Source organism: Serinicoccus sp. CNJ-927 (assembly GCF_001942435.1).
GTDB classification, from domain to species: domain Bacteria; phylum Actinomycetota; class Actinomycetes; order Actinomycetales; family Dermatophilaceae; genus Ornithinicoccus; species Ornithinicoccus marinus.
Genome location: NZ_MKKF01000022.1, coordinates 170,472 through 281,752 on the forward strand (window position 1 = coordinate 170,472; position 111,281 = coordinate 281,752).

The window sequence follows — 111,281 nt, forward strand, 5'->3', positions numbered from 1 at the left end:
CTGGGTGGTCTCGACCCTGACGCGGGTCGCCGTGCGCCGACGGGGGCGGTGAACGGGGCGCTCAGCCTCGCGCTGGAGCCACTGCGCGCAAACGTCCAGCAGCCGGTCGTTGGCCTCGGTCTCGCCGATCGTGCAGCGCACCCCGTCGCCGGCGAACGGCCGCACCATGAGCCCGCGCGCCTGGGCGGCCTGGGCGAAGGGCACGGCGTCGTCGAGCAGCGGCAGCCAGCAGAAGTTGCCCTGGGCCTGCGGCACCGACCACCCCTGCTCGCGCAGCGCGGCCACGACCCGCTCGCGCTCGGCGACGAGCTCCTCGACCCGGGCGAGCAGCTCGTCCTCGGCCGCCAGGCTCGCGATCGCTGCGTGCTGCGCGAGGTCGGTGACGCCGAACGGGGTGGCCGCCTTGCGCAGGGCCGTGGCGACCTCAGGATGGGCGACGGCATACCCCACCCGCAGCCCGGCCAGGCCGTAGGCCTTGGAGAAGGTGCGCAGGACCACGACGTTGGGGCGCTCCCGGGCGATCGCGAGCGCGTCCGGGACGGTCTCCTCGGTGGTGAACTCCAGGTAGGCCTCGTCGATCACGACGATGAGGTCGCGGGGCACCCGGTCGAGGAAGGCCCTCAGCTCGGCCTCCGTGACCGCCGGACCGGTCGGGTTGTTGGGCGTGCAGACGAGCACCAGCCGGGTGCGGTCGGTGATCGCCTCGGCCATGGCGTCGAGGTCGTGCCGCGCGTCATCGGTCAGCGGCACCTGCACCGAGCGCGCCCCGGAGAGCGCCACGACGATGGGGTAGGCCTCGAAGCTGCGCCAGGCATACACCACCTCGTCGCCCGGGTCGCACGCGATGGCCACGAGCTGCGCGAGGACCGCGACGCTGCCGGTGCCGGTGGCCAGCTGCTCGACGGGGACGCCCAGCCGCACGGCCAGCGCCTCGGTGAGCGCGACCACGCCCATGTCGGGGTAGCGGTTGACCTGCTGCGCGGCGTCCGAGATGGCCTGCGTGACCGAGGGCAGCGGGGGGAAGGGGTTCTCGTTGGAGGAGATCTTGTATGCCGTGACCCCCTCGACCGGCGCCGGCGGCTTGCCCGGGACGTAGGCCGGCACCCCGGCCAGGGTGCTGCGGAGACGGACGGGCGCGGGCTGGTCGGTCATGAGCTCAGCGTATCCAGGGCTCCGCGGACGGAGCTGCCTACCCTCAGCCCCTCCCTGTGCACGGATCTGCAGCCTGTGCACGCCACAGGAACCCCAGCCGCACCTGTGCACGCTTGCTGAAGCAAGGCTGCAGATATTTCCTCGGCTCCGCCCCAGCAAGCGTGCCCAGGTATGACCGAGGCTGGCGAGGTCAGCGACGCGCCGGGAGCACGTCGGTCGCCAGGAAGTCGTCCCCGACGAAGAGCAACGGCTCGCCGCTGGTGACGGAGAGGGCATACGCGAAGCAGTCGCCGTGGTCGAGCCGTGCCGGGTGGCCGGAGCCACGACCGAAGCGCCGGTATGCCGCCCGCGCCACCTCAGCGTCCCGCGGCGTCACGGGCACGACCTCGATGGCGAGCTCGCGCACCAGGTCGTCCAGGCGGGCGCCGTGCGTGGTGGACCGCTGGTCGGCCACGATGCCGACCTCTAGCCAGGTCGCCGCCGACATGCGGCACGGGTGCGCGAGCGCCGTCCGGGCGAGGTCCTCGAAGCCCTCCTCGGCCTGCACGATCGCGAGCAGCGCGGAGGAGTCGACGATCATCGGGGGAGCCCGGTCCGGTCGTCGTAGAGATCGTCGGTCGTGGTGATCCCCACCTCTGGTCCGAGCTGGGCGTCGGCAGCGGCGAAGGCGTCGACCACCGCCCTCACCCGCTCCATGCGGGGCTCCAGCCCCGCCCTGTCCGGATCGATCTCGTAGTCGCGCAGCAGCCGGGTCAGCGCCTCCTCGACGGCGCCGATCTGCGACCGCCCGGTCACGCGCGCGGCCTCTCGGGCGAGGGCATGGACCCGCTCGCTCTTGATGTTGAGGCTCTTGGCGCCAGTCTACCCTCGCGCCGGTCTACCGTTCTACCTCCTGCCCGGCCGGCCCCACCGGCAGCACCCCGACCTTTCGGACGGCCCCGCACCGAGCCGACCGCCCGTGGGACGATGAGCGGCATGAAGATCCTCGCGACCGTCGTCGCCAACGGCGTGGCCCTCTGGGTCGCCTCGGCCCTCGTGTCCGGCATCGAGTTCGGCGGGCAGGGGTGGTCGACGGTGCTCACCGTCGTGCTCGTGGCCGCGGTCTTCGGCGTGGTCAACGCCGTGGTCCGGCCGCTGGCCCAGCTGCTGTCGCTGCCGTTCATCATCCTCACGCTGGGCCTGTTCCTCGTCGTGGTCAACGCCCTCATGCTGCTGCTGACCTCGTGGCTCGCCGGCGTGCTCGGCCTGGACTTCCGGGTGGACGACTTCTGGTGGGACGCTGTCCTCGGGGCGGTCATCGTCTCGGCCGTCTCGATGGTCGTCGGGATGCTCCTGCCCGACGGTCGCGACTGAGCATGCCGGTGCCCGGCCCGGCACGCTCAGCATGCCCCGAGGTCAGGCTGACGTCTGCGGTAACGTCCCGTGACACGCCCCCAGCACGAAGGAGTCACGCGTGAGCGACGACGAGGTCGCGGCCAGCAGCGGCAGCCCCACCGGTCACGAACCGCCCGAGCGCGACATCACCGACGGCGGGCCCGACATGGTCCAGTTCCTGGCCGCCGACGGCACCCGCGTCGAGCCGAGCGAGACCACCGAGCCCTACGCGGCATACCTCGAGGATGTCGACCACGAGGCCATGGTCGGCCTCCTGCGCGACCTCATCCTCGTCCGACGCGTCGACGCCGAGGGCTTCGCGCTGCAGCGTCAGGGGGAGCTCGGGCTCTGGCCCAGCCTGCTGGGCCAGGAGGCCGCCCAGGTCGGCGCCGGCCGCGCGATGCGCCCGCAGGACTACGGCTTCCCCGGCTACCGCGAGCACGGCGTCGCCTGGTGCAAGGGGGTGCCCCCGGAGAACCTGCTCGGCATGTTCCGCGGGGTCAACCACGGCGGCTGGGACTCCCACGAGTACAACTTCCACCTCTACACGATCGTCATCGGCAACCAGATGCTGCACGCGGTCGGGTATGCCATGGGCGTGGCCCGCGACGGTGATGTCGCGACCGGCGACGCCGACCGGGACACCGCTGTCATGGCCTTCACCGGCGACGGCGGCACCGCGCAGGGCGACTTCAACGAGGCCCTCGTCTTCGCCTCGGTGACCAACGCCCCGGTCGTCTTCTACGTGCAGAACAATCACTGGGCGATCTCCGAGCCCAACGACCGGCAGTTCACCATCCCGCCCTACCGCCGCGCGGACGGCTTCGGCTTCCCCGGCATCCGGGTCGACGGCAACGACGTCCTCGCCAGCTACGCCGTCACGAGGTATGCCCTCGACCGGGCCCGCAGCGGCCAGGGCCCGACGCTCATCGAGGCGTTCACCTACCGGATGGGCGCGCACACCACCTCTGACGACCCGACGAAGTACCGCATCTCCGCCGAGGTCGACGCGTGGAAGGCGAAGGACCCGATCGACCGGATGAAGGCATACCTCACGGCCGAGGGTGCGATCGACGACGCCTGGGTCGAGCAGACTGAAGGAGAGGCCGACGAGCTCGCCAAGCGGATCCGCAAGGCCTGCCAGACGATGCCCGACCCGCCGCACGAGGAGATGTTCGCGCACGTGTATGCCGAGCCGCACCCGCTGATCGAGCGTGAGTCCGCGTCCTTCGCGGACTACGAGGCCGGGTTCGAGGACTGAGGGGCGAGGCGATGAGCACGCAGGCACAGGCGCGCGGCGGCGCGAGCAGCGGCACCCGGATGACGATCGCCAAGGCGCTCAACGCGGGGATGCGCGCGGCGATGGAACGCGACCCCAAGGTCGTCCTCATGGGGGAGGACGTCGGCAAGCTCGGCGGCGTCTTCCGGATCACGGAGGGGCTGCAGAAGGACTTCGGCGAGGACCGGGTCATCGACACCCCGCTCGCCGAGGCCGGGATCATGGGTGCGGCCGTCGGGATGGCGCTGCGCGGCTACCGGCCGGTGGTGGAGATCCAGTTCGACGGCTTCGTCTACCCCGCCTTCGACCAGATCGTCAGCCAGGTCGCCAAGATGCACAACCGCAGCCTCGGCGCGCTCAAGGTGCCGATGGTCATCCGCATCCCCTACGGCGGCGGCATCGGCGCGGTGGAGCACCACAGCGAGTCCAACGAGTCCTACTTCGCGCACACCGCGGGCCTGCGGGTCGTGACCTGCTCGAGCACCGAGGACGCCTACTGGATGATGCAGCAGGCGATCGCCAGCGACGACCCGGTCGTCTTCTACGAGCCCAAGCGGCGCTACCACGAGCGCGGGGTGCTCGACCTCGGCGAGGCCGGATCGGGGGCCTCCCTCGACGACGCGCCGCACGCGCTGGGTGAGGGTGTGGTCCGGGTCGAGGGCAGCGACGTCACGGTGCTGACCTACGGCCCCATGGTCAAGGTCGCGCACGCCGCGGCGCAGGCCGCCGAGCTGGAGGACGGCCCCTCGATCGAGGTGATCGACCTGCGCTCGCTCTCGCCGCTGGACACCGAGCTCATCGAGGAGTCGGTGAGCAAGACCGGACGCTGCATCGCGCTGTCCGAGGCGCAGACCTTCTCCAGCATCACCTCCGAGCTGGCCGCGCACGTCCAGGAGCACTGCTTCTACCACCTCGAGGCGCCGGTCCTGCGGGTCGGCGGCTACAACATCCCCTACCCGCCGAGCCGGCACGAGGAGGTCTTCCTCCCCGACCTCGACCGCGTCCTGCACGCGGTCGAGACCCTGCTCGCATACTGACGGCTCACGCCACAGAGAGGCGATCTTCGTGCCAGAGTTCAAGCTCCCCGACCCCGGCGAAGGTCTCGTCGAGGCCACCATCGTCGAGTGGAAGGTCGCCGTCGGCGACACCGTGAAGACCAACGACATCGTCGTCGAGGTCGAGACCGCCAAGTCGCTGGTCGAGCTGCCGATCCCGTATGACGGCACGGTCACCGAGCTGCTCGCCGCGGAAGGCGACGAGGTCGAGGTCGGCACGCCCATCGTCGTCGTCGACGACGGGAGCGGCGAGGGGGGCTCCAGTGGGTCAGGCGGCACCGACGCCGAGGACGTCACCGACGAGCAGGCCGCGGCCTCCGACGACCTGGTGCCCAGCCCGCCCGAGGGCGGCGAGGGCGGCACCGGCAGCAAGCGGGAGGCGGTGCTCGTCGGCTACGGCGCGATCGAGGGCTCGACCACCCGGCGCAAGCGGCGCCGGGGGGCCTCGGGCGCCGAGGCCGAGGCGGCCACGACCCCGCAGCGCAAGGCCAAGGCGTCCCCGCCGGTGCGGAAGTATGCCCAGGACCGCGGCGTCGACATCAACCAGGTGCCCGCCGCCGGACCGACCGGCATCGTGCGCCGCTCCGACATCGACGCGCACCTGCGGGGGGCAGGGGCAGAGATCCCGGCACCGCCCTCAGAGGACCCCGGCGAAGACTCAGCTCCTTCTGCCGCTGCCTCACGCGGCGACTCCGGGGCCACATCGCCCGAGGCGACCCGGTCCGGGGAGCAGGCGGGGGGCGAAGCCCCCCGCCCGAAGGCATACCAGCGGCCGGTCTTCGACCGCTCCGGTGAGCGGGAGGAGCGGATCGACGTCAAGGGCGTGCGCAAGATGACCGCGCAGGCCATGGTCGGGTCGGCCTTCAGCGCGCCGCACGTCACCGAGTTCATCACCGTCGATGTCAGCCGCACGATGGAGCTGATCGACCGGCTCAAGGCCGACCGGGAGCTGCGCGACCTGCGGATCAACCCGCTGCTCGTGCTGGCCAAGGCGATGACCGTCGCGGTGCGGCGCAACCCGGGGATGAACGCCGTCTGGGACGAGGACGCCCAGCAGATCGTGCAGCGCAACTACGTCAACCTCGGCATCGCCGCGGCGACCCCGCGCGGGCTGGTCGTGCCCAACATCAAGGACGCCGACCTCATGGACCTGCGTCAGCTCGCCGAGGCGATGACGGACCTCGTCGCGACCGCCAAGGCCGGGAGGACGCAGCCGGCCGACATGTCCGGCGGGACGATCACGATCACCAACGTGGGCGTCTTCGGCGTCGACACCGGCACCCCGATCATCAACCCCGGCGAGTCGGCGATCGTCGCCTTCGGCGCCGTCCGGCGTATGCCGTGGGTCGTGGGCAGCGGGGACGAGGAGCGGATCGAGCCGCGCTGGGTGACCCAGCTGGCGGTGAGCTTCGACCACCGGCTCATCGACGGCGAGCTCGGCTCGCGGTTCCTCGCCGACCTGGCCGCCCTGCTGGAGGACCCGGCTCGCGCTCTCGCCTGGACCTGACCTCAGGTTCTGGACATGCGTTTCTGGGGCTCCGGCCGCAGAAATCGTGGATGGCCTCGGTGCTGGCGTGCAAGGTCGCTTACTCGTCGTCGCTGCTGCGGGCCTCGACGACGACCAGCGCGGCCACGACCCCCGCACCGAGCAGGGTGAGCATGGTGGGACCGAGGACCGGGTCGTAGGGAGCGACCAGCGCACCCGGCCCGTGGTCGTCGCCCGCGGACTCCTGCCAGGGCCACAGCGCGCGCAGCGAGCCGACCATGAGTCCTGACATGACCAGCAGCGTGCTGCGCCGGTGGTGCTCCAGCAGCCAGCTGATGAGCTGGACGAAAGAGGCCAGGCCGGTGATGGCGCCGAGGGCGAAGACGCCGATGTAGACGAGGTCGCGGGAGTCGACCGCCTCCAGGGTGGTGGTGTAGAGACCGACGGCCAGCAGGAAGAAGGAGCCGGAGACACCCGGGACGACGAGCGCGCAGATCGCGACGGCGGCGACGGCGAAGACGAGGATGAGCGGCGGGTTGGAGACGGTGCCCCCACCGGCCAGGCCGATGAGCGTCCAGGCGAGCAAGGCCGCACCCACGGCGAGGACGACCTCGAGCCAGACCGGCCGGCGGCGCTCGGGGAGCATCCGCAGCGGCACGAGGACGCTCATGGCGACCATGCCGAGGAAGAGTCCGCGCGCGTGCTCGGGCGTGTGGGTGACGAACCTGCTCATCACCCCGGCCATCGTGAGGACCGCCAGGCCCATCCCGAGGACCACAGGCAGGAGCAGCCACCAGTTGGTCCGGCGCAGCTCGATGAGCGCGCTGGCGACGCGGCCCTGCTCGCCGCCCACGACGAGCGCCTTGGCGGCGGACACGACGTGCGAGGCCGAGCCGATGAGCTGCTCGTAGAGCCCGGTCACCAGCGCGACCGTCCCGCCAGAGACACCCGGGATGAGCTCGGCCATGCCGATGAGGAAGCCGCGCAGCAGGTCCAGGGGCAGCAGCAGCCGGCTGCGGCCGGACGTCTGAGCCGTGGCGGAGGAGGTGTCGGTCACGCCGAGCAGCCTAGTGGGAGTGCAGCCACCTACTCCGAGGCAGTCTTCGGTGGGAGGCTGGGCGCGCCGGGCGTTCACACGCGCCCTGTCCTCCTGGGACCGACTGACGACAGCCTGGGTGGATCGATGTATCGCACGCTCAGCCAACCAGCGGATCGCCATGTCTTCTGTGTCGAAGTAGCGAGGGTGCAGAATGTGGTCCCGCTCGTATGCCGCGACCGTCCAGCAGTCATCCTCTGTGCGTGACAGGAGGAGTTCTCCGGTTCCTCGGCGCTGCTGATGATCCGCTGCGTAGCCGACTTCGTCTGGGTGTTGGCCGAGTCTGGTCTTTGTGGCTTTCAGGTCGTTCCCGAGAAGGGGCGGATGAGGGCCAGCGCAACACCAGGAACTGCTGACTAGCCACTCTTGCGGCGCAGGTGGCGTGGGGCGTACCGCTCAGCATCCTCGGTGACGCATTCGGGGTCGCGGTAGCGCAGGACGGCTCCGATGCTGACTTCCGGCACCGTGGAGATGGGGTCGAGGGTCTCGGGGTGGTCGCGGGACACCCAAGCGGTGCCGGCGAACGGGTCGTAATCGTCTTTCTCCGCCTCGTTGTAGTACCAGCGTCCGGGGTAGTGGGTGAGGAGGGTCTGGCCGATGTAGCGGACGGCGCCGGTGAGTTCGTGTTCTTGTTCGGGGGTGATGTCGCCGCGGAGCCAGTCGGTGCCTTCGGGGTAGCGTTCCAGGATCCAGTGGCCCAGGGTGGTCAGGGAGTCCAGGGAGTGATCCCACCGGTCGGCGGGGGCGGCGGGTCCGGTCTTCCAGGCCTGGAGCTCGGTGTCCATGGTCTTCAGCCAGGCCGCGAGGCGGGTGCCGGGTTCGGCGGGTGGTTGGGTGAGAAGGCCGGGGCTGTCGGTGGGTTGGTCGTGGTGGGGTTTGGCGGCGTGGTTGGTGTCGAAGACGTCGAGGAGCACGTCGGCCTGCGGCCGCTTGATCGTGTTGATGAGCAGCTTGAGGACGTCGATCGGGTCGTCCTCGCTGGAGTGTGGGACGTCTAGGACGAGGACGGGTCGGCCGCGCCAGGGCACGTCGGGGTCGGTGGTGTAGTGCCAGTGGCCGCCGATGTGCCGGATCAGGGTCTGCCCGATGAGGCGGATCGCGCCGTCGACGAAGGCTGTCTCGGACCCGTCGGTCACGGTTTCGGGAGTGCCGAGCCGGTCCCGGATCACTGGCTGCAGCTCGCCCAAGGCGTCCCGGGAGTAGATCCGCGCGGAGAAGCCCTTCGGTAGCCCGAACATCTCGAACCCGGTGATCTTCGGGTCCATCTCCTCCAGCCACGTCTCGAACAACTCACCCGACGCCGGCAGACCCGCGCTCACGCCACCACCGCCGGCGCTGCCGGTCGTTCCCCCTCCGGCACCCGCGTCGTCGTCACCACCTGCGGAACGCTTCCACCACGGCATCTTCTGTCTCGTCCTCTCGGTGCTCTGGTTACGTACTCGAACTTAGCCTGTGGGGGTGCCCGTTCCTACCCAGACCTCCCACTCGATGCCCGCCTCCCGCATCCGGCGCTGTGCCGCGGCGCTCGGTTCGTCGCTGAGGATGTAGATGATCGTCCACTCCCGCTCGCGAATCATCTCCGCGTCCTTCTGGATCTGTGCGGTGCTCGGGTTGCCGCCGGACTTGAGCTCGTAGGCGATACCGTTGGACTCGTCGACGTAGTCGTAGTTGCGTGTCCGGCCGTTCTCCAGCTGCACCTTCCTGTTGCGGCGCCAGCCGTCATCAACACGGAAGCCATGGTCGTCCCAGAAGGCCTGCTCGTAGGCCTCGCCCTTGCGCTGTCGGCCCCAGTTGCTGATCGTGCTGTTGTGCCAGCGCTCCCAGCTCCACGGAGTGGTGCCAGCCTTATCATGCCGGTCGATGTACTCCTGCCAGCGCTGATAGAGGTGCTCGCGGGTGCCGATCGGGTAGGCGGCATCCACGTCGATGTCGTCCAGGTCTGCATAGCTCGGCTCGGGGCTGTTGCGCAGTGACTCGCCCGGGCTGTCGTACTCGTACCGTCGGGGGTTGTCCGCGCTGCCACCGACCAGAGGTCGGTTCTTGCCCGGGAGATCGCCCGGTCCAGGGCCTCGCGGTGTGGGCGTGGGCGGTTGATCCCGCTTGAGGAGACGGTCGAGGAAGTCGGTGATCTTGCGCTTCATTGACGCCGGGAGCTGGTCGAGCAGCTTGCGGCCCAGACGGCCGAACGCTCCTCCCGGGATGAGAGCGGAGACAGCGGTGAAGGCCCCTTCCATCGCAAGCCGCTTCACGAGCTCCTGGCCGTCGATCTTGCCCTCGCCCCAGTCGGCGACGGTGTCGACCATGTCTCCGGCGCCGATGAGAGCGGCACCGCCTCCCATGAGCGCGATGGCCACCCCCGCGCCGGGCACTCCGGCCAGCGCCCCGATCCCGGTCATGCTGGCGACGACAGACAGGATCAGCAGCACGGCACCGACGACGACGAGCACCCAGCCGACAACCTTCAGGATGACGGCGATGACGCGGAGGATGATGACGTTGTTCTTGAACCACTCGCGGACGTTGGCGAGGTTCTCGTCGATCCACGCGCCCAGGTCGGCCGTCAGGTTCTCCCACCAGGCCGCCATCGCCTCCCAGGCCTTGGAGACCTCGGCGAGGGCGTCCCAGGCATCGGAGATCTTCCCGGCGCGCCACTCCGCGCCGTCCTTGATGCGATCGGATGGCCCCGTTGATGGAGAAGGCCGCCGAACGGATGGCCCGCACCCTCGTGCTCGCTCAGCGCGAGGGTGACGGACCCGGCGGCGAGAAACGGACAGGCTAGGTGCACCCGACGCATACCATCGAGATATGCCCGCCCGCCCGCGCCTGCAGGACCGCCTCCTGACGATCCTCACCACGCTCGCGGCGGTCGTCATCTTCGTCGCGGGGATGTCCCGCGGCAACACCCGGGTCGCCGTGATCGGCGCGGCGTTCTTCCTCGGCTACGGCGTGCTGCACGCGGTCACCCGGCGGCTCGAGCCGGCCGCGCGGCTGCTCACCGGCAGCGAGGCGGACCGCGACGAAGCGATGGCGCAGTTCCGCGCGACCAGGCTCGCGGGGCAGGGGGCGCTGCTCATCGCGCTGGTCGGCGTCATCCTGGACCTCACGCTGCAGTGGCCGCCCGGGCTGTGGGTGGCCGGCACCGCGCTCGGGGTGCTGGCGATCTTCGTCGGCGGGCTGTGGGGCTTCAGCCGCGGCCTGCGCGCGCGCTGAGCGTCACCGCGTCAGCGTCAGCGCGTCGAGCACCCGGCGGGCCAGCTCCTCGTCGCCGCTCACGTGGTATGCCGTCTGCCCGGTGGGCGTGCGGCCGGCGGTGCGGCGGGCCAGCGCGTGGGTGGACATCGCGATCGTGGTCGTCGGCGACGACCCCACGCCCGAATCGGACTCGGTGACCGGCACGTCGTCCTCCTCCTCGGCCGCCGAGTGGCCGGTGAAGAGCTCGTGCGCGACCGGCTCACCGGCCTCGTCGACGTCGACCCGCACACCGGCCCGCCCGGTCACCGGGCCGGTGCTCTCGACGATGACCACCGTCCCCGGCTCCGGCGCCACGCGGCGCAGCACGACGCGCGGCACGGCGTCGAGCACCATCGCGGTCCACTGCGCGGCCCCGTCGCCGTCGAGCGACCCGGGGCGTCCCACCGCCTCCCGGATGTCCTGCTCGTGGGTCCAGATGTCGCACAGCCGCAGCCGCACCAGGTCGACGAAGCGCGCCTCCTGGTCACGGATCGAGCGGACCGTCGACTCCAGCTCCAGGTCCGGGGCATACAGGTCCGCCGTGCGGATCTCGACGAGGGAGCGGAGCTCGGCCAGCAGCTGCTCGGGGGAGAGGGCGGCCCGCGAGCGCAGCCCCTGCTCCATCCAGACACCGAGGTCGTTGCGCACGTGCTCGGGCGTGCCGACCTCGATCGTCTCCTCGACGACGGGCTGGGCGGAGCCGGAGAGGTAGTCCTCGACGTGCACGACGTGCGCCACGTGGTCGCGGACGCTCCACCCGGGGCAGTCGGTGGGCAGCTCCCACTCGGCCTCGCGCAGCCCGTCGCAGACGTTGACCAGGGACAGCAGCACCTGGCGGTATGCCTCGACGAAGCCGGGCACGTCGGCGGGCGGGGCGGGGTGGACGACCATACGGCCAGCCTAACGAGGCGACCTACCATGGAGGTATGCCCGTGCCCCCTGCCGCGACCCCAGCGGCACTGCGCTGGACGGTCCCCGTCACCACGGTCCTGACCGCGCTCGTCGTCGCGGTCCCGGCCGCCGCGCTGAGCGGGGCGGCGGCGCCGCTGGTCATCGGCGACGCCGGGCCGCTCGTGCGCTGGGGGATGGTCGTCGTCGAGACGGTCCACCACCTGGCCGCGGCGCTCACCATCGGCCTGCTCGTGGTCGCGGCCTTCCTGGTGCGGGAGGGCCGGGAGACCGACCGGCGCCGCACCGCCGCCCGCGTCGCCGCCCTGGCCGCGCTGCTCTGGGCCACCTGCGCCGCAGCGATCCTCGTCGTCGGCTTCGGCGACCTGGCGGGCATACCGCCGAGCACACCGGGCTACCTGTCCGACCTCACCGCCAACCTCTGGGGCCTGGAGCCGCTCCGGTTACGGCTGATCGAGGTGCTCCTCGTCGCGCTGCTCGTGCCGCTGGCCGCGGCGGCGCGGACCCGGGGCGCGCTCGCCTGGTCCGCGGCGCTCGCGCTGGCCGCCCTGGTGCCGCAGCCTACGGCGGCCACGCCAGCGGCACCGACGGCCACGAGACGGCCGTCACCGCGCTGCTGCTGCACCTGGGCGGGATGACCGTCTGGGTCGGCGGGCTCATGGCGCTGGGCCTGCTGCTGCCCGTCCTCGGCTCGGCCCTGCCGGAGACGCTGCGTCGCTACTCCGCGCTGGCCACCTGGTCGTTCGTCGCGATCGGCTTCTCCGGTGTCCTCTTCGCGCTGCTCACCGCGGACGACCTCGGCGACCTCACCACCGCCTACTGGGCCGTGATCTGGGCCAAGGTGGTGCTGCTGGGTGTGCTCGGGGCCTTCGGGGTGCTCCAGCGACGGGCGATCATCGCCCGCGGCGCCGACCGGCCCTGGCTCTTCGCCGCGCTCGCCGCGAGCGAGCTCGCCGTCATGGCCGCCGCCGTCGCGCTGGGGACCGTGCTGTCCCGGACGCCCCCGCCGGAGGTCGAGTCCTCCGCGGCGACGGACACCGCGGTCTACGCCCTCACCGGCTACCCCATGCCGCCGCCCTACGCCCCGGCCCGGCTGCTGGACGTGTGGCAGGTCAACTGGCTCTTCCTGCTCGTCGCGCTGCTCGCGGTGGGTCTGTATGCCGTCGGCTGCGTCCGCCTCTGGCGGCGCGGGGACCGGTGGCCCTGGTGGCGGCTGCTCGTGTGGGTGCTCGGCTGGGCGGTCTTCGGCTACGCGACCAACGGCGCTCCAGGGGTCTACGGCCGGGTGATGTTCTCCCAGCACATGGTCATGCACATGACGCTCATGATGGCGGTGCCGATCTTCCTCGTGCCCGCCCAGGCGATCACGCTGGCCTACCGCGTGCTGCCGGCGCGCAAGGACCGCACGCTCGGGCCGCGCGAGGTGCTCATTGCCGTGGTCCACTCCCGCTGGGCCGCCTTCGTCGCCAACCCGCTGGTCGCCGGGGTCATCTTCTTCGTCAGCCTCATCGCCTTCTACTGGACCGGGCTGTTCGAGCTCGCCCTGACCACGCACACCGGTCACGTGCTCATGGTGGCCCACTTCACCCTCACCGGCTTCGCCTTCGTCTGGTCGCTCGTCGGGCAGGACCCGGGCCCGCCGCGGTGGGCGCCGCCGTTGCGGATCATGGTGCTGCTGGGGACCCTGGCCGCGCACGCCTTCTTCGGGCTGGCACTGATGCAGGGCACCTGGCTCCTCGCGCCCGGCTTCTTCAAGACGATCGAGGTGCCCTGGGTCGAGGACCTGCTCGTCGACCAGCAGCTCGGCGGCACCATCGCCTGGGGCGTGGGAGAGCTGCCGACGGTGGTGCTCGTGCTGATGGTCATGGTCGACTGGATGCGCAGCGACGACCGGGAGACCCGACGCTCGGACCGGCGGGCCGAGCGCGACGACGACGCCGAGCTGGCCGCCTACAACGCGCGGCTCCAGCGGCTGGCGGAGAGGAGCAGCAGGTGAGGGTTGCGATCATCCAGCTCGGGTATGCCGAGGGTGCCGACGAGAGCGTCGAGGCCCGGGCGGATCGGGTCGCCGGGCTGGTGCGCTCGGCCGGCGCCGGCCACGACCTCGTGCTGCTGCCCGAGCTGTGGAGCGCCGGCGGCTTCGCCTCGACGGAGTGGGAGGAGCGCAGCCAGGACCTCTCCGGGCTGGAGCGCGGCGAGCTGCCGCCGGCCCTGGTGCCCGTCGCCGAGGCGACGCGCGAGATCGGTGCGGTCGTGCATACCGGGTCCGTGGTGGAGCGGACCGTTGAGCCGGGCGAGGAGGGGCGCCACCTGTGGAACACCTCGGTCGTGCTCGACCCGCGCGGCGAGGTGTGCGCGACCTACCGCAAGATCCACCGCTTCGGCTTCGGCGGCGGCGAGCCGAAGCTCATGGAGGCCGGCGGCGAGGTGGTCGTCACCGACCTGCCGGCCCCGGCGGACGGGCTGAAGAGCGGGCTGTCGACCTGCTACGACCTGCGCTTCCCCGAGCTCTACCGCGCCCAGCTGGACCGCGGCGCCGAGGTCTTCGTCATCCCCTCGGCCTGGCCGATGGCGCGGGTCGAGCACTGGCGGCTGCTGCTGCGGGCGCGCGCGGTCGAGGACCAGTGCTTCGTCGTCGCCGCCAACACCGCCGGGACGCACGCCGGGGTCGAGATGGGCGGCCACAGCGCGGTCGTCGACCCCGCGGGTTCCGTGCTCGCCGAGGCTGGGGCAGGGGAGGAGACGCTCTCGGTCGAGATCGACGCCTCGCAGGTGGGGCGGGTGCGTGAGGCCTTCCCCGTGCTCTCCGACCGCCGTCTGTGAGGGCCGCCGGTTAGGGTGGCCCCAGGCACATCGAAAGGATCACTCATGGGCATCGGCCTCGGAATCTTCCTGCTCGCCGTCGGCGCCATCCTGTCGTTCGCGGTGGGCGACCTGACGAGCGTCGTCGACCTCCCGACCGTCGGCTACATCCTCATGGCCGCCGGTGTGCTCTCGCTGCTGCTGGGGCTGGTGATGAACACCCAGCGCAACAACACCACGCACCGCGAGATCATCGAGCGCAACAACCGTGGTGAGACCCGCTACCGCGACCGCGACGGCTACTGAGCGCCGGAGCGCCGCCGACCGCTTCGCCCGGGCCCGCGCCCGGGTCTACGCCGCCCTCCCGCGGCTGCTCCGTCGGTGGGTCCCGGAGACCGCGATCGGCTTCGCCGCGATCAGCAGCTTCACGTATGCCGTCGACCTGACGCTGCTCGCGGTCCTCTTCGACGTCCTGTGCTGGCCCTACCCGCTCGCGGTGACCACGGGCTACGTCATCGCCTTCGGGCTCGCCTTCGTGCTCAACCGCTGGCTCAACTTCCAGAGCCACGGCCCGGTGGGCCGCCAGACCGGGCGCTACGTCCTGACCGTCGTCGCCAACTACCTGCTCTTCATCCTCGCGCTGTCCACGACCCTGGAGTGGGTGGGCGTGCAGTTCCTCGCCGCGCGGCTGATCGCCGGTGCGTGCGAGGCGGTCTTCATGTATCTCATGATGCGCAGCTTCGTCTTCCGGCTGAAGCGCTACACCTGAGCCGCTCCGCTCTGGCGGCGCGACCGGGCGGATCGTGCGAGAGTGCACCCGGACGGGGATGTCGGCGCGCGCGTGGGCTCAGAAGGCGGCCTCCGGCAGGTCCATCACGGACGCCACCTGACCGTCATCGGCGGCGGTGACGGTGCGGCGGTCGGCGCCCAGGCGCGGGAGCACCTCGGTGGCGAAGAAGCGGGCCGCGGCGACCTTGCCCTGCAGGAAGGCCTGGCCGCCGTCGTCGGCGGCGCTCACCCCGCTGACGCCGCGCTCGCCGGAGTCCAGCAGCCGCTGGGCGGCCTCCGCCTCGCGCAGCAGCAGCCAGCCGATGAGCAGGTCACCGGTGGCGAGCAGCAGGCGGGTGGTGCCCAGGCCGACGGCATACACCGCCTCGGGCCGGGTCTGGCTCTCCACCGCCCTCGCGGTGAGGAACTCCACCATCTCGTTGACCTCGCCGAGCCCGCGCAGCACCGCGCCCCGGATGTCGCCGAGGCCGTCGTCGACCTGCGCCGAGGCGGTCTGCTGCACCTGCGCCGCGACGTGGCCGAGGGCCTGACCGCGGTCGCGCAGGATCTTGCGGAAGAAGAAGTCCTGCCCCTGGATCGCGGTGGTGCCCTCGTAGAGGCTGTCGATCTTGGCGTCGCGGACGTACTGCTCGATGGGGTAGTCCTGCAGGAAGCCGGAGCCGCCCAGGGTCTGCAGCGACTCGGTGCCGAGCAGCGTGAAGGCGCGCTCGCTGCCGCAGCCCTTGACCAGCGGCAGCAGCAGGTCGTTGACCCGAGCGGCCAGCCCGACGTCGGGGCCGTCGCCGGTGTCCTCGCCCTGGTCCTGCGCGGCGTGGACCTGGTCTTGGACGCTCGCGGTGTAGAGCATGAGGGCCCGCAGCCCCTCGGAGTAGGACTTCTGCAGCAGCAGCGAGCGGCGCACGTCGGGGTGGTGGGTGATCGTCACCCGCGGGGCGGTCTTGTCCGCCATCTGGGTGAGGTCGGCGCCCTGGACCCGCTCCTTGGCATAGGCGAGGGCCGCCTGGTAGCCGGCCGAGAGCGTGGCGATCGCCTTCGTGCCGACGAGCATCCGGGCATACTCGATGATCCGGAACATCTGCGCGATGCCGTCGTGGACCTCGCCGAGGAGGTAGCCGACGGCCGGGCGGTCCGGGTCCTCGCCGAAGGAGACCTCGCAGGTCGTCGAGACCTTGAGGCCCATCTTGTGCTCGAGGCCCGTGATCCGGACCCCGTTGCGCTCGCCGAGCTCACCGGTCTCGAGGTCGGTGACGTGCCGGTCGGTGAGGATGAACAGCGAGAGCCCCTTGGTGCCCGGGCCGGCGCCCTCCGGGCGGGCCAGGGCGAAGTGGACGACGTTGTCGTAGAACGGCGCGACGCCGCTGGTGATGAAACGCTTGGTGCCGGTCAGGTGCCAGGTGCCGTCGCCGGCCTTGACCGCCCTGGTCCGGCCCGCGCCGACGTCGGAGCCGGCGTCGGGCTCGGTGAGCATCATGGTCGCGCCCCACGCCTTGTCGACCATGAGCTGGGCCAGCTGCTGCTGCTGGGGCGTGCCGAGGCGGTAGAGCACGTTCGCGAAGGTGTAGCCGGCGGCGAACATCTTGACCGCCGGGTTGGCGCCCATGACCAGCTCGGACATGGCCCAGGTCAGGCTCGGGGGAGCGGGCGTGCCGCCCAGGCCCTCCTCGATCTCCAGCCGCCAGAACTCGCCCGCCACCCACGTCTCATAGGACCGGACGAAGCTCTCCGGCATGCTGACCTCGCCGGTGGCCGGGTCGAAGACGGGCGGTGTCCGGTCGGACTCGGTGAAGGAGGCGGCGATCGGGCCCTCCGCCAGCTCGGCGACCTGCGCCAGCGCCGCGCGGGCGGTCTCGACGTCGACCTCCTCGTAGGGCGCCCGGCCCAGGACGTCCTGGCGGCCGAGGACGTCGAAGAGGACGAACTCCGCGTCCCGGACGTTGCTGCGGTAGTGGCCCACGCTGGCTCCTCAGGTGTGCGGTCCTGACCTCTGGTCAGGTATGCGGTACTGACGGTACGCCGTAACTGTCGTCAGTCTATACCGACCCCTCGGCTCCCTACCCGCGGGTAACCGCTCGGCCCTGCAGACCGTGCGGTCGGTGCGTGCTTGGCCGTGCGGTCGGTCAGGCGAGGGTGGTGAGCTGCTCGGTGACGGCGCGCTCGAGGCAGTCGGCGGTGTCGTTCCAGGAGGCGGCGGCGCCGTAGGTCGCCGAGAGGTCGACGACGCGGAGCCCGGCGAGCCGCGCCGCGGGGGCGTCCTCGCGCACCACGCCCGCGACGACGATGACAGGTATGCCGTAGGGCTCGGCCTCGTCGACCACCCCGCCGACGACCTTGCCGTTGAACGACTCGGCGTCCAGGGCGCCCTCGCCGGTGACGATCGCGTCGGCCCGCGCGACCGCGTCGGCCAGCCCGACCTGCTCGGCCACCAGCCGCAGCCCCGGCACCAGGGAGCCGCCCAGCACGAGCAGCCCGCCCCCGAGGCCGCCGGCCGCACCCGCGCCAGGAGTGGTCGACACGTCGACGCCGAACTCCTCGACATACCCGCCCTGCAGCTCGAAGAGGCGCCCGGTGAGCTCGACGACCTGGTCGCCGCTGGCGCCCTTCTGCGGCCCGAAGACCTGCGCGGCCTCGACGAAGGGGGTCTGCACGTCGCACGCCGCGAGCAGCTCCACCCCGCGCTCGGCCGGCGTCTGCCCGTCGAGCAGGGCCCGCGCCGCCTCGACCGCCCCGCGCCCGCCGTCGCTCATCGCCGACCCTCCGAGGCCCACGATCACGCGCGTCGCCCCGTCACGCACGGCCTGCGCGACGAGCTCGCCGGTGCCGGCGCTGGTCGCGCCCACGGGGTCGTTGCCCTCCTTGCCACCGGCCAGCACCAGCCCGCTGGCCGCGGCGGACTCGATGACTGCCACGCCGTCGTCCCCCAGCCGCCACTGCGCCTCGACCGGCGTGCCCAGCGGTCCGGTCACGGTGCTGGTCCGGTTGGCCCCGCCGAAGGCGTCGAGCATGCCCTCACCGCCGTCGGCCATGGGCATACCGATGACGTCCCAGCCCGCCCCTGCGCCCCGGAGCGAGCGGCCGCGACGACCTCGGGAGCGGTCAGCGACCCGCGGAACTTGTCCGGCGCGATCAGCACGACGGGGCGGGCGGGGGTGTCGGCGGCGGTGCTCACAGCCCTGACCCTAGGGCAAGGATTGGCGCGGGCGTGTGCGGATGCACGATGATGGCGCGCATGACGACGTCGACGAAGACTCGCTCGCTCATCGCCGCGCTGGCCGCGACCGCACTGCTCGCCGGCTGCAACGCCGGGGCCGGCACCAGCTCGGACACCGGGTCGCCGGAGGAGGGGGAGTCCGCCGGGTCCGGTGACGGCGGCGACGACACCGCCGCGGCCCCGGAGCCCGGTGGCTCGGACGAGACGGTCCGCATCGGCCTCGTCGCCGAGCCGGCCAGCCTCGACTTCACCACGACCGGAGGGGCGGCGATCCCTCAGGTCATGATGGACAACGTCTACGAGACCTTGGTGCAGATCGACGGGGAGAGCGCGGAGATCGTGCCGGGACTCGCGACGGAGTGGGAGGTCAGCGAGGACCGGCTGACCTACACCTTCACGCTCGAGGAGGGCGTCACCTTCTCCGACGGCAGCGAGTTCACCGCCGAGGACGCGAAGTTCTCGATCGAGCGGGTCTCCTCCGACGCCTGGACCAACGGGCTCAAGGCCAAGTTCGACGTCGTGGAGTCGGTCGAGGCGGTCGACGACACCACGCTGGAGGTCACGCTCACCCGCCCCAGCAACCAGTTCCTCTACAACCTGACGACCCTCGTCGGGGCGATGTTCGACACCGAGGGGGTCGACAACCTCGCCGAGGAGGCGATCGGCACCGGCCCCTACGTCTTCGAGAACTGGGACCGCGGCTCGCAGATCACGCTGGAGCGCAACCCCGACTACCACGGAGATGCGCCCTACTTCGCCTCCGTCGAGATGCGCTACTTCGACGACGCCAACGCGCTCAACAACGCGATGCTCACCGACTCGATCGATGTCGTGTCGACGGTGCAGGCCCCGGAGTCGCTGGCCGAGTTCGAGGGTGGCGACTTCCAGATCGTCGAGGGGACCACCAACGGCGAGGTCGTGCTGTCGATGAACCAGGAGGAGGGCAACCCGCTGGCCGACGTCGAGCTGCGGCGGGCGGTCCGGCACGCCATCGACCACCAGGCCCTCATGGACACCTGCTGGGCCGGACGCGGCGAGCTGATCGGCTCAATGGTCCCGGTCACCGACCCGTGGTACGAGGACCGCACCGGCGACTACCCCTTCGACCTCGAGGAGGCGCAGCGGCTCATCTCCGAGGCCGGCGCCGAGGGCACCGAGCTGCGGCTGCGCATACCGTCGCTGCCGTATGCCGTCTCCTGCGGCACGGTCGTCGAGTCCATGCTCGAGGACGCCGGGCTGGAGGTGACCATCGACGAGCTGGAGTTCCCCGCGGCCTGGCTGGAGACCGTTTTCACCAACAAGGACTACGACATGTCGATCGTGTCGCACGTCGAGGGGCGTGACATGTCTGCCGTGTTCGGCAACCCGGACTACTACACGACCTACGGCACGGAGGAGGTCCAGACCCTCTTCGAGGAGGCTGACGCCGGCACCGAGGAGGAGCAGACCGAGAAGCTGCAGGAGGCCGCGGCGCTCATCAGCGAGGAGGCCGCCGCCGACTTCCTCTTCCTGCTGCCCAATCTCATGGTCGCCGACACGGACATCACCGGGCTGCCGACCAACGCCCTCCGGGAGTCCTTCGACCTGGGGGACCTCGCGCGGGAGTGACGGTGCCCGGGGCTCTCGGTGCCTCCGCCTGACCTGGGCAACCTTGTGCACCGGATACGCCGTCGAGAAGGGCGCATCTGGTGCACAACCTTGCGCAGGTCCCAGACGTGCAGCACACCCTTGACCAGGTCGAGGTATGCCTGCCGCCGGGTCCGTGCCCGCGTCACCCTCTAGGGTGCTGAGCCATGCTCCTGCGCCTGCTGCACCGCGCGCTGGTCCTCGTGGCCAGCGTCCTGGCGGCGTCGGTGCTGGTCTTCGGCTTCATGCGGGTGCTGCCGGGTGACCCGGCGCGGGTGGCGCTCGGGATCAATGCCTCGGACGAGGCGGTCGCGCGGCTGCGCGAGCAGTTCGGGCTGGACCGGCCCCTCGTGGTGCAGTACCTCGACTGGATGCGCGGCCTGGTCACCCTCGACCCGGGCATCGAGTTCGTCTCCAAGGCGGCGATCGGCCCGCAGATCGCCGACCGGCTGCAGGTCACCCTCATCCTCGTCGTCACGGCCATGGTCCTGGCCGTGCTCGTCGCCGTCCCCGTCGGCATCTGGATGGCGGTGCGCCACCGCCACCTCGACGGGCTCCTCATGTCGGCGCTGTCCCAGGTCGGCGTCGCGATCCCGGCCTTCCTCGCCGGCATCGTGCTCATCTCGGTCTTCGCGGTGCGGCTGCGCTGGGTGCCGAGCGGCGGCTGGGTCGTGCCGTCGCAGGACCCGGTGGGCTTCCTGCAGCGGATCGTCCTCCCGTCGGTCGCGCTCGCGATGGTGCAGGCGGCGGTGCTGGCGCGGTATGTCCGCTCCGCCGTCCTCGACGTGCTGCGGGAGGACTACCTGCGCACCGCCCGGGCCAAGGGGCTGCGCCCGGTGCAGGCGCTGTGGCGGCACGGTCTGCGCAACGCCGCGGTGCCGGTGGTCACCGTGCTCGGCCTGCAGCTCGCGACCCTGCTCATTGGCGCGGTCGTCATCGAGCAGGTCTTCGTCATCCCGGGCCTGGGGTCGCTGCTGCTGGACTCGGTCGCCGACCGCGAGCTCCTCACCGTGCAGACCGTCGTCATGGTCCTCGTGGTGGCCACGCTGCTCATCAACTTCCTCGTCGACGCGCTCTACCTCGTCATCGACCCACGGCTGCGGACGGGGTCGCGATGAGCGAGATCCAGGGCGCGGCCGCGCAGGGGCTCGAGGCGCAGGCTCCCGCGGGCGGCTCGGCCGGGCGCCGGCTCAACCCCTCGCTGCTCCTCGGCGGGGGTCTCGTCGCCGTGGTCGTCGTGCTCGCGCTCGTCTCCTACGTCTGGACGCCGTATGTGCCGATGCGGGTCCTCCCGGTCGAGGCCTACCAGACGCCCAACGCCGAGCACTGGCTCGGCACCGACCGCTACCGCCGCGACGTCTTCACCCAGATCCTCGTCGGGGCACGCACGACCCTGTATGTCGGCTTCGTCGCCGTCGGCGTCGCGGCGCTCGTCGGGGTGCCGCTCGGCATCCTGGCCGCGATGTCGCCCGGCTGGCTCGGGCAGCTCGTGATGCGCTCCAACGACGTGCTGCTGGCGTTTCCCGCGCTGCTGCTGGCGATCATGTTCGCGGCGCTCTACGGCGGCTCGACGCGGGTGGCGATGATCGCCATCGGCATCGCGACGATCCCGGCCTTCGCCCGCATCACCCGCTCCGGCGCGCTCGGGGTGATGAAGACCGAGTACGTCGTCGCCGCCCGGGCCGCGGGTCGCTCGCCGCTGGGGATCGCGGTGCGCCACGTCATACCCAACGTGGCGGGGCTGGTCATTGTGCAGGCGTCGGTCTCCTTCGCCATCGCGATCCTCGCCGAAGCGGCGCTGGCCTACCTCGGCCTGGGCACGCCGACCGGGCAGGCGAGCTGGGGGCGGATGCTCTACGAGGCGCAGACCACGTTGCGCACTGCGCCGCACCTGGCGCTCATCCCCGGCGCGGCGATCGCGCTGTCGGTGCTCGGCTTCAACCTCTTCGGCGACGGGCTGCGGGACTGGCTGGACCCGAAGCTGGAGGGTCGGTGACAGGATCAGAAAAGTAAAGACTTCGTCAATTCTCGCAAGCGTTGTAGACCTCGATTGGGGGGGGAGGTACTGTCCTTGGTATCGAGAGTCTCCGGCGCAAGTGCGCGGCAGAGGCGGTAAGCGAGGGAGGACGGCATGAAAACACGTACAGGACTGTGTGCATTCGTTGCTGGTACGGGCCTGATGTTTGCAGGCGCCATGCCGGCGTTCGCGGCGGTAACCGAGGACGGCGTGTACAACTGCGCGGCCTACCCTGCGGTCCAATTTCGAATCCAGGGGGGTGGCGTCGTCTTGGGGCCGGGAGATGGGACGGCGACCAGGTACACCGCATCCTCGTCAACTTGGCGATCAGGCGACAATCGTGGACCAGGTGGATTTTGGTCCGTCACGGGAAACACCACTGTTGATCTTGCCTATACACGCGGCGTTTGCCGAAACTTTGGGTGACCAGCAAGTCGGCGAGGGGAGTCACCTTTGTTGGGCAGGCAACATCTCACAAGCTTCGTCGCACTGGTCGTCGGCGCAGCGCTCGCGTCCCTTGGAGCCTGTTCGTCGGTTGACGCCATCGGCTCGGCCGTCTCCACCGAGGCATCGAGCAGTGAGGCAGGGGATGTGCCAAGGCAGGAGTTTGTAGGGAACCCACGTGACTATCAAACGTCATTGGCAAAGTGCTTCAGCGACCGAGGGTTTCCCAGTGAGGTGGTGGTGACGGAGCAGGGGGATCTGGCGGTCGATAGTGCGGGCGTCAATCAGCAAACAATGCGGGACTACCTAGAAGTCGACCAGATCTGCACAGAGACGCTGCCTCCCCCCCCGGAGCCGCGCTCTGATAGTGATCTTGCGAGATATTACACGTCGTGGTCCACCCAGCATGAATGTCTCACCCAAGCAGGTTACGATATTCCAAGCCTTCCTACTCTGCAAACTTTCACTGCTACATTCCGGAGCGGTGAGCTTGCGTCGTCGCCAGTGAGTTTGGTTGAGGGTCCACAGCAGTCGGGGGCTGCCAAGCTTTGCCCCCCGGACAATGACCATTGGTGGTGAACCGGCGTCGCGGGACCAACCTTGGCTCAGGAAACAAACCGCACAAGAACGGAAGGTGTGAATGAGATGAAGATGTCAAGAGGAGCTGTCAGTGCTACAGTAGCGATGATTCTAGCGCTGGCGCTCAGCGGAAATCCCGCCATAGCTTACGAGACCAAGCGGGTGAGTGGAAAAATCAGTGGGTGCGGCGGCTACTCTGCCCCGTATGCGAGTGCCTACTCCATCGGCCAGATGATACATGTCAAGCCTGGTGGTAGTAAGAGCCAGGCAACGCGGTACACCAACCCGAGTTGGGCATATAGGGGCCTCTACGGTCCCGGTGGTGAGTGGTCAGTAGATGCGAACTCCAGCTCCAGTTGGATCGAGACCACACGTAGTGGCGGCTATTGTCGCAATCTCTGATGAGGAGAGCCAGGCCCGCAGAGGCGTCCAGTTGTGTGGCATTAGTGTCTGCTGTTTTTCTGCTAAGTGGGTGTAATCCAACTGGCGACACGGATACGGCGGACTCTGTAGCTGCAGAGGAATTCAAGAATTTTGACCAGCAGGTGCGTGCATACTATGAGAAGCAAGCGGCGTGCTTGACTGAGGCTGGATTTCCAACAACAATCAATGCCGATGGGAGTATTACGATTTCGGGTATCGACTTCGAGCGCGATGCTCAGGTGGTCCGGCGGTGCGATGACGTATCGGGTGAACATCCTGAGTTGCCTACGCCAAGCGAGGAGGGCCTGAGCGAATTCTATGCTCGGTTGCTCGATGTCCATGAGTGTCTTGAAGCAAATGGCCTGTCATCAGTCCAGCCTCCGAGTGAGCAAGTTTTCATCGAAAGCTATCTGGCGAGCCTTCAAGGCGGATCTAGCGATGCGCCGTGGCATCCGTATGCAGAGTTTTCCAGCGAGGTCGAGAAAAAATGTCCCGCCCCTCTCCTCGAAGACGTGTACCTCGAGTAGTCCAGGCCAAGTTCCGGAGGGGATTCACTTCATCTTTGTGCACCATATCCCCGACCGAGGGCGGCTGGTGTGAGCCCAAGTTGCAGCAAACACAGCCCCGATTTCATGGGGACCCTGCCAAGCCACCGTCGACACAGTTGACGCCATAGTTGGCGTCGTGAAGTCGTAGGTAGGCGCTGGCATGGAGGGGCGAGAGAGCTTTGCCGGTTCTTGTGGCTCAGATGGGATGATGGACTCATGACGGATGAGGTGACGAAAGCCCCACGCAAACTGGGCGTCGTGGTGCTGTTATTGGTGCTCGTGGTTGGCTCCGTTGCCGGCACGTGGGTGTCGCTTCGAGTAACGCTGCTGACGGAATCAGCTGCAGATGCCTCGTCGGCGGCCGGTGAAGAGGTGTGGGGCGAGGTAGTGAGGGGGTCGGTTGGGCGGTCGTTGCCGTTGTCGACCACGGTGCGGCAGCCGGTGGGGGTGGTGGCGGTGAACGGGTTGTCGGGGGTGGTGACCTCGTCGTCGCCGGGCCGGGTGGAGTCTGGTGGTGTGGTGTACGTGGTGGGGCGGACACCGGTGCGGGTGGTGCAGGCGCAGCAACCGTTCTGGCGGGAGCTGTCGCGGGGTGTGCGCGGTGAGGACGTGGTCGCGTTGCAGGAGCTGCTCATCGCCGGGGGGTACCTGGATGCTGAGGCCGATGGTGACTTCGGTCAGGGCACGGAGGATGCGGTGGAGGCGTGGCAGGAGGAGCAGGGGTTGCCGGAGTCTGGGGTGGTGGGCCTGGGGGAGCTGGTCGCGGTGCCGGACCTGCCGGCGACGGTCACGGTCGGTGAGGCGATCAGGGTGGGGGGTCAGGTGTCGGGTGGTGAGGACGCGGTGCTGGCGCCGACGGGGGAGCGGGACTTCGTGCTGGTGGTGACCGCGGAGCAGGCGAGGTTGATACCGGCGGAGACCACGGTCGAGATGACGTTTGAGGACCAGCAGTGGACGGGGGTGATCGCCGGGTCCACCGTGGATGACACAGGTTCGACGGTGTTCGAGCTGACCGCGCCGGGCGGTGGGCCGGTCTGCGGAGAAGACTGCGGGGTGCTGCCGGGGGATGAGCAGGTGACGGTGCGCTCGGAGGTGGTGGTGGTGCCGCGGGTGGAGGGGTTGAGTGTGCCGGCGGCGGCGGTGCGGACCCGCGCGAATGGCAGCGCGTTCGTGTTGACTGAGGACGGGCAGGTCGAGGTGGTGGTGGCCGGTTCGGGGCAGGGTGTCGCGATCGTGGAAGGTGAGGGGCTCGTAGAAGGGTTGCGGGTGCTGGTGGCCGGGGACCCGGTGCAGGCACCGGGTGATGGTGGCGATGAGACCGGGGGAGGGTGAGGCGTGCTGGCCCTGGAGGGGGTGTCGTTCGCCTACGCGAAAGGTGGCGAGGAGTTGTTCGGGGGGTTGTCCCACGTGTTCACCCCGGGGGTGGTGACGGCGGTGACGGGGCCGTCGGGGCGGGGGAAGTCGACGTTGTTGTACGTGCTGGGATTGATGCTGACCCCGACCAGCGGGCGGGTGCTGCTGGGCGGTGAGGCGGTCTCGGCCGCGCCGGATGCGGTGCGTGCGCGGGTGCGGGCGCACCGGATCGGGTTCGTGTTCCAGGACGCGGCGTTGGACCCGACCCGGACCGTGCTGGACTCCGTCATCGAGCCTGCGTTGTATGCCGGGTGGCGCCTGGGCGATGCCCGGGCCCGCGGGTCGGGGTTGCTCGAGCAGATGGGGGTCTCGGCGCGGGCGGGTCACCGGCCGGGAGAGATCAGCGGTGGGCAGGCGCAACGGGTCGCGGTGTGCCGTGCCCTGGTGACGGACCCGGTGCTCGTGCTGGCCGATGAGCCGACGGGCAACCTGGACCGGGACAACGCCGCCGGGGTGCTGGCCGCGCTGTCTGCAGCCGCCGGCGGCGCCGACCAGGCCGCAGAGAGTGCCGATAACGGGGCAGGCTCGGGCCCCGACAGGGGGACTCCCGAGGGGCGGACGGTGGTGATCGCCACGCACGACCCGTTCGTGCTGGACCATGCCGATGAGGTGCTCGCGCTGTGAGGTGGGTGCTGGTGGTGCGGGAGGCGGCCGCGACGGCGTGGGCGTCCAAGGTCCCCTCGGCGCTGGTCGGGTTGCTGGTCGCGGTGATGTGCGCAGCGACGATCGCGACCGTGGGGCGCACCGCCGCCGCGGAGCAACAACTCACTGACCGGTTGGACGAGGCCGGGTCGCGGGTCCTGGCCGTTGCCGACGCCCGCGGCGAGGGTCTGCTGCCGGCGACAGTGGTGGACCAGGCGAGCACCCTGTCGACGGTCGAGCGTGGGGTGGGCACCCTGATCCCAGTCGATGTCGTCAACGGGGTCATCGGGCAGGGCGGGATCCGGGTGCCCGCGTGGGGTGTGCACGGTGATTTGGCCGCGGTCGCCGACCTGCAGGCCGGGCGTTGGCCAGGCCCGGGCGAGGCGATCGTCACCGACACCGCGATGACACAGCTCGGGATGGCCGACCCGTTCGGGTGGGTCGCGTTGGCCTCGACCAGCGAGGTCGACGACTGGTCGGTGGTCGGGACGTTCACCCCCAGGGACCCGTTCGGTGACTACGCCGCTGGGGTGCTGTACGTCGCGCCCAGCCACCAGCCGATGGACACCCTGCAGGTCGTGCTGACCGACGCATCGGCCGCGCAGGCCACCCAGGCCAGTGTCCTGGCCCTGGTCGACCCGCCCACCCCGGACGCGGTCACCATCACCTCCCCCGTCTCCCTGGCCGACCTGCAGGACCAGGTCACCGGCGACCTCGCCGCATTCGGTGCGACCTTGCTGCTCGGGGTGCTCGGCGGCGGTGCCCTGCTCGTGGCGATCGTCGTCCTGGCCGACGTCCTCGTCCGCCGCAAGGACCTCGGCCGCCGCCGCGCCCTGGGCGCCACCAGGGCCACCATCATCACCCTCGTCATCGGCCGCACCCTCGCCCCCGCCATACTCGGCGCCGCCCTCGGGGTCGCAGCAGGCCTGGCCCTGGCCGCCCGCATCGGCCCGGACACCATCCCCCCGGCCGACTTCACCACCGGCACCGCCACCCTCGCCCTCATCGCCGCCACCACCGCCGCCATACCACCCGCCCTCTACGCCGCCACCCGAGACCCCGTCCGCATCCTCCGCACCCCATGAGGGCTATACACCAACAATACACGCGACGTGTATCATGCGTGCATGAGCAGGGTGAGGACCAATATCGAGATCGACGACACCTACGTCGAGACGATCATGGATCGCTACGGGGTGAGGACGAAGACCCACGCCGTCGACCTGGCGCTGCGGCACCTGGCCGGGCAGCCGATGTCGAGGCAGGAGGCGCTCGCCATGCGCGGGGCTCGCGCTATCGAGGAGGTCCCGGACGACCTCCCGCCGCAAGGCGTCGCGTGATCCTGGCGGACACCTCGGCCTGGGTCGAGTACGACCGGGCAACAGGAAGTCCCGTCGATGAGCGGATGGCCGAGCTGATCGCCTCCGGATCATCGCTCGCCGTCACCGAGCCGGTCATGATGGAGGTGCTGGCCAGGGCCCGGACCGCGGACCGCGAGGACGACCTGCGCCGGCTCCTCCTCAGCGTCACGTTGCTGCCTGTCGAGCCGGTTGCCGACTTCGACGCGGCGGCGCGGATCTACCGGCGCTGTCGGGAGTCGGGGGTCACGCCACGAGGGCTGCTGGACTGTCTCATCGCTGCTGTCGGGTGGCGACACGGGGCTTCGCTGCTCGCCCACGACGTCGACCTCGACCGCGTCGCAGGAGTCGTGGGTCTGCCGCTCGACGACGCCTCGCTCCGCGCCTGAGCCATGACCTTCCCCCAGATCGCACTCTTCGCCATCTTCGGCGCGGTCATGGTGCTGCTCGTGTCGGTGCCGATGCTGCTCGTGGCGTGGCCGCTCCAGGGGTAGCACCGTGGGTAGGGCGCGAGTAGCATAGGGGTATGAAGGTGAGTATCAGCCTGAGCGCCGAGGACCTCGGGGCCCTGGACAGGTATGCCCGCCAGGCCGGCCTGGCTCCCGCTCGGCAGCCGTCCAGGCTGCCATCCGACGGCTGCCCGACGCCGAGATCGAGAACGACTACGCCCAGGCGTGGGACGAGTGGGCGAAGGGCGACGGCGGTCGCTGGGAGTCGGTTGTCGGTGACGGACTTGCCGATGCTCCGAGGTGAGATCCGCCTCGTCGACCTCGATCCGACCAGCGGCAGCGAGGCCGACAAGCGTCGGCCGGCGGTGCTCGTCAGCAACGACCGTGCCAACACCACAGCAGCGCGCCTCGGGCGTGGGGTCGTGACGGTGGTGCCCGTGACGAGCGCCGTCGAACGCATCTACCCCTTCCAGGTGCTCCTGCCCGCCGACGAGACCTCCCTGCGTGTCGACTCCAAGGCCCAGGCGGAGCAGGTCCGCTCGGTGGACGTGCGACGGGTCGGGGCGGCGGTCGGTCGGGTGCCGACACCGCTCATGGTCGACCTCGAGGACGCCCTGCGGGTGCACCTCGCTCTGTGACGCTGGGCGACGTCGAGCACAGCGGCACTCCGCGATCTCGACCTGGTCAGCAGGCAGGCGGTTGCCGCGGCCGCTGTCCAGAGTCATACTCCAGGTATGACTGGGCTCACGACCATCAAGGTGGCGTCTGCGACACGGGACCAACTCAAGGCGCAGGCGAGCCGGGCCGATCTGACACTGGGACAGTACCTGGACGCGCTCGCACGCCGAGGGGAACGAGAGGGGCGCTTCGCCCGGCTCAAGGCACAGATCGCGGCGACCAGCGCGGCGGACCGGGACTCCTGGTCGCGGGAGACCTCGGGTTGGGAGCGTGCCGAGCTCGCTGACTCGGTCACCGATGGGTGAGGGCGCGAGGCCACCGTCGCTGGGGGACATCTGCTGGGCCTGGCTCGATCCGGTGAGCGGTCGGGAGCAGGGTGGGCGTCGCCCGGTGGTCGTGGTGAGCGGCCGCGGCTACCTGGACGTGGTCGATGCGCTCGCCATGGTGGTGCCCGTCACCCGCGTCGACCGGGGGTGGGAAAACCATGTCGCGGTGGAGGCTGGTGTGGTGTCCGGCTTCGCCATGACCGAGCAGGTCCGGACCCTCTCGCGGCAGCGGCTGCAGGGCATCGTGGGTGCCGTCGAGGATGACGTCCTGCGCGAGATCCGCAGGTGGCTCGCGGACTTCTTGGAGTTGGGTGAACCGTGGCCGGGGTTGCCGTGAGCACCGAGGCGGCGCAAGAGGCCAGCGGCGAGCGCACGGTGCTGGCGGTGGAGGGGCTCGACGTGGGGACCCGGCATACCCCGTTGCTGCACGACGTCTCCTTCTCCATCGACCGGGGCGAGCGGGTCGGGCTCATCGGGGAGTCCGGGTCGGGCAAGTCGCTGACCGCGCTCGCGGTCTTGGGGCTGCTCGGCGAGGGGCTGCGGGCGAGCGGTGACGTGCGGCTGTCCGGGCGGACCCCCGCCGCGCGCAACCTGCTCGACGTCGGCGAGCGCGAGATGGCGCGGCTGCGCGGTGACGCGATGTCGATGGTCTTCCAGGAGCCGATGACGGCGCTCAACCCGACCATGCGGGTCGGTGCCCAGGTCGCCGAGGTGATGCGGATCCACGGCACCCGCGACAAGGCCGGGGCGCGACGACGGGTCGTCGAGCTGCTCGACCAGGTGGGGCTGCCCGACGCGGCGCACCTGGCCCGGTCCTACCCGCACGAGCTCTCCGGTGGCCAACGGCAGCGGGTCGTGCTTGCGATCGCGCTCGCCAACGACCCCGCCCTGCTCATCTGCGACGAGCCGACCACCGCCCTCGACGTGACCGTCCAGGCCACCGTGCTCGACCTCGTGGTGCGCGGTGTCGAGGAGCGGGACGCCGCGATGCTCTTCATCACCCATGACCTCGCCGTCGTCGCGACGGTGTGCGAGCGGGTGCTCGTGATGTACGGCGGGCGCATCGTCGAGGCAGGCCCCGTCGGTGAGGTCTTCTCCGACCCGCGCCACCGGTATACGCAGGGCCTCATCGGCGCCTCCGACCTCGCCGGCGGGGAGGGTCGTCGAGCCCGGGCCGCGCTGCCGACGATCCCCGGCACGGTGCCCTCCGCCGGCCGCTTCCCCGACGGGTGCGTCTTCCGCAGCCGGTGCGACCACGCCACCGACCGCTGCGAGGCGTTGCCACCGTGGACGGCGCGCGGCGAGCACCCCGCGGGGGAGCTCGCGCACGGCTTCGCCTGCCACCACCCGGCGGGCGAGGCCACCGCCGAGAAGGAGGGGAGCCGTGGCTGACTCCGAGACCCCCGCCGTCGAGCTCCGCGGGGTGTGCCGTGACTTCCGCCGCCCGCGCACGTCGCTGCGCGAGGCGCCCCCGGTCGTCCGCGCGGTGCGCGACGTCACCCTGACCATCGGGCAGGGCGAGCGCTTCGGGATCGTCGGCGAGTCCGGGTCGGGCAAGTCGACGCTGCTGCGGCTGATCTGCGGGCTGGACCGGCCGACGTCGGGAGAGGTGCTGGTCGAGGGGCGCCCGGTCGGCGACCAGCCGGCCCGGCGCCTCGGCTGGCTGCGGGAGAAGCTGCAGCTCGTCTTCCAGGACCCGATGAGCAGCCTCGACCCGCGGATGCGGGTGCGCGACATCGTCGCCGAGCCGCTCGTCGCGCAGGGCATCGGCGGCGACCACGGGGCGCGGGTGCGCGAGCTGCTGGAGCGGGTGGGCCTCGACCCGGACGCCGCCGACCGCTACCCGCACCAGTTCTCCGGAGGGCAGCGCCAGCGGATCTCGGTGGCCCGCGCGCTCGCGCCCGACCCGGACATCCTCGTCGCCGACGAGCCGGTGTCGGCGCTGGACGTGTCGGTCCGGGCCCAGGTGCTCAACCTCGTCGACGAGGTGGTCGACGGGCTCGACCTCACGCTCGTCTTCGTCAGCCACGACCTGTCCGTGGTGCGGCACGTGTGCGACCGGGTCGCGGTGATGCAGGACGGGCAGGTCGTCGAGGTCGGGGAGACCGAGCAGCTCTTCGCCGAGCCGCGGCACGCATACACCCGGTCGTTGCTCGCCGCGATCCCCGACCTGCACGCCGCCCTGGCCGGTCGCACCGCGCAGGACCTCGCGCGGGGCGCCTCGCGCGACTGACCAGGGAGTGCGGTCACCAAGCTGCAACCTCCATCGCCCTCTAGCGTGATGGAGGATGCCGGAAGCTGACCGCACTCCGGGGTGGGGCGGGGTCGGCTGCGTCCGGTGTCGGTATGCCGGGCTAGGGTCGGTCTCGCTTCGAGGCTCGAGGACGAGAGGGGAGCACCGGTGCTGATCGGCATACCGCGGCAGGCGCGGGAGACCCAGGCGATCGTCGCCGCCACGCCCAGCACGGTGGCCACGTTGCGCAAGCGCGGGCACACGGTGCTGGTCGAGAAGGGCGCGGGGGAGCGCGCGTCCTACCCCGACGTGGCCTACCGCGACGCGGGCGCCACCCTCGTCGACCGGGGCGGGCTGCGCGAGGCCGACCTCGACCTGCTGGCCGCCGTGGACCCGCCGACCCCGGCCGAGGTCGCGGCCCTGCCGCCCGGCATCACGATCGCCTCGCTCCTGGCCCCCGCCCGCTCGCCCGACCTCCTCCGGGCGCTCGCCGACCAGGGCGTGACGGCCCTCGCCATGGACGCCGTGCCCCGCATCTCCCGCGCGCAGAGCCTCGACGTGCTCAGCTCGATGGCCAATCTCTCCGGCTACCGCGCGGTCATCGAGGCGGCGCACGACTACGGCGGCATGCTCGCCGGCCAGGTCACCGCGGCCGGCACCACCCCGCCCGCGACCGTCTTCGTCGTCGGCGCCGGCGTCGCCGGGCTCGCCGCGATCGGCGCCGCGCAGTCGCTCGGCGCCCAGGTGCGTGCCTTCGACGTGCGGCCGGAGGTCGCCGAGCAGGTCGAGTCGATGGGCGCGACCTTCGTCCGGCTCGACGTCGACACCAGCAGCGGCCGCAGCGACGGGTATGCCGGTGAGCTCACCGAGGACGCCGAGCGCGCCACCTCCGAGCTCTACGCCCAGGAGGCCATCACCGCCGACATCGTCATCACCACCGCGCTCATCCCGGGCCGCCCCGCGCCCCGGCTTCTCGACGCCGGCACGGTCGCGGCGATGCGCCCCGGCTCGGTCGTCGTCGACCTCGCCGCGGCCAACGGCGGCAACGTCGAGGGCACCCGCGCCGACGAGCGGGTCGTCACCTCCTCGGGGGTGGTGCTGCTGGGCTGGACCGACCTGGCCGGGCGGATGCCGGCGCAGGCCAGCCAGCTCTACGGCACCAACATGGTCAACCTCGTGGGGCTGCTCTCCGGGGAGCCGGCGGACGCGGACACCACCGATGGCCCGCCGCTCGTGCTCGACCTCGACGACCAGGTGCTGCGCGCGATGACCGTGGCCCACGACGGCGAGGTCCTCTGGCCGCCGCCGCAGGTCTCGGTGAGCGCCGCCCCGGCGCCCGCCGCGGCGGTGACGCCCGAGGTCGACCCGGCGCACGGGCATACCGAGGCGCGCCCACCGGACCCGCGCCGTCGGCGAGCGGTGCTCCTCGCCCTCGCGGTGCTGGCGGCCCTCGGCGCCGCCTTCGCGCCGGACGAGCTGCGCATGCACCTCACCGTCTTCGCGCTCGCCGTGATCGCGGGCTACTACGTCATCTCGCACGTCACCCACGCGCTGCACACGCCGCTCATGTCCGTGACCAACGCGATCAGCGGCATCATCTGCGTCGGCGCGATCCTGCAGGTCGGCAGCGAGAGCACCTGGGTCACCGCGCTCGCGCTGATCGGCATCACCGTGGCCTCGATCAACATCTTCGGCGGCTTCACCGTCACCCACCGGATGCTCGGGATGTTCCGGAGGGCGGAGTCGTGACGCTCACCTCGGCGGTCGACGCCGCCTACCTCGTCGCCGCGCTGCTCTTCCTCGGCGCCCTCGCCGGGCTGTCGCGGCACGAGTCGGCGCGCCGCGGCAACCTGCTCGGTATCACCGGCATGACGCTCGCGCTGGTCGCGACGGTCGCGCTCGCGGTCAGCACCGCGCAGCGCGGGGCGCTCACCACCTTCCTGCTCATCGCGGTCGCGATGTCGCTGGGCGCGGTCATCGGCATCTGGCGGGCGCGGCGCGTCGAGATGACCGGTATGCCCGAGCTCGTCGCGATCCTGCACAGCTTCGTCGGCGTCGCCGCGGTGCTCGTGGGCGTCAACACCTTCCTCGGCGAGGGGTATGCCGGTGCCGCCGGCGTCAGCCAGCGCATCGAGATCGCGGCCGGGGTCTTCATCGGCGCGGTCACCTTCACCGGGTCGGTCGTGGCCTGGGCCAAGCTCTCGGCCCGGATGAAGAGCTCCCCGCTCATGCTGCCGCGGCGCCACCTGCTCAACCTGCTCGTCGTGCTGGCGAGCCTGGCGGTGTCGGTGTGGTTCGTCGTGGCCTCGAGCCTGCTGCCGCTGCTCCTGCTCACCGCCCTGGCGCTGCTGCTCGGCGCGCACCTCGTCGCCTCCATCGGTGGCGGGGACATGCCGGTCGTCGTCTCGATGCTCAACTCCTACAGCGGCTGGGCGGCGGCCGCGGCGGGCTTCATGCTCGGCAACGACCTGCTCATCATCACCGGGGCGCTGGTCGGCAGCTCGGGCGCGATCCTGTCCTACATCATGTGCAAGGCCATGAACCGCTCCTTCGTCTCGGTCATCGCCGGGGGCTTCGGCGCCGACCCGGTGGGGCCGGCGGGGGACGGCGAGGAGCAGGGGACCCATCGCGAGGTCAGCGCCGAGGGTGTCGCCGAGCTGCTGCGACAGGCCCGGTCGGTCGTCATCACGCCCGGCTACGGCATGGCGGTCGCGCACGCCCAGCACCCGGTCGCCCGGCTGGTCGAGCGCCTCGGCGAGCTCGGCGTGGACGTCCGCTTCGGCATACACCCGGTCGCCGGGCGCCTGCCCGGGCACATGAACGTCCTGCTGGCCGAGGCGCGGGTGCCCTACGACATCGTGCTCGGCATGGACGAGATCAACGACGACCTCGCCTCGACCGACGTGGTCCTGGTCATCGGCGCCAACGACACCGTCAACCCGGCCGCCATCGAGCAGCCGGGCAGCCCCATCGCGGGGATGCCGGTGCTCGAGGTGTGGAACGCCTCCGACGTCGTCGTCTTCAAGCGGTCGATGGCCACCGGCTACGCCGGGGTGCAGAACCCGCTCTTCTTCCGCGACAACACGCAGATGATCTTCGGCGACGCCAAGGACAAGGTGGAGGAGATCCTCACCGCGCTGGCAGGCTGAGGGGTATGCACCCACCCGCCGGACCCACCAACTCGCTCCTCGACGTCGGCGGGTTGGGGGTGGGGCACCACCAGCGCGTCGGCGACGGCTCCCTCACCGGCACCACGGTCGTGCTCTGCCCGCCCGAGGGCGCGGTCGCCGGGGCGGACGTGCGCGGCGGGGCGCCCGGCACCCGCGAGACCGACCTGCTCGACCCGCGCAACCTGGTCGAGCGGGTCCACGCGGTCGTGCTCTCCGGGGGGTCGGCCTTCGGGCTGGCCGCGGCGGACGGCGTCATGCGCGAGCTGTATGCCCGGGGCCGGGGCTTCCCGATGGGCGGGCCCGGCGAGGTGGTCCCGATCGTGCCCGCGGCGGTCTGCTTCGACCTCGGGCGGGGCGGCGACTTCGGCTCCTTCCCGGACGCCTCCTTCGGCGCGCGGGCCCTGGCCGACGCCGAGAGCGGTGGCGTCGCGGGGCTGGGCAACGTGGGGGCCGGCACCGGCACGCAGGTCGGCGGGCTGCGCGGCGGGGTCGGCACGGCGAGCGCCGTGCTGCCCGACGGCACCAGGCTCGCGGCGCTCGTCGTGGTCAACGCTGTCGGGTCCGCCGTCGACCTCGGCACCGGCGAGCTGTGGGGCGCCCGCCACCTGGTCGAGGCGGACGTGCGCGGCATACCAGGATGGCCGGAGGGGGTGCTGCCCGCCCGGCCCGATCCGGCCGAGCTGGAGGCGGCGCGGCGGGCGGCGGAGGAGTCCAACGCGACCAGCCGCGTCCCGCGCTCGCTCGCGACGACGATCGGGGTGGTCGCGACCGACGCAAGGCTGACCCCAGCGCAGTGCTCGCGGCTGGCGACGAGCGGTCACGACGGCATGGCGCGCGCGGTCAACCCGATCCACACGATGTTCGACGGCGACGCGCTCTTCGGCCTGTCGACCGGTGCGCGAGGCGTGCCGGACGTCGCCGGCTTCCACGCCCTCCTGCACGGCGCGGGGGAGGTGGTGACCCGCGCCATGGTCCGCGGAGTGCTGGCGGCGGAGTCGGTGACCACCCCGGCGGGCTCCTGGCGTGGCTACCGCGACGCCTTCCCCAGCGCGGGGCGGGACGACTGACCGCGCCAGGGCTGCACGCCGGGCCGAGGCGGCCCTCCCTCGAACGGCCACGCCTGCGCCCCTGACCTCGGCTCAGCGTGAGGCGTCGGCGCGGGCGGCGGCAAACGCCCGCAGCGCCTCGCCCACGCCGGCGAGCGCCGGCTCCGCCGCGGGCTCGGCGTGGCCGGGCCAGCCGCCGGTGAGGACGGCGACGACGTAGCGACGCCCGCCCATGGTGAGGATGCCCGCGTCGTGGGACACCTCGGCCAGCGTGCCCAGCTTGTGCCCGAAGGCGGCGTCGTCGTCGGCGAGCGTCAGGGACAGGGCGGAGTCGAAGTACTGCCCGTCCAGCTGGGTGAGGAGGAAGGTGGTTGACTCGGCACCGAGCAGGTCGCCCTCGGCCAGTCGCACCAGCAGGTCCGCGGTGTCGTCGGCGGTGGTCTCCTGACCGGCCGTCCCCCACCCGCCCGCGTGCTCCACCGGGTGGAAGGTCGTGCCCGAGAAGCTCTCGCGCTCCACGTAGTCCTCCACCTGGTCCCAGCCGACCATCGACCCGAGGCTGATCGCGCAGGCGTTGTCGCTGACCGTGATGGCGAGCTCGGCGGCACGGGCGACTGTGCCGCAGCCCCCGCCGACGACGGCATCGAGCGCCAGGTCGCCGGTGTCCACCTGGTCCAGCGCCGTGGCGACGACATAGAGCTTGTAGAGGCTGGCGCTGGTGAAGGCGGTGCCGCCCCGGTGGCCCGTGCGCTCGCCGGTCGCAAGGTCGACGACCACCGCGGTGACGTCGCCGTCGAGCCCGGCGTCCAGCTCGGCCGCGGCGTCGGAGACCGAGCTGAGGGAGGGCCCGGCCGGCGTCGGCACCGCCGCCGCGGTGCCCGGGTCGGTGACGACGGCCTCGTCGGTCACGGCGGCCGGTGGGTCGACGGGTGCGACGCCGGAGGTGGCTGTCGGTGAGGTGGCCACGGTGCCGCATCCCCCGAGCCCCAGCACCGTCAGCGTCGCCAGCGTCAGCCTGCCCCTCATGCACGATCCCTTCTGTGTCGGTGTCGTCACTATGACGCCCCGGGGCCGCGTCGAGGTTGTCCCACGCCGCCGGGCGCTGCTCCGTGACGTCCCGGTCCACGCCGGGCCGGCCGGAGACCGCGGCCCCGGCGCTCCGGCATACCTCGGGCCCGACCTAGACTGGGCGGCCGTGAGCCCCGAGACGAGCCGTGACTTCGTGCTGACCCTCTCCTGTCCGGACCGCGCCGGCGTCGTCCATGCCGTCGCGGGCGCGATGCTCGAGCACGACCTGACGATCACCGAGAGCCAGCAGTTCGCCGATCCCAGCACGGGGGAGTTCCACCTGCGCATGGAGGCCACCCGCGAGGGGAGCCCGATCGAGGTCGAGGCGCTCCGGGCCGGTCTGACCCCGGTCGCCGACGGGCTGGCGGGCCAGTGGCAGGTGCACGACCGCGCCGAGCCGCACCGGCTGCTCGTCATGGTGAGCCGCATGGGCCACTGCCTCAACGACCTGCTCTTCCGGGCGCGGACCGGGCAGCTGCCGGTGACGATCCCGGCGATCGTGTCGAACCACGAGGACTTCCGTGGCCTGGCGGAGTGGCACGGCATCCCCTTCCAGCACGTCCCGATCACCGCCGACACCAAGCCGGAGGCCGAGGCCCGGCTGCGCGGGATCGTCGACGACCACGACGTCGACACCATCGCGCTGGCGCGCTACATGCAGGTCCTCTCGCCGGACCTGTGCCGTGACTACTCCGGGCGGATCATCAACATCCACCACTCGCTGCTCCCGAGCTTCAAGGGGGCCAAGCCCTACACCCAGGCGCACGACCGAGGGGTCAAGGTCATCGGTGCGACAGCGCACTACGTGACGGCCGACCTGGACGAGGGCCCGATCATCGAGCAGGACTTCCGCCGGGTCGACCACCGGCTCACCCCCGCCCAGCTCGCCCAGCAGGGCCAGGAGGTCGAGGCGGCAGCCTTCTCGCGGGCGATCCGCTGGCACGCCGAGCACCGCGTGGTCCTGCGCGGCGGCCGCACCATCGTCTTCAGCTGACCCCGACCGGGCGTCGCCCATGGTTGGCCTGACCCCGACCGGGCGTCGTCAATGGTTGCCCTGACCCCGGCCGGGCGTCGCCCATGGTTGGCCTGACTCCCTGGCGCGCGGATCAGGTGGGCGGGGTGAACCGTCCGTCGATCGCGGTCCAGCCGCCGTCGACCATGACCTGGCTGCCGGTGACGAAGCTCGCGGCGTCGGACGCCAGCCAGCACGTCGCCCCGACCAGCTCCTCCGGCCGCGCCCAGCGACCGAGCGCCGACTTCTCGGCATACGCCCGGTCCCACTCGGCGTCGTCGCGGATCTGCTGCGTCAACGGGGTCGCCACCACGCCGGGCGCGACCGCGTTGATCCGCACGCCGGCCGGCCCGAGCTCGGCCGCCCAGGTCCGGACGAGCTGCTGCACGCCGGCCTTGGTCGCGGCATACACCCCCTGCCCCGGCTCGACGGTCACCGCTCGGATCGAGGTCAGCGCGACGATCGATCCGCGACCGCGCTCGGCCATGCGCGGCGCGAAGGCCCGCACCGCGTCGAAGGTCCCGCGCAGGTTGAGGGCCACGACTCGGTCGAACTCCTCGGCGCTGTAGTCCAGCAGGCGCTTGCGGACGTTCATCGCCGCGGTCAGCACGAGCACGTCGACGTCGCCGAGGGCGCCGGCCAGAGCGCGCAGGTCGTCCGGGTCGAGCACGTCGACGGGGTATGCCGCCCCGCCCGGCGCGCGCTCGAGCGCGGCCTCGGCGACCGCCGGGTCCTTGTCGAGGCAGCTGACCCGCGCCCCCTGCGCGGCCAGGCCGGCCACGATCTCGGCACCGATGCCGCCGCACCCGAGCACGACGGCGTGCCGCCCGTCGAGACGGAACATCTGGGCGTAGTCGAGAGGCATACCCCGATCCTGCCAGCAACCACGAACGACGCTCGGTGGGGTTGGGGGCAACCCTTCGCAGCGCTCGGTGGCGGTCAGGGGTGGCGGAGGATCTCCTCGCCGCGCTCGCGCAGCTCGACCTTGCGCACCTTGCCGGTCACCGTCATCGGGAACTCGTCGACCACCTGCACGTGCCGGGGGATCTTGTAGTGCGCCAGCGATCCGGTGCAGAACTCCCTGACCGCCTCGGCCGTGAGCTCCTCGGCGCCCTCGCGCAGCCGCAACCAGGCCATGAGCTCCTCGCCGTAGCGCTCGTCCGGCACGCCCACCACCTGGGCGTCGACCACGTCGGGGTGGGTGTAGAGGAACTCCTCGACCTCTCGCGGGTAGATGTTCTCCCCGCCCCGGATCACCATGTCCTTGATGCGGCCGGTGATCTCGACATACCCGTCCTCGTCCATCACGGCGATGTCGCCGGTGGACATCCAGCCGTCCCGGAGGACCTCGGCGGTCTTCTCCGGCTCCTCCCAGTAGCCGAGCATCACCGAGTAGCCGGTGGTGCAGAGCTCTCCCGGCTCCCCACGCTGCAGCACCTCGCGGGTCGTGGGGTCGACCACCTGCACCTCGAGGTGCGGCCCGACGCGGCCGACGGTGCCGACCTTCTTCTCGAAAGGGTCCGAGGTGGCGGTCTGGGTCGACACCGGTGAGGTCTCGGTCATGCCGTAGCAGATCGTCATCTCCCGCACGCCCGCGTCGATGAGCGAGCGCATCACCGAGGCCGGGCACAGCGAGCCGGCCATGATCCCGGTCCGGACCGTGGCCAGGTCGTCGAGGGAGTAGTCGTCGTCGGACCCGATGAGCTCCAGCTCGGCGATGAACATCGTGGGCACGCCGTAGAGTGAGGTGCACCGCTCCTCGCGCACCGCCCGCAGCGTCGCAGCCGGGTCGAAGCCGGGCGCGGGGATCACCATCGAGGAGCCGTGCGTCACCGCGGCGAGATTGCCCATGACCATCCCGAAGCAGTGGTAGAAGGGCACCGGTATGCAGATCACGTCGCGCTCGGTGTAGCGGCACCCCTCCCCGACGAAGTAGCCGTTGTTGAGGATGTTGCGGTGCGACAGCGTCGCGCCCTTGGGGAAGCCGGTGGTCCCCGAGGTGTACTGGATGTTGATCGGCTCGTCCGGGGTCAGCGACCCCTGCAGCTCGGCCAGCCGGCCCGGGCTGACCTGGTGCGCCCCGGCGAGGAAGTCCTCCCACGCCGCGTCGCCGATGACGAGCACCTGCACCAGCTCGGGGCACTCCTCGCGCACCTGCTCGACCAGGTCCGGGTAGCGCGACCCCTTGAACTCCTGCGCGACCACCACCGTGCTGACCCCCGCCTGCCGCAGCACGAAGGCGAGCTCGTGCGAGCGGTATGCCGGGTTGATGGTCACGAGGATCGCGCCGATCTTCGCCGTCGCCAGCTGCACGAGGGTCCACTCGGCGCAGTTCGGCGCCCAGATGCCGACCCGGTCGCCGCGGCGGACGCCGGAGGCGACGAACGCCCGGGCGAGCAGGTTCACGTCGCCGCGCAGCTCGGCATACGTCCAGCGTCGGCCGGTCGCGACCTCGACCAGAGCCTCGCGGTCGCCGTGCTCCTCCGCCGTCGCGTCGAGGCTCTCGCCGATGGTCTGGTCCAGCAGCGGAGGGTCGGTCGCGCCGATGTCGTGCGCCAGTGCCTCGGACATGGCCCCATCCTGCCCGCCCCGCGGCGCGGGCACCACCGCGGCGAGGTCCCCTACAGTTCCGTGTATGACGACTTCACCCGACCCGACCCGCGAGGCGCGCATTCGGGAGCTCTCCCGGGCGCACGTCCTGACCTCCTGGTCGGCGCAGGCCGCGATCGACCCGCTGCCGCTGGCCGGGGGAGAGGGCGCCTACTTCTGGGACCACCAGGGGCGCCGCTTCCTCGACTTCACCTCGCAGCTGGTCAACGTCAACATCGGCTACCAGCACCCACGGCTGTCCGCGGCGATCGCCGAGGCCGCCGGAGGACTCACGACCGTGGCGCCCTCCTTCGCGCAGGAGAGCCGGGCGCGCGCCGCCGCCGCCATCGCCGGCGTGGCCCCGGAGGGGTTGAGCAAGGTCTTCTTCACCAACGGCGGTGCGGAGGCCAACGAGAACGCGCTGCGGATGGCGCGGGCGCACACCGGCCGGCACAAGATCCTGGCGGCCTACCGCAGCTACCACGGCGCGACCGCGGGGGCGATCACGCTCACCGGGGAGCCGCGCCGCTGGGGCGCCGAGCCGGGTATGCCCGGCGTCGCCCACTTCTGGGGCCCGCACCTCTACCGCAGCGAGTTCCACGCGAGCACGCCGCAGGAGGAGAGCGAGCGCGCGCTCGCCCACCTGCGGCACACCGTCGAGGCGGAGGGGACGCACCAGGTCGCCGCCATCATCCTGGAGACGGTGGTCGGGTCCAACGGCATCCTCGTGCCGCCGCCGGGCTATCTGGAGGGGGTGCGGGCGCTGTGCGACGAGCTGGGCATCCTGCTGATCCTGGACGAGGTGATGTGCGGGTTCGGCCGCACCGGGGCCTGGCTCGCCGTCGACCACTGGGGCGTGCGCCCCGACCTGGTGACCTTCGCCAAGGGCGTGAACTCCGGGTATGTCCCGCTCGGCGGCGTGATCGTCTCCGACGAGGTGGCGGCGACCTTCGACGAGCGACCGCTGCCCGGGGGGCTGACCTACTCAGGCCACGCGCTCGCGACCGCCTCGGCGCTGGCAGCGATCGAGATCATGCGCGACGAGGGGGTCGTGGAGCACGCCGCGGAGGTGGGCGAGCGCAGCCTGGGCCCTGCGGCGACCGCGCTGCTGGGCACGAATCCGCTGGTGGGGGACGTGCGTGGCTGGGAGTCTTCTGGGCCGTGGAGCTGGTCTCGGACCAAGACTCGCGCCGACCCGCCGGTGGTGAGACGATGAAGGCGGTGCAGGCAGGCTGTGTGAAGCGGGGGATGTGGCCGCTGATCATCGCCAACCGTGTGCATCTCGTGCCGCCGTGCGTGATCAGCCACGAGGACGCCGATCGTGGCGTCGGGATCCTCGCGGACGCGCTGGCGGACGCGATCCCGTGACCCCCGTGACGAGATGAGCGACATGAAGGAACGACCACAGCTGATCGAGGTACGCATCAGCGTGCCCACCAAGGAGTCGGCCAAGAACATCTCCGAGGAGCTCATCGGCCGCCGGCTGGCGGGCTGCGTGCAGATCCTGGGCCCGATGACCTCCGTCTACAGCTGGCGCAGCCAGGTCCACGAGAGCCAGGAGTGGCTGCTGCTGGCGAAGACCACCGACGGGAACTTCGACGACCTCGTCGAGGCGACGAAGTCCCTGCACGGCTACGAGGTGCCGGAGGTGATGGCGGTGCCGGTGACCTCTGCCCTGGGGGAGTACGTCGACTGGATCACCGACCACCTGCAGGGCCGTGACCAAGCCGGGTGGGGCCTGGAATCCACCGGATGATCCGACCGGATGGAGCGGGCGACGAGAATCGAACTCGCGTATTCAGCTTGGGAAGCTGATGTTCTACCATTGAACTACGCCCGCAGCGCCCTCGATCACGAGAGCGCAGCCATGATAACCATCGCTGCTGGCGCACACCAAAGCCGCCCCGGTTAGGGTGTCGGCGTGCTGCTCTCCGATCGCGACATCCTCGCCGCCGTCGACGCCGGGCGGGTCCGGCTGGACCCGTGGGACCCGCGGATGGTCCAGCCCTCGAGCGTGGACATCCGCCTGGACCGCTTCTTCCGGCTCTTCGACAACCACAAGTACGCGGTCATCGACCCGGCGCAGGAGCAGCCGGACCTGACCCGCCTGGTCGAGGTCGAGCCGCAGGAGAGCTTCGTGCTGCACCCTGGCGAGTTCGTGCTCGGGTCCACCTACGAGGAGGTCTCCCTCCCCGACGACATCGCCGCGCGGGTCGAGGGCAAGTCGTCGTTGGGTCGCCTGGGCCTGCTGACGCACGCCACGGCGGGCTTCGTGGACCCGGGTTTCACCGGCCACGTGACCCTCGAGCTGTCCAACGTGGCGACCCTCCCGATCGTGCTGCACCCCGGGATGAAGATCGGTCAGCTGTGCTTCTTCCGGCTCAGCTCGGCCTCCGAGCATCCCTACGGCAGCTCGGCCAAGGGCAGCCACTATCAGGGCCAGCGGGGTCCGACCGCCAGCCGGTCGTGGTCCAACTTCTCCCGCGTCGACGTCCGCCGCTGACGCCGCCGCCGGTCTGCGGCGGCCTGCGGCCCGGTGCTAGGCGACCGGCTCGCTGTCCGCGGCCTCGGCCGGCTCCGGGCTCTCGCCCCGTCGCACCGCGGCGAGCAGCATCTGGGCGACGTCGACCACCTCGACCTGCTCGCCGGTGCCCTCGGCCTGCTTCTGCGTGAGCCCGTCGGAGAGCATCACCCGGCAGAACGGGCAGCCGATCGCGATCCGGTCCGCGCCGGTGCCCAGCGCCTCCTCGGTGCGGTTGAGGTTGATGCGCGTCCCGAGCTTCTCCTCCATCCACATGCGGGCACCGCCGGCGCCGCAGCAGAAGGACTTCTCGGCGTGCCGGGGCATCTCGGTGAGCTCCACCCCGGGCAGGGCGCCGAGCAGCTCGCGGGGCGGGGCATACACCTGGTTGTGGCGACCGAGGTAGCACGGGTCGTGGTAGGTCACCGTGCCGGCGGTGGAGGCGACGCCGGAGGTGTCGGCGGTGTCCGGACGGGAGACCGGGGTCAGCCGCTTCTCGCGCACCAGCCGGTTGAGCAGCTGGGTGTGGTGGACGACCTCGAAGGTGCCACCCACCTGGGGGTACTCGTTCTTCAGCGTGTTGAAGCAGTGCGCGCAGGTGACGACGATCTTCGTCGCGCCGACCTCGTTCAGGACCTCGACGTTCTGCATCGCGAGCATCTGGAAGAGGAACTCGTTGCCGCTGCGCCGGGCCGGGTCGCCGGTGCAGCTCTCGCCGTCGCCGAGCACGGCGAAGCTCACCCCGGCGGTGTGCAGCAGCTCGGCGACCGCGCGGGTGGTCTTCTTGGCCCGGTCCTCGAAGGCGCCGGCGCAGCCGACCCAGAAGAGGTAGTCCATCTCGGCGAGGCTCTCGAGGTCCTCGCCCACGATGGGGATGTCGAAGTCGAGGTCCTTGGCCCAGTCCATCCGCAGCCGGGCGTTCATGCCCCAGGGGTTGCCCTTGTTCTCGAGGTTCTTGAACAGGCCGCCCAGCTCGTGGGGGAAGGCCGACTCGATGAGGTTCTGGTAGCGGCGCATGTCGACGATGGCGTCGACGTGCTCGATGTCGACCGGGCACTGCTCCACGCAGGCGCCGCAGGTGGTGCACGACCACAGGACGTCGGGGTCGATGACGCCGCCACCGTCGGGCACGGTCGGGTCTCCCTCGGTCTCGCCGACGAGCGGCCGCTGGGCGGCGATGACCGCGCTGGTCGGTATGCCGTGCAGCTCCTCGGGGAGCCCGTCCGCGTCCGCACCTCCCGCGGCCTCCAGCGCCTGGGCGGCGGCGTCCCGGTGCTCCTGCCCGGCGAGCAGCCAGGGCGCGACGGCGTGGTGCTGGTCGCGCAGGCTCGTGACGAGCATCTTCGGCGACAGCGGCTTCTCGGTGTGCCAGGCCGGGCACTGCTCCTGGCAGCGGCCGCACTCGGTGCAGGTGGAGAAGTCGAGCAGGCCCTTCCAGGTGAAGTCCTCGACCTTGCCGACGCCGAGCGCGGCGTCCTCGTCGAGGTCCTCGATGTTCTCGAAGTCGACCGGCTCGCCACCGACCGCGATCGGCTGCACGGCCCCCAGCGAGGTACGGCCGTCGGGGTGCCGCTTGAACCAGATGTTGAAGAAGGCGAGGAACCGGTGCCAGGCGACGCCCATCGTGGGGGTGCGCGCGATGATGATCATCCAGGCCATGGAGATGAGGATCTTGAGCAGTGCCACCGCGATGATCGCGCCCTCGAGGGTGTCGACCGCGAGGCCGTCGAGGAGCGTCCCGATCCACGCGGTGAGCGGGAAGTGCAGCGCCGTGGCCCAGGCCTCGCCGGTGACCCGGCCGAGGGCATACTCCAGGGCGCGCAGCGCCACGATGCACAGCCCGACACCGAGGATGACCAGCTCGACGACGTACGCCTGCCAGAAGGTCGAGCCCCAGAAGCGGGACCGGCGGCCCAGGCGGCGCGGGTGCTGCCGCTGCCGCACGACGATGAGCGCGACGATACCGACGACGGCGCCCCAGCCGAAGAGCTCGGTCAGCCACTCGTAGGGCCAGAAGTGGCCGATGAGGGGCAGGACGAAGTGCGGGTCGACCAGCTGACCGTAGGCCTGCACCAGGGTGAGGAAGAGCAGGCCGAAGGAGACCATGACGATCCAGTGCGCGACCGCCACCCAGGGCTTGCGACCCATCCGGGTATGCCCGAGCACCTCACGGAGCAGCGTCACCGTCCGCGCGCCGGGCTCGTCGGCGCGCTGCGTGGGCTGCCCGAGGCGGAACTGCTCGACGAAACCGGCGATCGTGCGCACGAACAACGCGACCGCGGCCAGGGTCACCAGGCCCGCGACGACGATGGCGAGGACCTGCAGCACTCCGAACGACATGACCGAAGCCTAGACTCCCCCGCCGACGTCGTGCGGCGTGGTGCGCGTGCCATCCCATGGAATAACGTGGTGTTGCTCGATGTATAACAAGCCGAGAGAGCACCACGCCCCGACGAAAGGCACCATCCCGTGCGCGTTCACGACGACATCACCCAGGCCATCGGCGGGACCCCGCTGGTCCGGCTCAACCGTCTCGCAGAGGGGCTCCCCGAGGGGACGCAGGTCCTGCTCAAGATGGAGTCCCAGAACCCGGCCGCCTCCGTGAAGGACCGCATCGGTGCCTCGATCATCGATGCCGCCGTCGAGGCCGGTGAGCTGAAGCCCGGCGGCACCATCGTCGAGGGCACGTCCGGCAACACCGGCATCGCGCTGGCGATGGTCGGCGCCGCCCGGGGCTACCACGTCGTGCTGGCCATGCCGGAGACGATGAGCCTGGAGCGCCGTGCCCTGCTGCGCGCCTACGGCGCCGAGCTGGTCCTCACCCCGGGCCCGGAGGGCATGAAGGGCGCCGTGGCCAAGGCCGACGAGATCGCCGCCGAGCGCGGGGCCGTCCGTGCCCGGCAGTTCGCCAACCCGGCCAACATCAAGGTCCACTACGAGACGACCGGGCCGGAGGTCTGGGAGGACACCGACGGGACCGTCGACATCTTCGTCGCCGGCGTCGGCACCGGCGGCACGATCACCGGCGCCGGTCGCTACCTGCGGGAGCAGAAGCCGGACGTCGGCCTGGTCGTCGTCGAGCCCGCCGACAGCCCGATCCTCACCGGTGGCCAGCCCGGACCGCACAAGATCCAGGGCCTGGGCGCCAACTTCGTGCCGGAGATCCTCGACACCGACCTCTACGACGAGGTCGTCGACGTGCAGCTCGACGACGCCCTGCGTGTGGCCCGTTCGCTGGCCACCGAGGAGGGCGTGCTCGCCGGCATCTCCTCCGGCGCCAACGTCTGGGGTGCCCTCGAGGTCGCGAAGCGGCCGGAGAACGCCGGCAAGACCATCGTCGTGATCATCCCCTCCTTCGGCGAGCGCTACCTGTCCACCGTGCTCTTCGAGGACCTGCGGGACTGAGCATGGTCCACCGGCTCAGCGAGCACGCGCGCCGCGGGGCAGGTGCCCTGCGGCGGGCCGTGGCCTCGGCGCGGGAGGACCTCGACGCCGCGATCGAGCGTGACCCGGCGACGAGCAGCCGGGTCGAGATGGCCCTCGCCTCGCCCGGGCTGCACGCCCTGTGGGTGCACCGCGCCAGCCACGCGATGTGGGGGGCCGGCCTGCGACTGCCGCCCGGCTGCTCTCGCAGGCGGCGCGGTCGGCGACCGGGGTGGAGATCCACCCGGGGGCGAGCATCGGACGGCGCTTCTTCGTCGACCACGGCATGGGTGTCGTCATCGGCGAGACCGCCGAGATCGGCGACGACGTCATGCTCTACCACGGCGTGACCCTGGGCGGGCGCTCGCTCGACCCGACGATCAAGCGGCACCCGACCCTGGGCGACGGCGTCACCGTGGGCGCCGGGGCGAAGATCCTGGGTGACATCGCCGTCGGTCACGGGGCCCAGGTCGGCGCCAACGCGGTGGTCACCAAGGACGTGCCGTCCATGGCCGTCGCGACCGGCATCCCCGCCTCGGTGCGGCGTCCCGAGCCCGGCAGCGACCCGCAGCAGGCGCTCTACGACGACCCGGCGATCTGGATCTGAGCGAAGACCGGTACACCGCGGGATCACCGGGTATGCCGAAGGCCCACCTCCGGACCGGAGGTGGGCCTTCGTCGTGCTCGGGCGGGCGTCAGGGCAGCTTCTCGCCACCCGGGCCGAAGCCGGTGGTGTCGACGGTCGCCCCGCCGTCGCCGTCCAGGCTGCCGGTGCGGTTCTCGTAGGACCCGTCGGTGCCGGTGGTCTCGTGGCCGCTCACGCGGGACTTGACCTCCTCGGCCTTCCCGCGGGCCTGGTCGCTGACCTTCTGGCCGATCTCGGGGGCCTTGGCCTTGACCTGCTCGACGGTCTCCTGGACCTTGGGGTTGCTCCAGGCCTTGTTGGCCTGGTCGGCGATCTGGTCGTAGCGCTCGCGCCCGGCACGCGCCCCCAGGACGTAGCCTGCGGCCGCACCGACGAGCAGCATCAGCTTGTTGCGCATCGTTGACTCCTTCGTGATGGTCGTGCGTTCGTCCCCGACCATACAGCCGCCTCGCCCCGTCGGCGGGCTGGGTCAGCGCCTCGCGCGCTCGGGTCGCCGGGACCGACAGCCCCGTCTGCGGTGGCGGTGGAGCGTGCGTCGTCCGCGCGACACATCGGCGGAGGGTGTGGGATTCGAACCCACGGAGGTCTCCCTCGGGCGCTTTCAAGGCGCCTGCACTAGGCCACTATGCGAACCCTCCAGGCCGGGGCGGCTCCGGTGCGGGGGAGCCGGACCTGGCGGTGCCCATCATCGCACGGTGGCGCGATGCCACGTCCGGGCTGTGCGGCTGATAGCGTGGTGTCCCGGTTGGCGTTGTATCTTCTCGCGAGTGAGCTGGGGGGTTCACCACCACCACCGTCCGCGCCCTGCGGGCGGTTGCACATGCACAAGCACAGCAGAAAGAAGATCGCCCATGGCACAGGGAACCGTGAAGTGGTTCAACGCGGAGAAGGGCTTCGGCTTCATCGCTCAGGATGGCGGTGGCCCCGACGTGTTCGTCCACTACTCGGCCATCGAGACCAACGGCTACCGGACGCTCGAGGAGGCCCAGCGGGTCGAGTTCGACGTCACCCAGAGCCCCAAGGGGCCGCAGGCGGACGCTGTTCGCCCGATCTGAGGTAGGCCGCTCCTAGAGCTTCCGCGAAGGCCCCCGTCACCATCAGGTGGCGGGGGCCTTCCGCATACCTCGATCGACCGCGGTGGGTCGTGCCGATCAGCCGCAGACCGCCCCGACGTCCTCGAGCTCGTCGGTGGGCTCCTCCGAGGTGGTCGCCGCAGCTTCCTCCGGGGGTGCCTCGGTGGTCTCCTGCGCCTCGTCCTCCGGCGCGCTGGTGGCGGTGGCCTCCTCGGGCGGGGGCTCCGGGGCCGGCGCGGGGTTGAGCGCCTCGTAGACGCGCGCGCGGATCTGGGAGTAGTTGGGGTCGACGGTGTCGATGTTGGCGCCGGTGAAGGGAAGGCTGCTCATCGTCGCCCCCTGCACCTGCAGCACCAGCCCTGCCCACTCGTCGAGGTCCTCCTGCGGCAGGTCGGTCACGACGTTGTCGCCCACCGCCCCGATGATCTGGGGGTAGCGCTGCAGCATCGTCATCGGCTCGACCTGGTCGACGACCGCCGCCACCATGCAGCGCTGCCGCCGCATCCGGGAGAAGTCGTCGGAGGTCACCCGGGAGCGGGAGTAGGCCAACGCCTGGGGCCCGTCGAGCCGATGCGAGCCCGCCTCCAGCCACTCGTAGTCCGAGGTCTGGTCCAGCTGCAGGGTGCCGTTGGCGTCGGTGAAGGTCCGCCCGCCGATCGGGATCCGCTCCTGGACGTTGACGAGGACCCCGCCCATGGCGTCCACCAGGTCGGCGAAGCCCTCCATGTTGACGATCACCGTGTGGTGGATCGGGATGCCGAGGATGCCGGAGAGCACCTCGCGGGTCGCCGTCTGCCCCGGCGTCGGGTCGTCGGCATACCACTCCGGGTGCTCCTCGGCGGTGGCCTCGGCCTCGGTCCAGATGCTGTTCATCAGGCACTGGTCGCCGCAGTCGTAGACCGGTCCGTGGACGCGGTGGAGCGGGTTGTCCCGGGGGAGCGGGATCCGCTGCAGGTTGCGGGGGATGGAGAACAGCACGCTGTCCCCGGTCTCGGTGTCGATGCTCGCGACGATCATCGTGTCGGTGCGCGTCCCCTCGCGGGCGTCCGAGCCGTCGGAGCCGAGCAGCATGACGTTGACCCGCGGGAGGTCCTTCCACGGGTCGTCGGGGTCGTCACCGACCACCGACGTGGGCGTGGCCCCGCCGCCGCTCCCGCCGACGACGCCGCCGGAGCTGAAGACCTTGTCGACAGCGTCCACGTGGGCGGTGATGTAGCGCACCCCGAAGACCGCCGGGGCCGTCACCGCCAGGCACAGCACCGCGGTGAGCGTCACGAGCGCGGCGCGGCCGCCCGAGGTGGGCCGACGTGGTGCCGAGGACAGCGCGGTCAGCGCGATACCGCTCACCCAGACCAGGGTCCCGAGGACGAGCACGACCGCGATGGCCCGGAGCCGCCCGGTGTCGGCGGCGGTCTGCAGCGCGGTCGTGGTCAGGCCGTTGGTCAGGGCATACCCGCCGACGACGAGCAGTGCGACCAGGGCGAGCGCGACGATCACCAGGCCCAGCCGGCGTCGCGGGGTCCCCAGGAGCCCGGAGCCGGGCACCACGGCGCTCAGGGTGGTGAGGCCGAGCGAGCGGCGCAGGCTCGGGTCCGCCCACGACTGCCGGGAGAGCCACTCCGAGCGCGATGCGGGTGCACCGGACCCGCGCTCGGAGGTGCCGCGGCTGTCGGACATGCGTGGGGCCTTTCAGGTCGTCGGGAACCATACTCTCCTACCAGTCCAGGCTGGTGACGGGCTGGGAGAGGCGTGTTTGGCCGTGCCGGAGGTGACAGGTAACCTGATCCACGCCGTGGAGGTGTCGCCTAGTCTGGTCTATGGCGCCCGCCTGCTAAGCGGGTTTCGGGTTTATAGCCCGATCGAGGGTTCAAATCCCTCCACCTCCGCCGAACACCCAGAACCCCCGGAGCCGCTGCCCCGGGGGTTCTGTGCGTCTGCGCCCGCTCAGGAGACGTCCTCCTCCTCGCCCTCGGACGTCTCGTCCGGCTGCTCCTTGGAGTCCTGCGCCTCGGCGGCCTCGTCCGACCCCGACGCCCGCAGCTTCTTGTCCAGCTCCTCCACCTTGGCCTCGATGTCCCCGTTGCCCGGGGGCAGCGGCTCCTCGGCCAGCATGGGCTCGTCGGTGCGGCCTCGGGGCTCCTCGCCCGGGGTGATGCTCATCGTGCACGACCTCCTCGATCCAGGGAAGGTCAGCCTGCCACCCCGCACCGCCGAGCACCACCGCGAGTGCCCGGTCCACGGATTAGGAGCCGCCCACGGCGATCCGTTAGAGTTGGCGTTCGCCAGCGCCCGTAGCTCAACGGATAGAGCATCTGACTACGGATCAGAAGGTTAGGGGTTCGAATCCCTTCGGGCGCGCTCTGGTCGAGACAGATGGACGAAGGCCCCCACCGGCTGCGGTGGGGGCCTTCGCCATGTCCGTGGCTCAGCCCTCGACCGGCTCCACCCCGAGCTCGCGCAGCATCCCGCTCACCCGAGACCGGATCTCGTCGCGGATCGGCCGGACCGCCTCGACGCCTCGCCCGGCCGGGTCCGCCAGCGCCCAGTCCTCGTAGCGCTTGCCGGGGAAGATCGGGCAGGCGTCGCCGCAGCCCATGGTGACGACGACGTCGGAGGCCTGGACCGCCTCGGCGGTGAGCACCTTCGGGGTCTGCGCCGAGATGTCGATCCCCTCCTCTAGCAGCGCCTCCAGGACCGCGGGGTTGACCTCGTCCGCCGGCGCGGAGCCGGCCGAACGGACCTCGACCGCGCCACGGGACAGGTGGTGGGTGTAGGCCGCGGCCATCTGGGAGCGGCCGGCGTTGTGGACGCAGACGTAGAGGACGGACGGACGACTGTCGGTGGTCTCGGTCATGCTGATCTCCTCGGGGTGCGGATCTCGACGGGAGGGTGAGTCAGGGTGGTCGGACGACGTGGGTACGGGGCTGCGCTCTGGTCAGCCCAGGATCTGGCGCAGCAAGGTCGTCACCCGCCCCTGGATGTCGTCGCGGATCTCGCGGTGGTTTGGGGTATGCCGTGCCGAGGCTGATCCCGCGCTCGGCCAGGACGTCGACGACGAGGGGGTTGATCTCGCCCGTCGGTGCGGAGTCGGCGGACCGCGCGTGCACGCGACGGGCCGACAGATGCTCGGCCCAGGCGGCGGCCATTCATCCTGCTGCCTCTGCGGTGGATGTGGGCTCGTCGGGAACGGCGATGGGCGTGGACTCCCGCGGGGTGGGGAAGAGGGCGAGGACGGCCGCCACACCGATCGCGGCGCCGACGACCTGGGCCAGGACGAAGCCAGGCGCGGAGGCCGGGGCGATCCCGGCGAAGGTGTCGGAGAAGATGCGACCGATGGTGACCGCCGGGTTCGCGAAGGAGGTGGAGCTGGTGAACCAGTAGGCGGCGCCGATGTAGGCGCCGACCGCGGGGGCGACGACGGCCTCGCGGCCCGCTCGCAGCAACCCGAAGATGAGCCCCACCAGCCCGGCGGTCGCGACGACCTCGGCGAGCAGGTGCGGACCGGTCGCCCGCTCGGTCGTCGACAGCGCCGTCGGGACGGCGAACATGAGGTTGGCGAGCACGCATCCCGCGATGCCGCCGACGACCTGGGTGACCGCGTACGCCATACCCTCTGTCGCGGTCGGACCGGATCCGTCCCGGCGCCCGAAGAACCACGCGGCGAGCGTCACCACCGGGTTGAAGTGGGCGCCGGACACCGGGCCCAGGACGAGGATGAGGACCGAGAGCCCGAGGACGGTCGCGGTGGAGTTCTGCAGCAGCTGGAGCCCGACGTCGTCGGGGGAGAGCTGCTGGGCCATGATCCCGGAGCCGACGACGGTGGTGACGAGCAGTGCGGTGCCGATGCCCTCGGCGAGGAGGCGTCGGGGGAGAGGAGGGGTGGTCACGACTGCATCTTGACGGACCTTGATTGCTCAGTCAAGATTGAGGCAATGAACATTGAGCAAAGTGCCGAGCTGGAGCGTCGGGTGCGACGGCACGCGGCGCTGGCGGACGCCACCCGGCTGCGGATCGTCGACGCGCTGGCACTCTCCGACCGTGCGGTCTCGGCTCTCGGCAGGGGTCTCGGCCTCTCGTCCAACCTGCTCGCGCACCACCTCAGGGTGCTCGAGGACGCCGGGCTGGTGCGCCGTCACCGCTCGGAGGGCGACGGCCGCCGGACCTACGTCTCGCTCGTCGGGGGGCCGCCGGGAGAGGCGCCTGCCGCGCCGGACCTCGGCACAGCCGAGCGCGTGGTCTTCGTGTGCACCGCCAACACGGCCCGCTCGCATCTCGCCGCGGCGCTGTGGCGCGCGGCCAGCACCGTGGACACGGTGTCGGCCGGGACGCACCCGGGGGAGCGCATCGCGCCGGGTGCGCTCGCCGCCGCGCGACGGCACGACCTGGAGCTGCCGGAGGTCGAGCCGCGGCAGGTCGACGGGCTGCTGACGCCGGGCGACCTCGTCGTCACCGTGTGCGACCGGGCGCACGAGGAGCTCGGCGGCGCGGACGCCGTCCACTGGTCCGTGCCGGACCCGGTGCAGGTGGGCACGGCGCGCGCCTTCGACGAGGCCCACGACGACCTCGCGGCCCGGGTCGCTGCCCTCGTCCCCGCGCTCACCTCGGCGCCCGGGCAACCTGAGCAGAGAAGTCAGCCCGAGACGCTGGTTATTGCGTTGCCCCGGCTCGACAACTTTGCTCAGGTTCTACCCGGGGCGCGGGGCCGGCGCCAGTCACCCTCGGGCACCGCGGCCGCGCGGTATGCCGTCCGCCCACCTCAGCGGATGGGTGAGGGCGGCTCCTCGCCGGCCAGCACGGCGACGGCGTTGTCCGCGGCGAGCGTGGCCATCGCGGTGCGCGTCTCGATCGTGGCGGAGCCCAGGTGGGGCACGAGCACGGCGTTCTCGCAGTCCAGGAGGCCGGGGTGCACGTCCGGCTCGTCCTCGAAGACGTCCAGCCCGGCACCGGCGATCTGCCCGCTGCGCAGGGCCTCGACCAGCGCGGCCTCGTCGATGACCGGCCCGCGGGCGGTGTTGACGAGGTATGCCGTCGGCTTCATCGCGGCGAGCTGGTCGTGGCTGATCAGGTGGTGGGTGGCGGGGGAGTAGGGGCAGTGCAGGCTCAGCACGTCCGACTCGGCGAGCAGCGTGTCCATGTCGACGCGGTGGGCGCCGAGCTCGAGCTCCAGCTCGCGCGCGGCCTGCGAGCGAGAGGAGTAGATGACGTTCATCCCGAAGGCACGCGCCCTGCGTGCGACCGCAGCCCCGATCCCCCCGAGGCCGACGACGCCCAACGTCTTGCGCTGCAGCCCGGAGCCGAGGAGGTAGAACATGCCCCACTGCCACGGGGTGCCGCTGCGGATGATCCGCTCGCCCTCACCCAGGCGCCGCGTCGCCATGAGGATCAGCCCCATCGCGATGTCGGCCGTCGCCTCGGTGAGCACCCCCGGGGTGTTGGTCGCGACGACGCCGCGCTCCCGGCATACCTCGACGTCGACGTTGTTGTAGCCCACCGCGACGTTGGCGACGACCTGCAACTGGTCCCCGGCGGCGTCGAGCAGCTCGGCGTCGACCTTCTCGGTCAGCAGCGTGAGCAGCGCGTCGGCGCCCTGCACGTGCTCCAGCACCGACTCCCGTGGCTGCGTGTCCTCGCCCTCCCAGGCGTCGACCTCGTGGCCGGCGCGGCGCAGGATGTCCAGTCCCGGCTTGGGGATCCTCCCGGTGACGACGACCCGGCTCACGCGTGGCTCCCGACCCAGTCGCGCAGCCCGCCGAGGCCGCGCCGGATCTTGTCCTCGGACAGCCCGGAGTAGGCGAACCGGATGTAGCTACGGTCCTCGCCCGGCTGCGGCCGGCCGAAGTGGTTGCGGGTGCAGAAGCTCACGCCGGTCGCGTGCAGCGCCTGCTGCGCGAAGTCCGCGAGCCCGTCCGCCCCGACGATCTGGATCGCCTCGGTCACATCGGGGAAGAGGTAGAACGTCGAGCGCGGCGTCTCCACCGACATACCGGGCGTGCCGTTGACGATCTCGCACGCGGCGTCCCGTCGCCCGCGCAACGTGTCGAGCATGTCGGCGACCGGCTGCTGCGTGCCCTGGAGCGCCGCGATCCCGGCCCACTGGACGTAGTGGGTGGTGCACGACTCGTCGTTGGTGTTCATGGTCGAGAAGACCTTCCCGAGCTCGGTCGGGGCGACCGCGCACCCGAGCCGCGATCCGGTCATCGCGAACTTCTTGGAGAAGGTGTAGAGGATGCAGGTGCGCTCGGCCATCCCCGGCAGGCTCGCGATCGAGGTCGAGTCGCCCTCGTAGCGCATCTCGAAGTAGGCCTCGTCGGAGAGCACCCAGAGGTCGTGCTCCTGGGCGAGCGCGGCGACCGCCTCCCGCTCGGCGTCGGTGGACTCCGCGGAGATCGGGTTCTGCAGGTCGTTGTAGATGATGGCGACGGTCCGTTCGGTGATGGCGTCGCGCACCTGGTCCAGGTCGATGCGGAAGCCGTCGTCGGTCGGGAGGTAGCGGTAGGACCGGGCGACGCCGCCGAGGTACTCGATCTGGGACTCGTAGATCGGGAAGCCCGGGTTGGGGTAGAGCACCTCGTCGCCCGGGTTCATCACCGCCTGGAGGAACTTGGTGATCACCGGTTTGCCGCCGGTCATCACGGTGACGTCCTCGGGGGCGAAGGTCATGCCGCGGCGGGAGCCGATGTCGTCGGCGAGGGCCGTCCGCAGCTCCGGTATGCCCGGTCCCGGGCAGTAGCCGGTCCTCCCGTCCGCGATCGCGGCGTTCATCGCCTCGACGATGTGGTCGGCCAGCGGGAAGTCGAGGTCGCCGAGGTGGAAGGGGAAGACCTCGTGGCCCTGCGCCTTCCAGTCGGCGGCCGCCGCCGCGACCGCGAACGCGGTCTCGGTGCCGAGGTTGTCCAGTCTGCTCGCGAGCCGCATACCCCACGTCCTTGTGTCGAGTGTCGAGTGCCGAGTCGTGCCCGCCGGGCGGAGAGCGGCGGCGGGCTGGACCACGGTACCGCGCGTCCGCTGGTGAAACGGAGGCCCACGTTGCACACTGTGCCCTGACGCTGCGTCAACGGGGTGCGGCAGGAGGGTGGACACATGAGCCAGCAACCACAGGTCCAGGTGGGCGAGCGCGACTACTACCTCGGTAAGGCCATCCTGCTCGCGTCCGTCGCGGCGCTCGGCGGCTTCCTCTTCGGCTTCGACACCGCCGTCATCAACGGCGCGGTCAACGCGATGCGCAACGACTTCGGGATGGGGGCCGGGCTGACCGGTTTCGTCGTCAGCTCGGCACTGCTCGGCTGCATGGTCGGCGCCTACGTCGCCGGTCGCCTGGCGGAGCGGATGGGGCGCATCCGCGTGATGATGCTCGCCTCGGCGCTGTTCACCCTCTCGGCGATCGGCTCCGGCTTCGCCTTCGGGCCGGTGGACATGATCCTGTGGCGCGTGATCGGCGGCATCGGCGTCGGGATGGCCTCGGTCATCGCGCCGGCCTACATCGCCGAGATCGCGCCGGCCTCGATCCGTGGTCGGCTCGGCTCGCTGCAGCAGCTCGCCATCGTCGTCGGCATCTTCATCGCGCTGCTCTCCGACTACTTCCTCGCGGGGGTCGCCGGCGGGTCTGCCGAGGCGCTCTGGGGCAGCACCGCGTGGCGCTGGATGTTCTGGGCCGAGATCATCCCGGCCCTGGCCTACGGCGTCCTCGCCACGACCATCCCCGAGTCGCCGCGCTACCTGGTGACCCTCGGCAAGCTGGACGAGGCCCGCGAGGTGCTGGGGCGCGTGATGCTGCGGGGCATACCGGAGCGGATCAAGGAGATCCAGCGCACCGTGCGCCGCGACGCCAAGGCCTCGCTGTCCGACCTGGTGAAGTCCGGCGGCGGGCTGCTGCCGATCGTCTGGATCGGCATCGGGCTGTCGGTCTTCCAGCAGTTCGTCGGGATCAACGTCATCTTCTACTACTCCTCGACGCTGTGGCAGGCGGTCGGCTTCACCGAGGAGGACGCGCTCACCCAGACCGTCATCACCTCGGTGACCAACATCGTCGTGACCATCGTCGCGATCGCGCTCATCGACAAGATCGGGCGGCGGGTGCTGCTCATGATCGGCTCGGCCGGCATGTTCCTCACGCTCGGCACGATGGCGTGGATCTTCGCCAACGCGCCGATCGTGGACGGGTCCCCGCAGCTCGGGGACAGCACCGGCCTGGTGGCGCTCATCGCGGCCAACGGCTTCGTGGTCTTCTTCGGTATGTCGTGGGGCCCGGGCGTCTGGGTGCTGCTGGGCGAGATGTTCAACAACAGGATCCGGGCCACGGCGCTGGGTGTCGCGGCGGCGGCCCAGTGGCTGGCCAACTTCGCCATCTCCACGAGCTTCCCGCGCATGGCCGAGCTGGGCCTGGGCTTCGCCTACGGCTTCTACACCCTGTTCGCGCTGCTGAGCTTCTTCTTCGTCCTGAAGTTCGTCCCCGAGACCAACGGGCGCGAGCTGGAGGACATGGACTGAGCGCGGGGCCGGTCAGCGGGTCGCGGGACCGACTCCTACGCAGAAGGTGTTCCTCGGGTGTGATGCATCTCCGTCGCGGAACACGTTCTGCGTGGGTGTTGGGCCGAGCGAGTTGTCCACACGACAGGCGGGTCGGGTCCGGCGTCCACAGATCTCTCCGCGGCCGTGGCGGCCGCCGGACGGCGGGCGCAGGCTCGTCGGTATGGACGAGCTCGCACGCCTCACTGGCTTCCTCGCCGCGCACGAAGGCGTCATCACCGCCCAGGAGGCACGCCGCCTCGGCGTAGGCCCCAACGGACTCCGGTCCCTCGTCACCCGACGTGTGCTCCGACGGGTGGGGCGCGGCGCCTATGCCGAGCCGTCCCACGACCGCCTGATCGAGGCGCGCCGTACTGTCCTCGCGCTGTGCCGCGCGCGCCCGAGCGTGGCGGCGAGCCACCAGAGCGGTGCCCTGCTGTGGCGGCTCCCGGTGCTCACCAGCGCGCTGACCCGAGTGCACCTCACCCGTACCTCGGGGACCGCGGCCACCCGGAGTCATCCAGGTCTCACGCTGCACGCCTGCCCCGGTCGACAGGACGCCTTCGGGCTCGTAGGCGGGCACCCCGTGGTGACCCCAGCCCTGGCGGTCGTCGGCACGGCGTTGGAGGCTGGCTCCGATGCCGGGGTCTGCGTCGCCGACGCCGCGCTGCGGCTGGATCTCGCGACCGTCGAGGAGATGTCAGGCTGGGTGGACCGTCTGCGGCGCACCCCGCACCTTTCGGTGGCCCGGCACGTCGTCGCGAGCGCTAGCCCGACGGCGGAGTCGGCTGCCGAGTCCAAGGCCAGGCTGCGGCTGCTGTCGCTGGGCTACCGGGTGATCCCGCAGGTCGTCCTCCGCGAGCAGGACGGTGCCTTCGTCGCCCGGGTCGATTTCCTGTTGCCCGATCTCGGGGTGGTCGTCGAGGTCGACGGCGCGCTCAAGTACGACGGTGCGGGGGGCCGGGCCGCCCTCGTCCGCGAGAAGCGCCGCGAGGACGACATCCGGCGGCTGGGTTATGGAATGGCCCGACTCGTGTGGGCCGACCTGGACGACCTGGCCCGGATCCGCGCGGTCGTGGAGCTGGCCGCGCGCAGCGTGCAGCGCCCGCCGGGGCGGATGGCGGGCGTCGTGGACGCGCACCGGCGCCGCACCGGGGCCACGTGGGACGGGCTGCTGCTCCACTCCTACGCAGAAGGTGTTCCTCGGGCGTGATGCATCACGCCCGAGGAACACCTTCTGCGTAGAAGTGACGGGCGAAAGTCAGCGGGCAGGAGCGATGCCGTCGAGGACCGCCACGACGGCGGCCCAGGCGTCCGAGCCGACCTCGATGAGGTCGAAGTGAGCGCCGGTGACCTCGACCAGCTCGGCGTCGGCCCCGGCCTCACGGGCCGCGGCGACGTAGCGCTCTGACTGGCTGATCGGGACCTGCTCGTCGTCCGGTGCGTGCAGGGCCCGGACGGGCGCGTCGAGCGGCAGCATGCGCTGCGGGTCGACGACGTCGTAGAGCGGGTCGTCGGGGGTGGCGGAGAGCAGGTCTCCAACCGCACCCCCGCCGAGCCGGTCCTGGTATGCCGCCGTGAGGTCGAGCACCCCGGCCTGCGACACCACGTGGGTCACCTGGACCCGCCCGGACCACTGCCCGGTCTGCAGCCGGCCTGCGGCCCAGGTCGCGAGGTGCCCACCCGCTGAGTGCCCCAGCGTGATGACCGGCCCCTCACCGTCCGCGAGCTCGACGGCGGCGTGGATGTCGTCGAAGGTCTGCGGGAAGCCCCCGCCGTCCCCGACGCGGCGGTACTCCACGTTGAGCGTCGTCCAGCCCCGCGCGGTCAGGTCCTCCGCGAGCGGGGTGCCGAGGTCGGCAGCATACGCGGCCCGCCAGAAACCTCCGTGGATGACGACGACCGTGCCCCGGCTCGCACCCGAGGGGACCCGGCGCTCCACCCACTGGGACGGGTGGTCGCCGTAGCTGATCCGCTCGGTGGCCGACCCGGCGCCCGCCTCTGTGACAGGCTCGCTGCTCATCCCGCTCTCCTCGCTGCCCTGCTCGGCAGGCGGCCCGGTCGCGCTCCTCCGCCCGTCATCCGGGCCACCACCCTCGTCAGGCCCCTCGTCCGCCCTTGAGCAGGCCGCGAGGGCACCGGCCCCCGCGAGCGCCAGCAGCGCCCGTCGCCGCAGGCGCACCGTACGGGGCATACCCAGGCGGTCTCAGACCTCGTCGGCGGTGGTCGCCGAGGGATCCCACTTGAGGATGCCGTCGACGTTCCAGCCACGGTCCTTGACCGCCTCCCGGGCCTGCGCCTTGACGGGCCCGGTGAGCTTGTCGACGTAGAGGTAGCCGTCGAGGTGGTCGGTCTCGTGCTGCAGGCAGCGCGCGAGCAGTCCCTCGCCCTCGACGACGATCTCCTGGCCGTCGAGGTCGGTGCCGGTGACCCGGGCCCGCGGGTGCCGGGCGAGCGGGAACCACTCGCCGGGCACGGACAGGCAGCCCTCGCCGTCGTCCTCCTCGTCCAGCGGCCCTGGCGTCCCGAGCCGCTCCAGCGTCGGGTTGACGATGACGCCCCGGGCGTTGTCGGCGCCGGGCACCGGGCAGTCGTAGACGAAGAGCCGCAGCCGGACCCCGACCTGGTTCGCCGCCAGGCCGACCCCCTCGGCGGCGGCCATGGTGTCGAACATGTCGTCGACGAGGGTGCGCACCTCGTCGGTGATCTCCCGCACCTTCTTGGTCGGCGCGTGCAGGGCCTTGTGGCCGATGACGGTGATGGGTCGGACTGCCATGGGAGCAGAGTCTAGGTATGCCCCGGGCCTGCCCGTTAGCCTGCCCGTCATGAACTGGATCGAGATCGTCGGCTGGGTCGGCTCGGCCATCCTGGTGGTGTCGCTGCTGCAGACGCGGGTGCTGCGGCTGCGCTGGATCAATCTCGTGGGGTGCGTCGTGCTCATCGGCTACAACGCCGCCGTCGGCGTGTGGCCGATGGTGGGGCTCAACGTCGTGCTGGCGGTCATCAACATCGTCTACCTGTGGCGGATGCTGCGGACCCGGCACGACGCGGCGAGCTACACCGTGCTCGAGGTGGAGCCGGACGACACCTACCTCGGTCACGTGCTCACGGTCCACGCTGACGACATCGCCGAGCACAACCCGGGCTTCGTCCACGACCCGGAGGCACAGCGCTCGGCCTTCCTCGTGCTCCGCGGTGACGAGACCGTGGGCGTCGTGCTGGCGCGGGACGCGGGTCAGGGCACCGCCGAGGTCGTCCTGGACTGGGTCACGCCGAGCCACCGCGACTTCTCGCCGGGCGAGTTCGTCTACCGCCGGTCCGGTCTGTTCGCGCGACGCGGCTTCAGCCGGGTGCTCTCGCCGGCGGGGATGCAGCACCCCTACTACGAGCGGATCGGCTTCCGCCCGACCGAGGACAGGTGGGTGCTCGACGTCCCGCAGCCGGCCTGACTCCGACGGCGTCGGCCGCTGCCGGTCAGCGCAGCGGGGTGGGGTCCGGGTCGACGGCCACGCGGCGTCGGGTCGCGGCACGGCCGCCCCGAGCCTCGTCGTCCACCCAGTCCCAGTCCCGGGGGAGGTCGCGACGGTCGACCGCCTCCCACCGGCTGCTGGTGCCGCGCGACCGGGTGATGCTCGACCGGGGCCCCGTCGGGTCGTCGGCCTGGCCACGGGCATACCGCTCCTCCGGCTCCTCCCAGGCCTCCTCGTCCTCACCCGGGTCGCGGACGTCGCGGCCGAAGATGGTCTCGCACATCGCCTGGTACTTCTCGTCCGGCTCCGGGATGTAGTCGATGTGGCTGAGCGCCTGGTCCTGGCCCGCGGACTCCATGACGAAGCGGCCGTAGCCGAGCAGGCGCCCGAGGATCGTCCGGTCGTAGCTCATGTCGGTGACCTTGACCAGCGGCATCATCGCGACCCGCTGCGTGATGAGGCCGTAGGTCTTGAGCAGCCGGCGGTCGGTCGCGATGAACCACTCGCAGCGCCACTCCAGCACCTGCCAGCCGGCCCAGGCGCACACGACCGCCAGCACGCACAGCGCGAACCCGATAGCGGCGGGGTCGGTCACCGCAGCCGCGACCCACAGGGTGAGGAAGAGCGCGATGAGCACCGCCGCGGCGGGGCGCACGAGCTTGGCCCAGTGCCAGCGGGTGGAGACGACGACCTGCTCGTCGGCCAGCAGGTAGCGCTTGGCGACGCGCCGGCTGACCTGCGGCGGGGCGGCAGGCATGGCGTGGCCTCGGGCGTCAGGTCCCCATCAGCTGGTTGAAGAACCGGCCGATGTTGAGGAAGCCTGACTGATGATGTCCCACACGGCGCGCACGATGTCGGCGGCGCGGTCGGGGTTGGTGATCACCGCGTAGATGAGGAAGCCCCACACCAGCCAGTGCAGGACCTTCTTGACCGTGGACGGCATGTCAGGTGCCTCTCGCTGGACGGTGGGCGCAGGTCTGGTGACAGTGTGGCAGATGTGACGGGGTATGCCGATCCAGCCCCGCTCGCGAGCGTGTCGCCACTCCCAGCCCCCACCGGGCGTCGTGAGTGGTTGCTCTGGTCCCCACCGGGCGTCGCGAGTGGTTGCTCGGACCTAGCCGGCCGGCGCCAGCAGGGTGTCCACCACTGCGTCGAGGTGCCGCTGCAGCCGCTGCTCGTCGTGGGCCGGGAGCAGGCCGGTCCGGATGAGCTGCAGGTGACCGAGGTAGGCGGCATAGGCGAGGACGGCTCGGTCCCGCGCCTGCTCCGCGCCGAAGCCCAGCTCGCCGTAGACGCCGGCGACGTAGTCGACGCGGCGCTCGGTCACCCGCTGCAGTGCCGGCGCCACCCGCTCGTCGTCGGATAGCGCGAGCAGTGGCAGCTCCACCTGGTCCACGGCGGCGTGCCCGACGATCGCTTCGAAGAGCCGACGCAGCCGCGCCGCCGGGTCGCGTTCGCCGGAGCCGGCGTCCACCTCGGCGATGACGTCGACGGTGTGCTCCCGCTCCCACAGCGCGAGTGCGGCGTCGATGAGCTCGTCACGACTGCCGAAGTGCCAGTAGAAGCTGCCCTTGGTCACGCCCAGCTCGCGCGCCAGGGCCTCGACCGCCACCGCCGCCGTGCCTCCGCGACCGAGCGCCACGAGCGCCGCGCGCGCCCAGGCGTCCTGGTCGAGGCGGGGTGAGGTAGAGGTAGTCGGCGACACGCTCCATACGCTAGCGTATGGAGCGCACCATACGGTGCCGTACGGAAAGGTCGTCATGCGCAAGGTGCACCAACGGCGGATCGCCGCCCCCGCGGCCCGGATTGGCCCCCTCCTCGACCGACTCGGCGGGCCGGACGACCCGCTCTGGCCCGCACCCGCCTGGGTTCCGATGCGGCTGGACCGCCGGCTCGCGGTGGGATCGCAGGGCGGTCACGGCGAGGTGCGCTACCACGTGGTGGAGCACGAGCCGGGTGAGCGGGTCCGGTTCCGATTCGAGCCCGAGGTCGGACTCGACGGCTGGCACGAGCTGCGGATCGAGCCTGCGGGCGCCGGCTGGTGTGTCGTGACCCACGAGATCCAGGCTCGGCCGCGCGGGGTCGTGCGGCTGCTCTGGCCGGCGGCGGTCCGCTGGATGCACGACGCGGTCGTGGAGGACCTGCTCGACAACGCCGAGCTGATCGGCACCGGTGAGGTATGCCGTCCGGCCCGGTGGGCGCCCCACGTGCGCCTTCTGCGGAGGGCCTTCGAGCGCTCGGTGCGCGAGGTGCCGGTGCCCGCCGGCGCCGCGCTGCTCGCGGAGGTCGGGGCGGGACGGGAGTGGCCGTTGGCCGATGCCTGGCAGGCGCCCCTGCCCGAGCACGTGACCGACGACCCGCGCGCCTGGCACCGCGCGATCTTTCGCACCGTGCCTGCGTGGGTCGGGGTGGCGCTGGTGCTGCGGAACGCGCTGGTCCCCGTGCTCGGGATCGACCAGGGAGACGCGTCCTCCTTCGACATCGCTGCGGCCGACGAGCGCGAGGTGCTGGTGAGCACCCCGGAGCGGCACCTCGACTTCCACGCCTCGATCCTGGTGGAGGAGCGCTCGGTCACGCTGAGCACGCTGGCGCGCCCCCACAACGCCGCCGGCCGGCTCTATCTCACGGTGGTCCGGCGGATCCATCCGGTGGTCGTCAGTACGATGCTGCGTCGCGCGCTCGCCGACCTCGCCGACCTCGCACCGTCAGCGGGGGAGCGGGAGGTGGCGCGGCGGCATACCTCCCCGGCGTAGGAGCAAGCATCCACGACGCCCGGTGGGGCTGGGGGCAACCATTCGCGGCGCCCGGTGGGGCTGGGGCAACCATTCACGACGCCCGGTGGGTCAGGGGGGCGAGGCCAGCAGCGGCGAGGCGGCCATCCGGTCCAACGCCTCGTCCACCTCGGCGGTCGACCCCGCGAAGCTCAGCCGCACCTTGCGGCGCCCCTCGGCCGTGTCGAAGTCCACCCCGGGAGTCAGCGCCACGCCGCAGTCGTCCAGCAGGTCCCGGCACCAGGTGACCGAGTCCTGCGTGAGGTGCCCGATGTCGCACCACGCGTAGAACGCACCGTCGGGCGGGGCGTAGTCGCGCAGGCCGATCTCGGGCAGGCGGCGCAGCAGCAGGTCGCGGTTCGCGGCATACCGCTCGCGGTGCCCGTCGAGCTCCCCCCGCGCGCCCTCGCCGAGCGCCGCGGCCGCTGCGTGCTGGCCGATCGCGGGCGGGCAGATGGTGAGGTTGCCGGTGAGCACCTCCAGCGGTCGCCGCAGCGCCGGGGGAGCGAGCAGCCAGCCGACCCGCCAGCCGGTCATGGAGAAATACTTGCTCACCGACCCGACGACCACCCCGGCGCGTGAGGTCGCCCACGCGCTCGTGGTCGGTCGCCCGTAGCTGAGCCCGTGGTAGATCTCGTCGCTCACCAGCAGCGTCCCGTGCTCCTCGCACCACGCGGCCAGCTCGCGCAGCACGTCGGGGCCGACGACCGTGCCCGTCGGGTTGGCGGGGGAGGCCACGATCAGCCCCGCGGGCGGCGCGGGCAGCGCCTCGAGCATCTCGACGGTCGGCTGGAAGCGGGTGTCCGGCCCGCAGTCGAGCTCGACCACCTCGCAGCCCAGCGCGGCCAGGCTGTTGCGGTATGCCGGGTAGCCGGGCCGGGTCATCGCCACCTGGTCGCCCACGTCGAAGGCGGCGAGGAAGAGCGCGGTGAAGGCGCCCGAGCTACCGGGGAAGACGACGACGTCGTCCGGCGAGACCTCGACCCCGGCGGCGTCCTGGTGGTGCCGGGCGATCGCCTCGCGCAGCGGGAGGATGCCGCTGGACTCGGTGTAGCCCAGCACGTCGGAGTCCAGGGCCCGGATCGCGGCCTCCCGGGCCACGGCGGGGGCGGGGGTCGAGGGCTGCCCGGCGCAGAGCATGAGGACGTCGCCGTGGCTGCGCTGCCGGGCCGCCGCGGCCTTGAGCACCTCCATGACGTGGAACGGCTCGACGGCCGACCGCGCCGAGACGCGGGCCCGCGAGGACCGGTCGGAAGGCATACCTCAGACGACGCCGTAGAGGCGGTCGCCCGCGTCACCGAGGCCGGGCACGATGTAGCCCTGCTCGTTGAGCCGCTCGTCGATCGCGCCGGTGACCAGCGTGATCGGCGGCTCGACGTCGGCGAGCCCGGCCTGGACCTTCTCGATCCCCTCGGGGGCGGAGAGCAGGGTGATCGCGGTGATGTCGTCGGCGCCGCGCTCGGCGAGGTAACGGATCGCCGCGATCAGGGTGCCGCCGGTCGCGAGCATCGGGTCGAGCACGTAGCACTGCCGCTTGTCGAGGTCGTCCGGGAGCCGGTTGGCGTAGGTGTGCGCCTCCAGCGTCTCCTCGTTGCGGACCATCCCGAGGAAGCCGACCTCCGCCGTCGGCAGCATGCGCATCATCCCGTCGAGCATGCCCAGGCCCGCGCGCAGGATGGGGACGACCAGCGGCTTGGGCGTCGCCAGGTGGATGCCGGTCGTCGCGGCGACCGGGGTCTCGATCTGGAACGGCGAGACCCGCACCTCCCGGGTCGCCTCGTAGGCCAGCAGCGTGACGAGCTCGTCGGCCAGCCGGCGGAAGGTCGGGGTGTCGGTCCGCTTGTCGCGCAGGTAGGTCAGCTTGTGGGCGATGAGCGGGTGGTCGGCGAGGTGGACGCGCATACGCCAGACTCTAGGACGTGACCCACGCGCCCGACACCTCGCCCGGCGGCCCCGCCGGCGCCTCTTGGGGACTCGACCGGTATGCCGCGTGGGTGCGTCTCGCGATCGCCGAGGCGCAGCGTGTCGACACCTCGGGTGACGTCCCGATCGGTGCCCTCGTCGTCGACGCGACGGGGGAGGTCGTCGGGCGGGGGCACAACGTCCGGGAGGCGGAGCACGACCCGACCGGGCACGCGGAGGTGGTCGCGCTGCGCGAGGCCGGACGCACCCTCGGGTCATGGCGGCTGGACGGGTGCTCGCTGGTCGTCACGCTGGAACCGTGCGCGATGTGCGCCGGGGCGGCTCTGCTGGCCCGCGTCGACCGGGTCGTCTTCGGCGCCTGGGACGACAAGGCGGGGGCCTGCGGATCGGTGTGGGACCTCCCCCGGGACCGGAGGGCGCTGCACCGCGCCGAGGTCGTCGGGGGCGTGCTGGAGGACGAGTGCGCCGGCCTCCTGACCGGCTTCTTCGAGAGCCGGCGCTGACGCTCAGGATTTTGGGCGGGCCCCTGCCCGTCAGGTAGCCTCATCGGTGGTGGCGTGTCCGAGCGGCCTAAGGAGCACGCCTCGAAAGCGTGTGAGGGCGCAAGTCCTCCGTGGGTTCAAATCCCACCGCCACCGCCCAGGGGCTCGGCGCAAAGTCGGAGCCCTGATTACGGAAACTCTCGCCAGCAGATCGCGGCGGGAGTTTCCGTGCTGTCGGGGGTGTTTCGGGGGCCGATCGGGGACTTCGCGACGTCCCGGAGCGATCCAGGGCGCCCGTGGCGTGTGCAGAACCGTGGCCTACACGGATCACCCCGGGAATAGCACAGGCTGACGCCGGGAGGGTTGTTCAGAAGCGGTGACCGGGCTGATTCCGGTCGGCGAGCTGGAGCGGGACAGTTACCTCAGCCCGCGCGAGGTTCGGCGGGTCGGAGCCGATGCTGCGCAGCCTTGCGAGGCGGCCGACGGACGAACTTGGGCGGGAGCTCGTCGGCGGCCTCGAGGTCGGCCCAGTCGGTCCCCAACCAGTCGCACGCCATGAGCACGTTCATCGCCCCGAGCAGGAAGCCGAGCATGAGTCCGACCCGGGCACGACCACGGACGCGGATGGACCACTTGGTGAGGTTCGTCCGGTTGACGCGGAGTTCGGCGTTGGTCGACTCGACGGCCGAGCGTCGCCAGTAGGCGGCCTGCCACGCGGTCGTGCCGAAGCCGACCCGCTGGAAGGTGCGGGCGTAGCCGTCCTCAGGGTCGAGGACGACCGTGACGCTGCACCCGCACGGCCGGCCGGGACGGCAGCTGGTCGTCGGCCGTGACGCGGTGCGCTTCAGCCGCTTCGAGGACGGGGTGTTGTCGCAGCGGACCCTGCCGGTGACCGCGGGCCCACGCAGGCGAACCTTCCCGGTTCCGGGCTCGGGGGCGCCGTAGTCGGTGAAGCGGTACGGCTCGCGCTCGTCGTACCGTGCGGCCAGCTCGGCCCGCTCGTCGCTGGTCATGCCCATCCGGTATCCGGGCAGCTCCCACATGCGTTCGGGGAGCGCGTCGCTGTACAGCTGGCCGTCCACCCAGATGGTGCCCGGTCGTGGGCCCGGTCCGGTCTTGCGCTGGACCGGGTGGAGGTCGAGGTACTGCTCGATGCCCTGGCCGATGATGCTCGGACCCCAGGGCGTCAGGTAGGTGTAGCCACGGTCGGCAAGGACGGTGGCGGGGCGTCGCACGAGGTGGTCGAGGCTGCCTGGCCTCCCTCGGCGCGGTCGTCACCGGCGCCGCGCAGGGACACGCCGCGGACGAACGCCGGGACCGGGTCGCTGCCGAGGTCCGGGACGTCGACGACCAGGTGCGCCTCGTACCCGTTGTAGATGCTGGACTGGCCGGACTTCTTGCCCCGCCAACCCTCCCTGGCGTCGGGGTCGATGGTGTGCACGAGCCGACCGTCGGGGCCGGTCCGCGGCCAGCCCTCGGTCCGGACCACCGGTGCCCGTTCGTCGCTGTCGACCGGGACGTGCTCCTCGAGGATGTCCGGCAGCCGGTCCTTGGAGGTCGACCGGCGCTGGTACGGGCTCTCGATGGCAGTGCCGTCCAGGGCCTTGGTTCCGGTGTCGGGGACGAGGGTGGGGACGCCGCCGCGGGCAAGTCGACTCATCGCGGCGTCGACGTCGATTCCGAGGGCCGGGCTGAGGACCTCGCCGTGGTCGGGTCGACCGTCTCCTGCATCGCACCGGCCAGGCTCTCGAAGGTGCTGCGCAAGGTCCGGGAGGAGAAGCGGGTCAGGCCGAACATGGCGCGTTGGTCGTCCGAGAGGCCATAGGCGGCTCGCGCGGCATTGCTGACGTACATCGGGCCGCGTCCGTCCAGGGCCACCAGGGCCAGGACGCACAGGAGCGTCCGATGGCTGACGTGGCGCGGGCGACCGGTCAGCTGGGGCAGCCTCTCCTCGCACAGCGCGACCAGGCCGCTACGGTCCACGATGGCCACCGCCTCGCGGCACATCGCGTCGGAGTACGACTGGCGCGACCCCTGGCGTTCCAGGTCCCGCTCGATGTTGTGGGCCCTCGGCTGGGCGGCCCGGACGGAGCGCGGCCGGGAACGGGTCTTGCGGTGACGGCGCTTCACCCCGGCTCTCCTGCGGCTCGGTGCAGGTAGGTCTCCTCGCGCAGGGGTAGGTGCGGGACGGCCCAGTCCAGTGCGCTGCCGGACCGAAGGCCGGGCACCTCGTAGAACTCGGGAAGCGTCAGACGGCCCTCGGACAAGACGTCGACCATCCAGGTGTTCCGGAGCAGACCGGGCGTGGCCCTGGGTAGGTAGCGCGGGAACTCCACGTCTTTGAAGATGTCCTCGTGGGTGCGCACGGGCAGCAGGTGGTCACCGAACACCCGGTCGTCGTCGGTGGACCGCACGACCTCGAGCACCCCCTCCGCGTACGCCATCCTCGCAGGCACGAGCCGCCCGTCAGCGCGGCACACGACAAGGCCGTCATCCTCGAAGACGTCGTCCTGACACAGCTTGAGCATCTCGCCGGCCCGAAGCCCGAACGCCAGTCCCAGGTGGAGGGTGGCGGACAGGACGAAGGTGCGGCGCGCGGTGGCCTGCTGCTCGACGAGACGGAACAGCCGTCGGACCTGGTCAGCTGAGTAGAAGTTGCGGTTCTGGTTTCGGGGGAAGGTCTCGGGGTTGACGTTCCAGATGACGCTGCTCGGGGCATTGGCCTTCGCCACCGTGCGCAGGTGGGAACGGTAGGTACTGACGGACGGGTCCTCCGCGGTGACCAGGTATGCCTCAATGCGGTCTTCGGTCCAGATGAGCTCTGGGTCGAGAGGGGTGCCGTTCGCCTCGCACCACTGCAGGTACCGGGTGACGAAGGCCAGCCGGTTCTGTGTTGTCGAGGAACTGCGGGGCAGAGCCTTGGCAACAGCAGGGATGACGTGCGGACGCAGCCGTCGCCAGGTGGCCTCGTCGACGATGTCGGCGCGGGGAGAGTAGACCTCGAGGATGCCCTCCGGCTCCATGAGACGGCCTCGCCTCCAGATGGGGGATGCGGGCCCCTGTGCGGGGCTCATCGGTGCGCTCCAGTGCGTCGGGCACCGGGCAAGCGGTGGTAGTTACCACCATGACAGTAGGTCGGGTGGCCACGGTGAGCAAGGCGCGCTCGATTCGCATCCCGCAGTCCGCGCCAGTTCCGCGTTACGGTCGCGGCATGGTCCGCCCGTCCCGCCCGGCTCCGCGCGAGCTCGTGGACCCGTGGCCGACCGGGGACGCGCGAGACGCAGCCGCCGCTGTCGCTGCCCGGCTCGCCGTCAACCTGCGCGAGGCGGTGGCGGGCAGGTCGACCCGGGCCGTCGCCGAGCTGACCGGCGTCGACCGAACGACCGTCGCGGCCATCCTCAACGGCACGACCTGGCCCGACCTGGCGACGGTGGCCAGACTGGAACACGGACTGGTCGTCGACCTCTGGCCAGGTGGTGTCGCCAAGGGCTTCGGCGGGTAGGCAGAGCTGTTGCACACCTCCCCTGCGCCCTCCAGGTCAGGATCAGGTGGCTCCTGAGCGAGCGGATCTGACGCTCACCACCCGATATGGGCGTTGGAGCGCCAGGTCCGCGCAATCTGTGCCAGATATGGCGCAATATTGCCTCCCTGGAGCCGGGGTCCGCGAACTCCGGCGAGGCAAACGTAGCGTCAGCGCCGTGGTGCAGCGCTCGTCCGACCCGCCAGACCCGCACCGGCCGCGGACGTATCTTGAGGTGCCCCAGACGTTCGGGCTCAGGCCGGCGAAGGCCCGGGGCGACCTGCCGCCGGACGGTCGCTCACGTGACCTGCGCGAGGCGGCGATGAGGCAACACGTCGTGGTGCAGTCGGTCCGCACTCTCATGGCACACCAGGGGCTGAACCAGAGCGAGCTCGCCGACGTCACGAAGATCCCACGTCGCACGCTAGTCCGTATCCTCTCCGGGGAGACCTGGGTGCAGACCCACCACCTAGTCACCCTGGGGCGTGTGCTGGGGACGAGTCTCTACGCGGTGCCGCGACTTGAGGACCTCACCTTCGACACGACATGGGTCGGGATGCCGGCACGGAGCGGGGCCGAGGACATCAAAGAGGCCGACTGATATCGGCGGGCCGCGCCCGGGTGTGTCAGACCTGCCGACTAGGTTGGGGCGAAAGTTGGCCGTTGCGGCATGTTCAGTAGAGAACGGGTCGACGAGAAGCGCGGAACGAGGTCAAGGATGAGTCCAGCGGCGGGCAGGGCAGCGGTCGTCAGCACCCCTGGTGGGCACGCTGCGCAGATCAAGTCCAGGCAGCGGGTCCGTGACCTGGCTGAGGTCTACACCCACGAGCGCGAGGTCAACGCGATGCTCGACCTAGTGCTCGACATGTTCCCCAGCGCGGACGCCCCGGGCAACCACGACCGACGGTTCCTGGAGCCGGCGTGCGGGTCCGGCAACTTCCTCGAGGCCATCATGCGTCGCAAGCTGGCGACGGTCACGAGCCAGCGGTACGGGCGGGGCCAGAGGTTCGAGTTCCGGGTGATGCGGTGCCTGACCTCGACGTACGGCATCGACATCGACACCGAGAACGTCGAGCCGGCACGACGCCGGCTCCACGACGTCGTCGAGTGGCACCTGCACTCCCAGCTCAACACCCGGGAGGCCAGCACCGGCTTCTACGCCGCGGTCGAGCACGTGCTGTCCACCAACATCGTGCGCGCCAACACGCTTACGGACGGAAGGACGCTGATGCTGGTCGAGTACCAGCCCTCCCGAGGCAACACCTTCATCAGGCGGTGGTCGCCACTGGAAGAGCCAGAGCCGGCACCGGTGGACCTGTTCAGCATCGACAAGGAGCCGGAGGAGGACGCGGTGCCGGTGCACTACAGCCTGCTGGCGGACAACCCGCGGCCGGTGCGGGCGGAGGTGCCGGCATGAGCCCTTCCTACCTGGCTGAGCAGCACGTCCCGGACATCCTCGACTGCCTGGCACAGCTGTCCAACGACGAGGTGCCGACCCCGCCGAAGTTGGCCCGCGCGATGCTCGACCTGCTGCCTGAGGAAGTCTGGTCCGACCCGGACCTGAAGTGGCTCGACCCGTTCTGCAAGTCGGGGGTCTTCCTGCGCGAGATCGCTACCCGCCTCCTGGACGGGCTGGTCGACTGGGAGCCGGACTTCGTCAGGCGCCGCGAGCACATCTTCCGCACGATGCTGCACGGGGCGGCGATCACCGAGATGACCGGCATCATCTCCCGCCGCAGCGTCTACTGCGCGGCCGACGCCTCGGGCACCCACAGTGTGGTTCGGTTCGACGACCCACAGGGCAACCTTCCGTTCGTGGCAGCCGAGCACAAGTTCGACAAGGGCGGGAAGTGCCGCCTCTGCAACGCACCAGACGACTTGGAACGAGGCGAGGGCCGAGAGAACTACGCCTACTCGTTCATCCACGGCGCGTACCCAACCGAGGAGATGGCCACCATGAAGTTCGACGTGATCGTCGGGAACCCGCCATACCAGGTCGGTACGGAAGGGCACGGCGCGACAGCATCGACCATCTACCACCGCTTCGTCGAGCGTGCCATCGACCTCGACCCCCGCTACGTCGTGATGATCACTCCTTCGCGGTGGTTCGCGGGCGGGAAGGGTGTCGACGCCTTCCGTGACAGGATGATCTCCGACAGGCGGCTAAGGGCTCTCGTCGACAACCCGAAGCTCTTCGACTGCTTCCCCGGAGTGGAGATCAAGGGTGGAGTCAGCTACTTCCTGTGGGACCGTGCGTATGACGGAGACGTCGAGTTCTCGACCCGCGTCGACGGTGTCATCAGGTCGACGATGAAGCGCGACCTGCGCGACGGCGATGGCGTCCTCATCCGTGACAACCGAGCCATGGACATCATCCAGAAGGCGGATCCGAAGGGCGACTCGGTCGAAGCTCATGCGACTGTCACCAAGCCGTTCGGCCTGACCATGAGGTCCAACTACCCGGGCAGCGTCGCCGAGCCCTTCGAAGGGGCCATCCCCCTCATCTACGGCAACAAGGTCGGCTACAGCAGGCCGGACCAGATCCAGCGCAACCACCAGTGGATCGACCGTTGGAAGGTACTGCTGCCTAGGACTGGAGACGGACACGGACGCGAGGAGGCGTACGTGCTTGGGGAGCCGATCGGGCTGTCTCCCGGCTCGGCCTGCACACAGACGTACTTCATCGTCGGAATGTTCGACAGCCGAGAAGAGACGGAGAACTTCACCCATTACATCGCGACAAAGTTCGTGCGGTTCTTGGTCCTGCAGCGCAAGGTCACGCAGGATGTCACTCCCGAGAGGTTCCGGTTCGTGCCGATGCTGGACATGACTCGGCGGTGGACTGACGAGGACCTCTACGAGCATTTCGGCCTCTCCGAGGAGGAGCGCGAGTACGTCGAGAGCAGGATCGCCCCGCGCGAAGTGAACCTCACTGGCATCGACTCGCCCGACGGCATCCCCGCGAGCCACATGCCGGGCGGCGCCAAGTACCGGCCTGGCGCCGTCGTCGACGAGACTGAGGACGACGAGTGACGAACCGCGTCTACGTCTACACGGTTGTCGGTAAGGACGCCGAGCCCTGGGAACGCACCGAGGGCTCGAAGCTCGTCACAGGTTCGGGCCTCCTCAAGGTTGGCCAGACCACAAAAGGCACCGCGCGGGCCCGGATCAAGCAGCAGCTGAACACGGCATACCCGGGCCTCAAGGGTGTCTCGATCCTGCTCGACGAGCCGGCGACCCGGGCTGACGGATCGGAGTTCAGCGACCACGACGTGCACTCGGCGCTGGTCGCCGCCGGTATCAACAGGACGGGCGGCGAGTGGTTCGAGGGCACCCTGGACGAGGTCAAGGCCGCGATCCAGGTCGTCCGCTCGGGCGTGGCTTACGCGCCGAAGCGCACGCAGTCCTTCGGGATGAGGCCCGAGCAGCAGGCGGCCGTCGAGGCGACCGCGGCCTACTTCCGCAACCATGCTGGCGCCGTCGCCCCCAAGTTCCTGTGGAACGCCAAGATGCGGTTCGGCAAGACCTTCTCCACCTACCAACTGGCCAAGGAGATGGGCTGGCAGAAGGTGCTGGTGCTGACCTTCAAGCCAGCTGTCGCCACCGCATGGCAGGACGACCTGGTCTCGCACGTCGACTTCGACGGGTGGCTCTACGTCGACAAGGAGTCCACCGAGGGGGAACGCTACGAGGCCGCTGACTACCAGGGCCCGGTGGTCTGGTTCGCCTCCCTGCAGGACCTCGGTGGCCGTGACGCTGACGGCAACATCAAGGCCAAGAACGAGGTCATTCACCTGATCGAGTGGGACGCCATCGTCCTGGACGAGTACCACTTCGGGGCGTGGCGTGACTCGGCCCGGGCGCTCTACGACCCGACCGACCAGGACGAGGCGGAGGCCGTGGAGCCCGATGACCGGGTGACGGCCGAGGACCTGTCCGAAGAGCTCGAGGTCAAGGCCAAGCACTACCTCTACCTGTCTGGCACCCCGTTCCGGGCGATCACCGACGGAGAGTTCACCGAGGACGCGATCTTCAACTGGACCTACGTCGACGAGCAGCGCGAGAAGACCCACTGGGACGACGCCGACGGTCCCAACCCGTACATCACGCTGCCCCAGATGCAGATGTACTCCTACGAGATGGGTAAGGAGGCCGCTGACTACGCTCAGGACGGGGAGTTCAACGGCTTCAGCCTCAACGAGTTCTTCAAGGCGACCAAGACCGGTGACGGCTTCGAGTTCGAGCGCCCTGACGAGGTAGGCGAGTTCCTCGAGATGCTGCGCGGCAAGCTCTCGGACCAGATGAAGCTGCAGGTGCTCGCCCAGGAGAAGCCCCCGTTCCCCTACGAGGCGGTCCGGTTCAAGTCGGCGGTCAAGCACTCGGTCTGGTACATGAACAACGTCGCAGCCTGCTTCGCGATGGCCGAGATGCTGCGGGCCCACCCGTTCTTCTCCCAGTTCGAGATCGTCGTCGCGGCCGGCAACAAGGCCGGGCAGGGCGTGGCCGCACTACCCCCGGTCGAGCGGGCCATCGAGGACGTCAAGAAGGGCGAGGGCGTCGGCTCCATCACCCTGTCCTGCGGCAAGCTGATGACCGGGGTCACCGTCCGCGAATGGGGGGCGATCCTCATGCTGCGGTCCCTCAAGAGCCCGGAATCCTACTTCCAGTCGGCGTTCCGGGTCCAGTCCCCCTGGGCATACCGCGACGCCGAGGGCAACCTGGACCTGCGCAAGGAGACCTGCTACGTCTTCGAGTTCGACCCCGACCGGGCGCTGTCCCTGGTCGCCGAGTACGGGGCCAAGCTCGCCACGACGGGTGATACCACGCCGACCGAGGCGATCGGCGAGCTGATCAACTACCTGCCCATCTTCGGCTTCGCCGGTGGCGCCATGACCCAGCTCGATGCCTCCGCGGTGCTGGACTGGGCCAGCGCGGGTGTCGGGGCCGCTGCGCTGGCCCGGCGCTGGAACTCGCCGCTGCTGGTCAACGTGAACGAGCACACCCTGGCGGACGTGCTCGCCCAGCCCGACCTGGTGGAGGCGCTGGACAACGTCGAGGACTTCCGGGCACTCGTCCAGACCGGTCAGCAGGTCATCACCAACACCAAGGACCTCAAGAAGGCCAAGCGCGAGCAGGGCGGCAAGCTCACCTCCGAGCAGAAGAAGACCCAGTCGGAGACGGCCAAGCTTCGCAAGGAGATCCGCGAGAAGCTCCAGAAGTTCCTCGCCAAGATCCCGGTCTTCATGTACACCACCGACTACCGGGAGGAGGCGCTCAAGCACGTCATCGAGTCCCTCGACTCCGACCTGTTCGAGCGCGTCACCGGCCTCACCGTCGGCGACTTCAAGACCCTGAGCGACCTGGGACTGTTCAACGCCCAGCACCTTAACCACGCCATCTACCAGTTCAAGCGGTTCGAGTCAGCGAGCCTCGACTACGCCCTGACCGATGACGAGCGCGCACGCCGCCACGACCACGAGCAGATCGGGCTGTGGGACACCGTGACCGTCGAGGAAGGCTGATCGGAAGCGTCGGTGAACCCGGCCAGACGCCGTGCGTCAGCGTGACCAGGTGCTCAGCCGACCCAGGACCTGTGGATTCCGGGTCCTGCTGTCGGAGCGGCGACGTACACTTCGATGAGGTGTGGAAGATCACACTGGTGTAGTTCACAACAACGTGGTCAGCAACCACCACACAGCACCGAACCCTGGCAACCCGCCGGGGCGCGGCGGCACCAGGGCTCGGGTCTCACTTTGGTAGGTGACGGCAAGGGTACAACCGTCGCGACGAGTGCGCGACACGACCTGCCCACAGGCAGGTGGATTGGAGTACCCAGATGACGGTCCAGACCGCCAGCAGCACCATCGCCGAGGCGTTCGACGGCTTCGACGAGAACCTCAAGCTTGACGCGGCCGAGCGCGAGCAGGCCATCGAAAGGTGGAAGGAGGTGCGCAACTCCCTCTCCGAGAACAACCTGTGTACCAGTTCGTTCCTCCAGGGCTCGTTCGGGCGCAAGACGATGCGCAAGCCGCTCAAGGACGTCGACGTCGTCGTCTTCGTCAGCGAGTCGCTCGTCGCCCAGGCCCAGCAGGACGTCGGCACTAGGGGGAGCAACACCGCTGAAGTGGTCATGCGGTACTTCGAGGACGCCCTGCGCGCCACGTTCCCTGGGGCCACCTTCGAGGTCGGTGCCAAGGCCCTCACTGTCGGCTTCGACGACGTGCCCTTCACCGTCGACCTGACACCTGCGCTGGAATCCGAGGAACGGTGGGTGAGGATCGGCAACACGGAGACCGGCGAGTGGGAGCTCAGTGATACCAGGATCATCGGCGACCGCGTGTCGACTCGCAACCAGGCATGTGGGGGACTGTTCGTCCGGCAAGTTCGGATGGCGCGAGAGCTGGTGGCGAAGCTTCGTGAGAGGGACCCACGGCTGGAGTTCGTCAAGGGGCTGACGGCCGAGTCGCTGGTGTACATGGCCGTCAAGCAGCAGGTCGAGCATGCGGATGCCATGCTCGCGTTCCTGCGGACCGCCAAGGCTGCTGTCCTGGGGCCTATCTACACCCCCTCCGGTGTGGATGACCTCACCCAGAAGCACGAGTGGACTGATGAGCACCGGCAGCTTGCCCGGACAGCGTTCGGTACGCTGCTCAACGACGCAGAGGAAGCGTTGGTGCTCGACCAGGCCGGAGACCCACCGGCGGCGCAGTGGGCATGGGCAGAGATCCTCGGCTCCGAGTTTCCCCAGCCTGCGACTTCCGAGCTGGACGCGCTCCGGCGAACCCAAGCCGGATCAGTCACCCGCACCGGGATTACCACCGCCGCTGTGACGACCCCAGTGAAAGTCGCCCCCCAGCGCGCATGGGCACCGTGAGTCTCGACCTCGCACTTGAGCGCCCTGGCGAAGCAGCACGGCAGCTCCTCACTGCACCCTTGGTCCTAAATGCCACCGGGTGGCATCGCTCGGTGCTCGTATCGGAAGGTGCCTGCCTCGGAGAGGTGCGCCGCGACGTGGCGGTTATTCGAGTCGGGGTCGCGCCACCACTGGAACTCCGAGCACATGGCTACCCGGACGAGCTCCTGGACATCCAGATCGGTCCAGGACTCGACTACGCCGTCTATCCGGCTCAGCCCGAAGCGAGGAAGTTTGAGCACCGGTACCCCGAGGGTCGTCTCTGCCTCGAGATGCCGGACGACCCGGCCGATCGAAGGTGGCATCGGGAGTATGGTCTCGAGTCGCTCGTCATCACCGGGGCCAGGCACATGTGGTACGAGGAGTACAGGCGTCGTACCGGCGAGTGGCCTGTCGAGGATGCGCCGCACGGCTACCCCGCACCTCGACCCACCAAGCCGAACAGGAAGGCCAGGAGAGGACGTCGTTGATGGAACCGCTCACTACCGTCATTGTGGCAGTGCTGTCTTCAGGCGCGCTGTCCGCGCTGATCACCGTGGCGCTGAATGAGCGTGCTGAACGTCGGAAGGTCAGGCGGGAGAGGTACGTCCAGGTCGTCTCGACCCTCGTCGCGAAAGCAGAAATGCCTTACCGGGTCCGACGCCGGGTTGACGACCGACCAGGGACGTTGCAGAACCTCGCGGGCCAGATCCACGATCTCCAGGAGCAACTCGTTGTCGACGAGACCTGGGTGGCCGCGGACTCAGCCGAGGTGCTGGAAGGGCTCCGCAGCGTTCGAAAGATCTTGGACCCTTGGTTCACCGAGCAGTGCCAAGCCGCCTGGCGGGCAAGTCTGATCGTCGACGGCCCGAGCATGAATCTTGACCCTCCGCTGCCGCCCGCCCCGATCCGAGGAGAGCTGGTGAAGTTGCAGGAGTCCATCGCGAAGAGGACGTCGGTCTGGGTGGCCTGAGAGCGGCAGAACCGTGTACAGAACGATTGGCATGGCGTGTACAGCACGGCCCGGAACAGGCGGCAAATCGTGAGGTCAGGGAGTTAGCGCCGACCCCCGCCCATGTCCTGCGGGACCGAACGGGTCGATCCGTGCAGCACGGGTCGACCCGTTCGCGCGTTCGTGACGCTCACGGGGTGGTCCACACGGCTAGCTCGGCCCCCGTGGGGTCGGTGAAGTGGAACCGTCGACCTCCAGGGAAGTCGAAGGGCGGGACGGTGATGACGCCGCCGGCCTGCTGCACCGATGTCAGCGTGGTGTCGAGGTCGTCGGAGTAGAGGACGACCAGCGGCGACGCTGCGCCATCGGCGGCGAGGCCGCCCATCTCTGCGAACTCCTGCTCGTCGTCATCCGCGGAGAGACCGGTCTGCGTGGGGACGCGGATGCCGGTATACCCCGGTCCGTAGTCGGTGAACTCCCAGCCGAAGGCTCGGCGTAGAACCGGCGGGAGGTCGCCATGTCCGGTGCCGGGAGCTCGATGTAGTCGATCGTGTGATGTCGAATCCTCATGGACTGCACGCTAGGAGGCCGTGCCGACAAACCTGATGCGGGCCGCGCCGCCGACTCGCGTGGCCCGCCGTCAGCTGGCGCGCGACCTGGTGAGCGAGGCCAGCCGGGCGCCCAGCAGGCCGACCGCCACGAGTCCGGCCAGGGCGACGAGCAGCAGACCCTCCGGCAGCACCCCGGCGCCCCAGTGCCAGGAGGTGACGGGGCCCATCGGACTGCCGAAGGCATACCGTGCCAGCAGCGCGGGGGTGAGGGCGCACAGGATCGCCAGGGCGGTCGGCCAGGCGAGTCCGGCCGCCCGGGTCGCCACCCGGCGGCGGCGCTGCGGCCAGGAGCGCGAGCGATGCAGGCCCACCGCACCGAGGAGCAGCACCAGGACGATCACGGCCCCGAAGACGGTCGCCGGCCGCACGAGCGGCTGCGCGGGGACCTCGATCTGCTGCCCCGCCGCCTCGGCGGCCAGGGCGCGGGCCAGCATCCCGGGGGTCCCGACCGAGTCGGTGAGGACCACCGCGGCGTCGCCGGTCGGTCGCCCCTGCTCGTCCGCGACGATGGCCATGTGCGAGGTCCAGGTGACCAGCGCGCCGCCGTGCTCGACGAGGTCCACCCCCCGCTCCTGGGCGAAGGACCAGCCGAGACCGTAGCCGTCGACCCCCTCCGTGCCCGGCTGCGGCGTGCGCAGCTCGCGCAGACCCTCGGTGGTCAGCAGCGGCTCGCCACCGGGCGTGCCCCCGTCGCCCGCCTGGAACTGCAGCCAGGTCGCGACGTCCTCGGCGGTGCTGACCATCCCGCCGGACCCGACACAGTTGTCGTCGGGCTCGGGATACGGCACGACCTGCCCGAAGACCACGGTATGCCCGCTGCCCAGACCGTCGACCGCGTCGGCGCAGCCCGTGAGGGCGGTCGTCGCGTCCATCCCGAGCGGGGCCAGCAGCTCCTCGCGGAGCACCTGGTCGAAGGGCCGACCGGTGGCGCGCTCGACCGCGGCGGCGGCGAGGGCATACCCGGTGTTGGAGTAGACGTGCTCGGTGCCCGGGTCGGCGGCCAACGTCTCGTCCCGCAGGTCGGCGAGCAGCACGGCGGGGTCGACGCTCGCGGGGCGGCCGAGGTCGCGGGTGCTGCCGCCCCCGATCCCGCTGGTGTGCGCCAGCAGCATCCGCAGGGTGATCTGCCCGGCACGCTCGTCGGCCATGGCGAACTCGGGGAGCGTCGCGGTCAGCGGTGCGTCGAGGTCGACCTCGCCCTGCTCGACCAGGACCATCACCAGGGTGGCCGTGAACGACTTGGACATCGAGGCGATGCGGAAGGGCGTGCTCCCGTCGACGGCGGCCCCGAGCGCGTCCTCGCCGTGACCACGGACCGTCACCTCGCCGTCGTCCACGACCGCGAGCGCCAGCGCCGACGCGGGGGAGCGGTCGAGGTATGCCGCCATCGGGTCGTCCGTGGCCGCGGCAGCGGGCCGGGAGGTGTCGAGGCCGGCTACGGCGACGGCGAGCAGGAGCAGGACGAGGAGCGGGCGCAGGATCGTCGCGGGTCGCGTGGTCATGGTGTCGACGCTAGGCAGCGACGCCTGGGGGCGCCCCGGGGTCAGCACCCGAACCGCACGGGGGCTGACCCCCGGTCAGGTCCGGAGCTGGTCGGCCAGGAAGGCCATCGCCTCAGGCCAGTGCTGCTCGAGGTACTGCCGGTCGTGACCGCCTGCGTCGAAGAGGGTCTGCGCGTCGGGCCCGCGCGTGCCAATAGGTGTCGCCCCCGTCGACGGCGGTCACCGCCAGCTGGTGACGCTGCGCCAGGCGCGCTGCGAGCGGCGGCTCGAACCAGGATCGGGAGCTGCCGCCGTGGCCGTGCAGCGCCACGACCGTGGCCCGGGCGTCCTCCGGCAGGGCCAGTCGCCAGCGAGGCGATCCGCCCGGCCAGGCGCTCGAGCCCAGCCGTCCCTCCTGGACGGGAGCCAGACGCTCGTCCTGGCAGGCACCCAGCGTCGCGACGGCGGAGGCGGCGGCCGGTGGCCCAGGAAGTGTCGTCGGGACAGCATCGGCGCCCTGTCTCGCTATCCCGTCAACAGGACGAGGCTGATCATGAGGACGAACCAGAGGCGCCGAGCACGAGCATCCCCGTGCCGACCATGCCGAGGATCCGAGCCGCGGTGAGCTGCCCGTGATTGGTCACGGGGTAGGGGGAGGCGTCGGACTCCCGGATCGCGGAGTGCGCCATCGCCCAGGCGATCGGGCCGAGCAGCGCCACGCCGCAGCAGCTGAGGATCCCGAGCACCAGCGCCGTCGTGCCGCGCGGGTGGTCGTTGTGGCCCACCGGACCCCACGGTGCTCCGGGGGTGACGGCATACGGATCGCGCGATGCCGCCTCCTGCCCGGCCCGGGGCGAGGCAGCGTAGGGGTCCTGCGGCTCGGCCCCGCCACCGGCGCGGGGCGCGGGAGGTGGCTCGAACCGGAACATGTCGCTCACCCTACGCCCGCCGTGCCGGTATGCCGCCCTACTCGATGCCGAACAGGACCACGAGGATGACGGTCGCCACGAAGACGGCGACCATCAGGGCCAGCACGGCGGTGCCGATCATGCCCATCGTGCGACCGGCGACGAGCTGCCCCCGGTTGACCACAGGTCCGGGCTGGGAGTCCGCCTCGCGCAGCGCGCGGGACGCGACGGACCAGGCGACCGGTCCCAGGACGGGGACACCGGCGACCGCCAGGACCCCGAGGACGATGACCAGCGTGCCGCGGGGGTGATGGTGCCCGGCGGGGCCGGGAAAGCTGCTGGGCTCCGCCGACAGGGCCGGGTGCTGAAGGTGCTCCATGGGGCGACGCTAGGAGGAGCGAGGCCTCGGCCGCAGAAGTTGTCCACAGGCAGGCTCGCCGGGGACGTCAGTCGGCGTCGAGAGCCTCCGCGGCGGCCGCGATGTCGGCGAGCTCGGTGCGCAACGCCTTCTCGGTCATCTTCAGGCCCAGGGGCCCCACGGCGCGCAGCGCGAGGCGCTGCAGCGCGTTGGGGTCGGTGGTGCCCGCGCTGAACCTGATCGACAGCTGCGTCGCCGCCCCCTCCTCGAGCGGCTCCAGCTCCAGCACCGTCCGGAAGACGGTGTTGCGCGACCTCGCCTCGGTCTCGGTGCGCCGCTCCGGGTCGTTGTCGACCACCCAGATCTCCTGGGTGTCGGAGGCGCCCATCATCCGGCGGGTCTCGCGCCAGCCGGTGCCCACGGCATACGGGCCGGTGGTGATGACGTGCAGGTCGGTCACCTGGGAGAGCCGCTCCTGCGCGTGCTCGAGGTCGGTGATGACGTCCCACACCGTGGTGGGGGAGGCCTCGACGCGGCGGGCGACCGAGACCTCGTGGGTGTCGCTCACCGCTCGTCCCCGGTCTGCTCGGCGTCGGTGTCCTCCGCGGCGGGCAGGTCCTCCCACGCCTCGCCGAGGACGAGGTCCAGGCTCTCGTCCTCCCGCTCGTCCTGGACCAGCTCGACCTCCTGCGGCAGCGCGTCGGCCAGCAGCTGCGCCGCCTCGGCACCGGAGGCGCCGTGCAGGATCTGGCCGGGTCCCTCGATGTCGGCGTCGGAGTTGTCCACCCCGTCCACGGTGAAGCCGCGGGCGGTCAGCCCGTCGCTCGCCCGTCCGGCCAGACCGGTGGTCCCGGTCGAGTTGAAGACGTTGACGACGACGTCCTCCGCCTCCAGGGTGGGGGTCGGCACCGCGACCGTGGTCTGGCTCTCGTCCGTCTCGCCACCCCCGAGGCCGAACCACCCCTGCATCGTCGCCAGCGCGACGAGCAGCGCGAGCCCCAGGACGGCCAGCAGACCGACGATGACCATGGCTGCCCGGCGCCGCGCCCGACGCGCGGCGGTGGACATACCAGCCGTGCGCACGTATCCCACGCCGAGGCTCCTTCCGACCGCAGCAGGCTAGCGAGTCGGCGCGGCATCCAGGTCGAGGACACGCCCGTGCACCGCGGGCCGGCCCTGCAGCGCGGCCCGGAGCGCCCGGTGCAGACCGTCCTCGAGGTAGAGCACGTCGTGCCACTTCACGACGTGGCAGAAGATGTCGCCGTAGAACGTCGAGTCGGCCGACAGCAGGGCCCGCAGGTCCAGCTCGGCGCGGGTCGTCACGAGCTCGTCCAGCCGCAGCATCCGGGGCGGCAGGTGTGCCCAGTCACCGGGCTCGTCGAGGCCGTGGGAGGGGTATGGCCGCGTCTCGCCCACGCCCTTGAAGATCATGCGGCGCAGTCTAGAGTCTGCTGTGTGAGCGAGCAGAGCAGCCAGATCGACCGCATCCGCGAGGGCTACACCTTCACCGACCCGAGCATCGTGCTGGGTGGGGCTGTGGGGGCGGACGGCGACAGCGTGGTGAGCGAGGCGGTCGTCCGGTTGCCCCTCGGCTCGATGAACCGGCACGGGCTGGTCGCCGGGGCCACCGGGACCGGCAAGACCGTCACGCTGCAGGTGCTCGCCGAGCAGCTCTCCGACGCGGGCGTCCCGGTCTTCCTCGCCGACATCAAGGGCGACCTGACGGGCCTGGCGACGCCGGCCGCGGGCGGCGGCAAGATCGAGGAGCGGATGGGCGAGCTCGGCCAGGACTGGACCGGCTCGGCCTACCCCGTCGAGCTGCTCAACCTCGGTGGGCACGGGGCGGGCACCCCGGTGCGGGCCACCATCACGGCCTTCGGGCCCACGCTGCTGGCCAAGGTGCTGCAGCTCAACAAGACCCAGGAGTCCAGCCTCGGGCTCATCTTCTACTGGGCGGACCAGCAGGGGCTGGCGCTGCTGGACCTCAAGGACCTCATCGCGGTCATTCAGCACCTCATCTCGGACGAGGGCAAGGAGGACCTCAAGGGACTCGGCGGACTGGCGACGTCCACCGCCGGGGTCATCCTGCGCGAGCTCATCGCCCTGTCCGCCGCGGGCGGTGACGTCTTCTTCGGCGAGCCGGAGTTCGAGACCGCCGACCTGCTGCGCACCACCCCCGAGGACACCGGCGTCATCTCGCTGCTCGAGCTGCCCGGCGTCCAGGACAAGCCGGTGCTCTTCTCCACCTTCCTCATGTGGCTGCTCGCCGAGCTCTTCCAGGACCTGCCCGAGGTGGGCAACCCGGACAAGCCCAAGCTCGTCTTCTTCTTCGACGAGGCGCACCTGCTCTTCGACGACGCCTCCGACGCCTTCCTCGACGCCGTGGAGCAGGCCGTCCGGCTCATCCGCTCCAAGGGCGTCGGCGTCTTCTTCGTCACCCAGACCCCCAAGGACGTGCCCGACTCGGTGCTCGGCCAGCTGGGCAACCGGGTGCAGCACGCGCTGCGTGCGCATACCCCCAACGACGCCAAGGCGCTCAAGGCGACCGTCTCGACGTTCCCGACCAGCGACTACGACCTCGAGGAGGTCCTCACCTCGCTGCGCACCGGGGAGGCGGTGGTCACCGTGCTCTCCGAGGAGGGGGCGCCGACCCCGGTCGCGCGGACGATGCTTCGCGCGCCGCAGGGTCAGATCGGGCCCTCGGACGAGGAGGTCGTGCGCACCGCGGTCGCCGGCTCGGCGTTGGCGGGCAAGTATGCCGAGCCGCTTGACCGCGAGTCGGCGTACGAGATGCTGGCTGCGCGCATGGAGGAGGCGACCCGGGCGGCCGACGCCGCTGAGGCACAGGAGGCCGAGGACGCCGCGGCGCAGGCCGATGCTCGTGAGCAGGCGGGCGGCAGCCGGTCACGGCGTGGTGAAGAGAGGGGCGAGGAGAGGGGCATGGTGGAGCAGGTCGTCTCCTCGACCGCGTTCCGCTCCATGCTGCGCTCGGCCGGGACCGTGATCGGGCGGGAGATCAGCCGGTCGATCTTCGGGACCCGACGGCGCTGAGGCATACCGCCCGCACACCCGAGGGCGGACGACGAAACCCCCGGACCGAGGGTCCGGGGGTTTCTCCTGTCCTGAGATGAGGACATCGGCGGAGGATGGGGGATTTGAACCCCCGAGGGTTTTATCCCAACACGATTTCCAATCGTGCGCACTAGGCCGCTATGCGAATCCTCCGCCGAGAAGGATAGCCGAGAGCGAGGGAGCGACCCTAATCCTGGTGGGCCGACCCGCCGGCTTGGAGGGGCCGTGGCGAACGCCTAGACTCGGTGCCGGACCCCTCGTGCGGTGGTACCTCGGTGAACTCCCCCAGGGCAGGAATGCAGCAAGGGCAACCGGGCTCTTCCAGGTGCGCGAGGGGTTCTTCACGTCCTGGTCCGTGGCCCGAGCGGCGCCCTCGCCCCGCATGGCAGGATGTCCGCACCCCTGCGAAAGGACCCCGCTCATGCCCTTCCACGTCGGCTCCGAGGTCGGTCGGCTGCGTCAGGTGATCGTCCACCGGCCCGGGCTGGAGATGCACCGCCTGACGCCGGACAACAAGGACCGCTACCTCTTCGACGAGATCCTCTGGGTGGAGAAGGCGCAGGAGGAGCACGACTACTTCGTCCAGGTGATGCGCGAGCGGGGCGTGACGGTGCACCACTTCGACGCGCTGCTGCGGGAGTCGCTCGCGGTCCCCGAGGCGCGCGCCCACGTGCTCGGCCACAGCCTGGACGAGCGGCACGTCGGCCCGCAGGCCGCCGAGGAGCTGCGCGCGATGTTCGACGAGATGGATGACGCCGAACTGGCGACCCACCTCATCGGCGGCATCACCAAGGCCGAGGTCCTCGAGCGGATCGGCAGCCCCAGCTCGGTGGTCATCGAGCAGTTCGGGACGCACGACTCCGTGCTGGCGCCGCTGCCCAACCACCTGTTCACCCGGGACACCTCCGCCTGGGCCTACTCCGGCGTTTCGGTCAACTCCATGCACAAGAAGGCGCGCCGCCGGGAGACCGTGCACTACGACGCGATCTACCGCTACCACCCGATGTTCGCCGGGGCGGGGATGCAGTGGTGGAGCCACGGCGTGGACGACGGGCCCGCCACGGCCGAGGGCGGCGACATCCTCGTGCCGGGCAACGGCATGGTGCTCGTCGGGCTCTCCGAGCGGACCACCGCCATGGGCGTGGAGCGGCTGGCGCGCCGGCTGCTGGCCTCCGGCCAGGCGGAGCGGGTGGTCGCCCTCGACATGCCCAAGGCGAGGGCCGTCATGCACCTGGACACGGTGATGACGATGGTCGACGAGCGCACCTTCACCCGCTACCTCGGGCTGCCCGACCTCACCTCGTGGACGATCACCGCGGCCGAGGGCGAGCAGGACGCCGACCCCGCGGACCTGCACCTGTCGATCGAGCGGCACGAGCCGGAGCAGATGGAGCAGGTCATCGCCCGCGGCCTGGGCGTGGAGCGTCTCCGGGTGCTGGCCGCCGACCAGGACCCGCGGGCCGCGGCCCGCGAGCAGTGGGACGACGGCTGCAACGTGCTCGCCCTGGAGCCCGGGGTCGTCGTCGGCTACCGCCGCAACACGGTCACCAACGCCTACCTGCGCGAGCAGGGGGTGGAGGTCCTCGAGATCGACGGCTCCGAGCTTGGCCGGGGCAGGGGCGGACCGCGCTGCATGTCCTGCCCGGTCGAGCGCGACCCGCTCACCTGATGCCGCCGCGGCGCCGGATCGACCCGGCCGCGGGCGAGCAGGCGCTCGCCGCCTGGGAGGCGGGGGAGGAGCCGGCCCGCGGGATGCTCGCCACCGCGGTGCGCTACACGATCGAGGAGCTGGCCGCGCGCGCCCCCGGGCGGTCGGTCGAGGTCCGCGTCCCGCCGTATGCCGCCGCCCAGGTCATCGAGGGGCCGCGGCACACGCGCGGGACGCCGACCAACGTCGTCGAGACCGATCCGCAGACCTGGCTCGCGCTGGTGACCGGCCGCGCCACCTGGGCCGAGGCTGTGGCGAGCGGCGCGGTGCGTGCGTCGGGCCAGCGGGCCGACCTCACGGCATACCTCCCGCTGCGCTGAGGGCGGCTCAGCCTCTGTCGTCGTCCGGGTCCCGCAGCGCCTCGTGGACGCGCACGAGCTCGACCGGGCCCCGACGAGCACCGGTATCTGAGGTCGGCGTGCGCCCTCTGTAGCGCCGACGCCCCGGCGGAGGCGAGGGACCTCCCGGCGTCACCGGTCAGTGCTGACCGGACCGTGAAGGAGAAGCACCATGCCTACCACACCACTGGTCCGTCGACGGGCGGGGATCGCGGCCGGCGCCGCGCTCGCCCTCGGGACGACCGCCCTGGCCGGGGCCGTACCGGCCTTCGCCGCCACGCTCGGCGACTACGAGATCGCCGGCGTGCAGTTCGTCAACGACGACTGCAGCCGCAACGAGTACGCCATCGACGCCACGATCACCGGCACCACCGACGACGTCGCCGGTTTCGACCGGGTGCGCTTCGAGGTCTGGGACGACGGCACGCTGATGGACAGCCGCACCCTCGAGGTCGAGGTGGGCGCCACCCGCGACCTGCACGCCTTCCTCTCGTTCGTCGGCCTCTACGGCCACGGCGCCCCGGGGGTCGGGATCCAGATCAGCGACGTCGACGCGGACGACAACGATGTCTCCACCCTGATGAGCGAGGATCCTTTCTACCCCGACGACGTCGACGGCCCGTGCACCTTCGATGTCGAGCGGATCGGCGGCCCGACGCGGATCGAGACCGCGGCGATGCTCTCGGAGCAGAAGTTCGTCATGGCCGACACGGCCGTGATTGCCACCGCCAAAGCCTATCCGGACGCGCTCACCGCCGCCCCCTGGGCCGCGCAGCTGGGCGCCCCGCTGCTGCTCACCAACCCCGGTGGGCTGCCCACCGCCACCGTGGACGAGCTGACACGGCTCATGCCGACCTCGGTCTACGTCGTCGGCGGGACCACCGCCGTCGAGGACCAGGTGCTGGCCGACGTCCAGGCCGCGCTCCCGGGCGCGACCGTGGAGCGGGTCTCCGGGTCCGACCGCTACGGCACCGCCGGCGAGATCGCGCAACGCGTGGTGCAGGACAGCTCGGCCGAGCTCTTCGTCGCCTCGGGCCAGGACTTCCCGGACGCGTTGGTGCTCAGCGCGCTCGCCGCGCGGCACCAGGCGCCGTTGGTGCTGGTCAAGCACGACGAGGTGCCGCCGGCCACGGACGCGGCACTCGGCGCGCTGTCCTTCGACGACGTCTACGCGGCCGGAGGCACCACGGTCCTCACCGACGACGTGCTCGACGACGTCGCCGGGGGTGTGCCCTGGACCCGCTACAGCGGCACCGACCGCTACGCGACGGCCCAGCAGGTGCTCGAGCGGTTCCCGGCCGAGGGCAAGGTGCTGGTCGCCACCGGTCAGGACTTCCCGGACAGCCTGACCGCCGTGCCGGTCGCCGCGCGGACCGGCGCCGGCGTGGCGCTGACCCGTCCGGAGGCGGTCCCCGTCGGCGTGCTGGACGAGGTCGAGCGGCTGATCACCGGCTTCTCGTTCCCACTCATCACCATCGTCGGCGGCGAGGTGGCGGTGCACGACACCGTCAAGACCCAGCTGCTGGGCCTGGTCGGCGGGCTCGCCGACCCGACCGAGCGCTCCGGCGCAGGGTCGAGCGAGAGCAACATCCCCCAGGGGTGAGGTCCGGCGTCCCGTGACGCAGCGGCGCGGCAGCCACCCGGCTGCCGTGCCGTTCGCCGTCCTGACGGATACTGGGGTGATGGCTTCCGCCCAGACCCCGGACGACCCGTCACGCACGCCCGTGCACCGGCGTCCACAGCTCAGCCGCTTCCTCGTCGCGGGGGCGGTGCTGGGTCTGGTCGTGGGGGTCGTGATCTCGCTGACGCGCCCGGACGCGCCGGGCAGCACCGCCGGGCAGCAGGCGATCCTGCTGGGGGCCACCGGTGCGATCTTCTGCGGTCTGTTCGCCGCGATCGTCTACCTCGTCGTCGACCGCAGCGGTCGCCGCTGACCGTCGTGGCGCCCCGTCACCCACGCCTGCCCCGGTTCCTCGGCACCGGGGGAGTCCTCGGTGCCTTGATCGCCCTGCTGGTGGCGGTCGTCGGACGCGACGTGCCCTACGTCAACGGGCTCGAGGAATACCTCATCTTCGCGCTCATCGGGGGCGGCACCGGGGTGGCCGTCGGTGCCCTGGCCTTCCTCGTCGCCGACCGCCCGCGGCTCGGCTCCTGACGCCCCGCGCGGCCGCCTCGGCCGGGTGCGACGGGCATACCGGCTGTGGGAGCATGGCCGCGTGGCTCGCGCTGACGGACGGCTCTCGCACGACCTGCTCCCCGAGGAGCGCCTGCCCCAGGACGCCTGCGGGGTGTTCGGGGTGTGGGCGCCGGGCGAGGAGGTCGCCAAGCTCACCTACTTCGGCCTCTACGCCCTGCAGCACCGCGGCCAGGAGGCGGCCGGCATCGCGACCAGCGACGGGCAGCGCCTCGTGGTCTACAAGGACGTGGGGCTGGTCAGCCAGGTCTTCGACGAGTCCGCGCTCGCCTCGCTCCAGGGGCACCTCGCGGTCGGCCACTGCCGCTACTCCACGACCGGGCGCAACTCGTGGCAGAACGCCCAGCCGACGCTCGGGGGGACCACGGACGCCACGGTCGCGCTGACGCACAACGGCAACCTCATCAACACCGCCGAGCTACGTGACCTGCTCCGCGAAGCGCTGGGCGGCGATCTCAGCCGCTCCGCCGGCGAGGTCGGGCGGGGCAACACGACGGACACCGCCATCGTCACCGGGCTGCTGACCTCGGACCCGGACCTGTCGCTGCACGAGTCGGCGATGCGGGTGCTGCCGCAGCTGCGCGGCGCCTTCTCGCTCGTCTTCTGCGACGAGGGCACGCTGTATGCCGCGCGCGACCCGCAGGGGGTGCGCCCGCTCGTCCTGGGTCGGCTGGAGCGTGGCTGGGTGGTCGCCTCGGAGACCGCCGCGCTGGACATCGTCGGCGCCTCGGTGGTCCGTGAGGTGGAGCCGGGTGAGCTCATCGCCATCGACGAGAACGGCCTGCGCTCGAGCCGCTTCGCGCAGGCGGCCCCGAAGCGGTGCGTCTTCGAGTGGGTCTACCTCGCGCGGCCGGACACCACGATCGCCGGGCGGCAGGTCTACGACTCCCGGGTCGAGATGGGACGCCAGCTCGCGCGCGAGCACCCGGTCGAGGCGGACATGGTCATGCCGACCCCGGAGTCGGGCACCCCGGCAGCCATCGGGTATGCCGAGGAGTCCGGCATCCCCTACGGCCAGGGGCTGGTGAAGAACGCCTACGTCGGCCGGACCTTCATCGCGCCCAGCCAGACGATCCGGCAGCTCGGGATCCGGCTCAAGCTCAACCCGCTGCGCGACGTCATCAAGGGCAAGCGGCTGGTGGTCGTCGACGACTCGATCGTGCGGGGCAACACTCAGCGGGCGCTGGTGCGGATGCTGCGGGAGGCCGGGGCCGCGGAGGTGCACGTACGGATCTCCTCCCCGCCGGTGCGCTGGCCGTGCTTCTACGGCATCGACTTCGCCACCCGCGCCGAGCTCATCGCCACCGGGCTGGAGGCGGCCGACATCTGCGCCTCCGTGGGAGCGGACTCGTTGGGCTACATCAGCGAGGACGGGATGGTGGCGGCCACCGAGCAGCCCCGGGCCGCGCTGTGCACGGCGTGCTTCTCGGGCGACTACCCGATCGAGCTCCCCGCCGAGGACCAGCTCGGCAAGGACGTCCTGGAGCTGCAGTTCCCGGTCAACGAGGCCGACGTCGACCCGACCGAGGTCGGCACCCTGGACGTCGACCGGGTCGGGGTCACCGCCGGCGCGGGTGGCGCCGACGCCGTCCGCCGCCCCTGATCCTCACCGGTTGAGGGTGAGGAGCAGTTCCTCCTCATCCGTCTCCTCGAGCCAGAGCTCCCGGTCGCCTGTGACCCACTCCTGCAACTGGTGGAGGTTCTGCCAGGCGCTTGAGGGGCAGCCCGGCTGCCCAGCGGTCGCGGCAGCTGCATGGCTTCCCGTGGGAGATTCCCAGTCGTCTTCGATCCGGAGCTGCGTCCCAACCAGAACGGCTGGAGCGCTCAGAGCGCGTCCGCAGGCGGTGATCGTCAAGCGTTCGCCGTCGAAGCGCATCCGGGCGGCATCCCCCTGTGGTTCGAGCCATCGTGTGTCGACGACCCACCACTCGCCGATGACGCGCTCGATGTCGGGAGGGCCTCCGGGCTCGAGGCTCGCGCCCTGAAGAGCGGTCAGCTCCGTCGGAGGCACATTGGCCAACAGGACGCTCTCCTCCAGTTCCTCGCTGGCGTCGTCGAGGGAGAGGAGATCCTCGTGACCGGTCAGCTCGAGCTTCCCGCCTGCCCAGCTCAGGCTCGCCTCCGGATCGGTCGCCAGGGCAGTCACAGGTGTCACGCCGTTGTAGCCGAGACAGCTGTCGACTGCGGGTCGACCGATCTCCGGAGAGGCGATGCGGCCCTTCTCTGTGAAGGTCACGTCCTCGAAGACCATGGTGAAGCAGTCGACCTCCAGCGTCATTGTCTCCGGCTCCGTGAAGTTGATCGGTCCGCCGAGCCGCAGCGGCGACGCCCAGTCAGTGCTGATGATCCCCCGCGGGCCCTCGACCACGAACTCGGTCGGGGAGGCGACCACTTCCTCGACGTCGGCCCAGGAGTCCACGGGCCCGTCGGGCCGCGGCTCACCCTCAGTCACCTCAAAGACGACCCGATAGGGCACCGTCTCCGCTCCCGGCGGGGTGCTCGTGACCGCTGTGTCGTCCACGCCACCACTCTCGGCCGGCCCGGGGGAGGCGTCGGTGCTGCCACCCCCGAGCGACCACGCAGCGACGACTGCGGCCACGCCGGCCACTGCGCCGAGCGAGCCGACACTCCAGCTGTGCCGCCGAGCGCGGCGTCGACCGTCGCGCCAGGCCGCCTCGGTCAGATCCTCACCTGGTGCCCCTGTGGTCGCCCGCTCGAGCAGATCCTTGAGCTCGTCGTTATGCATCGGTCCTCACCTCGGTCAGGAGTTCACGCAGGCGGCGGATGCCGTCGCTGGTCTGGCTCTTCACCGTGCCGTCGCTGATGCCGAGCGTCTGTGCTGTCGTCGCGACGTCGAGGTCCTCGACGTAGCGCAGCACCACCACGGCCCGCACCCGGGGAGGTAGTTGCTGCAGTGCGTCACGGATCGCCAGGGAGGTCGCCCACGCGTCGTCCCCGGACGACGCACGCTCTGGCGGGGTGTCGGTGAGGACCTCTGGCCCGGTGCGCCGCCAACGGTCGACGTTGACCGTGTAGAGGATGCGCCGCGCATACGCGAGCGGGAGTCCGTCCCTGACCCTGTGCCAGCGCTGGGCGGTCCGGGTCAACGCCTCCTGGGTCAGGTCGCGGGCCAGCTCACGATCACCGCACAGCAGGTAGGCCGCGCGCTGCAGCGTGTGCTGGTGAGCCCCGACGAAGCGGGCGAAGTCCTCGTCGACCGGGCGGGCCGCTCGTGCCACGTGGCACCTCCTCTCACCCTGTCCCAACGGCGGGATGTCGCGAACGGTTGGGTCCTCGTCGGTGTGCCGAACCTGTGCACCGCTGTGCATCGTGTACAACGTACGCACCGGCTGCCTGGCGAGGTCCGAGTGCGCTCAGGATGGACGCGGGGCGCTTCGCCGCGCGGTCGGGGGGAACCAGGTCTAGCGTCCGAGGCGACGGGTCGGCGACCCGGGATGCGGAGGCGCCATGAGCGAGCACGACGACCAGACCACGCCGGAGCCTGAGGACCAGGCCGCCCAGGAGCCGGAGGGGACGGCCGACGACGCGCCCGACGCGTCGTCGGCCGCGGGGGACCACGACGCGCAGGAGGCGGAGGAGACCCGTCGGCGGCAGGAGGAGTTCGCCCGGGAGCACGACCCGGCCGACCACGACGTCGCCGCGGGCGAGGACTTCCGTCAGCCGGGCGACTGGGTGGCCGGGGACGACGAGGAGCCGCAGCAGCTCGAGACCGACCAGGCCACGCTGACGACGGACGGCGAGGTTGGCGGGGGCGATGACGCGGGCGACGGCCAGCGCGCCGCAGTCGCCGACGACGGCGACCACGGTGGTGCCGGGGCTGATGGGCACGGCGAGGAGATCCGCGACGGCGGGCACGGCTGAGCCTCAGCGCTCGCCGACGGGGCAGGTCCGGTCACCTGCGTCGGTGCGCGGCGGCATACCCTGGGGGCGCACCCGCCCCGACCCCTGAGGGAACGCACCTGATGAGCGACCAGCCGATCACGTATGCCAGCGCCGGCGTCGACGTCCACGCCGGCGACCGCGCGGTGGAGCTCATGAAGGAGTCGGTCCGGCGGGCCCAGCGCCCGGAGGTGCTCGGTGGGCTCGGCGGCTTCGCCGGGATGTTCGACGCCTCCGCGCTGCAGGGCATGCGCCGTCCGGTGCTCGCGACCTCCACGGACGGTGTCGGCACCAAGGTGGCGATCGCCCAGGCGATGGACGTGCACGACACCATCGGGCAGGACCTGGTCGGCATGGTGGTCGACGACATCGTGGTCAGCGGGGCCGAGCCGCTGTTCATGACCGACTACATCGCCTGCGGGCAGGTCGTCCCCGAGCGGATCGCGGCGATCGTCTCGGGCATCGCCCGCGGCTGCGAGCTCGCGGGTGTCGCACTCGTCGGCGGTGAGACCGCGGAGCACCCGGGCCTGCTCGACCCGCAGGAGTACGACGTGGCGGGCGCGGCGACCGGGGTGGTCGAGCACGACGCGGTGCTCGGGCCGCACCGGGTGACCGACGGCGACGTCGTCCTGGCGCTGGCCAGCTCGGGGCTGCACAGCAACGGCTTCTCCCTGGTCCGCCGGGTCGTCGCCGCCGCGGGCTGGGCCTGGGACCGCCAGGTGCCCGAGCTCGGCCGCACGCTGGGCGAGGAGTGCCTGGAGCCGACCCGCATCTACACCCGCCCGCTGCTCGACCTGGTGCGTGACCTCGGGGAGGACCTGCACGCGCTCTCGCACGTCACCGGGGGCGGGCTCGCGGCCAACCTGGCTCGGGTGCTGCCCGCCGGGACGCTCGCCACGATCGAGCGGTCGTGGACGCCGCCGCCGGTCTTCACCCTCGTCCAGGAGCTGGGGCAGGTGCCGCAGCCGGACCTGGAGCAGACGCTCAACATGGGGGTGGGCTTCGTCGCGGTCCTCGACCCCGACCGTGCCGAGCGGGCGGTCGACCTGCTCACCGAGGCCGGCATCGATACCTGGCCGATCGGCACGGTCGAGCGCGGCGACGGTGGGCAGCCGGACGCCGACGTCGTGCAGGGCGCCAAGGGTGTGGATGGAGGATCGGTGCGCGTCGTCGGGAGCTACCGCCCCTGACCGGCTCCCGCAGTCGAGGTCTTGTCAGCCGGCTGGGGTCAGCAGCACCCAGTAGGAGGTCGGCCCGCGACCGCCGATGAAGCCGCCCCAGCGGGTGTCGCTCGCGTCGCTGGTCAGCGCCACCCGCACCCGCTGCGCCTCGGGCTCGCCGATGACGACGGTCTCCGCGGGCTCCGTCAGGTCGAGGTCCACGCTGTGCTCGGGGGAGTTGACCGCCCACGCCTCCCAGGTGAGGACCGACCCGGAGACGCCGTCCGGCTCCACCCGCTCCTCACCGCGCATGAGCGCCATGGTCAGCGCGTCGGCCGATACCGGCTCGCACGCCGCTGCCTGCACGTCGGCCCAGGTGGACTGCTCGGTCAGCGGTTCCTGGCACTGGCGCACCTCGTAGGTGACGGTGGCGATGCCCATGTAGACGCGGTAGCCGCCGTAGAGGGCCACCAGGCACAGCGCCAACAGCAGCGGCAGCATCCACCAGGCGTTGCGGGGCAACCGACCGGTGGCCTTCGCGTCGGCGTGGGTCCACCGTGCCTCGTGCCGGCTGCGTGTGCTCACCGACGACCCCCCGGCGTCACGGTGTCAACGACCGCCGGCGGCCCAGGAGCCGTAGTCGTCTCCCTCGTCCTCGGCGTAGGGGTCGTCCTCGGAGTCGAGGTCGTCGTCGCTGTCGGACTCCGCGCTCGGCGGGGTGTAGTCGAACTCCCCACGCGTGGAGTGCAACTCCCGCTCGAGAGCCGAGAGGTCGGTGTCGGGGGCTGAGTACTTCAGCTTCCGTGCAACCTTGATCTGCTTTGCCTTGGCCCGGCCGCGCCCCATGGCGTGACCCCCTTGCATCGAGTCTGCCGGAGCGGCATCGCTGGCTGACGAGTCAGGTCGCGGAGCCGGCCCGGGAATGTGTGTAATCCGTGGCCTCTACGGTACATGAGAGGGGGCCGTGCGCCCGCATCCGGATCGCCGTCAGGAGCGTCCGCGCTGCCAGGTCCAGGCCAGCATGCCGAGCAGTCCCGCGGCGGCGAGGGCCACCACGGCCCAGGCCCATGCGGGTACCCCGGTGGGCCCTGCGGCGGCCTCGCCCGAGGTCTCGGTGGTCTCCTCGCCGGTCTCCTGCTCGGCCGCGGCGGACTCGGTGTCCTCCGGTGTCGGCGCCGGCTCGGCCTCGTCGCTCTCCTGGGGGGCGTCGGCCGACTCCTCCGGCGCGGCGGCCTCGGACGTGGCCTCCGCCGAGCTGTCCTCGTCCTCCTCGGTCGGCGAGCCCTCACCCTCGACGGTGAAGGCGAACTCACCGGAGATGGGGTGGCCGTCCTCGCTGGTCACCCGCCAGGCCACGGCATACTCACCGTCGCCGAGCTCGTCCACGAGGTCCTGCTCGACCTCGGTCCCGTCGACCTCGGGCTCACCGTCGGTGACCGACGACCCGTCCGGGGCCGTGACGGTGACCGCCGCACCGACCTCCGCGATGTCCCCGCTGAAGGTCAGCGTCAGCTCGTCGGGCGCCTCGGCGCTGTCGCCGTCGGCGGGCTCGCTGCCGGTCAGCTCGTCGTGGGCCTGGGCGGCCACGGGGACCGTGAGGAAGCCGGCGGCGAGCAGGGCCGCGAGGAGTCTGCGCGTGAGGACCATGGCTGCAGTGTAGGAGCCGAGGCTGGGCGGCATACCCTCACCAGGTGGAGCCGACGACCTGCCGCACCCTCGCCGCCCCGGTGGTGGCGCGTCTGGAGGACAGGCGCTCGGTCTTCGAGTGCTGGTTGCGCCGGGTGGAGGACGAGGCCGATGCCGGGGGCGTCGTCGACGAGGCCCGACGGACGCTCTGGGACGCCAGGCACCACTGCTCCGCCTTCGTGCTCGGCGTGGACGCCTCGGTGGTCCGGAGCAACGACGACGGCGAGCCCGCCGGCAGCGCGGGTATGCCGATGCTCGAGGCGCTCACGCACGCCGGTCTCACCGACGTCGTCGCCGTGGTCAGCCGCTGGTTCGGCGGGACGAAGCTGGGCACCGGCGGCCTCGCCCGGGCCTACGGGGGCGTGGTGCGCGAGGCGTTGGAGCAGGCGGTGCCGCTCACCCGGGTGCTCGTCGAGGAGGTCGACGTGCGCATCGGGCACGACCTGGCCGGCCGGTTGGAGCACGACCTGCGGGCGCGTGGGGTGAGCATCGGCGAGGCGCGGTATGCCCAGGAGGTCACGCTGCCGGTCCTGGTCCCGGTGCGGGACGCGCCCTCGCTGCCGGACCTGCTGGCCGAGCTCTCCGGCGGTCGGGCCGATCTCGTCGCCGCCAGCGCCCGTCGCCGCTGGGTCGACGCGCCCGACGACACCTGATCGACGGCGCCGACGAGCAGCACCGCGGCCCCACAGGCGCGAAACCTCCCTGCCCCTCGTGGTCGCGCCATGGCGGCAGCGTCGGTCTAGGGTGGTCGGGACCACGTCGTCGACACGCCCGGGGGTGCTCATGGAGCCCATGGATCCCGTCTACGGAGCGGGGACCCTGCTCACCATCGCGGCGGTCGCCGTGGCGGTCCTGCTCTTCCTCATCATCACGCTCCGGATGCACGCCTTCGTGGCGCTCATTACCGTCAGTCTCGTCACCGGCCTGGCGGCCGGCATCCCGTTCCGGGAGCTCGCGGGCGTCGCCACCAGCTTCTTCGGCTCGACTCTCGGCTCGGTGGCGCTGCTCGTCGGCCTCGGGGCGATGATCGGGCGGATCCTCGAGGTCACCGGCGGCGCGCAGGTGCTCGCCGACACGATGATCAACCGCTTCGGGGAGAAGCGCGCCCCGATGGCGCTGGGCGTCGCGGCGCTGCTCTTCGGCATACCGATCTTCTTCGACGCCGGCCTCATGGTCTTCCTGCCGATCATCTTCTCGGTCGCCCGCAAGTTCGGCGGGTCGGTGCTCCTGTATGCCCTCCCCGCCGCCGGTGCCTTCGCCGCCATGCACGCGATCGTGCCGCCGCACCCTGGTCCGGTCACGGCGGCGACCGAGCTGGGCGGGTCGATCGGGTTGAGCATGCTCATCGGCATCCCGGCCGCCTTCGTGGCGTGGTACGTCGGCGTCCACCTCGTGACCGTCGGCTACGCCGGGCGGGTCTACGTCCCCATCAACGACACGATCCTGCGTGGCACCGTCTCGGGGGAGCCCTCGGACCTCGACGACGGCGACGACGACGAGCGTGCGGAGCGGATCGCCTCGGGCGAGGAGAAGGTGGCGCCACCTTCCTTCGGCACCGTGATCGGGCTGCTGCTGCTGCCGTTCTTCCTCATCGCGCTCAACACGAGCATCGAGACGCTGCGGGCCGCGGGCACGCTGGGCGACAGCCCTATCCTGGACGCCCTCGTCTTCATCGGCCAGACACCGGTGGCCCTGCTCATCACGCTGCTGGTCTCGACCTACACCCTCGGTACGCGGGGCCGTTCGCTCGCCACGGTCGAGAGCCTGCTCAACGACGCCCTCGGGCCGATCTGCGCGATCATCCTCATCACCGGCGCCGGTGGCATGTTCGGCGGGGTGCTGCGCTACTCCGGGATCGGTGCCGCGCTCTCGGAGAGCCTGGCCGACCTCGGGCTGCCGCTCATCGTCTCGGCCTTCCTCATCGCCACCCTGCTGCGGGTGGCCCAGGGCTCGGCGACCGTGGCGCTGACGACGACCTCCGGGCTCATGGCGGCCGGTGTCGCGGCGGCGGACCTGTCCGACCTGAAGATCGCCTGCCTCGTGCTGGCGATCGCCGCGGGGGCCACCGTGCTCTCGCACGTCAACGACTCCGGTTTCTGGCTGGTCAGCCGGTTCTTCGGGATGGACGTCAAGACCACGCTGCGGACCTGGACGGTGCTGGAGACCACCCTCGGCGTCGCGATCTTCCTCATCGGTCTGCTCGTCTGGTTCGTGGTCCCGTGACGCCGCTGCCGGACCCGGCCGGCGAGCCCCTGCACCTGGTGGTCATGGGGGTCTCCGGCACGGGCAAGTCCACGATCGCGCAGGCCCTGGAGGCACGGCTGGGCTGGGAGTTCGCCGAGGGCGACGACTTCCACCCCGAGGCCAACGTCGCCAAGATGGCCAGCGGCCGACCGCTGGTCGACGAGGACCGCTGGCCCTGGCTGGAGGCGCTCGCCGCCTGGACCGCCGAGCGGGACGCCCGTGGCGAGCCGACGGTCCTCACCTGCTCGGCGCTGCGGGAGGCATACCGCGACATCCTGCGACGCGGTGGCGACGGCACGTGGTTCGTCCACCTCGTCGGTGACAAGGGCCTGCTGCTGGACCGGATGAGCTCGCGGGACCACTTCATGCCGCCCTCGCTGCTGGAGTCGCAGCTCGACACGCTGGAGCCGCTGGGTGCCGAGGAACGGGGCGCGGTCTACGACGTCGCCAACCCGCCGGAGCGGATCGCGCGGATGGTGCTCGCCCAGCTCGACCGGGACTGACCCCTCAGACCCCACCGAGCGTCGCGTGTGGTTGCCCCAGGCCCCACCGAGCGCCGCGTGTGGTCGGCCCCTCCCGCCCCTAGGCTGGCGGGTATGCCCGCTGCTCTCGACCAGCACCTTCCCCGCGACTGGTGGACCTCCGCCGTCGTCTACCAGATCTACCCCCGCAGCTTCGCCGACGGGGACGGCGACGGCATCGGGGACCTGCGAGGCGTCCTGGACCACCTCGACCACCTGGAGCACCTCGGCGTCGACGTTGTCTGGCTGAGCCCGGTCTACCGCAGCCCGCAGGACGACAACGGCTACGACATCAGCGACTACCACGACGTCGACCCGGTCTTCGGCTCGCTGGCGGACCTGGACGAGGTGGTCGCGGCGCTGCACGCCCGGGGGATCCGGCTGGTCATGGACCTCGTGGTCAACCACACCAGCGACGAGCACGCGTGGTTCGAGGAGAGCCGGTCCTCCCGGGGGTCCGACCGGCGCGACTGGTACTGGTGGCGCCCGCCGCGCGAGGGGCATACCGGAGGGGAGCCGGGCGCCGAGCCGACCGACTGGCGCTCGTTCTTCTCCGGCCCGGCGTGGACCTGGGACGCGGCGACGGGGGAGTACTACCTCCACCTGTTCAGCCGTAAGCAGCCCGACCTCAACTGGGAGAACCCGCAGGTCAGGCAGGCGGTCTACGCGATGATGCGGTGGTGGCTGGCCCGCGGGGTGGACGGCTTCCGGATGGACGTCATCAACCTCGTCTCGAAGCCCGCGACCCTCACCGACGGCGACGCCTCCCACGCGGTGGTGGACGGGCCGCGGATGCACGAGTTCCTCCACGAGATGCACCAGGAGGTCTTCGCCGAGCATCCCCGCGCCTTCCTCACCGTCGGTGAGATGCCTGGCGTCGACGTCGACGAGGCCCGCCGCTACACCGACCCGGAGCGGCAAGAGGTGGACATGGTCTTCCAGTTCGAGCACGTCGACCTCGGCATCGGGCCGGGCGGGAAGTTCGACCGGGTGCCGGTGACGATGCCGCAGCTGCGTGAGAGCCTCATGCGCTGGCAGACCGGGCTGGCCGAGCGCGGCTGGAACAGCCTCTACTGGGACAACCACGACCAACCCCGAGCCGTGTCCCGCTTCGGCGACGACGACCCGGTCTGGCGGGAGCGTTCGGCGAAGACGCTCGCGACCGTCCTGCACACGCTGCGCGGCACGCCCTACGTCTACCAGGGCGAGGAGCTGGGGATGACCAACCTCCCCTTCGCCGGTCCCGAGGAGCTGCGCGACATCGAGTCGCTCAACCACCTCGCCGAGCGGCAGGCGGGCGGCGCCTCCGTCGAGGAGCTGCTGCCGGGGGTGCGTGAGGTGGGTCGCGACAACGCCCGGACGCCGGTGCAGTGGACGGCCGGCCCCGGGGCAGGCTTCAGCGAGGGCGAGCCGTGGATCGGCGTGAACCCCAACCACACGGAGATCAACGCGCGGGCCCAGGTGGGGGTGGCCGGGTCGGTCCTCGAGCACTACCGCGCGCTCATCGCGCTGCGGCACGACGAGCCGGTCGTGGCGCGCGGCGGCGTCACGCCGCTGGCGATGGAGCATCCCGACCTGTGGGCCTTCGGCCGGGACTTCGGCGACGCCCGGCTGCTGACCCTGGCCTCCTTCACCCGGGAGCCGATCAGCCTGCCGGAGGACCTGCTCGACGGCTGGCGTGAGGCGGACGTGGCGATCTCGACCTCACCGGAGGCCGCCGCGGGTGTGCAGGACGGCGGCGTGCTGCTGGGCTGGGAGTCGGTCGTGCTGCTCAGACGAGGCTGAGCGCGTCGGCGCGGAAGCCGTGGGTGAAGGCGAGCTGCCAGGTGCGGTCGAGCATGTCCGCGTTGCCGTAGGGCGACCAGGAGTCGCGCTGCCCGTCCTCGCCCAGCCCGACCCGGACGCCGGCCTCGGCCAGCGCGACCAGCGGCAGCGTCTTCCGCCCGCCCGGCGCGACCGTCGCGGTGGCGACGTCGAGCTCGGCGAACCGCTCGACCAGGGCCGCGGTCCGGGGTCGCGGTCCAGCGAGCACGGGTCGATCCCGCCGACCACGTCGGCGCCGGCGCGCAGCGCCTCCTCGAGCACCTCCACCGAGCCCTGCTCGCGCAGCAGCCCGGCCTGCGCGAGGGCGATGACCTGCACCTCCGCGCGGCCGCGGTGCTGCTCACGCGCGGCGAGCACCGCCTCCAGCCGCTCCAGCCCGCAGTCCACGTCGATCTGGGCGAAGGAGCGCACCCGGGTGGTGCCGCGGGTCGCCCTCACGCCCGGGCGCTCCCGCGCCGCCCTCGCGCGGGCATACCTGCGCGATCGGCTCGCCCTCGATCAGGACATCGGCCGGTGCTCCGGCCCACGGGCGCGCGTCGGTGATCCACATGGGTCCAACCTCGGCAGCAGGCCCGCCGACGCGGGACGGGGCGCGACCGTGGTGGTCGCGCCCCGTCTCGGTGCTCGGCAGTCGGTGGTCAGCCCTGGTCGTCCCGCTTCCACGGCTGGCCCTGACCCTCGGGCCGCTCCCACGGCTCCGTCTCGTGGTCCGGCTGCGGCTGGGACTGCGCGTCGGGCTGGTCGGCACCGGCCTGCTGGCCGAGGTCGGGAGCGACCTGCTCCGGCTGCTGCAGCTCGCCCAGCTCGCCGGGCTGGTCGGCGGAGGGCTGACCGGTCGCGGCGCGCTTGGCCTTCTCCGCAGCCTCGGCGATCGCCTTGTCGGCCTCCTCGCGGGAGCGCGACGAGGTCGTGGTCTCCGCGTCGCGGGTGGCGCCCTGCGCCTCCTCGCGGGCCCGGCGCAGCGCCTCGCGCGGGTCCTCCAGGGTGGGGGCGTCCATGTCGTCCAGGCCCATGTCGCCGGCCTCGGAGCTGATCCCCTGCGAGGGGGCGTCCAGCGCCGCGGTGTCGCCGGGACGGGCGCCGCCCAGGGCGTTGCCGATCCCGGAGAGAGCGGCGGTGAGCTCGGTCGGCACGACCCACATCTGGTTGGAGTCGCCCTTGGCGATCTCGGGCAGCATCTGGAGGTACTGGTAGGCCAGCAGCTTGCTGTCCGGGTTGCCCTTGTGGATGGCGTCGAAGACCTGCAGGATCGCGCGGGCCTCACCCTGGGACTCCAGGATCGCGGACTGCGCGGTGCCCTCGGCCTGGAGGATCTGGGCCTGCTTCTCACCCTCGGCGGTGAGGATCTGGCTCTGCTTGACACCCTCGGCGTTGAGGATCGCGGCGCGCCGGTCACGCTCGGCGCGCATCTGCTTCTCCATCGAGTCCTGCACGCTGGCGGGCGGGTCGATCGCCTTGAGCTCGACCCGGTTGACGCGGATGCCCCAGCGGCCGGTCGCCTCGTCCAGCACGCCGCGCAGCTGGCCGTTGATCATGTCGCGGCTGGTCAGCGTCTGCTCGAGGTCGAGCGAGCCGATGACGTTGCGCAGCGTGGTGACGGTGAGCTGCTCGATGCCCTGGATGTAGTTGGCGATCTCGTAGGTCGCCGCCTTGGGGTCGGTGGGCTGGAAGTAGATGACCGTGTCGATCGAGACGACCAGGTTGTCGCTGGTGATCACCGGCTGCGGCGGGAAGCTCACGACCTGCTCGCGCAGGTCGACCACCGAGCGCGGCCGGTCGATGAAGGGCACGAGGAAGTGCAGCCCCGCGTCGAGGGTGCGGTCGTACTTGCCCAGGCGCTCGACGATGACGCTGGTCGCCTGCGGCACGATGCGGATCGCCCGGGCGATCGCGACCACGACGAACAGCGCCAGCAGCAGCACGACGGCCCAGACGATGAGGGTGATGGGATCCATCAGGTCTCCTTGGTGGGGTGAGCGAGAGGTATGCGGGGACGCGCCACGGCGTCACATGGTGGGCGGTTCGAGGTCGAAGGGCTTGTCCTCGGGGGTGGCCGCGGTGACGACAGCGGTGGCACCGTCGATGCGGACCACGGTGACGAGGTCACCGGTGGCGAAGGTCTGCCCCTCCAGCTCGGACCGGGCGGTCCAGTCCTCGCCGCGCAGCTTGACGAGCCCGTCGCGGTCGGAGACCGGCTCCAGGACGGTCGCGGTCTGCCCGATGTTGCCCTCGATGCCCATCTTGCCGCCCCTGCCCTCGAGGCGGAGGTACTTCAGCGCGACCGGGCGCAGCGCGAAGACGAACAGCCCGGAGGCGATGGCGAAGAGCAGCACCTGCCAGAGGAGACCGAGGCCGGTGCCCGCGACGATCGCCGCCACGAGCGCGCCCAGCGCAAGCATGAGGAAGAGCAGGTCCAGGGTCGTCATCTCGACGATCCCGAAGGCCAGGGCCGCACCGACCCACCACAGCCATTGCGCGTCTCGTAACCACTCCGGCATCGTGGGCTCCTTTCCCCTGTGGTGGTCCAGCCTACGGCGTGGACGCAGCAGCGGCGCGGCCGGTTCCCTGCCATGGCTCACGGCGGGCAGACTGAGGTGCGTGAGAGGCCGCTTGATCACCGTCGTCGTCGCCCCGCTGCTGGTCTCTGCGTGCGGCGGCAGCAGCGTCCCGCTGGCCTCCACCACCGATCCCGGAGGCACCGCCCCCTCCCCGGACGTCGTCGACTCGGCCACGGTCGATCCCGAGGCTCAGGCGGGAGCCATCACCACCTCGACCTCCGCGCCCGCGCCCGCGCCCCAGCCCGACCCTGGCCCGGAGGCGGCGGCGCTCGCGCTGGCGCCGGCGGACACGGCATACCTCACCGTGACGGACTGGGCGGCGATCAGGGACCGCCTGGGCGCCGCCGACCTGACCAGCGGAAGCCTCCAGACGGACACGATCACCTTCTGGCGCTCCGTCGGGTCCAGCACCGTGCTGCTCACCGACGGTGCGCTGCGCGCGGAGAACAGTCGGCTGCGGCTGCGGTATGCCGCCACCCAGGACGACGCGCTGTGGGAGGTGCGCTGGGTCGGCGACGAGGACGCCGACGGGCTCGTGCTGCGGCTGCGTGACGACCTGGATCTGGCGGGCCTGGACCGGGCGACCCGTGACGGGGTGCCCGGCGTGGCCGGCGCGACCGTGCTGCACGACGTGCACCTCCTGGTGCGGGGCGAGGCCACGGACGCGCCGCTCGCGAGCCGCGGCGAGATCGCCGCGCTGCTTGACGGGGAGGCGGAGAGCAGGCTCGTCGTGCCCGGCTGCCTGCCCTGGCCCGCCGCCCTCGGTGTCGACGCGACCGTCGAGGAGCAGGAGGTCGCCGTGGGTGGCACGAGGGTCGACGACCTGCGCTCGCCCCGGGCCTGGAGTCTGGCTTTCACCGGCCGCGAGGCGACCCTCGAGCTCGTCCACGAGGAGGGCGTCGGCCCCGAGGCGGCCCGCGCCGACGCGGCTGCCCGGGTGGCGCTCGCAGAGACCTGGCCCACGACCGAGAGCGTCGGGTGGTCCGACGCGCTGGGGCTGCCGCCCGGCCTGGAGGGCGAGCCCTTCACGGTGGAGGAGCAGGACGGCCTGGTCGTCACCTCGGTCGGCTACCGGGTGGTGAACCCCACCGCGGCGGCGACCGTGGCCCTCGCCGGGCTCGTGCCCGGCGCCGTCTGCGCGGAGGTCGACTGGTTGGCCGAGCCCACAGGGCTGTGAGGCTCCTGCTCGGGGTCGGCTGGCCGGCGTCGGTGGGGTTGGCGGGACAAGCCCCACGCGCCCCGTCGACCTGGGCAAGGGTATGCACCGCAGGCCAGGCTCCCCACCGGCCCTGGCGACCTGGGCAAGGGTATGCACCGAAAACACGGTCGAGAGTGCTGCATCTGGTGCACAGCCTTGCCCAGGTGGCCCTGGCGACCTGGGCAAGGGTATGCACCGAAGACACGGTCGAGAGTGCTGCATCTGGTGCACAGCCTTGCCCAGGTGGGGTGAGGTGGTGGGCCGGGGTGGGACGGGCAGGTTTCTCCCCCGGGCCGGGGTGGGGCGGTTGGCCGGCCCGGTTCCTACCAGAGGCCGGTGCCGACGAGGCGGGGAGCCTGCGGTGAGACCGGTTCCCGCACCGCCCGAGCCCCGGGCCGTCCCGCTGGCGGGCCGCTGCCCCTGGGCGGACGTCCGCTCGCTCGGGGACGCCCCGGGGCAGTCACCCGCCGGTCGGCCGGCCAGCGCGCGCCCGATGATCGCGAAGACCTGCTCGGTCTCGATGAGGAAGGCGTCGTGGCCGTACGGGCTGTCGATGACGGCGAGTTCCCGGCAGGCCGGCGCGGTCGCGACCACCTCTCCCTCGGCCGGGGTGAAGAGGCGGTCGCTGGACACGACGGCCACCGTCAGCTCGGCGGTGATCCGCCGCAGCGCGTCCGCCACGCCACCTCGGTCCCGCCCGACGTCATGGCTGTTCATGGCCTCGGTGAGGGTGAGGTAGGCGTTGGGGTCGAACCGGCGCACCAGCTTCCGGCCGTGGTGCTCCAGGTAGGACTGCACGGCATACCGGCCGCCGCGCAGCGGCTGCTCGCCCTCCTGGGCGTCGGCGCCGAAGCGCAGCGCCAGCTCGGTCGCCGAGCGGTAGGTCGTGTGCGCGATCTGCCGGGCGATCTCGAGCCCGGCGCGCGGGCCGGGGCCGGGGTAGTAGTCGCCGCCGTGGAAGGCCGGGTCGAGCCGGATCGCGTGCAGCTGCGGGACCGACCACGCGATCTGGTCCGCGCTCGCGGCAGCGCTCGCGGCGAGCACCACGCACCGCTTCACCCGACCGGGGAAGGTCGCCGCCCACTCCAGCGAGCGCATACCCCCGACCGAGCCACCGACGACCAGCGCGAAGGCGGGGATGCCCAGCCGGTCGGCCAGCAGCGCCTCGGCCCGCACCTGGTCCCGGACCGTCACCCGGGGGAAGGAGCTGCCGTAGGGGCGCCCGTCCGGCGCGGCCGAGGACGGGCCGGTCGTGCCGCCGCAGCCGCCGAGCGCGTTGGGTGCGACGACGAACCACTCGTCGGTGTCCAGGGGGGCGCCCGGCCCGATGAGCCCCGGCCACCAGCCGCAGGTCGGCTGGCCCGGGCCGCGGTCCCCGACGACGTGGCTGTCGCCGGTGAGCGCGTGCAGGACGAGGACCGCGTTGCTGCGGTCGGCGTTGAGCCGGCCCCACGTCTGGTAGGTGACGCGCACGTCCTCGAGGACCTCACCCGACTCCAGGGTCAGGTCGCCGACGGGTTGGGTGCGCCGCCGGGTGCGCGGGGCGGGAGGGGGCTGCGCCGGCTCCGGGCCGGGGAGGGCGGCCATCTCAGGCGGCCTCGGGGTCGCGGCGGGCGGCGGAGGCGGCGGCGAAGCCGCGCTCCAGGTCGGCCAGGATGTCCTCGATCCCCTCGATGCCCACCGAGAGCCGCACCAGTCCGGGCGTCACCCCGGCTGCTGCCTGCGCCTCCGGCGTGAGCTGGGAGTGCGTGGTGCTCGCGGGGTGGATGACCAGGGAGCGCACGTCGCCGATGTTGGCGACGTGGCTGTGCAGCTCCAGCGCGGAGACGAAGGCGCGCCCTGCGTCGGCGCCACCCTCGATCTCGAAGGCGAGGACGGCGCCGGCACCGCCCGGCAGGTATGCCTGGGCGCGGGCGTGCGAGGGGTGGTCGGGGAGCCCGGCGTAGGCGACCGAGGTCACCTGCTCCTGCCCGGTCAACCACTCCGCGACCCGCTGCGCGTTGGCGACGTGCCGCTCGATCCGCAGCGACAGCGTCTCCAGACCCTGGGCGATGAGAAAGGCGTTGAAGGGCGAGACCGCCGGGCCCAGGTCGCGCAGCAGCTGCACCCGGGCCTTGATGATGTAGGACACGTTGGCCCCGAGCACCCCGCCCTCGCCGAGCGCCTCGGCATACACCAGGCCGTGGTAGCTGGGGTCCGGCTCGGTGAAGCCGGGGAAGCGACCCGGCTCGGCGCCGTAGTCGAAGCGCCCGGCGTCGACGATGACCCCCGCGATCGACGTGCCGTGGCCACCGAGGAACTTGGTGGCGGAGTGGACCACGACATCGGCGCCGTGCTCGATCGGGCGGGACAGGAAGGGCGTGGCGACCGTGTTGTCCACGATGAGCGGGACGCCGACCTCGTGCGCGACGTCGGCGACGGCCCGGGTGTCCAGGACGTCGCTGCTGGGGTTGGCGATGGTCTCGCCGAAGAACGCCTTGGTCGTGGGGCGCGCGGCCGCCCGCCACTGCTCGGGGTCGGTCGGGTCCTCGACGAAGGTGACCTCGATGCCGAGCCGGGGCAGGGTGTGGGCGAAGAGGTTCTGCGTGCCGCCGTAGAGGCTGGGGGAGGAGACGACGTGGTCACCCGCCCCGGCGACGTTGAGGATCGCGAGGGTCACGGCGGAGGAGCCGGAGGCCAGGAGCAGCGCCCCGACGCCGCCCTCGAGGTCGGCGATGCGGTTCTCCACCGTCTCGGTGGTGGGGTTGGTGATGCGGGTGTAGATCGGGCCCAGCTCGGCCAGCGCGAACCGGTCCGCGGCCTGGTCCGCGTCGTCGAAGACGTAGGAGGTGGTCTGGTAGATCGGCAGCGCCCGCGCGCCGGTCTGGGAGTCGGGGGTCTGACCGGCATGGATCTGCCGGGTGCTGAAGTCGGTGTAGGTAGCCATCTGAGTCTCTTCTCGCTCGAGCGGGGTGCAGGGTGGGTGGTCACTCTGCTGAGCCCGCCTCAGCAGCGGGAGGGGATGGCACGGGACGACGGTCGCGTCGGCTGCGCATCGGCTGCGAGGGGTGGGCTCAGCAGCGACGCATTCGGCGGAAGCAGGTCGTCATGACACCAGTGAAGCAGGACGCGCTGGACGAAGTCAATGCGCTGCAGGTATGCCTGGAGCCGGACCTTCCGCAGTATCTGCGTCATCATCCCACGTCAACAAGGATTCTTTGCTTCGCTGGTCCTCGGGCAGGAGAAGGGGCGACTCGTTCCAGGCATACCGCGGAATCGCACGATGGTGCAGAGTGGGTCAGAGGTCGACCGTCCCCTTCGGCTCCAGCGTGGCCAGGTCCGCGACGTGCAGGGTGTCCCCGCCGAGCACCCACAGCCGGTCGTCGATGACGAGCGTGCGGCGCGCCCAGTCCCAGCCGGCCGCCGAGCTGCCGCCCAGCTGCAGCCGCGGACCCTGGTCGAGCGCGGTCCCGTCCAGGCTCGCGGAGATCACGCCCGTCCACTCGCTCTCCTCGGTCCAGGCGTCGGCGGGCAGGAAGAGCTGCCCGGTCTGCGGCCAGTAGCGGAAGGCCCGGTGGTCGTGCTCGGCCTGCGAGGAGTGGTCCTTCCAGGTCTGCTTGGCGACCTGGGTCGGCGCGGCCGGGTCGGAGATGTCGAAGAGCGAGACCTGTAGCCCGGTGGTCCGGCCCTGCTCGGTCGCGTCCTGCCCGACGCCGAGCAGGAGGTCCTCACCGACCGGGTGCAGGTATGCCGAGTAGCCGGGGATCTTGAGCTCACCGGTGACCTCGGGCGCGGTGGGGTCGGAGGTGTCGACGAGGTAGAGCGGGTCGGTCTCCCGGAAGGTCACGACGGCCGCGGTGTCGGCCGAGAGGTAGCGCACCGCGTAGATCCGCTCGGTCTCGCCGAGACCGTCGACGCGGCCCTGCTCGACGAGCCGGTCACCCTCCTCGGCGAGCACGACGAGCGAGCTCGACGACGGTGTGCTGCCCCGCGCGTCGGTCGTGGTCGCGACGCGGATGACGCCGTCGGCCTCGTCCAGGCTGAACTGGTTGAGCATGCGGCCCTCGACCGACCCCGACGCGACGTAGTCGGTGGAGCCGGGATCGGTCAGGTCGAAGGTGTGCAGCGCGGTGCCGGCCGTCCCGGCGTCGCGGGGGAGCACCGCGTCGGAGCCGTCCGCGAGCGCCCACGCCTCCCACGGGCTGGTGGCGACGACGAGGCGGTCGGCGGAGGCATACACCGTGGAGCCGGAGGCGACGACGCCGGTCGCCGAGCTGACGTCGAGCTGGGACTGCGCCAGGTCGAAGGTCAACACCGACATCGTCGACAGGCCGGAGAAGTCGGGCGGGCGGGCGATGTCCTCGCACGGCACGGCCCTGGTGGCGTCGGTGTCGTCGCCGCGGGTGCCCTGGATGGTCTGCAGGTGCGGCAGCCAGTCGTCGAGGGTCGAGGACTCGATGATCTCCCGGTTGCGCTCCTCCGCCTCGTCCTCTGCGGTGAGCGAGCTGTTGCGTGGTTGGGCCAGGGCCAGGCCCGGGGGAGGGGTGACCATGACCACCCGCGCGGTGCCGTCGTGCATCCGCGCCGAGCGGTAGTCACCCTCCAGCCGGATGGTGCCGCCCGCGGCGGGAGCGGTCGGGTCGGAGACGTCCACCAGCGTCACCACGGTGCGGACCGCCTCGAAGGCGGGGTAGGTGGACAGGCCGTCCATCGTCGGCAGCGGCGAGGAGCCGCCGCTCCACTCCCGGGTGAGCACCAGCACGCGGTCGTTCTCCCGGTCCAGCAGCAGCTCGGCCTCGGAGCCGGTGTCGCGGCCCGGGAGTCGGACCGAACCGACCTGCGCCGACGTGGCGACGTCGACGACCACCAGTCGCCCCGCGTGGGTGGTGACGACGATCTCGCCGTCGGTCTGCACCACATCTGGCTCCTCGACACCCTCCTCCTGGTTGTTGGTGCCGGAGAAGTCGGTGCCCTCCTGGACCGCGCCGGAGGCGGCGCTCTCCGCCGATCCCGCTGCCGAGTCCGCGGCGGCCATGTCGCCGGAGTCCTCCATCACCATGTCGTCGGCGCCGAACCAGCCTCCGCCGCCGAAGCCCCACGGACCCACCCGCTCCAGCGCGTGCTCCTGGAAGTAGTCGAGCAGCTCCTCGCACGAACCGAAGTCGGTGAGCTCGGCCGCGCCGGCGGCGGGCGGGGCGACGAGGTCGGCGGGGCTGCAGGCCGCCAGCGCGAGAGGCACGGCGAGCAGCGGGGCGATGAGGGCGGTGCGGCGGCCTGACGTCGGTGTCATGGCGGTCTCCAGGCGGGAGAGGGCGGGGCTCGGCGACGAGTCTCGCCGGGGGGTGGTGCTTCGGTCAGGGCTCTGACGCCGCGTCACCCTGCCCGGTTCCCCCGCCTCCCGACGACCGACCGCGCACCCTGCGAGCAGAGTGCGCGGTCGGTCGGTCGGGTGGGGTGAGGGTGGGCTCAGCCGCGCCCGTCCCCGTCCCGTCCGGCATGCCCGTCATGCCGGTCGTGCTCGTCGTGCCCGTCGTGGTCACGGGCGTAGTCCTCCAGGTGGCCCTCGGCGTGCGCGGCCACGAGCTCGGAGCGGCCGGGGTAGCGGACGTCCTCCACCACCTGCTGCATCAGCTCGCTGGGCTCTTCGGTGAACTGCGAGACGACGATGATCGTGATGAGGTTGAGGATCATCCCGATCGTGCCGATGCCGGTCGCGGGGATGCCCCAGATCGGCTCGTTGCCGAAGAACGTCGGCAGCGTCCACAGCTGGTAGAGCAGCGTCACGCCGAGCCCGACCGCCATACCGGTCGCGGCTGCCGTGGCCGTCGCCTTCTTCCAGAAGATCCCGAGGAAGAGGATCGGGAAGAAGGAGGCGGCGGCCAGCCCGAAGGCCAGCGCCACGACCTCGGCCACGAACCCGGGCGGGTTGATGCCGAGGTAGCCGGCGACGAGGATGGCTGCGGCCATCGCGATGCGACCGACCCGCAGCTGCTGGGCGTCCGTCGCCCGCGGGTTGACCTTCTTCCAGTAGATGTCGTTGGCCACCGAGCTGGAGATGACCAGGAGCAGGCCGGAGGCGGTCGACAGCGCCGCCGCCAGACCACCCGCGGCGACCAGCCCGACGATCGGGGCCGGCAGGCCCGCGATCTCCGGCGCCGCGAGGACGACGATGTCGTTGTTGATCGCCAGCTCGGTGCCCTCGCCGATCGCCCCGGCGACGTCGATGACGCCGTTGCCGTTGAGGTCCTCGGTGGTGATGAGGCCGACGTCGCGCCAGGTGTTGAACCACTCCGGGGTGTCCTCGATCCCGGACCCCGGGATCTGGGTCAGCACGTTGAACTTGCTGAACGCGCCGACGGCGGGGGCGATGGTGTAAAGCAGCGAGATGAAGAACAGTGCCCACAGCGCCGAGTAGCGCGCCGCGCGCACCGACTTGGCGGTGTAGAAGCGGACGATGACGTGCGGCAGCCCCGCCGTCCCGAACATCAGGGCGGCGGTGATGAGGACCATGTTGACCATGGAGGTCTGGGTGAAGGCCTCGGTGTAGGCCGCCAGCCCCAACTCCTGCTGCAGCTGGTCCAGCTCCCCGAGGATCTGGCCGAAGCCGATCTGCGGGAAAGGGTTGCCGGAGAGCTGCAGCGAGATCGCCACGGCCGGGATGATGTAGGCGATGATCAGCACGGAGTACTGCGCCACCTGGGTCCAGGTGATGCCCTTCATGCCGCCGAGCACGGCATACAGGAAGACGATCGTCATGCCGATGACGACGCCCCACGTCCGGTCGACGCCGAGGAACCGCTGGAAGACGACGCCGACCCCGGCCATCTGCCCGGCGACGTAGACGAAGGACACGACGAGCGCGCAGACGACCGAGACCAGCCGGGCGCTCTCGTTGTAGCGGTCGCCGACGAAGTCGGGCACGGTGTACTTCCCGAACTTGCGCAGGTAGGGCGCGAGGAGCAGCGCCAGCAGCACGTAGCCGCCGGTCCACCCCATGAGGAAGACCGAGCCGGCGTAGCCGTTCTGGCTGAAGGCGACGAGGCCGGCCATCGAGATGAACGAGGCGGCGCTCATCCAGTCCGCCGCGACCGCGGCGCCGTTCGCGGGCGCCGGGATGCCGCCGCCGGCGACGTAGAAGCCCGCGGTGTCCGAGACCCGGCTGCGGTAGGCGATCCAGATGTAGAACCCGAAGGTGAGGATGACGAAGACGAGCGTCCAGGCCTGGATGGTGCTCACTGGTGGTGCACCTCCTGCTCGTACTCGGTGATGCCGAACTCCGCGTCCAGCTTGTCCATCCGCCACACGTAGAACGCGATGAGCAGGACGAAGACGATGATCGAGCCCTGCTGGGCGAACCAGAAGCCCAGCGGTATGCCGAAGATCGAGACGGTGTTGAGGGCGTCGACGAAGAGGATCCCGGCGCCGAAGGACACCAGGGCCCAGATCACCAGCAGGACCGACATCAGGCGGACGTTGCGCCGCCAGTACTCACGCCGTTGGTCGACGTCAAGCATGGAGCCTCCTTGCTCTGCGGGACGTGTGGTCGGGGGACCACGCAACCGAAGCCCGGACGCCGCGGCAAGCACAGCGGTGGCGTGGTGCGCCGAACGGTGGACAGGGTGCGCCGAGCGGCACCGGGAGGAGGCCGGTGGTGGCATACAGTGCCCGCATGCGGTCGCGACGTGCCCCCGGTCAGGGCCGGCTCCTGCTCGCCGCCGGGATGATGGCGCTGGGCGGCTTCCTCCCCTGGGTCTACACCCACCTGGGGACGGTGAGCGGCGCGGTCGGCGCGGGGCTGTGGGTCTTCTACGCCGGGCTCCTCGCGCTCGCGGGAGGGCTGCTGCCCGCCGCCCGGCTGCGGACGCTGGTGATCGGCCAGGCGCTGCTGTGCGGGGCGGTGGGGGTCGGACTGCCGGTGTGGCAGGTGGTCTCGTTGCTGAGCCGGGTGGGGCTCCAGGGGTGGATGCCGGGGCCGGGCCTGGTGCTGAGCGCCTTCGGCGGGGTGCTGTGCCTCCTCGCGGCGCGTCAGCTGATGTCGGTCGTGCCGGCCGAGCCGGCGACCGCGGACTGACGTGGCCGATCTCGGACGGCTCCGCGAGCGGGTGCTCGATCTGGAGCACGAGCGCTCGCGGTGGCGCCGGCTGCGGCTCTCGCGCGAGCTGCTGCAGCCGCGCATCGACCGCGACCGCACGCTGCTCGCCGAGCGCGAGCGGGCGTATGCCGCCGAGCAGGCGGACGTCGACCGGCTGCACGGCATCGGCGTGGCGCGGCTGCGGGCGATGCTCGACGGGACGCTGGACGAGCGTCGGGTCGAGGAGCTCGCCCAGGCTCAGGAGGCGGCGGCCCGGGTGGAGGAGATCCAGGCGAGGCTGGCCACGCTGGCACTCGAGGCGGACCGGCTCGACGGTGAGATCGCCCTGCTCGGGGACCCCGAGACGGCCTACCAGGAGGCGCTCAGCGACCTCGTCCTCGCGGCGCGGGCACGCGGTCACCTCGGCGGACGGTCCACGCGCGGGACTGCCGAGGAGGTCGTGGACCCCGAGGAGGTCCTCGGCTGGGCCGAGCGGAGGCAGCGGCAGATCAGCCAGCGGGCCGAGGTCGACGTGGTGCTCCCCGTCGCCCGGCAGCTGGTGGCCGAGCTGAAGCGGGTGCACCGGCGCATCCCGGTCGTGGCGGCCGGGATCGAGGCGTCGGTCTCGATGGCCGACCCGCACGGCGGTGTCTACTGGTTCGACGGGCTGCGCGCGGTGCGGCGCCAGGTCGCCGCCGCCGACGAGGTCGTCGGGCACCTGCGCGACGACCTCGCGGCCTCGGACCTGCCGGAGATCGCGGTGCCGGACCTGGCGGACTTCCCGGCCGGCGACGGGCGGTTCTTCGACCCGCTGAGCGCCGAGGACCTCACCGCCCGGGTCGACGAGGCGGTCGCCTGGGCCGCGGACCGCCTGGCCGCTGCGCAGGCCCTGGTCGAGGAGCTCGTCGACCTGCGCACGCGGCTCGCGGACGCCTGACCGCGCCCGCGCACGACGGCGCCGGTCGGACACGAGGTCCGACCGGCGCGGGCCACCCGGAGGGTGACGAGGAGTCCCTGCCTCGTCAGCCGGTGGCCTCCTCGCGCCGGGCGGAGAGCCGGCCCCAGGCCCAGTAGCCCGCGGCGGCTAGGACGGCGACACCGAGGAGCTCGGGCAGGATCGCCGCGAGGAAGGACAGGCCGCCGCCGAGCACGCCGAGCATGGCGAACCCGCCGAGGGCCAGGACGATCAGCGAGCGGCCGCGGCCGTGGCGCAGGCCCTGCTCGACGTGGGTGCTGCCGGTGCGGTCCGGCAGCACGGTCCAGGCGATGAGGTAGATCCCGATCCCCACG

At 71.3% G+C, this 111,281-nt stretch carries 111 protein-coding genes, 6 tRNA genes, 1 other RNA gene and 5 pseudogenes (2 of these 123 cut by a window edge); 68 read left to right on the forward strand and 55 right to left on the reverse strand.

What is annotated here, in order from left to right; translation table 11 throughout:
- The 3 genes from hisC to BJF86_RS08250 all read right to left on the reverse strand — a co-directional run.
- On the reverse strand, positions 1-1,152 hold the 5' portion of the coding sequence (gene hisC, locus BJF86_RS08240; RefSeq protein ID WP_414819936.1) for a histidinol-phosphate transaminase. Its footprint begins 192 nt before the window's first position; only the first 1,152 of its 1,344 coding nucleotides appear in the window; it begins with the start codon at positions 1,150-1,152; the stop codon falls past the left edge of the window.
- 190 nt (positions 1,153-1,342) lie between these two features.
- Complete coding sequence (locus BJF86_RS08245) at positions 1,343-1,732, reverse strand: type II toxin-antitoxin system VapC family toxin (protein ID WP_075818052.1); 390 nt, start codon at positions 1,730-1,732, stop codon at positions 1,343-1,345.
- The gene (locus BJF86_RS08250) at positions 1,729-1,992 is read right to left on the reverse strand and encodes a type II toxin-antitoxin system VapB family antitoxin (protein ID WP_083652838.1); all 264 of its coding nucleotides are present in this window, start codon (positions 1,990-1,992) and stop codon (positions 1,729-1,731) included. The genes BJF86_RS08245 and BJF86_RS08250 overlap by 4 nt, the downstream gene beginning before the upstream one ends.
- A gap of 135 nt (positions 1,993-2,127) precedes the next feature.
- On the opposite strand from BJF86_RS08250, the gene BJF86_RS08255 reads away from it, so the two are divergent.
- The 4 genes from BJF86_RS08255 to BJF86_RS08270 all read left to right on the forward strand — a co-directional run bounded on the left by BJF86_RS08255 (position 2,128) and on the right by BJF86_RS08270 (position 6,367).
- The gene (locus BJF86_RS08255; protein ID WP_022926055.1) at positions 2,128-2,505 is read left to right on the forward strand and encodes a phage holin family protein; all 378 of its coding nucleotides are present in this window, start codon (positions 2,128-2,130) and stop codon (positions 2,503-2,505) included.
- 100 nt (positions 2,506-2,605) lie between these two features.
- Entirely contained in the window at positions 2,606-3,787 is a 1,182-nt protein-coding gene (gene pdhA, locus BJF86_RS08260) for a pyruvate dehydrogenase (acetyl-transferring) E1 component subunit alpha (RefSeq protein ID WP_075818056.1), read from the forward strand.
- A gap of 11 nt (positions 3,788-3,798) precedes the next feature.
- A complete protein-coding gene (locus BJF86_RS08265) occupies positions 3,799-4,842 on the forward strand; it encodes an alpha-ketoacid dehydrogenase subunit beta (RefSeq protein ID WP_075818058.1) in 1,044 nt (347 codons plus the stop codon).
- Positions 4,843-4,870: 28 nt separating this feature from the next.
- The gene (locus tag BJF86_RS08270) at positions 4,871-6,367 is read left to right on the forward strand and encodes a dihydrolipoamide acetyltransferase family protein (RefSeq protein WP_083652840.1); all 1,497 of its coding nucleotides are present in this window, start codon (positions 4,871-4,873) and stop codon (positions 6,365-6,367) included.
- A 79-nt stretch (positions 6,368-6,446) separates the two neighbouring features.
- Here BJF86_RS08270 and BJF86_RS08275 read toward each other — a convergent pair whose 3' ends face one another.
- From BJF86_RS08275 to BJF86_RS08285, 3 genes are all read right to left on the reverse strand, one after another.
- Complete coding sequence (locus tag BJF86_RS08275; protein ID WP_075818062.1) at positions 6,447-7,403, reverse strand: DUF368 domain-containing protein; 957 nt, start codon at positions 7,401-7,403, stop codon at positions 6,447-6,449.
- A 395-nt stretch (positions 7,404-7,798) separates the two neighbouring features.
- Positions 7,799-8,845 carry a hypothetical protein gene (locus BJF86_RS08280; protein ID WP_075818064.1) on the reverse strand — a complete coding sequence of 349 codons (1,047 nt, stop codon included), beginning with the start codon at positions 8,843-8,845 and terminating at the stop codon, positions 7,799-7,801.
- Positions 8,846-8,887: 42 nt separating this feature from the next.
- Positions 8,888-10,027: a hypothetical protein gene (locus tag BJF86_RS08285; RefSeq protein ID WP_075818066.1), complete on the reverse strand. Its 1,140-nt coding sequence runs from the start codon at positions 10,025-10,027 to the stop codon at positions 8,888-8,890.
- 220 nt (positions 10,028-10,247) lie between these two features.
- Between BJF86_RS08285 and BJF86_RS08290 the strand changes: the two genes are divergently transcribed.
- Positions 10,248-10,652, forward strand: coding sequence for a hypothetical protein (locus BJF86_RS08290; protein WP_075818068.1), 405 nt, complete (start codon positions 10,248-10,250; stop codon positions 10,650-10,652).
- 3 nt (positions 10,653-10,655) lie between these two features.
- Here the strand turns inward: BJF86_RS08290 and BJF86_RS08295 are convergent, their stop codons facing one another.
- Positions 10,656-11,564, reverse strand: coding sequence for a maleylpyruvate isomerase family mycothiol-dependent enzyme (locus tag BJF86_RS08295; protein WP_022926050.1), 909 nt, complete (start codon positions 11,562-11,564; stop codon positions 10,656-10,658).
- A gap of 35 nt (positions 11,565-11,599) precedes the next feature.
- On the opposite strand from BJF86_RS08295, the gene BJF86_RS16950 reads away from it, so the two are divergent.
- The 5 genes from BJF86_RS16950 to BJF86_RS08315 are packed head-to-tail and all read left to right on the forward strand — an operon-like array spanning position 11,600 to position 15,153.
- Positions 11,600-12,220 carry a hypothetical protein gene (locus BJF86_RS16950; RefSeq protein ID WP_083652842.1) on the forward strand — a complete coding sequence of 207 codons (621 nt, stop codon included), beginning with the start codon at positions 11,600-11,602 and terminating at the stop codon, positions 12,218-12,220.
- Positions 12,217-13,578, forward strand: coding sequence for a bifunctional copper resistance protein CopD/cytochrome c oxidase assembly protein (locus BJF86_RS08300; RefSeq protein WP_083652844.1), 1,362 nt, complete (start codon positions 12,217-12,219; stop codon positions 13,576-13,578). The genes BJF86_RS16950 and BJF86_RS08300 overlap by 4 nt, the downstream gene beginning before the upstream one ends.
- Positions 13,575-14,405, forward strand: coding sequence for a carbon-nitrogen family hydrolase (locus BJF86_RS08305; RefSeq protein WP_075818070.1), 831 nt, complete (start codon positions 13,575-13,577; stop codon positions 14,403-14,405). The genes BJF86_RS08300 and BJF86_RS08305 overlap by 4 nt, the downstream gene beginning before the upstream one ends.
- Before the next feature lie 45 nt (positions 14,406-14,450).
- Positions 14,451-14,690, forward strand: coding sequence for a DUF6458 family protein (locus tag BJF86_RS08310; RefSeq protein ID WP_022926047.1), 240 nt, complete (start codon positions 14,451-14,453; stop codon positions 14,688-14,690).
- Positions 14,656-15,153 (forward strand): GtrA family protein, encoded by a 498-nt coding sequence (locus BJF86_RS08315; protein ID WP_075818312.1) that lies wholly within the window; start codon positions 14,656-14,658, stop codon positions 15,151-15,153. The genes BJF86_RS08310 and BJF86_RS08315 overlap by 35 nt, the downstream gene beginning before the upstream one ends.
- A 78-nt stretch (positions 15,154-15,231) precedes the next feature.
- On the opposite strand, the gene BJF86_RS08320 is transcribed toward BJF86_RS08315, so the two are convergent.
- Together BJF86_RS08320 and BJF86_RS08325 are read right to left on the reverse strand one after the other, a co-directional pair.
- Entirely contained in the window at positions 15,232-17,127 is a 1,896-nt protein-coding gene (locus BJF86_RS08320) for an acyl-CoA dehydrogenase (protein WP_075818072.1), read from the reverse strand.
- A 163-nt stretch (positions 17,128-17,290) separates the two neighbouring features.
- Positions 17,291-18,208 (reverse strand): glycerate kinase, encoded by a 918-nt coding sequence (locus BJF86_RS08325; protein ID WP_269087268.1) that lies wholly within the window; start codon positions 18,206-18,208, stop codon positions 17,291-17,293.
- A 191-nt stretch (positions 18,209-18,399) separates the two neighbouring features.
- Here BJF86_RS08325 and BJF86_RS08330 point away from each other — a divergent pair, with 191 nt between their 5' ends.
- The 17 genes from BJF86_RS08330 to BJF86_RS08410 all read left to right on the forward strand — a co-directional run bounded on the left by BJF86_RS08330 (position 18,400) and on the right by BJF86_RS08410 (position 35,354).
- The gene (locus tag BJF86_RS08330; protein WP_075818076.1) at positions 18,400-19,989 is read left to right on the forward strand and encodes an ABC transporter substrate-binding protein; all 1,590 of its coding nucleotides are present in this window, start codon (positions 18,400-18,402) and stop codon (positions 19,987-19,989) included.
- A 185-nt stretch (positions 19,990-20,174) separates the two neighbouring features.
- Complete coding sequence (locus tag BJF86_RS08335; protein WP_022926042.1) at positions 20,175-21,125, forward strand: ABC transporter permease; 951 nt, start codon at positions 20,175-20,177, stop codon at positions 21,123-21,125.
- Complete coding sequence (locus tag BJF86_RS08340; RefSeq protein WP_187344339.1) at positions 21,122-22,003, forward strand: ABC transporter permease; 882 nt, start codon at positions 21,122-21,124, stop codon at positions 22,001-22,003. Before BJF86_RS08335 ends, BJF86_RS08340 begins: the two co-directional genes overlap by 4 nt.
- A 1,481-nt stretch (positions 22,004-23,484) precedes the next feature.
- Positions 23,485-23,997, forward strand: coding sequence for a hypothetical protein (locus BJF86_RS17520; protein WP_143553762.1), 513 nt, complete (start codon positions 23,485-23,487; stop codon positions 23,995-23,997).
- A 237-nt stretch (positions 23,998-24,234) separates the two neighbouring features.
- Positions 24,235-25,350, forward strand: coding sequence for a peptidoglycan-binding domain-containing protein (locus BJF86_RS08345; RefSeq protein WP_075810902.1), 1,116 nt, complete (start codon positions 24,235-24,237; stop codon positions 25,348-25,350).
- A gap of 3 nt (positions 25,351-25,353) precedes the next feature.
- On the forward strand, positions 25,354-26,055 hold the full coding sequence (locus tag BJF86_RS08350; RefSeq protein WP_075818078.1) for an ABC transporter ATP-binding protein: 702 nt from the start codon (positions 25,354-25,356) through the stop codon (positions 26,053-26,055).
- Positions 26,052-27,158, forward strand: coding sequence for an FtsX-like permease family protein (locus BJF86_RS08355; RefSeq protein ID WP_075810903.1), 1,107 nt, complete (start codon positions 26,052-26,054; stop codon positions 27,156-27,158). The genes BJF86_RS08350 and BJF86_RS08355 overlap by 4 nt, the downstream gene beginning before the upstream one ends.
- A 42-nt stretch (positions 27,159-27,200) precedes the next feature.
- Positions 27,201-27,413, forward strand: coding sequence for a type II toxin-antitoxin system VapB family antitoxin (locus BJF86_RS08360; protein ID WP_083652891.1), 213 nt, complete (start codon positions 27,201-27,203; stop codon positions 27,411-27,413).
- Positions 27,410-27,820 carry a PIN domain nuclease gene (locus tag BJF86_RS08365; protein WP_075810905.1) on the forward strand — a complete coding sequence of 137 codons (411 nt, stop codon included), beginning with the start codon at positions 27,410-27,412 and terminating at the stop codon, positions 27,818-27,820. Before BJF86_RS08360 ends, BJF86_RS08365 begins: the two co-directional genes overlap by 4 nt.
- Positions 27,821-28,170: 350 nt before the next feature.
- Positions 28,171-28,518: a type II toxin-antitoxin system PemK/MazF family toxin gene (locus BJF86_RS08375; protein ID WP_075818081.1), complete on the forward strand. Its 348-nt coding sequence runs from the start codon at positions 28,171-28,173 to the stop codon at positions 28,516-28,518.
- Positions 28,519-28,614: 96 nt separating this feature from the next.
- Positions 28,615-28,863, forward strand: coding sequence for a hypothetical protein (locus BJF86_RS08380; RefSeq protein WP_075810906.1), 249 nt, complete (start codon positions 28,615-28,617; stop codon positions 28,861-28,863).
- Positions 28,856-29,221 (forward strand): type II toxin-antitoxin system PemK/MazF family toxin, encoded by a 366-nt coding sequence (locus BJF86_RS08385; RefSeq protein ID WP_075810907.1) that lies wholly within the window; start codon positions 28,856-28,858, stop codon positions 29,219-29,221. The genes BJF86_RS08380 and BJF86_RS08385 overlap by 8 nt, the downstream gene beginning before the upstream one ends.
- The gene (locus BJF86_RS19565) at positions 29,218-30,276 is read left to right on the forward strand and encodes an ABC transporter ATP-binding protein (RefSeq protein WP_321166167.1); all 1,059 of its coding nucleotides are present in this window, start codon (positions 29,218-29,220) and stop codon (positions 30,274-30,276) included. Before BJF86_RS08385 ends, BJF86_RS19565 begins: the two co-directional genes overlap by 4 nt.
- Positions 30,269-31,117, forward strand: coding sequence for an ATP-binding cassette domain-containing protein (locus BJF86_RS19570; protein WP_075818085.1), 849 nt, complete (start codon positions 30,269-30,271; stop codon positions 31,115-31,117). The genes BJF86_RS19565 and BJF86_RS19570 overlap by 8 nt, the downstream gene beginning before the upstream one ends.
- A 168-nt stretch (positions 31,118-31,285) precedes the next feature.
- Positions 31,286-32,866 carry a Re/Si-specific NAD(P)(+) transhydrogenase subunit alpha gene (locus tag BJF86_RS08400; protein WP_075818086.1) on the forward strand — a complete coding sequence of 527 codons (1,581 nt, stop codon included), beginning with the start codon at positions 31,286-31,288 and terminating at the stop codon, positions 32,864-32,866.
- Positions 32,863-34,266 carry a Re/Si-specific NAD(P)(+) transhydrogenase subunit beta gene (gene pntB / locus BJF86_RS08405; RefSeq protein WP_075818088.1) on the forward strand — a complete coding sequence of 468 codons (1,404 nt, stop codon included), beginning with the start codon at positions 32,863-32,865 and terminating at the stop codon, positions 34,264-34,266. Before BJF86_RS08400 ends, pntB begins: the two co-directional genes overlap by 4 nt.
- A gap of 5 nt (positions 34,267-34,271) precedes the next feature.
- Positions 34,272-35,354: a P1 family peptidase gene (locus tag BJF86_RS08410; protein WP_075818090.1), complete on the forward strand. Its 1,083-nt coding sequence runs from the start codon at positions 34,272-34,274 to the stop codon at positions 35,352-35,354.
- 72 nt (positions 35,355-35,426) lie between these two features.
- On the opposite strand, the gene BJF86_RS08415 is transcribed toward BJF86_RS08410, so the two are convergent.
- A complete protein-coding gene (locus tag BJF86_RS08415; RefSeq protein WP_075818092.1) occupies positions 35,427-36,359 on the reverse strand; it encodes a serine hydrolase in 933 nt (310 codons plus the stop codon).
- Between BJF86_RS08415 and purU the strand changes: the two genes are divergently transcribed.
- Positions 36,358-37,395, forward strand: coding sequence for a formyltetrahydrofolate deformylase (gene purU, locus BJF86_RS08420; RefSeq protein ID WP_237768139.1), 1,038 nt, complete (start codon positions 36,358-36,360; stop codon positions 37,393-37,395). The genes BJF86_RS08415 and purU overlap by 2 nt on opposite strands.
- Positions 37,396-37,507: 112 nt before the next feature.
- Here purU and BJF86_RS08425 read toward each other — a convergent pair whose 3' ends face one another.
- Entirely contained in the window at positions 37,508-38,278 is a 771-nt protein-coding gene (locus BJF86_RS08425; RefSeq protein WP_075818096.1) for an SDR family NAD(P)-dependent oxidoreductase, read from the reverse strand.
- A gap of 74 nt (positions 38,279-38,352) precedes the next feature.
- A complete protein-coding gene (locus BJF86_RS08430; RefSeq protein ID WP_075818098.1) occupies positions 38,353-39,984 on the reverse strand; it encodes an AMP-binding protein in 1,632 nt (543 codons plus the stop codon).
- 64 nt (positions 39,985-40,048) lie between these two features.
- On the opposite strand from BJF86_RS08430, the pseudogene BJF86_RS08435 reads away from it, so the two are divergent.
- Positions 40,049-41,370 (forward strand): annotated as a pseudogene (locus BJF86_RS08435) (aminotransferase class III-fold pyridoxal phosphate-dependent enzyme).
- 13 nt (positions 41,371-41,383) lie between these two features.
- The gene (cutA, locus tag BJF86_RS08440) at positions 41,384-41,758 is read left to right on the forward strand and encodes a divalent-cation tolerance protein CutA (protein WP_237768140.1); all 375 of its coding nucleotides are present in this window, start codon (positions 41,384-41,386) and stop codon (positions 41,756-41,758) included.
- Positions 41,759-41,768: 10 nt separating this feature from the next.
- Here the strand turns inward: cutA and BJF86_RS08445 are convergent.
- Positions 41,769-41,842: transfer RNA gene (locus BJF86_RS08445), tRNA-Gly, on the reverse strand.
- Positions 41,843-41,923: 81 nt separating this feature from the next.
- Between BJF86_RS08445 and dcd the strand changes: the two genes are divergently transcribed.
- The gene (gene dcd / locus BJF86_RS08450) at positions 41,924-42,505 is read left to right on the forward strand and encodes a dCTP deaminase (protein ID WP_075818100.1); all 582 of its coding nucleotides are present in this window, start codon (positions 41,924-41,926) and stop codon (positions 42,503-42,505) included.
- Between the two features lie 36 nt (positions 42,506-42,541).
- On the opposite strand, the gene BJF86_RS08455 is transcribed toward dcd, so the two are convergent.
- Positions 42,542-44,863: a (Fe-S)-binding protein gene (locus tag BJF86_RS08455; RefSeq protein WP_075818101.1), complete on the reverse strand. Its 2,322-nt coding sequence runs from the start codon at positions 44,861-44,863 to the stop codon at positions 42,542-42,544.
- Between the two features lie 129 nt (positions 44,864-44,992).
- Here BJF86_RS08455 and cysK point away from each other — a divergent pair, with 129 nt between their 5' ends.
- Together cysK and epsC are read left to right on the forward strand one after the other, a co-directional pair.
- A complete protein-coding gene (gene cysK, locus BJF86_RS08460) occupies positions 44,993-45,928 on the forward strand; it encodes a cysteine synthase A (RefSeq protein WP_075818103.1) in 936 nt (311 codons plus the stop codon).
- A pseudogene (epsC, locus tag BJF86_RS08465) lies at positions 45,925-46,553 on the forward strand (serine O-acetyltransferase EpsC). The gene cysK and the pseudogene epsC overlap by 4 nt, the downstream one beginning before the upstream one ends.
- An 88-nt stretch (positions 46,554-46,641) precedes the next feature.
- Here the strand turns inward: epsC and BJF86_RS08470 are convergent.
- Both BJF86_RS08470 and BJF86_RS08475 read right to left on the reverse strand, forming a co-directional pair.
- Positions 46,642-46,989 (reverse strand): YtxH domain-containing protein, encoded by a 348-nt coding sequence (locus tag BJF86_RS08470; protein WP_075810973.1) that lies wholly within the window; start codon positions 46,987-46,989, stop codon positions 46,642-46,644.
- A 158-nt stretch (positions 46,990-47,147) separates the two neighbouring features.
- Positions 47,148-47,230, reverse strand: a tRNA-Ser gene (locus BJF86_RS08475).
- Positions 47,231-47,443: 213 nt separating this feature from the next.
- Here BJF86_RS08475 and BJF86_RS08480 point away from each other — a divergent pair.
- Positions 47,444-47,647, forward strand: a complete 204-nt coding sequence (locus tag BJF86_RS08480) for a cold-shock protein (protein ID WP_075810924.1) — start codon at positions 47,444-47,446, stop codon at positions 47,645-47,647.
- A gap of 96 nt (positions 47,648-47,743) precedes the next feature.
- On the opposite strand, the gene BJF86_RS08485 is transcribed toward BJF86_RS08480, so the two are convergent.
- Complete coding sequence (locus tag BJF86_RS08485; RefSeq protein ID WP_075818105.1) at positions 47,744-49,342, reverse strand: LCP family protein; 1,599 nt, start codon at positions 49,340-49,342, stop codon at positions 47,744-47,746.
- Positions 49,343-49,459: 117 nt separating this feature from the next.
- Here BJF86_RS08485 and BJF86_RS08490 point away from each other — a divergent pair.
- Positions 49,460-49,551 (forward strand) — tRNA-Ser (locus tag BJF86_RS08490).
- A gap of 58 nt (positions 49,552-49,609) precedes the next feature.
- Here the strand turns inward: BJF86_RS08490 and BJF86_RS08495 are convergent.
- Complete coding sequence (locus BJF86_RS08495) at positions 49,610-49,825, reverse strand: hypothetical protein (RefSeq protein WP_075810927.1); 216 nt, start codon at positions 49,823-49,825, stop codon at positions 49,610-49,612.
- Positions 49,826-49,950: 125 nt separating this feature from the next.
- Here BJF86_RS08495 and BJF86_RS08500 point away from each other — a divergent pair.
- A tRNA-Arg gene (locus tag BJF86_RS08500) sits at positions 49,951-50,023 on the forward strand.
- Between the two features lie 67 nt (positions 50,024-50,090).
- Here the strand turns inward: BJF86_RS08500 and BJF86_RS08505 are convergent.
- Together BJF86_RS08505 and BJF86_RS08510 are read right to left on the reverse strand one after the other, a co-directional pair.
- Entirely contained in the window at positions 50,091-50,519 is a 429-nt protein-coding gene (locus BJF86_RS08505; protein ID WP_075810928.1) for an arsenate reductase ArsC, read from the reverse strand.
- 292 nt (positions 50,520-50,811) lie between these two features.
- Entirely contained in the window at positions 50,812-51,552 is a 741-nt protein-coding gene (locus tag BJF86_RS08510) for an aquaporin (RefSeq protein WP_143553763.1), read from the reverse strand.
- 45 nt (positions 51,553-51,597) lie between these two features.
- Here BJF86_RS08510 and BJF86_RS16960 point away from each other — a divergent pair.
- A pseudogene (locus BJF86_RS16960) lies at positions 51,598-52,191 on the forward strand (helix-turn-helix domain-containing protein); the annotation flags it as partial.
- A gap of 230 nt (positions 52,192-52,421) precedes the next feature.
- On the opposite strand, the gene BJF86_RS08520 reads toward BJF86_RS16960, so the two are convergent.
- Together BJF86_RS08520 and BJF86_RS08525 are read right to left on the reverse strand one after the other, a co-directional pair.
- Positions 52,422-53,384, reverse strand: coding sequence for a 2-hydroxyacid dehydrogenase (locus BJF86_RS08520; RefSeq protein ID WP_022926008.1), 963 nt, complete (start codon positions 53,382-53,384; stop codon positions 52,422-52,424).
- Positions 53,381-54,580: a pyridoxal phosphate-dependent aminotransferase gene (locus tag BJF86_RS08525; protein WP_075818112.1), complete on the reverse strand. Its 1,200-nt coding sequence runs from the start codon at positions 54,578-54,580 to the stop codon at positions 53,381-53,383. Before BJF86_RS08525 ends, BJF86_RS08520 begins: the two co-directional genes overlap by 4 nt.
- Positions 54,581-54,745: 165 nt before the next feature.
- On the opposite strand from BJF86_RS08525, the gene BJF86_RS08530 reads away from it, so the two are divergent.
- The gene (locus tag BJF86_RS08530; RefSeq protein ID WP_075810933.1) at positions 54,746-56,152 is read left to right on the forward strand and encodes a sugar porter family MFS transporter; all 1,407 of its coding nucleotides are present in this window, start codon (positions 54,746-54,748) and stop codon (positions 56,150-56,152) included.
- A 202-nt stretch (positions 56,153-56,354) separates the two neighbouring features.
- Positions 56,355-57,383 (forward strand): type IV toxin-antitoxin system AbiEi family antitoxin domain-containing protein, encoded by a 1,029-nt coding sequence (locus BJF86_RS08535; protein ID WP_075818117.1) that lies wholly within the window; start codon positions 56,355-56,357, stop codon positions 57,381-57,383.
- 48 nt (positions 57,384-57,431) lie between these two features.
- Here BJF86_RS08535 and BJF86_RS08540 read toward each other — a convergent pair whose 3' ends face one another.
- Both BJF86_RS08540 and def read right to left on the reverse strand, forming a co-directional pair.
- Positions 57,432-58,364: an alpha/beta hydrolase family protein gene (locus BJF86_RS08540; protein ID WP_083652851.1), complete on the reverse strand. Its 933-nt coding sequence runs from the start codon at positions 58,362-58,364 to the stop codon at positions 57,432-57,434.
- Positions 58,365-58,376: 12 nt separating this feature from the next.
- Positions 58,377-58,946: a peptide deformylase gene (gene def, locus BJF86_RS08545; RefSeq protein ID WP_075818119.1), complete on the reverse strand. Its 570-nt coding sequence runs from the start codon at positions 58,944-58,946 to the stop codon at positions 58,377-58,379.
- 49 nt (positions 58,947-58,995) lie between these two features.
- Here def and BJF86_RS08550 point away from each other — a divergent pair, with 49 nt between their 5' ends.
- On the forward strand, positions 58,996-59,619 hold the full coding sequence (locus BJF86_RS08550; protein WP_075818121.1) for a YgjV family protein: 624 nt from the start codon (positions 58,996-58,998) through the stop codon (positions 59,617-59,619).
- 25 nt (positions 59,620-59,644) lie between these two features.
- Here BJF86_RS08550 and BJF86_RS08555 read toward each other — a convergent pair whose 3' ends face one another.
- From BJF86_RS08555 to BJF86_RS08560, 3 genes are all read right to left on the reverse strand, one after another.
- A complete protein-coding gene (locus BJF86_RS08555) occupies positions 59,645-60,397 on the reverse strand; it encodes a PH domain-containing protein (protein ID WP_075818123.1) in 753 nt (250 codons plus the stop codon).
- 27 nt (positions 60,398-60,424) lie between these two features.
- Positions 60,425-60,583 carry a hypothetical protein gene (locus BJF86_RS18170; protein ID WP_187345605.1) on the reverse strand — a complete coding sequence of 53 codons (159 nt, stop codon included), beginning with the start codon at positions 60,581-60,583 and terminating at the stop codon, positions 60,425-60,427.
- 171 nt (positions 60,584-60,754) lie between these two features.
- Positions 60,755-61,345 (reverse strand): TetR/AcrR family transcriptional regulator, encoded by a 591-nt coding sequence (locus BJF86_RS08560; protein WP_075818125.1) that lies wholly within the window; start codon positions 61,343-61,345, stop codon positions 60,755-60,757.
- Between the two features lie 34 nt (positions 61,346-61,379).
- Here BJF86_RS08560 and BJF86_RS08565 point away from each other — a divergent pair, with 34 nt between their 5' ends.
- Complete coding sequence (locus BJF86_RS08565; RefSeq protein ID WP_237768141.1) at positions 61,380-62,393, forward strand: DUF2867 domain-containing protein; 1,014 nt, start codon at positions 61,380-61,382, stop codon at positions 62,391-62,393.
- Positions 62,394-62,483: 90 nt separating this feature from the next.
- Here the strand turns inward: BJF86_RS08565 and BJF86_RS08570 are convergent, their stop codons facing one another.
- A complete protein-coding gene (locus BJF86_RS08570) occupies positions 62,484-63,671 on the reverse strand; it encodes a pyridoxal phosphate-dependent aminotransferase (RefSeq protein WP_075818129.1) in 1,188 nt (395 codons plus the stop codon).
- A 3-nt stretch (positions 63,672-63,674) separates the two neighbouring features.
- The gene (gene upp / locus BJF86_RS08575; protein WP_022925998.1) at positions 63,675-64,313 is read right to left on the reverse strand and encodes a uracil phosphoribosyltransferase; all 639 of its coding nucleotides are present in this window, start codon (positions 64,311-64,313) and stop codon (positions 63,675-63,677) included.
- Between the two features lie 17 nt (positions 64,314-64,330).
- Here upp and BJF86_RS08580 point away from each other — a divergent pair, with 17 nt between their 5' ends.
- Positions 64,331-64,837 carry a nucleoside deaminase gene (locus BJF86_RS08580; RefSeq protein WP_083652856.1) on the forward strand — a complete coding sequence of 169 codons (507 nt, stop codon included), beginning with the start codon at positions 64,331-64,333 and terminating at the stop codon, positions 64,835-64,837.
- 48 nt (positions 64,838-64,885) lie between these two features.
- Positions 64,886-64,972 (forward strand) — tRNA-Ser (locus BJF86_RS08585).
- Positions 64,973-65,238: 266 nt separating this feature from the next.
- On the opposite strand, the gene BJF86_RS08590 is transcribed toward BJF86_RS08585, so the two are convergent.
- From BJF86_RS08590 to BJF86_RS08605, 4 genes are read right to left on the reverse strand one after another with little or no spacing between them, the layout of a single operon-like run.
- Positions 65,239-66,051 carry a hypothetical protein gene (locus BJF86_RS08590; RefSeq protein ID WP_075818132.1) on the reverse strand — a complete coding sequence of 271 codons (813 nt, stop codon included), beginning with the start codon at positions 66,049-66,051 and terminating at the stop codon, positions 65,239-65,241.
- On the reverse strand, positions 66,003-66,476 hold the full coding sequence (locus BJF86_RS08595; protein WP_075818134.1) for a hypothetical protein: 474 nt from the start codon (positions 66,474-66,476) through the stop codon (positions 66,003-66,005). Before BJF86_RS08595 ends, BJF86_RS08590 begins: the two co-directional genes overlap by 49 nt.
- On the reverse strand, positions 66,473-66,946 hold the full coding sequence (locus tag BJF86_RS08600) for a hypothetical protein (RefSeq protein ID WP_075818136.1): 474 nt from the start codon (positions 66,944-66,946) through the stop codon (positions 66,473-66,475). The genes BJF86_RS08595 and BJF86_RS08600 overlap by 4 nt, the downstream gene beginning before the upstream one ends.
- Entirely contained in the window at positions 66,943-67,890 is a 948-nt protein-coding gene (locus tag BJF86_RS08605) for a hypothetical protein (RefSeq protein ID WP_143553764.1), read from the reverse strand. The genes BJF86_RS08600 and BJF86_RS08605 overlap by 4 nt, the downstream gene beginning before the upstream one ends.
- Positions 67,891-68,027: 137 nt before the next feature.
- On the opposite strand from BJF86_RS08605, the gene BJF86_RS08610 reads away from it, so the two are divergent.
- The 8 genes from BJF86_RS08610 to BJF86_RS08645 all read left to right on the forward strand — a co-directional run bounded on the left by BJF86_RS08610 (position 68,028) and on the right by BJF86_RS08645 (position 76,201).
- Complete coding sequence (locus tag BJF86_RS08610) at positions 68,028-68,318, forward strand: helix-turn-helix domain-containing protein (protein WP_083652858.1); 291 nt, start codon at positions 68,028-68,030, stop codon at positions 68,316-68,318.
- 253 nt (positions 68,319-68,571) lie between these two features.
- On the forward strand, positions 68,572-68,937 hold the full coding sequence (locus tag BJF86_RS08615; protein ID WP_237768142.1) for a helix-turn-helix domain-containing protein: 366 nt from the start codon (positions 68,572-68,574) through the stop codon (positions 68,935-68,937).
- Positions 68,938-69,054: 117 nt separating this feature from the next.
- Positions 69,055-69,753, forward strand: a complete 699-nt coding sequence (locus tag BJF86_RS08620; protein ID WP_075818142.1) for a type III restriction endonuclease subunit M — start codon at positions 69,055-69,057, stop codon at positions 69,751-69,753.
- Positions 69,750-71,369, forward strand: coding sequence for an Eco57I restriction-modification methylase domain-containing protein (locus BJF86_RS08625; RefSeq protein WP_075818144.1), 1,620 nt, complete (start codon positions 69,750-69,752; stop codon positions 71,367-71,369). The genes BJF86_RS08620 and BJF86_RS08625 overlap by 4 nt, the downstream gene beginning before the upstream one ends.
- Complete coding sequence (locus tag BJF86_RS08630) at positions 71,366-73,858, forward strand: GIY-YIG nuclease family protein (protein ID WP_075818146.1); 2,493 nt, start codon at positions 71,366-71,368, stop codon at positions 73,856-73,858. The genes BJF86_RS08625 and BJF86_RS08630 overlap by 4 nt, the downstream gene beginning before the upstream one ends.
- Before the next feature lie 314 nt (positions 73,859-74,172).
- Positions 74,173-75,210, forward strand: coding sequence for a nucleotidyltransferase (locus BJF86_RS08635; RefSeq protein WP_075818148.1), 1,038 nt, complete (start codon positions 74,173-74,175; stop codon positions 75,208-75,210).
- Positions 75,207-75,719 (forward strand): hypothetical protein, encoded by a 513-nt coding sequence (locus tag BJF86_RS17525; RefSeq protein WP_237768143.1) that lies wholly within the window; start codon positions 75,207-75,209, stop codon positions 75,717-75,719. Before BJF86_RS08635 ends, BJF86_RS17525 begins: the two co-directional genes overlap by 4 nt.
- Positions 75,719-76,201, forward strand: coding sequence for a hypothetical protein (locus BJF86_RS08645; RefSeq protein WP_075818152.1), 483 nt, complete (start codon positions 75,719-75,721; stop codon positions 76,199-76,201). The genes BJF86_RS17525 and BJF86_RS08645 overlap by 1 nt, the downstream gene beginning before the upstream one ends.
- A gap of 169 nt (positions 76,202-76,370) precedes the next feature.
- Here BJF86_RS08645 and BJF86_RS18835 read toward each other — a convergent pair whose 3' ends face one another.
- From BJF86_RS18835 to BJF86_RS08680, 7 genes are all read right to left on the reverse strand, one after another.
- Entirely contained in the window at positions 76,371-76,625 is a 255-nt protein-coding gene (locus tag BJF86_RS18835) for a VOC family protein (RefSeq protein WP_414819937.1), read from the reverse strand.
- 195 nt (positions 76,626-76,820) lie between these two features.
- The gene (locus BJF86_RS08655; RefSeq protein WP_083652862.1) at positions 76,821-78,293 is read right to left on the reverse strand and encodes a serine hydrolase domain-containing protein; all 1,473 of its coding nucleotides are present in this window, start codon (positions 78,291-78,293) and stop codon (positions 76,821-76,823) included.
- A 530-nt stretch (positions 78,294-78,823) separates the two neighbouring features.
- Positions 78,824-79,201, reverse strand: coding sequence for a DUF4190 domain-containing protein (locus tag BJF86_RS16965; RefSeq protein ID WP_083652864.1), 378 nt, complete (start codon positions 79,199-79,201; stop codon positions 78,824-78,826).
- A gap of 37 nt (positions 79,202-79,238) precedes the next feature.
- Positions 79,239-79,559: a hypothetical protein gene (locus BJF86_RS08665; protein WP_083652866.1), complete on the reverse strand. Its 321-nt coding sequence runs from the start codon at positions 79,557-79,559 to the stop codon at positions 79,239-79,241.
- A gap of 67 nt (positions 79,560-79,626) precedes the next feature.
- Positions 79,627-80,106, reverse strand: a complete 480-nt coding sequence (locus tag BJF86_RS08670; protein WP_075810940.1) for an SRPBCC family protein — start codon at positions 80,104-80,106, stop codon at positions 79,627-79,629.
- The gene (locus BJF86_RS08675; RefSeq protein ID WP_143553767.1) at positions 80,103-80,630 is read right to left on the reverse strand and encodes a LytR C-terminal domain-containing protein; all 528 of its coding nucleotides are present in this window, start codon (positions 80,628-80,630) and stop codon (positions 80,103-80,105) included. Before BJF86_RS08675 ends, BJF86_RS08670 begins: the two co-directional genes overlap by 4 nt.
- 27 nt (positions 80,631-80,657) lie before the next feature.
- Positions 80,658-80,969, reverse strand: coding sequence for a type II toxin-antitoxin system VapB family antitoxin (locus BJF86_RS08680; RefSeq protein ID WP_022925877.1), 312 nt, complete (start codon positions 80,967-80,969; stop codon positions 80,658-80,660).
- A 24-nt stretch (positions 80,970-80,993) separates the two neighbouring features.
- Here BJF86_RS08680 and BJF86_RS08685 point away from each other — a divergent pair, with 24 nt between their 5' ends.
- A complete protein-coding gene (locus BJF86_RS08685; protein WP_075818154.1) occupies positions 80,994-82,589 on the forward strand; it encodes a helicase HerA-like domain-containing protein in 1,596 nt (531 codons plus the stop codon).
- An 89-nt stretch (positions 82,590-82,678) separates the two neighbouring features.
- Here the strand turns inward: BJF86_RS08685 and BJF86_RS08690 are convergent.
- Positions 82,679-82,763 (reverse strand) — tRNA-Ser (locus BJF86_RS08690).
- Between the two features lie 96 nt (positions 82,764-82,859).
- Here BJF86_RS08690 and ffs point away from each other — a divergent pair.
- The 7 genes from ffs (at position 82,860) to purF (ending at position 88,453) form a co-directional block, all read left to right on the forward strand.
- Positions 82,860-82,954: signal recognition particle sRNA small type (ffs, locus tag BJF86_RS08695), an RNA gene on the forward strand.
- A 77-nt stretch (positions 82,955-83,031) separates the two neighbouring features.
- Positions 83,032-84,279 (forward strand): arginine deiminase, encoded by a 1,248-nt coding sequence (locus tag BJF86_RS08700; protein ID WP_075818161.1) that lies wholly within the window; start codon positions 83,032-83,034, stop codon positions 84,277-84,279.
- A complete protein-coding gene (locus tag BJF86_RS08705) occupies positions 84,279-84,638 on the forward strand; it encodes a sterol carrier family protein (protein WP_022925880.1) in 360 nt (119 codons plus the stop codon). Before BJF86_RS08700 ends, BJF86_RS08705 begins: the two co-directional genes overlap by 1 nt.
- Before the next feature lie 190 nt (positions 84,639-84,828).
- Entirely contained in the window at positions 84,829-86,259 is a 1,431-nt protein-coding gene (locus BJF86_RS08710; RefSeq protein ID WP_075818163.1) for a cell wall-binding repeat-containing protein, read from the forward strand.
- A gap of 79 nt (positions 86,260-86,338) precedes the next feature.
- Complete coding sequence (locus tag BJF86_RS08715) at positions 86,339-86,590, forward strand: hypothetical protein (protein ID WP_143553768.1); 252 nt, start codon at positions 86,339-86,341, stop codon at positions 86,588-86,590.
- 5 nt (positions 86,591-86,595) lie between these two features.
- Positions 86,596-86,811: a hypothetical protein gene (locus BJF86_RS08720; protein WP_075810945.1), complete on the forward strand. Its 216-nt coding sequence runs from the start codon at positions 86,596-86,598 to the stop codon at positions 86,809-86,811.
- A gap of 61 nt (positions 86,812-86,872) precedes the next feature.
- Positions 86,873-88,453: an amidophosphoribosyltransferase gene (gene purF / locus BJF86_RS08725; protein WP_022925884.1), complete on the forward strand. Its 1,581-nt coding sequence runs from the start codon at positions 86,873-86,875 to the stop codon at positions 88,451-88,453.
- Between the two features lie 3 nt (positions 88,454-88,456).
- Here the strand turns inward: purF and BJF86_RS08730 are convergent, their stop codons facing one another.
- Both BJF86_RS08730 and BJF86_RS08735 read right to left on the reverse strand, forming a co-directional pair.
- Positions 88,457-89,596, reverse strand: coding sequence for a hypothetical protein (locus BJF86_RS08730; protein WP_075818165.1), 1,140 nt, complete (start codon positions 89,594-89,596; stop codon positions 88,457-88,459).
- A complete protein-coding gene (locus BJF86_RS08735) occupies positions 89,589-90,089 on the reverse strand; it encodes a SigE family RNA polymerase sigma factor (RefSeq protein WP_022925886.1) in 501 nt (166 codons plus the stop codon). The genes BJF86_RS08730 and BJF86_RS08735 overlap by 8 nt, the downstream gene beginning before the upstream one ends.
- 229 nt (positions 90,090-90,318) lie before the next feature.
- Between BJF86_RS08735 and BJF86_RS17940 the strand changes: the two genes are divergently transcribed.
- Both BJF86_RS17940 and purM read left to right on the forward strand, forming a co-directional pair.
- Complete coding sequence (locus tag BJF86_RS17940) at positions 90,319-90,732, forward strand: hypothetical protein (protein ID WP_075818167.1); 414 nt, start codon at positions 90,319-90,321, stop codon at positions 90,730-90,732.
- 101 nt (positions 90,733-90,833) lie between these two features.
- On the forward strand, positions 90,834-91,940 hold the full coding sequence (purM, locus tag BJF86_RS08745; protein ID WP_075818179.1) for a phosphoribosylformylglycinamidine cyclo-ligase: 1,107 nt from the start codon (positions 90,834-90,836) through the stop codon (positions 91,938-91,940).
- A gap of 24 nt (positions 91,941-91,964) precedes the next feature.
- On the opposite strand, the gene BJF86_RS08750 is transcribed toward purM, so the two are convergent.
- The 3 genes from BJF86_RS08750 to BJF86_RS08760 form a co-directional block, all read right to left on the reverse strand.
- Positions 91,965-92,495, reverse strand: a complete 531-nt coding sequence (locus BJF86_RS08750; protein ID WP_075818188.1) for a hypothetical protein — start codon at positions 92,493-92,495, stop codon at positions 91,965-91,967.
- 24 nt (positions 92,496-92,519) lie between these two features.
- Positions 92,520-92,756: a DUF3073 domain-containing protein gene (locus BJF86_RS08755; protein WP_075818245.1), complete on the reverse strand. Its 237-nt coding sequence runs from the start codon at positions 92,754-92,756 to the stop codon at positions 92,520-92,522.
- A 141-nt stretch (positions 92,757-92,897) separates the two neighbouring features.
- Positions 92,898-93,557, reverse strand: coding sequence for a copper resistance protein CopC (locus BJF86_RS08760; protein WP_158068398.1), 660 nt, complete (start codon positions 93,555-93,557; stop codon positions 92,898-92,900).
- 44 nt (positions 93,558-93,601) lie between these two features.
- Between BJF86_RS08760 and BJF86_RS08765 the strand changes: the two genes are divergently transcribed.
- From BJF86_RS08765 to BJF86_RS08780, 4 genes are all read left to right on the forward strand, one after another.
- A complete protein-coding gene (locus tag BJF86_RS08765; protein WP_075818249.1) occupies positions 93,602-94,249 on the forward strand; it encodes an IMPACT family protein in 648 nt (215 codons plus the stop codon).
- Positions 94,250-94,379: 130 nt separating this feature from the next.
- Positions 94,380-95,819 carry a GntP family permease gene (locus tag BJF86_RS08770; protein WP_075818325.1) on the forward strand — a complete coding sequence of 480 codons (1,440 nt, stop codon included), beginning with the start codon at positions 94,380-94,382 and terminating at the stop codon, positions 95,817-95,819.
- Complete coding sequence (locus BJF86_RS08775) at positions 95,816-96,343, forward strand: gluconokinase (protein ID WP_075810953.1); 528 nt, start codon at positions 95,816-95,818, stop codon at positions 96,341-96,343. The genes BJF86_RS08770 and BJF86_RS08775 overlap by 4 nt, the downstream gene beginning before the upstream one ends.
- A 93-nt stretch (positions 96,344-96,436) precedes the next feature.
- Positions 96,437-98,146, forward strand: coding sequence for a glycoside hydrolase family 13 protein (locus tag BJF86_RS08780; protein WP_075818251.1), 1,710 nt, complete (start codon positions 96,437-96,439; stop codon positions 98,144-98,146).
- Here the strand turns inward: BJF86_RS08780 and BJF86_RS16970 are convergent.
- The 3 genes and pseudogenes from BJF86_RS16970 to BJF86_RS08795 all read right to left on the reverse strand — a co-directional run.
- A pseudogene (locus BJF86_RS16970) lies at positions 98,145-98,626 on the reverse strand (N-isopropylammelide isopropylaminohydrolase); the annotation flags it as partial. The gene BJF86_RS08780 and the pseudogene BJF86_RS16970 overlap by 2 nt on opposite strands.
- Before the next feature lie 197 nt (positions 98,627-98,823).
- Positions 98,824-100,140, reverse strand: a complete 1,317-nt coding sequence (locus tag BJF86_RS08790) for an SPFH domain-containing protein (RefSeq protein WP_075818255.1) — start codon at positions 100,138-100,140, stop codon at positions 98,824-98,826.
- A gap of 51 nt (positions 100,141-100,191) precedes the next feature.
- Positions 100,192-100,683: an NfeD family protein gene (locus BJF86_RS08795; RefSeq protein ID WP_075818257.1), complete on the reverse strand. Its 492-nt coding sequence runs from the start codon at positions 100,681-100,683 to the stop codon at positions 100,192-100,194.
- A gap of 100 nt (positions 100,684-100,783) precedes the next feature.
- On the opposite strand from BJF86_RS08795, the gene BJF86_RS18840 reads away from it, so the two are divergent.
- Complete coding sequence (locus BJF86_RS18840; RefSeq protein WP_187345606.1) at positions 100,784-101,920, forward strand: hypothetical protein; 1,137 nt, start codon at positions 100,784-100,786, stop codon at positions 101,918-101,920.
- A gap of 558 nt (positions 101,921-102,478) precedes the next feature.
- On the opposite strand, the pseudogene metX reads toward BJF86_RS18840, so the two are convergent.
- The 5 genes and pseudogenes from metX to BJF86_RS08825 form a co-directional block, all read right to left on the reverse strand.
- Positions 102,479-103,528: pseudogene (gene metX / locus BJF86_RS18845) on the reverse strand (homoserine O-acetyltransferase MetX); the annotation flags it as partial.
- Position 103,529: 1 nt separating this feature from the next.
- On the reverse strand, positions 103,530-104,867 hold the full coding sequence (locus tag BJF86_RS08805) for a bifunctional o-acetylhomoserine/o-acetylserine sulfhydrylase (RefSeq protein WP_075818260.1): 1,338 nt from the start codon (positions 104,865-104,867) through the stop codon (positions 103,530-103,532).
- 351 nt (positions 104,868-105,218) lie between these two features.
- On the reverse strand, positions 105,219-107,210 hold the full coding sequence (locus BJF86_RS08815) for a beta-propeller domain-containing protein (protein ID WP_075818264.1): 1,992 nt from the start codon (positions 107,208-107,210) through the stop codon (positions 105,219-105,221).
- Between the two features lie 176 nt (positions 107,211-107,386).
- Positions 107,387-109,156, reverse strand: coding sequence for a sodium:solute symporter family protein (locus BJF86_RS08820; RefSeq protein ID WP_075818266.1), 1,770 nt, complete (start codon positions 109,154-109,156; stop codon positions 107,387-107,389).
- Positions 109,153-109,434 (reverse strand): DUF4212 domain-containing protein, encoded by a 282-nt coding sequence (locus BJF86_RS08825; RefSeq protein ID WP_022925902.1) that lies wholly within the window; start codon positions 109,432-109,434, stop codon positions 109,153-109,155. Before BJF86_RS08825 ends, BJF86_RS08820 begins: the two co-directional genes overlap by 4 nt.
- A gap of 155 nt (positions 109,435-109,589) precedes the next feature.
- Between BJF86_RS08825 and BJF86_RS08830 the strand changes: the two genes are divergently transcribed.
- Both BJF86_RS08830 and BJF86_RS08835 read left to right on the forward strand, forming a co-directional pair.
- Positions 109,590-109,991, forward strand: a complete 402-nt coding sequence (locus tag BJF86_RS08830; protein WP_075818268.1) for a hypothetical protein — start codon at positions 109,590-109,592, stop codon at positions 109,989-109,991.
- Position 109,992: 1 nt separating this feature from the next.
- A complete protein-coding gene (locus tag BJF86_RS08835) occupies positions 109,993-110,928 on the forward strand; it encodes a hypothetical protein (protein WP_075818270.1) in 936 nt (311 codons plus the stop codon).
- A gap of 85 nt (positions 110,929-111,013) precedes the next feature.
- Here BJF86_RS08835 and BJF86_RS08840 read toward each other — a convergent pair whose 3' ends face one another.
- Positions 111,014-111,281, reverse strand: partial view of a PspC domain-containing protein gene (locus BJF86_RS08840; protein WP_075810967.1) — the 3' portion only. Its footprint extends 239 nt past the window's final position; the window shows 268 of its 507 coding nt (coding positions 240-507); the start codon falls outside the window, past its right edge; its stop codon occupies positions 111,014-111,016.

Bases quoted from the DNA above. Each gene is read 5' to 3' on its own strand.
- BJF86_RS08715 (WP_143553768.1), top strand. From the start codon at position 86,339: ATGGCTTCCGCCCAGACCCCGGACGACCCGTCACGCACGCCCGTGCAC.
- BJF86_RS08645 (WP_075818152.1), top strand. From the start codon at position 75,719: ATGGAACCGCTCACTACCGTCATTGTGGCAGTGCTGTCTTCAGGCGCG.
- BJF86_RS16950 (WP_083652842.1), top strand. From the start codon at position 11,600: ATGCCCGTGCCCCCTGCCGCGACCCCAGCGGCACTGCGCTGGACGGTC.
- BJF86_RS08505 (WP_075810928.1), bottom strand. From the start codon at position 50,519: ATGACCGAGACCACCGACAGTCGTCCGTCCGTCCTCTACGTCTGCGTC.
- BJF86_RS16965 (WP_083652864.1), bottom strand. From the start codon at position 79,201: ATGTTCCGGTTCGAGCCACCTCCCGCGCCCCGCGCCGGTGGCGGGGCC.
- BJF86_RS08555 (WP_075818123.1), bottom strand. From the start codon at position 60,397: ATGCCTGCCGCCCCGCCGCAGGTCAGCCGGCGCGTCGCCAAGCGCTAC.
- BJF86_RS08710 (WP_075818163.1), top strand. From the start codon at position 84,829: ATGCCTACCACACCACTGGTCCGTCGACGGGCGGGGATCGCGGCCGGC.
- BJF86_RS08755 (WP_075818245.1), bottom strand. From the start codon at position 92,756: ATGGGGCGCGGCCGGGCCAAGGCAAAGCAGATCAAGGTTGCACGGAAG.
- BJF86_RS08485 (WP_075818105.1), bottom strand. From the start codon at position 49,342: ATGTCCGACAGCCGCGGCACCTCCGAGCGCGGGTCCGGTGCACCCGCA.
- BJF86_RS08535 (WP_075818117.1), top strand. From the start codon at position 56,355: ATGGACGAGCTCGCACGCCTCACTGGCTTCCTCGCCGCGCACGAAGGC.
- BJF86_RS08780 (WP_075818251.1), top strand. From the start codon at position 96,437: ATGCCCGCTGCTCTCGACCAGCACCTTCCCCGCGACTGGTGGACCTCC.
- purU (WP_237768139.1), top strand. From the start codon at position 36,358: ATGCACGATCCCTTCTGTGTCGGTGTCGTCACTATGACGCCCCGGGGC.
- BJF86_RS08540 (WP_083652851.1), bottom strand. From the start codon at position 58,364: ATGCCCCGTACGGTGCGCCTGCGGCGACGGGCGCTGCTGGCGCTCGCG.
- BJF86_RS08470 (WP_075810973.1), bottom strand. From the start codon at position 46,989: ATGCGCAACAAGCTGATGCTGCTCGTCGGTGCGGCCGCAGGCTACGTC.
- BJF86_RS08295 (WP_022926050.1), bottom strand. From the start codon at position 11,564: ATGGTCGTCCACCCCGCCCCGCCCGCCGACGTGCCCGGCTTCGTCGAG.
- BJF86_RS08265 (WP_075818058.1), top strand. From the start codon at position 3,799: ATGAGCACGCAGGCACAGGCGCGCGGCGGCGCGAGCAGCGGCACCCGG.
- BJF86_RS08525 (WP_075818112.1), bottom strand. From the start codon at position 54,580: ATGCGGCTCGCGAGCAGACTGGACAACCTCGGCACCGAGACCGCGTTC.
- BJF86_RS08830 (WP_075818268.1), top strand. From the start codon at position 109,590: ATGCGGTCGCGACGTGCCCCCGGTCAGGGCCGGCTCCTGCTCGCCGCC.
- BJF86_RS08795 (WP_075818257.1), bottom strand. From the start codon at position 100,683: ATGCCGGAGTGGTTACGAGACGCGCAATGGCTGTGGTGGGTCGGTGCG.
- BJF86_RS08335 (WP_022926042.1), top strand. From the start codon at position 20,175: ATGCTCCTGCGCCTGCTGCACCGCGCGCTGGTCCTCGTGGCCAGCGTC.
- BJF86_RS08620 (WP_075818142.1), top strand. From the start codon at position 69,055: ATGAGTCCAGCGGCGGGCAGGGCAGCGGTCGTCAGCACCCCTGGTGGG.
- BJF86_RS08570 (WP_075818129.1), bottom strand. From the start codon at position 63,671: ATGCCTTCCGACCGGTCCTCGCGGGCCCGCGTCTCGGCGCGGTCGGCC.
- BJF86_RS08625 (WP_075818144.1), top strand. From the start codon at position 69,750: ATGAGCCCTTCCTACCTGGCTGAGCAGCACGTCCCGGACATCCTCGAC.
- BJF86_RS08410 (WP_075818090.1), top strand. From the start codon at position 34,272: ATGCACCCACCCGCCGGACCCACCAACTCGCTCCTCGACGTCGGCGGG.
- BJF86_RS08760 (WP_158068398.1), bottom strand. From the start codon at position 93,557: ATGGTCCTCACGCGCAGACTCCTCGCGGCCCTGCTCGCCGCCGGCTTC.
- BJF86_RS08360 (WP_083652891.1), top strand. From the start codon at position 27,201: ATGAGCAGGGTGAGGACCAATATCGAGATCGACGACACCTACGTCGAG.
- BJF86_RS08345 (WP_075810902.1), top strand. From the start codon at position 24,235: ATGACGGATGAGGTGACGAAAGCCCCACGCAAACTGGGCGTCGTGGTG.
- purM (WP_075818179.1), top strand. From the start codon at position 90,834: ATGAGCGACCAGCCGATCACGTATGCCAGCGCCGGCGTCGACGTCCAC.
- BJF86_RS17940 (WP_075818167.1), top strand. From the start codon at position 90,319: ATGAGCGAGCACGACGACCAGACCACGCCGGAGCCTGAGGACCAGGCC.
- BJF86_RS08290 (WP_075818068.1), top strand. From the start codon at position 10,248: ATGCCCGCCCGCCCGCGCCTGCAGGACCGCCTCCTGACGATCCTCACC.
- BJF86_RS08280 (WP_075818064.1), bottom strand. From the start codon at position 8,845: ATGCCGTGGTGGAAGCGTTCCGCAGGTGGTGACGACGACGCGGGTGCC.
- BJF86_RS08530 (WP_075810933.1), top strand. From the start codon at position 54,746: ATGAGCCAGCAACCACAGGTCCAGGTGGGCGAGCGCGACTACTACCTC.
- def (WP_075818119.1), bottom strand. From the start codon at position 58,946: ATGGCAGTCCGACCCATCACCGTCATCGGCCACAAGGCCCTGCACGCG.
- upp (WP_022925998.1), bottom strand. From the start codon at position 64,313: ATGCGCGTCCACCTCGCCGACCACCCGCTCATCGCCCACAAGCTGACC.
- BJF86_RS08430 (WP_075818098.1), bottom strand. From the start codon at position 39,984: ATGTCCGAGGCACTGGCGCACGACATCGGCGCGACCGACCCTCCGCTG.
- BJF86_RS08680 (WP_022925877.1), bottom strand. From the start codon at position 80,969: ATGATCTTCAAGGGCGTGGGCGAGACGCGGCCATACCCCTCCCACGGC.
- BJF86_RS08700 (WP_075818161.1), top strand. From the start codon at position 83,032: ATGCCCTTCCACGTCGGCTCCGAGGTCGGTCGGCTGCGTCAGGTGATC.
- BJF86_RS08705 (WP_022925880.1), top strand. From the start codon at position 84,279: ATGCCGCCGCGGCGCCGGATCGACCCGGCCGCGGGCGAGCAGGCGCTC.
- BJF86_RS08375 (WP_075818081.1), top strand. From the start codon at position 28,171: ATGCTCCGAGGTGAGATCCGCCTCGTCGACCTCGATCCGACCAGCGGC.
- BJF86_RS08425 (WP_075818096.1), bottom strand. From the start codon at position 38,278: ATGCCTCTCGACTACGCCCAGATGTTCCGTCTCGACGGGCGGCACGCC.
- BJF86_RS08480 (WP_075810924.1), top strand. From the start codon at position 47,444: ATGGCACAGGGAACCGTGAAGTGGTTCAACGCGGAGAAGGGCTTCGGC.
- BJF86_RS08665 (WP_083652866.1), bottom strand. From the start codon at position 79,559: ATGGAGCACCTTCAGCACCCGGCCCTGTCGGCGGAGCCCAGCAGCTTT.
- BJF86_RS08310 (WP_022926047.1), top strand. From the start codon at position 14,451: ATGGGCATCGGCCTCGGAATCTTCCTGCTCGCCGTCGGCGCCATCCTG.
- BJF86_RS08455 (WP_075818101.1), bottom strand. From the start codon at position 44,863: ATGTCGTTCGGAGTGCTGCAGGTCCTCGCCATCGTCGTCGCGGGCCTG.
- BJF86_RS08825 (WP_022925902.1), bottom strand. From the start codon at position 109,434: ATGCTTGACGTCGACCAACGGCGTGAGTACTGGCGGCGCAACGTCCGC.
- BJF86_RS08635 (WP_075818148.1), top strand. From the start codon at position 74,173: ATGACGGTCCAGACCGCCAGCAGCACCATCGCCGAGGCGTTCGACGGC.
- BJF86_RS08380 (WP_075810906.1), top strand. From the start codon at position 28,615: ATGACTGGGCTCACGACCATCAAGGTGGCGTCTGCGACACGGGACCAA.
- BJF86_RS08730 (WP_075818165.1), bottom strand. From the start codon at position 89,596: ATGCATAACGACGAGCTCAAGGATCTGCTCGAGCGGGCGACCACAGGG.
- BJF86_RS08770 (WP_075818325.1), top strand. From the start codon at position 94,380: ATGGAGCCCATGGATCCCGTCTACGGAGCGGGGACCCTGCTCACCATC.
- BJF86_RS08550 (WP_075818121.1), top strand. From the start codon at position 58,996: ATGAACTGGATCGAGATCGTCGGCTGGGTCGGCTCGGCCATCCTGGTG.
- BJF86_RS08655 (WP_083652862.1), bottom strand. From the start codon at position 78,293: ATGACCACGCGACCCGCGACGATCCTGCGCCCGCTCCTCGTCCTGCTC.
- BJF86_RS08495 (WP_075810927.1), bottom strand. From the start codon at position 49,825: ATGAGCATCACCCCGGGCGAGGAGCCCCGAGGCCGCACCGACGAGCCC.
- BJF86_RS08815 (WP_075818264.1), bottom strand. From the start codon at position 107,210: ATGACACCGACGTCAGGCCGCCGCACCGCCCTCATCGCCCCGCTGCTC.
- BJF86_RS08385 (WP_075810907.1), top strand. From the start codon at position 28,856: ATGGGTGAGGGCGCGAGGCCACCGTCGCTGGGGGACATCTGCTGGGCC.
- BJF86_RS08595 (WP_075818134.1), bottom strand. From the start codon at position 66,476: ATGAGTCGACTTGCCCGCGGCGGCGTCCCCACCCTCGTCCCCGACACC.
- BJF86_RS08790 (WP_075818255.1), bottom strand. From the start codon at position 100,140: ATGGATCCCATCACCCTCATCGTCTGGGCCGTCGTGCTGCTGCTGGCG.
- BJF86_RS08300 (WP_083652844.1), top strand. From the start codon at position 12,217: ATGACCGTCTGGGTCGGCGGGCTCATGGCGCTGGGCCTGCTGCTGCCC.
- BJF86_RS08605 (WP_143553764.1), bottom strand. From the start codon at position 67,890: ATGAGCCCCGCACAGGGGCCCGCATCCCCCATCTGGAGGCGAGGCCGT.
- BJF86_RS08805 (WP_075818260.1), bottom strand. From the start codon at position 104,867: ATGGCTACCTACACCGACTTCAGCACCCGGCAGATCCATGCCGGTCAG.
- BJF86_RS08415 (WP_075818092.1), bottom strand. From the start codon at position 36,359: ATGAGGGGCAGGCTGACGCTGGCGACGCTGACGGTGCTGGGGCTCGGG.
- BJF86_RS08330 (WP_075818076.1), top strand. From the start codon at position 18,400: ATGACGACGTCGACGAAGACTCGCTCGCTCATCGCCGCGCTGGCCGCG.
- BJF86_RS08255 (WP_022926055.1), top strand. From the start codon at position 2,128: ATGAAGATCCTCGCGACCGTCGTCGCCAACGGCGTGGCCCTCTGGGTC.
- BJF86_RS08245 (WP_075818052.1), bottom strand. From the start codon at position 1,732: ATGATCGTCGACTCCTCCGCGCTGCTCGCGATCGTGCAGGCCGAGGAG.
- BJF86_RS08610 (WP_083652858.1), top strand. From the start codon at position 68,028: ATGGTCCGCCCGTCCCGCCCGGCTCCGCGCGAGCTCGTGGACCCGTGG.
- BJF86_RS18170 (WP_187345605.1), bottom strand. From the start codon at position 60,583: ATGCCGTCCACGGTCAAGAAGGTCCTGCACTGGCTGGTGTGGGGCTTC.
- cutA (WP_237768140.1), top strand. From the start codon at position 41,384: ATGAGCGACATGAAGGAACGACCACAGCTGATCGAGGTACGCATCAGC.
- BJF86_RS08340 (WP_187344339.1), top strand. From the start codon at position 21,122: ATGAGCGAGATCCAGGGCGCGGCCGCGCAGGGGCTCGAGGCGCAGGCT.
- BJF86_RS08285 (WP_075818066.1), bottom strand. From the start codon at position 10,027: ATGGCGGCCTGGTGGGAGAACCTGACGGCCGACCTGGGCGCGTGGATC.